This window comes from Methylobacterium fujisawaense (genome assembly GCF_014138435.1).
In the GTDB taxonomy this organism is placed as follows: Bacteria; Pseudomonadota; Alphaproteobacteria; order Rhizobiales; family Beijerinckiaceae; genus Methylobacterium; species Methylobacterium fujisawaense.
Map to the genome: position 1 here is coordinate 335,080 of NZ_JACJIM010000001.1, position 111,473 is coordinate 446,552.

Genomic DNA, 111,473 nt, shown 5'->3' on the forward strand with positions numbered 1-111,473 from the left:
ATCAGGTCGGCGCCGAACACCATGTCGGGCCGCAGCCGCCGCACGGTCTCGCAGAAGCGGATCGCGTCGGCGCGCAGGTGCCGGCGCTTCATGCGCTTGAGGATCAGGTCGTCGCCGGCCTGCAGCGACAGGTGCAGGTGCGGCATCAGCCGCTCCTCCTCGGCAATCGCCGCGAGCAGGGCGTCGTCGGCCTCCACGGAATCGATGGAAGAGAGGCGCAGGCGCGGGAGATCGGGCACCGCCCGGAGGATCGACCGCACCAGACCGCCGAGGGACGGCCCGGAGAGATCCCGTCCATAGGCGGTGAGATCCACGCCGGTCAGCACCACTTCCCGCCCGCCCCGGGCCACGAGGGTCTCGACCTGCGCGACCACATCGGGCACCGGCACCGAGCGGGAGACGCCGCGTCCGAACGGGATCACGCAGAAGGTGCAGCGGTGGTCGCAGCCGTTCTGCACGGGCACGAAGGCGCGGGTATGCCCGGCCATGGCCTCGATCCGCGTCGGCTCGGCCATCCGCGCCGCCATGACGGCCCCCGGTCCGGTCGCGGCCGCCGACCAGCCCTCCGGCCGCAGCTTCTCGGCGTTGCCGACGAGGCGCGCGACCTCCGGCATGGCCGCGTAGGCCTCCGTCTCCACCTCGGCGCCGCAGCCTGTGACGACGATCTCGGCGCCGGGCCGTTCGCGGGCGATGCGCCGGATCGCCTTGCGGGCCTGCCGCCCGGCCTCGGCGGTGACCGCGCAGGTGTTGACCACCACCCGGTCGCGGCCGTCCGCGGCCGCATGGGCCCGCAGAGCCTCGGACTCGACGGTGTTGAGGCGGCAGCCGAAGGTGAGGGTCTCGACCGCCATCAGGCCGCGCTGTCGAACAGCTCCGGCGCCAGGGTCCCCTCGGCGACGAGCGCGACCGGGCCGGTCATCAGGACATGGTCGTCGGCGCGCCACTCGATGAACAGCTCGCCGCCGGGCAGCGCGACCTGGGCCTGCCGGCCGATCATCTTGAGGCGCGAGGCGGCCACCACGGTGGCGCAGGCGGCGGTGCCGCAGGCGAGCGTCAGCCCGGCGCCGCGCTCCCAGACGCGGAGCTTGATCGTCTCGCGGCCCGTCACCTGCGCCACGGAGATGTTGGCGCGCTCCGGGAAGAGCGGGTGGTTCTCCAGCATCGGACCGATCCGCGCGAGGTCGAAGGAATCCGGATCCTGCTCCACGAAGAACACCGCGTGCGGGTTGCCCATGTTCACCGCGCCCGGCGAGTGCAGGATCGGATCGTCGATCGGGCCGATCTGCAACTCGATCCGGCGCGTGTCCGGGAAGGGCTCCGACAGGGGGATCTCGTCCCAGGCGAGACGCGGCCGGCCCATATCGACCGTGAAGGCCCGCTCCGAGACGCGGCGCACGCCGAGCACGCCCGCTTCGGTCTCCAGGGTGAGCCGCCCGCCCTCGGCCGGCCGGGCCATGGCCGGATCGTCGAGCATCGCGTAGGCGACGCAGCGCGTGCCGTTTCCGCAGGCGCCCGATTCCGAACCGTCGGTGTTGTAGATCCGCAGGAACGCATCCGTGCCCGGGCTCACGGGATCGTGTAGCACCATCAGCTGATCGAAGGCCGAGCCGGGATCCTGCGCGATCGCCCGCGCCTCCTCGGGCCGCACCGTCGCGGTGGAACCGCGCAGGTCCAGCACCACGATCGCGTTGCCGGCGCCGTGCATCTTCAGGAAGCGTCTGTGGGCGAGTGCGCTCATGCGGTCCCGCAGGTCGAGGAGGGGCCGGCTATATCGCAAAAGCGACCGCCCGGCGCGAGGGGTGCAGCAGCGTGGCAGATGCGCCGCACCCGCGGCTCTCGTCCACGGTGCCCTCGCGGGCCGTCACGTTCGCCACTAGGTTACGCGGCGGGAGCCTGCGCGATCATCCGCGGGCCTCGACCGGAGCGCCCCACGTGATCCGCCTTCGTCCGCTCGTCGCCCTCTCGGCCGCCTTCGTGCTCGCGTCCGGCGGCCCGATCGCCGCGCAGCAGCAGCCTGCGCCGCCGCCCTCCACGGCACCCGCGCCGGCCCAGACGAACCCGCTGCCGACGACGACGGCGCCGAACCCGGTGGCCGATCCGGACAAGAGCGCGGCCCCGGCCCCCCAGCAATCGGTGGCGCCCCCGCCCGCGGGCCAGTCCGCGGTGGGAACGCCCGCGCGTCCGACGCTCATCGAGAAGGCCGGCGAGCCCGGCGACGTCGACGAGGTCACCCTGCCGTCGAAGCCCGCCGCGATCCTGTCGGGCAAGACCAAATGGGAGGAGGCCGTGCCGAACCTGAAGCAGGCCTTCGCGCGGATCGAGGCCGACCTCGCCAAGCTGGGCGTCGCGCCGGCCGGCCGGCCGCTGGCGGTCTTCACCCGGACCGACGATGACGGCTTCGAGTTCGAGGCGATGATTCCGGTGGCGGCCGCGCCGAACCCGGCGCCGGCGGAGACCGACGGGCTGCGCTTCGGCACGACGCCCTCCGGCAAGGCGTTGCGCTTCGCCCACAAGGGTTCCTACGAGTCGATCGACAGCACCTACGAGACCCTGACCGCCTATCTCGATGCCAAGGACATCGTGGTGCAGGACCGGTTCGTCGAGGAATACGCCACCGACCTCAAGGACGGTACCGACGACAACCTCGACGTGAACATCTACGCGCTGGTGAAGTAGGGGCCGGCAGATCGGCCGACGTCGCGGACCGATCCCGCGCCGGAGAACCGGCCGCAACCGCCGCCTCTCGCCCCTCTGCGGGGAAGGGAGGAGTGCACGGCACCCGATCGCCCGTTCCTGACGCGCATGCGCGGAGATCGGACAGATCGCCGCTGCCCCGCCCCGGCAGGAACAGGGGCGTCGGCTCGCGGATTCGCCCGACATGCCCGCCACCGCCCTCAGAACCGGGACCGTCCCGCCTCCGCGCCGCAAGGCGGCCCCCAACGCCATGGATCCCGCCCTCGCCGAGAAGGCGCTGGCGATCCACGCGCGCCTCTGCCCGGTCTACGGCTGCCCGATCCCGTACTTCCACAGCCTGGATCCGGTCAGCGAACTCGTCTCCTCGCTCCTGTCGCACCGGACGCGCAACGCCGAATCCGGCCGGGCCTTCAAGGCCCTGCGGGCACGCTTCCCGGACTGGGAGGCGGTGATCGACGCGGACGTGCCGGAGATCGAGGCCGCCATCGCGGGAGTGACATGGCCGGAGCTGAAGGCGCCGCGCATCCGCGACGTGATCCGGGCCCTGCGCGACCGGTGCGGAACCCTCGACCTCGCCTTCCTGGCCGACATGGAGGTCGAGGCGGCGCGGGCGTGGCTGCAGGCCATCCCCGGGATCGGGCCGAAGACCAGTGCGGCGGTCCTGTCGTTCTCCACCCTGCGGATGCCGGCGCTGCCGGTGGACAGCCACCATCACCGGGTCGCCCAGCGCCTCGGGCTGATCGGCCCGCGGGTCGATGTCGGCCCGGCGCACGCGATCCTGCGGGGGCAGTTGCCCGCCGCGTGGAGCGCGCAGGATCTCTACGACAATCACGAGATCCTGATGCTGCACGGCCAGCAGGTCTGCCACCATCACCGGCCCGCCTGCGGGCGCTGCGTCCTGACCGACCTCTGCCCCAGCGCGAAGCGCCCCGTGCGGGAGCCGTGAGCGCGTCCTTGACCATTCCGGCCTACGGGTGCGAGTAACCCCGCGCCCGGACGGCGCGGAGCCCCGGTCTATCTTTGCTCAGGATCGGCGCCGATGGCCGCGTTCACCGAATTGGTCTTCTCGGGCGTCCAGCCCACCGGCAACCTGCATCTCGGCAACTATCTCGGAGCGGTGAAGCGCTTCGTGGAGATGCAGGACCGCGACGCGCAGTGCCTGTACTGCGTGGTCGACCTGCACGCGATCACCGTCTGGCAGGATCCGGAGGCCCTGCGCGGCCAGATCCGCGAGGTCACGGCCGCCTTCCTCGCCGCCGGCATCGATCCGAAGCGCTCGATCGTGTTCAACCAGAGCCAGGTGCCCCAGCACGCCGAGCTCGCCTGGGTGTTCAACTGCGTCGCCCGCCTCGGCTGGCTGAACCGCATGACCCAGTTCAAGGAGAAGGCCGGCAAGGACCGGGAGAACGCCTCGATCGGCCTGTACGACTACCCGGTGCTGATGGCCGCCGACATCCTGGCCTACCGGGCGACCCACGTGCCCGTGGGCGAGGACCAGAAGCAGCATCTGGAGCTGACCCGCGACATCGCGCAGAAGTTCAACACCGACTTCGCAGGCTCGATCGCGGCGCACGGCCACGGCGACGCGTTCTTCCCGATCACGGAACCGCTGATCGGCGGTCCGGCCGCCCGGGTCATGTCGTTGCGCGACGGCACCAAGAAGATGTCGAAGTCGGACCCGTCCGACAACGCCCGGATCAATCTCACGGACGATGCGGACGCCATCGCCCAGAAGATCCGCCGGGCGAAGACCGATCCGGAGCCCCTCCCCTCCGAGGTGGCGGGCCTGAAGGAGCGGCCCGAGGCCGACAACCTCGTGGGGATCTACGCGGCGCTGGCCGGCATCAGCCGCGAGGACGTGCTGCGCGACTTCGGCGGGGCGCAGTTCTCGACCTTCAAGCCGGCGCTCGCCGACCTCGCCGTGACGAGCCTCGCGCCGATCGCCGGGGAGATGCGGCGGCTCACCGCCGATCCCGGCCATATCGACGCCGTGCTGGCCGACGGCTCCGGCCGGGCGGAGACGATCGCGGCGCAGACCCTCGACGCGGTCAAGGACATCGTCGGCTTCGTGCGGCGGGGTCCGAGCCTCCAGGCGGTGCGGTGACAATCCGGGCGCTGGTCTTCGACGTCTTCGGGACGCTCGTCGACTGGCGCTCCGGCGTCGCCCGCGAGGGGGCGCGGCTGCTGGCGCCCGTCGCGCCGAGCCTCGATGCCGGCGCCTTCGCGGATGCATGGCGGGCCCGCTACGACCCGTCGATGGAGACGGTGCGCTCCGGCGCCCGGCCCTATGTCGACCTCGACACGCTCCAGGCCGAGTCCCTGCCCGACGTGCTGGCGCAGTTCGGCATCGCGGGCGTGCCCGAGACCGTGCAGCGGGAGCTGGTCCAGGCGTGGCACCGGCTCGACGCCTGGCCCGAGGTGCCGGACGCGCTGCGGCGGCTGCGGGAGAAGCACCTCCTGGCACCGAACTCCAACGGGCCTGTCCGGTTGATGGCCGACCTCGCCCGCCGCAACGGGCTGATCTTCGACGCGGTGCTCGGCGCCGGCTATTCCCGCGACTACAAGCCGAAGCCGGCGCTCTACCGCGACGCGGTGGCGGCCTTCGGGTTCGCGCCGGCGGAAACGATGATGGTCGCGGCGCACTCGAACGACCTCGCGGCGGCGGCGCGCCACGGTCTGTCCACCGCCCACATCGCCCGCCCGCACGAGCACGGCCCGGCCGGCGGCGAGACCGCGCCGACGGTGCCGGTCACCCACGCGGCGCGGGACCTGGCGGACCTCGCCGACCAGCTCGGCTGCTGAGGCGTCGCACGGAGGTAGAGATGGCCGATTGGAACCCCGCCCTCTACACCCGCTTCGAGGACGAGCGGACGCGGCCGGCGGCCGAGCTCCTCGCCCGCGTGCCCCTCGACGCGCCACGGCTCGCCTGCGATCTCGGCTGCGGGCCCGGCAATTCCACCGCGCTGATCGCGGCGCGATTTCCCGATGCTGAGGTGCTCGGCCTCGACAGTTCCCCGGCGATGCTGGAGAGCGCCCGTGCCCGCCTGCCCGACCTCACCTTCGCGCAGGCCGATGCCGCGACCTGGGTCCCGGAGCGCGCCCCGGACCTGATCTTCGCCAACGCCGTCCTGCAATGGCTGCCGGACCACGCGACCCTGCTGCCGCGGCTGTTCGGTCTCCTCGCCCCGGGCGGGGTGCTCGCCGTGCAGATGCCCGACAATCTCGCCGAGCCCACCCACCGGCTGATGCGCGAAGTCGCGGCGGCCGGACCCTGGGCGGCAACGATCGGCGACCCGGCCGTGGCCGGCCGCCTCGGCCGCATGCTGGAGCCCGCGGCCTACTACGACCTGCTGGCGCCCATGGCCGCCGAGGTCGATGTCTGGCGCACTGCCTATCACCACCGGATGGCGGATGCCGCCGCCATCGTGGACTGGGTGAGCGCCACGGGGCTCCGGCCCTTCCTCGACCCGCTGGAGCCCGGGGAGAAGGCCGGCTTCCTGGCGGCCTATACCGGCGCGATCGACGCCGCCTACACGCCGCGCAGCGACGGGCAGCGCCTGCTGGCCTTCCCGCGGGTGTTCATCGTCGCCCGAAAAGCCCCGTAGCGCGCAGGCCGGCCCGGTGGTCCTCAGGCCGCGCGCACCGTTCCGAGGAAGCGGCTGACCTCCGTCCGGAGGTGCTCGGATTGCTGCGACAGGTTCGCGGACGAGTCCAGCACCTGGCCCGCGGCCGAGCCGGTCATGTCGGCGGCTTCGGCCACGCGGGCGATGTTCGTCGTCACCTCGCCCGTGCCGGCGGCGGCCTGGGTCACGTTGCGGACGATCTCCTGGGTCGCCGTACCCTGCTGCTCGACCGCGGCGGCGATCGTCGTGGCCACGCCGCTGATCTCGTCGACGCGCGTCGTGATGCTGCCGATCGCCGAGGCCGCCTGCGCGGTCGAGGCCTGCACGCGGGCGATCTGGCCCGCAATCTCCTCGGTGGCCCGCGCGGTCTGTTCGGCCAGCGCCTTCACCTCGGCGGCCACGACCGCGAAGCCCCGTCCGGCCTCGCCGGCACGGGCCGCCTCGATGGTGGCGTTGAGGGCTAGCAGGTTGGTCTGGCCCGCGATGCCGCTGATCAGCGCCACCACGTCCCCGATCTTCATCACGGCCGCACTCAGGTCCTCGACCAGACGCACCGTCCGCCCGGCCTCGTCGGCCGCGGCCCGCGCAAGCTGCGCGGAGCCCTGGACCTGACGCCCGATCTCCTGCACGGAGCTGCCGAGCTCCTCGGCCGCCGAGGCCGCGGCCCGGACGTTGGCGGCCGCCTCCTCGGCCCCGGCCGCGACGGTGGTCGACTGGCCGGCGGTCTCCGACGCCGTGGCGGCCAGCGCCCGGGCCGTGGCCTGCAGCTCGGTGGCCGCGTTCGTGACCGTCTCGACGATGCCGCCGACCGCCTGCTCGAAGGTGTTCGCCAGATCCGCCGTCACCCGCTTGCGGTCCCGGTCGGCGGCGGCTTGGGCAGAAGCCCGCGCCTGCGTGTCGGCCTCCGCCTGCGCCCGGAGGCCGTCGCGCAGCTTCAGGACGGCCCGCCCGACCAGCCCGACCTCGTCGCGGCGCCGAGCCTCGGGCACGTCCGCCCCGTAATCGCCCGCGGCCATGTCGCCGATGGTCCTGCCGAGGGCGCGGACCGGCTTTCCGACGAGGCGGTGCAGCGCGCCGAAGACGACCGCGCAGCCGATCAGCACGCAGAGGACCGAGATGCCGATGAGCCTGGCGCGCGCCTGATCGGCGGCAGCCGTGAGCGTCGCCACCGGCACCGCGACCACGATGGCCCAGCGGTCGGGCGTCTCGCCCGCCTGGATATGCTGCGCCATGTACCGCCACGGCGCCCCATCCGGGCCCGGCGCATCGGTCACCACCACGGCGCCTGCCGCGATCGCCTGCCTGGCCGCGTCGGCTGCCGACGCGTCGAAGCCGTGCATCGGCTTCCCGGCCGCCGCGCCGGTCGGATGCGCGACGGTCGTTCCGCTCGCCGAGACCACGGCCAGGTAGCCGGTCCCGAACGGCTTCACCGCGCCGAAGGCGGCATTCAGGGATCCGAGGTCGATGTCGACCCCGGCGGTGCCGCGATACGTGCCGTCCACGCTGATCGGCGCGCCGAACGACATCATGACGACGTCCTTCCCGGCCACCTTGTAGATGTAGGGTTCGATGGCCACCAAGCGGTTCAGCTTCTTCGGCTGAAGATAATAGGCGCCGTCCGGCTCGGCCTCGTAGCCGGTGAGAACCTCCCGCTTGATCGTGCCGCTGCCGCGATTCCAGTAGGGCATGAAGCGGCCGCTCGCGTCCGAGGAGGCCGTGCCGGCGAACGTGCGGTCGCGCCCGTCCAGGGCATCCGGCTCCCAGCCCGTCCAGGTCGCGATCAGGCTGGGGTTGGCGCGCAGAAGCTCGCGCAGCATCGCATCGTAGACCTCACGGTCCTGAATGCCGCGGGCGCGCAGGGCCGAGGCGGAGACCGCGATGCTCTCGGCGGTCTTGGCCGCGACCGCGAGGCGAAACCGGACCTCGCGCGCCTCGTTCGACAGAGTCTCCGACTGCATCTTGGCCGCCTGCTCCTCGAAGGAAGCGTTGATTCGACGGGCAAGAAAAGTCATCCCTCCCGCGAAAACCGCAGCGATCAGGACGCTACAGATAACGGCGACACGCAGGGGCAGCGAAAGCATGTTCTCTACGATCCGCGCAAGGATGTGACCGACCAGATTTGCAGGAAATCTAGCGGCCACCCCCGCACATCGTCAAGAAATTTTGAACTCGGCCGCGATCAGTCGCAATTATATTTCTACATCAATATGAAGCGCCGCGGATATCTACTTGGTATCAACTTGTGCGCCGAAGATTGAATTTCCGGCATATCGAGCGCCCGCCGGCCGCCCCATTTCGCGGGGCGGCCGGCAAAAGGTCGTCAGGCCTCGCCGCGGGCGACCAGCGCCTCGTACTCCGAGACCTCCAGCTTGCCCTCCCGGGCGACCCGCGCCTTGTCTTCGTCGCTGATCACGTCGCCCGCGAGGTCCAGACGCTTCCAGGCGGCGAGCGGCGTCTCGCGGCCGGGCCGCGGCACGTACTTGTTCTGCTCGAGCTTCTGGTACTTGTGGATGTAGCGCGGGCAGTTGATCCAGATCTTCGTCACCGCGACCTTCACCAAGTATTTGGCCTCGGTGTACTCGGCCATCAGGGCGTCGTCGCGCAGCAGCGTGGCGTGGCCCTGCACGCGGATGCGGTGGGGCGTCTCGAAATCGATGAACAGCAGGCCGACCTTGGCCTGCCCCGCGATGTTGCCCATCGAGTAGAACATGCCGTTGCCGTCGAAGCCCGGGAACACCAGCGTGTTGGCGTCGAGCACCTTCACGAAGCCCGTGGGGCCGCCCTTGTAGGAGACGGTCGGCATGCCGTCCGGGTCGACGGTCGAGAGGAAGAACATGTCGCGGGAGCCGATGAAGGCGGCCTCGTCCGGCTGGATGCTCTCGTGGACCCAGTCCTCGTCGAGGCGCACCGCGAGCTTGGTGGTGCCGAACTCCTCCTGCAGCGCCCGGTGCGCGTCGGAATAGAGCGATGCCATGCGTGACCTCTCCGCTAGCCGGTCCTCTTACACGCGGGACCGCTGGCGGGCTTATGGCCGGGACTCCCCAGGTCGGGCAACCCGGAACGCGAAGGGCCGGCCACGCCTCCGCGCGACCGGCCCCCGGCGTGACGACCGGGCGAAGCCCGGCCGCGTGATGCGAACAGATCAGTTGCGGGTCTTGTCGACCAGCGCCTTCTCGGAGATCCACGGCATCATGCCGCGGAGCTTGGCGCCGACCTCCTCGATCGGATGGGCGGCGAGCTTGGCGCGGGTCGCCTTGAAGGAGGTCTGGTTGACCTTGTTCTCCAGCATCCAGTTGCGGGTGAAGGTGCCCGACTGGATGTCGTTCAGCACGCGCTTCATCTCGGCCTTGGTCTCGGGCGTGACGATGCGCGGGCCGGTGACGTACTCGCCATACTCGGCCGTGTTGGAGATCGAGTAGTTCATGTTGGCGATGCCGCCCTCGTAGATGAGGTCGACGATCAGCTTCACCTCGTGGAGGCACTCGAAATAGGCCATCTCGGGGGCGTAGCCCGCCTCGACCAGGGTCTCGAAGCCGGCCTTGATCAGCTCGACGAGGCCGCCGCACAGCACGGCCTGCTCGCCGAACAGGTCGGTCTCGCACTCCTCCTTGAACGTCGTCTCGATGATGCCGGCGCGGCCGCCGCCGTTCGCCGAGGCGTACGACAGGCCAAGGTCGTGGGCGTTGCCAGACGCGTCCTGCGCGATGGCGATCAGGGTCGGCACGCCGCCGCCGCGGAGGTACTCGGAGCGCACGGTGTGGCCCGGGCCCTTCGGGGCGACCATCAGGACGTCGAGGTCCTTGCGCGGCTCGATCAGGTTGAAGTGGACGTTGAGGCCATGGGCGAACAGGAGCGCGGCGCCCTGCTTCATGTTGCCCTCGAGGGACTCGCGGTAGATGTCGCCCTGCAGCTCGTCGGGGGTGAGCATCATCACCACGTCGGCCCACTTGGCGGCTTCGGCGACCGACAGGACCTTGAAGCCCTCGTGCTCGGCCTTCTTGGCGGTGGCGGAGCCCTCGCGCAGGGCGATGACGATGTCCTTCACGCCGGAATCGCGCAGGTTGAGCGCGTGGGCGTGGCCCTGGCTGCCGTAGCCGACGATGGCGACCTTCTTGCCCTTGATCAGGTTCAGGTCGGCGTCGCGATCGTAATACACCCGCATGTCTGTCTCCTCTTAAACGTGGCGGTTCGGGTCGGGTTTGGCCTGGCCGTAGAGGGCCAGAAACTGCTCGACGGCGCGGCCCGCATCGCGCCGGATCTCGGCCCCGTCGAAATCGAGGGTCTCGCCGAGCAGAAGTCGAATCTGGATATCCCGGCCGACGAGGCCGAAGAAGGTGCGGAAGGTGGCCTCGCTGTCGGCGAAGGCGAGTAGCCCGGCGGCGCGCCCGGCCTCCAGCACGGGCTTCACCCGCTCGCCGATGGCGAAGCGGCCGTTGGCCAGCACGATGCCGCCGAGATTGCTCTTGCGCGAGCCGGCATGCGCGATGGCGATGCGGTTCAACGCGACCGAGGTGGGGCCGGTGATGACCTCCAGCCACGTCACGGCGAAATCCTGCAGGCGCTCCCGCAGGGTCGCCCCGTCGAGGATCTGCGCGGCGTCGTGCCCGGCATGGACCCGGGAGGCCTGCCAGCGCACCGTCGCGGTCAGCAACCCGTCCCGGTCGCCGAACCACTTGTAGAGCGTCTCCTTCGAGCAGCTCGCCCGGCGCGCGACGGCGTCCATGGTGAGCTGCTCGCCGTCCTCGACCATGAGGCCGAGCACGACGTCCAGCACCGCCTGCTGGCGTGCCGACGGCGCTTCCCGCTCTGCTGTGGCGCTGGCCTGCATCATCTCGAATAGCGTACCGTACCGTACGGTACGCGCTCTAGGCCGATTCGATGGCCGCGGCAAGGGGGTTGCCGCGACCGAATGGGATTAGTGCGGGAGCGGCAACCCCTCGCGGGCGAAGACGGCCTGCACGGCCGGGCGCTCGGCGACGCGGCGGGCATGGGCGGTCCAGGCCGGGAAGCGGCCGGCCATGTCGAACCGCAGCACCGGGCCGTTGGCCCAGAACCAGAAGACCATCAGGTAGGCGTCGACGACGCTGAAGCGGTCGCCCACCGCCCAGCCGCCGTGCGAGAGGCGCACCTCGGTCATGGTGGCGAGATCCGCGTAGGTGTTGGCCGCCTTGCTCTTGATGCCGTCGAACGCGCTCTCATCCTCGGTGTAGCGTTCCGGACGGCGGACATGCGCGTAGGTCACGTGATGGTTGCAGGCGAGCCAGCCGAGCCACTCGTCCGCGGCGGCCTGCTCCCGCAGGTCGGCGGGCCACAGAGCCGTCTCCGGCACCTGACGGGCCACGTGGCGCATGATGGCCGCACATTCGGTGAGCACCCAGCCGTCCTCGGTCAGCGCCGGCACGCGGCCGCGATCGTTGATCGCGAGGTATTCCGGCCGGCGCTGGTCGCCGGCGGCGAGGTCGAGCTTGATGCCCTCGTAGGGCAGCCCGGATTCCTCCAGGACGATGTGGGCGGCGAGCGAGCAGGCGCCGGGGGCGTAGTAGAGGGTGCGGGCGGTCATGACACTGCTATACGCCGTCCTGCTTCAAAGCCCGAGCAGTTTCGCGATCTGATGCCGGACTTCGGCGAGAACAGCGCCCGGCGCGACGCCGAGGCGCCTCAGAATACGCGCCCGCTGATCGATGGACCGGATCTGATCCGTCAACACCGCGCCTTCGACAGTCATTCCGACCGGAAGCATGACCTTCGTCGGCCATGGTTCGATGTTGCTCGTAATCGGGCAGACGATGACGCGGCGCGTCGCCGTGTTCATCAGCACTTCCGACACAACCAACGCCGGTCGACGCCCATCTTGTTCCGTCCCGCGGACAGGACCGAATTCGACGAGGATCAAATCGCCGGCCTGAAGCGATGGCTCAGCGGGAGTCGTCGTCATCGATGATCTCAGAGCCGACATCCGGACCCCAGTCCACGGTCGGCGGCTCGAAATCCGGGCCCAGACGGCGCATCTCGGCGACCATGTCCTCGAGCGTATAGACCGGCAGCCCGTTGACGTACCGGCGCCCAGCCCATTGCTGCGGCTCCGGCGGGACCGGGCGCTTCGAGACGATCTCGACCGTCTCGCCTTCGCGGATGCCGAGTTCTTCGGCCTCCGCGCTGCTCAGACGGACGGCGAGGTCGTCACCCCAGCGGATGACCTTGGCTTCCATCACTCCGCCTCCTGCGGGGACGGGGCATCTTAGCAGAGGTCAGCCGCCGGAGCCTACAGCGGCTCAGCCCCACGCCCCATCGCGGAGATGCCGGTCCGGCAGATCTCCACCAGCCCGATCACGCTCATCAGGCGCACGAACCGGTCGATTTCCTCGGTGGCCCCGGTCAATTCGAACACGAAGGAGTTGAGCGTGGCGTCCAGCGTCTTGGCGCCGAAGGCGGCGGCGAGCCGCAGGGCCTCGCTGCGGTGCTCGCCCTCGCCCTTCACCTTCACGAGGCAGATCTCGCGCTCGAGGGCATTGCCCTGGAGCGTCAGGTCCACCACCCGGTGGACCGGCACCAGCCGGTCGAGCTGCGCCTTGATCTGCTCGATCACGGCGTTGGTGCCCGTCGTGACGATGGTGATGCGGGAGATGTGGCGCGCCTCCTCGGTCTCGGAGACGGTCAGGCTCTCGATGTTGTAGCCGCGGCCGGAGAACAGGCCCGAAATGCGCGCGAGCACGCCGGGCTCGTTGTCGACGATCACCGCCAGCGTGTGCCGGTTCACCGGCTCGACGCGGACGGCATCGGGGTAGTGGGTGTTCATCGCATTCATCGCCGGCCTCGTCCTCGTCGTCCCGTCCGTGCTCACCAGCGGCGACCCCGGAGGGCCGCCGCCAAACCCATCACACCAGCATCTTGCCTTCCTCGGAGATCACGTCGCCGAGTTCGACGCCGGTCTCACCGAGGTAGTCGGACAGGAGCATCTCGTTGTGCGCCTTGCCCGACGGGATCATCGGGAAGCAGTTCTCGGTCTTGTCGACGATGCAGTCGAAGATCACCGGGCCGTCATAGGCGAGCATCTCGGCGATGGCGCCGTCGAGGTCACCCGGCTTCTCGCAGCGCATGCCCTTGGCTCCGTAGGCCTCCGCGAGCTTCACGAAGTCCGGCAGGCTCTCCGAATAGCTCTGCGAGTAGCGCGAGCCGTGCAACAGCTCCTGCCACTGCCGGACCATGCCCATGTACTCGTTGTTCAGGATGAACACCTTGATCGGCAGGCGGTACTGCACCGCCGTCGACATCTCCTGCATGTTCATCAGGATCGAAGCCTCGCCGGCGATGTCGATCACCAGCCCATTCGGATGCGCGAGCTGCGTGCCGATCGCCGCCGGCAGGCCGTAGCCCATCGTGCCAAGGCCGCCGGAGGTCATCCAGCGGTTCGGCTCGTCGTACTTGAAGTACTGGGCCGCCCACATCTGGTGCTGGCCGACCTCGGTGGTGATGTAGGTCTCGCGGTCCTTGCAGGCCTCGTAGAGGCGCTGGACAGCGTATTGCGGCTTGATGATCGTGCCCGACGGCCAGTAGGCGAGGCAGTCCCGCGCCTTCCAGGCACTGATCTTCTGGAACCACGGATCGAGGTTGGACTTGTCGGGCCGCGACGGCAGGGCGCGCCACGCCTCCAGCATGTCGGCGAGCACCGAGGCGCAGTCGCCGACGATCCCGACATCGACCTTGACGACCTTGTTGATCGAGGAGGCGTCGACGTCGATGTGGATCTTCTTGGAGAAGGGCGAGAATGCGTCGAGACGGCCGGTGATCCGGTCGTCGAACCGGGCGCCGACGCAGATCATCACGTCGCACTCGTGCATCGCGAGGTTGGCCTCGTAGGTCCCGTGCATGCCGAGCATGCCCAGGAACTTCTCGTCCGTGCCCGGATAGGCGCCGAGCCCCATCAGGGTCGAGGTGATCGGGAAGCCGGTCTCGCGGACGAGCTCGCGCAGCAGGCGCGACGCCTCCGGGCCGGAATTGATCACGCCGCCGCCGGTGTAGAAGACCGGCCGGCGCGCGGTCGCCATCAGCTCGACGGCCGCGCGGATCCGGTCGGCGTCGCCCTTCACGGCCGGGCGGTAGGTCTTGTGGCTCGCGATCTCCGGGCGCTCGTAGAGGCCGGACGCGAACTGGATGTCCTTGGGCAGGTCGACCACGACCGGGCCGGGACGGCCGTTGGCCGCGACGTAGAACGCCTCGTGCAGGATGCGCGGCAGGTCGTCGATCGATTTGACCAGGTAATTGTGCTTCGTGCAGTGGCGCGTGATGCCGACCGTGTCGCATTCCTGGAAGGCATCGGTGCCGATCAGGTGCGTCGGGACCTGCCCGGTGATGCAGACCAGCGGGATCGAATCCAGCATCGCGTCGGTCAGCCCGGTGACGATGTTGGTCGCACCGGGGCCCGAGGTGACCAGCACGCAGCCGACCTTGCCGGAGGAGCGGGCATAGCCCTCGGCGGCGTGGACGGCGCCCTGCTCGTGGCGGACGAGGATGTGCTTGACGGCGTTCTGGTGGAAGAGCGCGTCGTAGATCGGAAGTACGGCGCCGCCCGGATACCCGAACAGCGTGTCGACACCCTGATCCTGGAAGGCCCGGATGACCATCTCGGCCCCGGTCATGACCTCGCCGCCCATGCTCGTCTCCTCGCGCTCTCCGGAGCCACCGCGATCCCGTGATCGCCGCCCTGCCCCGTCCTCTCTCCCGGCACCCTCGTCACGCGGGGCGGTCTCCGCCTCGCCCGAAGGTGCCTATCGCCTCGGATCTCCGTCCGTCCCAGTCCTGTCCCGCCCGGACGCGGGCAACAAAAAAGGGCCCCGAGGGACCCTGCATGCGCCACCGCCCGGATCGCGGCCCTAGCTCAGGGCCGCCCCGTCGGTGACGCTACCGCTACAATAAGGACCGTGGTCATCGGAAATCCGAACCTGCCCCGCGGCGCCCGCATGATCCGGAACTGGCTCATGGTCGGCGCGCGAAGTGTCGGGCCTCATAGCGGAGCGCGCGCGGCGGGTCAACGCGTCCGCGCGTGCAAGTGAGCCGGTTCGGAGGCGAAGCCGCTCCCTCACTGCAGGGGCGGCGGGAAACGGCGGACCCAGTTGCTCGCCGCGTCGTAGGCGGCCCCGAGTTGCAGGCAGGCGAGTTCGCCGTGGTTCGGTCCGACGATCTGGATGCCGGTTGGCAGTCCGGCGGCTCCGAACCCGGCCGGCACGTCGAGGGCCGGCAGGCCCGACATCGTCGCCGGGATCGTGATCTGCATCCAGCGGTGATAGGTGTCCATCGCCTGTCCGCCCACCGTCTCGGGCCAGCGCAAAGCCTTGTCGAACGGGAAGACCTGCGCGCTCGGCATCACGAGGTAATCGTAGCCCTCCATGAAGCGGCGCAGGGTCTCGTACCAGCGGGTGCGCCCCTCCAGGGCCGCGATGATCCGGTCGGCGCCGAGCGCCAGCCCCCGCTCGACCTCCCAGACCGCCTCCGGCTTGAGCAGGGCCCGGTGGCGGGGCTCGTCGTAGAACGGGCGGAGATTTGCCGCGACGGTGAAGGCGCGCAGCACCAGCCAATCCTCCCAGAGCCGCTCCATATCGTAGCGCGGCATCGCCTCCTCGACGATGCAGCCGATCTCCGCGAACGTCGCTAGGGCGGCGCGTCCGACGTCGAGCACGCCGGGATCGAAGGGGATCTGGCCGCCGCAATCGCCGAGCCACGCGATCCGCGTCCCGCGGAAGTCGCGGGCGAGCGGGCTCGCGAAGGCGGAGGGGTCCTGCCGGATGGCGTTCGGGCAGCGGGGGTCGTAGCCCGCCAGAACCGAGAGCATCAGTCCGATATCGCCGGGCGTTCGCCCGATCGCCCCGAGCACGCCGAGCCCGGGGCTGAACACGTCCTTGGCCTCGGCGGGGATCCGTCCCCAGGCCGGGCGCAGGCCGTAGCAATTGTTGAAGGCCGGCGGGTTGCGGAGCGAACCGGCATGGTCGCTGCCGTCGGCCACCGGCTGCATCCGCAGCGCCACCGCCACGGCCGCGCCGCCGCTCGACCCGCCCCCGGTCTTCGCCGGATCGTAGGCGTTGCCGGTGGCGCCGTAGACCGGGTTGAAGCTGTGCGAGCCGAGGCCGAATTCGGGGATGTTGGTCTTGCCGATGAAGATCGCCCCGGCGGCGCGCAGGCGCGTCACCATGATCGAGTCCGTCTCGGCGATCCGGTCGGCGAAGATCGGCGACCCTTGGGTGAACGGCAGGCCGCGGACCGGGTCGAGGTCCTTCACGGCCAGCGGGAAGCCGTGCAGCGGCCCGACGGGCTCGCCCCGCGCCAGGACGGCGTCCGCACCTTCGGCCTCGCGCAAGAGCGCCGCGTCGTCCTGCAGGCCCACGATCGCGTTGACCTGCGGGTTGAGCCGGTGGATCCGCTCCAGATAGGCGCGCATCACCTCCGCGCAGGAGACCACCCGGCCGCGGATGGCGGCGGCGAGGTCCACGGCGCCCATCGCCGTGATTCCGTCCTGTCGCGCGTCCTGCATCGTACCCTCCTCCGGATCAACCGAAGATCGGTAACCGGAGGTTGGATCCAGGCAAAGATGGCTTTGGCTGATTGGATGGAGTGCCGATGTCCGTCATCGCGAGCGCAGCGAAGCAATCCAGTGTCGCGCGACGATCGCCGATGTCGCGCTGCCCTGGGTCGCTTCGCGCCGCTCGCGATGACGGTGCGCTGTCCTCAGCCTAGGCGGTCACACCACCGACCAGGGCAGCGTCTCGTCACCCCGGAACACCACCACCGCGGTGTCGTCCACGGTCACGGCCTCGGCGACGCGGCCGGGCCGGCGCTCCAGGGTGACGGTCCCGGCATTCGGCTCCAGACCGTGGAAGCGGGCGCCGTTGAGGGAGGCGAAGGCCTCGAACTTATCGAGCGCCCCCTCCTCGTCGAAGACCTGCACGTAGGTCTGGAGCGCGCTCGGCCCGCAGAACACGCCCGCGCAGCCGCAGGCCGCCTCCTTGGCGCCGCGGACGTGGGGGGCGGTGTCGGTGCCGAGATAGAAGCAGGCCTCGCCGGATGTCGCGGCCCTGCGCAGGGCCAGCCGGTGCCGCTCGCGCTTGGCCACCGGCAGGCAGTACAGGTGCGGGCGCAGCCCGCCCTGGAAGATGTGCGTCCGGTTGATCACGAGGTGGTGCGGCGTGACCGTGGCCGCGCACCGGCTCCGGTGCTCCCGGACCACGTCGAGGATCTCCGCCGTGGTGGCGTGCTCCACGGTGACCTTCAGCCCCTGGTGCCGGCCGAGCAGCGGGATCAGGCTGCCCTCCATGAACGCGGCCTCGCGGTCGAAGATGTCGATCTCCGGGTCGGTGGCCTCGCCGTGGATCAGGAGCGGCATGCCGATCCGCTCCATCCGCTCCAGCACAGGCGCGATCCCCAGGAGGTCGGTGACGCCCGCATGGGAGTTCGTGGTCGCGCCCGCCGGATAGAGCTTGGCGGCGACCCAGACCTTCTCCCGGAAGCCGCGCTCGATCTCGTCCGGATCGGTGTCGTCCCGCAGGTAGCAGGTCATGAGCGGGGTGAAGTCCATGCCGGCGGGAAGGGCCGCCAGGATCCGCGCGCGATAGGCCTCCGCGGCGGCGACCGTGGTCACCGGCGGCACGAGGTTCGGCATGATGATGCCCCGGGCGAACTGCGCCGCCGTGTAGGGCAGCACCGCCTTCAGCATCGCGCCGTCGCGCAGGTGGATGTGCCAGTCGTCCGGCCGGCGGATCGTGATCCGGTCGGCCGGCTTCGCGTCCTGGCGCTCGGCGGGGAACAGGTCTGCGACGCCCATCGCGAAAACCCCTCAGGCCTGGCCGAAGGCGGAGATGCCGCCATGGGCGGCCGACCACTCGGCCGGCGCGTTGAGGAAGCGCTCGACCTCGTCGAGCGTCTTCGGGTCGAAGGTGCCCATCTCCTTGGCCACCGCCAGCACGTCCCACCACGTGGTGAGGTAGTGGAGCTTGATGCCGATCTCCTCCATCAGCGCGGCGCTGCCGGGGAAGATGTCGTAGTAGAACAGCACGAAGCAGTGATCGACCTGGGCGCCGGACTCGCGCAGGGCCTTGCAGAAATTGACCTTGCTGCGTCCGTCGGTGGCCAGATCCTCGACCAGCAGCGTCCGGGCGCCGTCGACGATCTCGCCCTCGATCTGGGCGTTGCGGCCGAAGCCCTTGGGCTTCTTGCGGATATACTGCATGGGCAGCATCATCCGGTCGGCGATCCAGGCCGCGAAGGGGATGCCGGCGGTCTCGCCGCCCGCGATGTGGGTGAGCTGCTCGTAGCCGATCTCGCGCACGATCGTGGCGGTGGCGAAGTCCATCAGCGTCGAGCGCAGGCGCGGGAACGAGATGATCTTCCGGCTGTCGGTGTAAACCGGGCTCGCCCAGCCGGAGGTGAACTTGAACGGCTCGTCCTTGTAGAAGAGGACGGCACCGATCTCGAGGAACATCTTGGCCGCCTCGCGGGCGATGACGGTCCGGTCGAGGGGCAGGAAGGGGCTGGTCATGCGGCGTGCGCGCTCCGCTTGAGGCGCTCTCCGGGGCCATGAGGACCGGTCCGGCCGGGGAGCGCGCGTGAAACTAGGGCCTGACCGCCCTCCTCCGCCCTGTCTCCGCCAGCGTCAACCCTGATCGCGGCGCTATCCGCGCCTCATGCAGGCTTGCCGGCCCGCAGATGCGCGAGGTGGCGGATGGCGAGCGCGTAGCCGTGCGTGCCGAACCCCGCCAGCACCGCCGTGGCGGCGAGCGAGATGTAGGAGTGGTGGCGGAAGGCCTCGCGCCGGTGGACGTTCGAGATGTGGCACTCGATCACCGGCACCTCGCAGGTGTTGAGCGCGTCGAGGAGCGCCACGGAGGTATGGGTGTAGGCGCCCGCGTTGATGACGATGCCGGCCGAGCCGACCCGGAAATCGTGGATCGCGTCGATCAGCACGTGCTCGGCGTTGCTCTGGCGGAAATCGACCGTGAGCCCGAAGCCGGCGGCGGTCTCGCGGCACAGGGCCTCGACGTCGGCCAGGGTCTCGCGGCCGTAGATCTCGGGCTGGCGCTTGCCGAGCAGGTTCAGGTTCGGCCCGTTCAGGACCAGGATCGTGTCGTTCATCGTGTGCCTCGCGGCCGGAAGAGGTGCGGCAAGCGCCGGCGAGACACAAGTCCGTCGGGACACGGGTCCGGGCTGTCATCCGGCCCGAGATGTCCCGCAGACGGATCTGCCGCCCGCGACGGGCGGTTCAGATCCGGCTTCCACGGCGCTATCCGGGATTCCGAATTCCAAGAGAGGCAGGGAGGACAGGCGGATGGCAGGATCCCGGAGCGAGGCGCCCGTTGTGATCGCGGTGGCGATCACCGGCTCCGTGCCGCGCAAGACCGACAACCCGGCCGTTCCGGTCACCGTCTCCGAGCAGGTCGAGTCGACGCATCAGGCCTTCGAGGCGGGCGCCACGCTCTGCCACATCCACGTGCGCAACGACGACGAGTCGCCCTCCTCCGACCCGGACAAGTTCGCCGCCGTGCAGGCGGGGCTGCGCGAGCACTGCCCGGGGATGATCGTGCAGTTCTCCACGGGGGGGCGCGGGCGCGACCCGGCCGCCCGCGGCCTCTCGCTCAAGCACCGGCCCGACATGGCGTCCCTGTCCACCGGCTCGGTGAACTTCCCGACGATCGTCTACGAGAATTCCGCGAGCCTCGTGACCGACCTCGCCGGCCAGATGAAGCAGTATGGCGTCCGGCCCGAGATCGAGATCTTCGACCTCTCGCACCTGCACGGCGCCAAGCGCCTCGTGGAGGCGGGCCTGATCGACGCGCGCCCGCACGTGCAGTTCGTCATGGGCGTCCAGAACGCGATGCCGGCCGAGGAGCACCTCCTCGACATCCTGCTCGCCGAGACGCGGCGGATCCTGCCGGAGGCGACGTGGACGGCGGCCGGGATCGGCCGCAACCAGGCGATCGTGATGGACTGGGCGCTCGCCCGCGGCGCCGACGCGGTCCGCACCGGCCTGGAGGACAACATCCGGGTGACGAAGGATCGTCTGGCGGCCAGCAACGCCGAACTGGTCGGCCTCGCCGCCGAGGCGGTGGCCCGGCACGGCCGGCGGGTCGCGACGCCCGTCGAGGCCCGCGCCGCGCTGGGGCTCGGCTGATCGGGCGACGCCTCGGTCCCGCGACGAGTGCCCCCGGCTGGAGCGACGCGATCGTCGCAAGCCCCTCGTTTCGAGGCGGTGCCGGGTTGCCGAGCGGCGCGGCGCCGGAGGATCGTCCCTTCGCGGCGGCCGTTCATCGCCGGCCGCGCCCCACCTTCTCACGGGCATCGCAGCGTGCTAACGATCCGCCCGCGCGGGTGTAGCTCAATGGTAGAGCAGCAGCCTTCCAAGCTGAATACGAGGGTTCGATTCCCTTCACCCGCTCCATTCCAAAATCCGAAATCGCATCACGCGCTTAAGCGTAACCGGCCAGCCCTCCCCGGGCGCCGCGCGGCCGCCCCCTGCGCCGTGCAAGCCGCGTTCTCGGCCCCGCCGCGCCGCGGGCAGCCGGATGCGGGGCGGAGGCGTCGGCGGCTCGAGGCCAGGATCGCGGGCCGCCAGGAGCCCCGCCGGCCAGGCCCTCCCGGAGGACCGACGACCGCGGTGCGCGCCGGCTGTTTCTTGATGGACCCGGCGTTGTAAGACGGGCGCCGACGATCCGGACGGATGACGATGCCGTCCCCCCGTACGGCCGACATGACGACGTCTGACCCTCCCAACGATCCGGGTTCCCGCGGCGACGACCCCTTCGACGCGGAGGGACTTCGGCTGACTCTCGACGAAGCGGGCATCTGCGGCTGGGCCCTCGACGTCCGGACCGGGCGCGTCACGATCTTGCCGTCCTGCATCCGTCTGTTCGGGGTGCCGCCGGACCGCCTGACCTCCTTCGACGCGATGCAGGCCTTCGTGCATCCGGACGACCGCGCAGCCAGGGCGGACGCCATCGGGCGCGCGCTGGCGGAGGGCGGACGCTACGAGGTCGATTATCGGGCGGTGCATCCCGATGGACGCGTCCACTGGCTGCGTTCGCGCGGCCGCGTGCAGATCGGCGCCGACGGTCGACCGTGCCGCCACCGCGGCGTGGTCTTCAGCATTCACGAACAGAAGCAGGCCGACGAAGACCTGCGGGCGCGCGAGGCGCATCTGCGCTCGATCCTCGATACGGTCCCCGACGCCATGATCGTCATCGACGAGCAGGCGCAGATCAAATCGTTCAGCGCGGCGGCCGTGCGGCAGTTCGGCTACGGGCCGGACGAGATGGTTGGCCGGAATGTCAGCCTGCTGATGCCGGAACCCTATCGGAGCCAGCACGACGCCTACATGGCGCGCTACCGTTCGACCGGAGAACGCCGCATCATCGGCATCGGCCGCGTCGTGGTCGGCCAGCGCAAGGACGGCTCGACCTTCCCGATGGAATTGGCGGTCGGCGAGATGCGCTCGGGCGGCGTGCGCTACTTCACCGGCTTCATCCGCGACCTCACCGAACGGAACCAGACGGAGATGCGTCTGCAGGAGTTGCAGTCCGAGCTGGTGCACATGTCGCGCTTCACCGCCCTGGGCGAGATGGCATCGACGCTGGCGCACGAGATCAACCAGCCGCTGACAGCGATCGCGAGCTACCTCAAGGGCTGCCGCCGCCTCCTCGGGCGCATGGAAGGCCCGGAGGCGGCCCGGCTCTCCGACGCGGTGAACCAAGCGGCCGATCAGGCCCTGAGAGCCGGACAGGTGATCCGGCACCTGCGGGACTTCGTATCGCGCGGCGAGAACGAGCGGCATATCGAAAGCCTGCCCAAGCTGGTCGAGGAGGCGAGCGCCCTCGCCCTCGTCGGCGCCAAGGAGAAGGGCGTGCGCGTCCGCTTCGATCTCGACCCGGATGCGCCGCTCGTGCTGGCCGACCGGATCCAAGTGCAGCAGGTCCTGCTCAACCTCATCCGCAACGCGATCGAGGCCATGCAGGACGTGACCCGGCGCGAACTCGTCGTCGGGACGCGGGCGCGTCCGGCCGAAGGCCTGGTCGAGATACGGGTGTCGGATACCGGGACCGGCATCGCGCCCGAGATCGCCGAGCAGCTGTTCCAGCCCTTCGTGACAACGAAGGCGAACGGCATGGGCGTCGGCCTGTCGATCTGTCGAACCATCGTCGAGGCCCATGGCGGCAAGATCCTGGCCTGCCCGGGTCCGGACGGCGGAACGACCTTCCGCTTCACCCTGCGCACGCTCGACCGCGAGGAGATGGCTCATGTCGACTGACGCGCCCGTGCACATCGTGGATGACGATCTCGCGGTGCGCCAGTCCCTCGCCTTCCTGCTGGCGACCGACGGACTGGCCGTCCAGGTGCACGACTCGGCGACCGCCTTCCTCGCCGCGGGGACCGACCGTGTCGGATGCATCGTCACGGACGTGCGCATGCCCGACATCGACGGCGTCGAACTGCTGCACCGCCTCCGGCAGAGAGGCCGGATGCCGCCCGTGATCGTCATGACAGGCCATGCGGACGTCGCGCTCGCGGTCGAAGCGATGAAGGCCGGCGCGGTGGACTTCATCGAGAAGCCCTTCGACGACGACGTTCTTCTCGCCAGCATCCGATCGGCCTTGGCGCGGGCGGATCGCGCCCGGACGCGCGACGCCGAGGGGGACGCGGTGCGGGCGCGCTTGGCCGCACTCAGCGAGCGCGAGCGCCAGGTCCTGGAAGGACTGGTCGCCGGCAAGGCCAACAAGGTCATCGGGCTCGATCTTGGCATCAGCCCGCGGACCGTCGAGATCTACCGGGCCAACGTCATGTCCAAGCTGCAGGCGGGCAGCCTGTCCGAGCTGGTGCGCATGGCACTGATCGCAGAAAGCCTGGAGGGCGACTGAAGACGGACGCGCGTTGCGCCCCGTCGAGATGCAGATTCCGGGATGCCTTAGGGGGACGGGCTTCGACGCAGAGGCTCGCTCTTCGAAGGCATGCCCAATGCCCTCTCGGCGCCCGCCCACAGCTGGTCGTAGGGCTGCAGGCCCGCCTCCGCGCCGACATCGGGTGGATCGGCGCACCGCAGTCACATCCGACCCCAGGGCGCTTGCCGGCTCCGGCGGTTCGCGTTCGCCGCGGGTCGGCGGTGCGCGGTCGATGCCGGATCGGGATCGGGGTTGGGCCAAATCTGCAGTTGATATGCATCAAGGCCGGAATGCGCCCCGGTTCTCACGATGCCGAGGTCGAGTGGAAGCGCAGCTTGCCATGCGCGGAGAAGCGAACACCGATCCCGGAACGGGTGACAGCAGCAAGGAGGCACCGCGCATCCGCACCATGTTCCAGCACACGCTCGAGCACGAAGTGCCGGCGGGGACGATCCTTTTCGCGCAGGGCGAGGTCCCGACCTTCCAGATCGTCGTCCTGTCGGGATCGGTTCAGCTCTTCGGACGATCCCGCGATGGCCGCGAGGTGCTCATCGAAGTCGTGAGGGCGCCGGACCTGTTGATCCCTGCCGCCGTCGTGACCGCATCGCCGTATCTGATGCAGGGGCGGGCTCCGGAGCCGACCCGCTTCCTGCTCATTCCGGCCGATGCGTTCCGCGACGCGGTGGAACGCAACCCGCATCTGGCGAAGGCGGTTCTGGAAACGCTCGCCGAGCAGTTCCGTCGGATGGTGCGGCAGACCAAGAATCTGAAGCTGCGCTCCGCGGCCGAGCGCGTCGGATGCCATATCCTCGTCCTATCCGAACGGCAGGGCACGCCGGACCGCGCGATCCTGCCCTATGAGAAGCACATGATCGCGTCCGAACTCGGGATGACGCGCGAGTCCTTCTCCCGTGCCCTCAAAGCCCTCACCAAGATCGGCATCGGCGTTGCGGGCCAGGAGATCGTCATCCGCGACCGCGCGCGACTGACCGCCGTCGCCAAGCCCGACCCCATGATCGATCTGCCTGCCTTCGACGACACCGGTCGCCGGACTCTGGCCCTGATCGAGCGGCTGACGGGATAGGGACGGCAGGGCGGCCCGCGGCGTTCGACGGCGGACGCCCGTTCCGTCGGCACCGGGCGGTCCGGCGCCCGTACGCGCGATCACGGGAGGCGGCAGCGCCGTTCGCGGCGCCGCCGACACCCGGCCGTGGCGCCACGATCAGGCGACGCGCCGCACCTCGTCCTCCAGCAATTCGTCCGCCGGCCCGAAGAATTCGAAGCGGACCCGCTCGGCCGGGACGCCGTGGCGCTGCAGGCCGTTCACGAGCGCGGCCAGAAACGGCTTGGGACCGCAGAGGTAGTAGACCGCTTCGGCCTGCGGCGTGTTCGCGACGAGCCAATCCGCCGTGATGAGACCCGCCTCGTCGTAATGTTCGCCACGCCGGTCCTGCGCGTCCGGCTGGGCGTAGAAGGTCCGGACGCGGATATGCGCGCGCCCCGAGGCTGCGGCGGCCGTCGCGTCCCGCAGCGCATGGACACGGCCGTTGAGGGCTCCGTGGACATACCAAGTCGGGCGCTCGGGCATCTCATCCGCGATGGCGGCCAGCATGCTCACCATCGGCGTCAGTCCGACGCCGCCGCTGACCAGGACCACCGGGCCGTTCGTCGACCGGTCGAGGAAGAAGTCGCCCGACGGCGGTGCCACGCGCAGGATCGTGCCGATGCCGGCCGCGTCGTGCAGCCAGTTCGAGACGACACCGGCCGGCGCACCGGGCGCGTTCTCGCGCTTGACGGTGATGCGGTAGACGCGGTCGTTCGGGGCACACGAGACCGAGTAATTGCGTTTCAGAACGCCCTGGCCTGGCAGGTCGAAGAGGAAGCCGAGGTACTGACCGGGCTGGTGGCGCAGCACGGGCCCCCCATCGACCGGCGCCAGCACGAAGGAGCGGATCGTCTCGCTCTCCTGGGTCACGCTCTCGACCTGGAACGCGCGCCAGCCGGTCCAGCCTCCAGGCTTTGCGGCGTGGTCGCGGTAGATGGCCGCCTCGCGCCCGATCAGGATCTCCGCCAGGAGCCAGTACGCGTCTCCCCAGGCCGCGCAGATCTCGGACGTCGCCGCATCGCCCAGAATGTCGCCGATCGCGCCGAGCAGCGCATCCGCGACGTGCGGATAGTGCTCGGGGAGGATGTTGAGCGCGACATGCTTCTGCGCGATGCGCTCCACCGCCCCGCCGAGAACGCTCAGATTGTCGATGTTGCGGGCATAGGCCAGCACGGCTTGCGCGAGGGCCTTCGGCTGCGAGCCCGCTGCCCCATGGTGCGACTGGTTGAAGAGGTCGCGCATCTCGGCGTTCTCGAACAGGCGCTCGTACATGCGCCGCGTGATGTCCAGGCCTCGCGCCTCCAGGGCGGGAATCGTGGCTTTGATGAGGGCGACGGTGGAGGGACTCAGCGGGGCAGGCATGGCGGTCCTCAAGATGCATATTACATGCACCTTATGACGGCCCATTTTTAAAGGTGCAATCGTCATACACCTTAAGGGCTGTTACGGAGTTGACATGCGGCTGACCCGCTTCACCGATTACGGCCTGCGCACTCTGATCTATCTCGGCTCGCTGGGCCCCCGGCAGGGCTCCATAGCCGGCGTCGCGGCGGCCTACGGGATCTCCGAGCATCACTTGGTGAAGGTGGTGCATCAGCTGGGCCGGCTGGGATTGATCCGGACGACGCGCGGCCGGGGCGGCGGCTTGCTTCTGGGCCGGCCCGCGGACCAGATCCGCGTCGGAGACGTCGTGCGGGCCATGGAGGAGGATCTGGCGCTGGTCCCCTGCTTCGCCGGTGCGGCCTGTGCGATCACGCCCGCGTGCCGCCTCAAGGGTGTCTTGAACGAAGCGCTCGCCGCGTTCCTCGCGGTCCTCGACCGACATACCCTCGCCGACCTGCTGGAGCCGAATGCCGGGCCGGATCTCGCAGCCCTCCTGGGCATTGATCCGATGCCGTCGATCGACGAGCCCGCTTCGCGCATGCCTCGACGCCCCGTCGACCCGGTGCGTTGATCGACGGTTGCTCAGCCTCGACGCCGCGATGTGATCACCAACGCGATCGCAAGGCCGGACGCCCGCAGCATCGGAGCATGGGCGAGCGTCGGCGCGTTCCGGACGCGGGCTCGGAGCCCCACCGGATGCCGACTCCTCTCGGTGATCGCGGCGCAGTCGTCGCGATCGAAGCGGCAGATCTTCACCTCTGCCGTCGCGGCTCCGGAGCCCAGGGCAGGACGGCACCGGCGATAGGACCTCGCCCGGACGCAGGCTATAGTGCTTCTATACGATTTGATCTCTCGAACGCTTTGGGGCTGCCTGCGCGACGCCGATGGATAATTCGGCATTCAACCATCGATATCGAAAGGTCGCGATGATGAAGAATGTGCCAGAGATCCGCGAATTGACGGATGAAGAGATCGATTGTGTCGCCGGCGGCGTGAGCGACGACGCACTGTACGGGGCAGCGATCGGCCTCGCCGTGGCCAGCGTCGGCGCGCTGATCGCGGTGCCGACCATGGGAACGAGCACGACGCTCTGCGTGTGGGGGGCCTCCCTCGCCTCGTCGGCGCTCGCCTACAACATCGCGGCCCAGTAGCGCGCCCTGAACCCGGCGGCCCGCCGGGTCCGGAGAGGGTCTGCTCACGGAGCGGCCCTCTCCAAGGACGGAGGCTTCGACGGGCACCCGAACGGGCGCAGGGTCTTCGGCCGGCCGGCCGGCGCCTGCGCGAGCGCGAGGGGGGCCGATCCGGCGCGGGACGTCTCCTGTCCGCAGCCGGCGCAACGCGCGGTCGGCCGAACGCGTCGGCTGCTGTGTCGACCGGCCCATCACGGCCAGGGGCGCCGGCCCATCCGCATCGCGCCCGGCCCCGTCAGGCGACACCCGTGAAGAAGGTGGCGTAGCCGTCCTCGTGCACGCGGGCGAGATAGGCGCGGTACGGTGCGAAGCCCGGCTCCTCAGGTCCGATGCGCCCGTAGCCGAATGCGCCGGCCTGCTCCGGGAGCAGCGCCAGGGGCGCCGCGGCGGGGGTCAGCTGGGTGCCGCGCCCCGCATGGAGCGTGGTCAGGACCCCGTACATCTCGCCCTGGATGTTCGGGCGGCACAGGACCGCCAGGCGGTGCTGCCCGTGCCAGTTGGTCACCAGATAGATCATGCCCGACTGGCTCGGCACGGCGACGCTGCCGGATTGCGCGAAGGGGGCGTCAAGCCGCTCGGCTTCGCGGAACACGAGGCGGGCCGACTCTGCGTCCCAGGCGATCTCGGTGCGGTAGGCGAAGATCGCGCCGGCCGTCCCGAAGGAGGGCCGCAGGGTGAGATAGCGCCCCTCGATCCAGGCCACGCTCTCCCGGGAGTAGGAGCCGAGTTCGTCGGGCGCGTGACGGGCCGTCTCCGGAGCCGGTCGCCCCGGTTCCTGGCGGAGGGATTGGCCCAGGGCCTCCTCCAGCCGGATCGTCGTCGCCAGGGTGAAGGGCCGGCGGCCGGCAAGCGCCTTCTCCAGGGTCGAGATGCTGATCCGGGCCTCTTCGGCCAGCGTCTGACGGGAGATGCGCCGGCGGGCCAGCGCCTCGCGCACAGTCTGGGCAATGGCGCGGCTCTGCGCCTCGGACAGTTCGATCTCGCTCACAGGCACGGCTCGCGCGGGCTTGATCCGGACAGATCCGCACGAAACCGCACAATTGCGCAAGCGCGGCCAAGCTGGCCATCCACGGCGGCCCGTCAGGAACGCCCCGCCTCCGACGCCAGCTCCGTCTCGACGATCAACCGGAGCGGTCCGGCCCGAAGCGCCTCCAGGGGCCAGCAGGTGACGAGGTCGAGATGCCGGCCGGCCGCCTGCGGGTCGATGCCCGAGGCGTCCCACCGCGCCACCCGCGTGCCGGTGACGCGGAAATGCCGGGTCCGGCCGTCGCGGCCCGTCACCGTGACGGGATCGCCGGGCCCGAGGCGCCCCAGCACCGCGAACTGCGTGTCGCGGTGGGCGGCGAAGATTGCGGTGCCGGGCGCGCCGGCCTCCGGCGTACCGTCCAGATGGCCCGGGCCGAAAGCCAGGGCCTGGCCGCTCCCGCCCCGCAGCACCACGAAGCTGCGGCCCGCGACGGTGAGGCGGGCGACCGGCTCGGTGTCGGCCCAGGGCCAGGGCTTGGCGGGGTGCCCCTCGGCCAGCGTGCGGGCGAAGGCGCGCTCCAGCAGCACCTGCGCCAGGGCGGCCTTGGCGGGGATCCAGGCGGCCTGCGCCGCCAACCCGAGCCCCCCGAGGGTGAGGAGGGCCGCGAGGGCCCTCCCCAGTCCGGATACCGGGGAGCGGCTCATCGCGCGTCCCCGATCCGCCGGACGCCGCGCCGCTGCAGGCCAGCGCCCAGCAGGAGGCCCAGGAGGGCGAGGAGCAGGCCCAGGCCGAGCTGCGCCAGGATCCCGGCCCCGGTCTGCGGGAGGTCGACGCCCGCCTCGCCGGCATGGATCGGCACGATCCGGGCGGACTTGTCGTCGGCGGGCGCTTCGCCGCTCCGGTCCGTGCCGAACACCTTGGCGAAGTCCCAGCCCGCCGGCAGGTTCAGCGGCAGGTCGGCGGCGACGAGGGGCGTGCCCGGCGCCCGGCGGGGCGTGGCGTCGATGGCCACGAGGCTGGTCAGCCGCGTCGTCAGGCCGTGCTCCAGGGCCAGCGCCAGGATGGTGGCGTCGGCCGCCTCCGCGCCGAGGCGTCCGGTGATCCGCGCGGTCTCGGTCTCGCCGATCCGGGAGCGCGCCCAGACCTTGGAGATGCCGGCGCCCGTGCCGGCCGCGGCGAGGGGCAGGGTCCGGGTCCAGATCCGGCCGCCCACGCGGCCCGAGACGGTCACGGTCCCGTGGACGGTCCCCTCGGCCGCCTCCGGCAGCTGCGCGGCGAAGACCATCGGCTCGCCGCGATACAGGTCGGGCAGCGCGCCCGGCGTGACGGCGACGCCCGGGACCGAGAAGGTCGCGGTCAGGTCGGTGACGGCGGGGGATTCCAGCTTCTCGTAGAGCGCGCGGGTCCGTTCGCCGACCAGGGCGAGGTCGCGGATCTCCGTGAAGCTGCCGCGGCCGATCTCGGCGGCGTGGCGCATCAGGTGGCCGTTGGGCGCCGAGCCGATGCCGACCATGAACAGGCGCGTGCGCCCGAGATTGGCGTGGATCGCCGCGAAGATCCGCTCCTCGTCGCCGACGGCCCCGTCGGTGAGGAACACGACCTGGCGCACGCGCCCGTCCTCCGGATGGGGATCGGCCAGGGCCGCCTTGAGCGGCGCCAGCATCTCGGTGCCGCCGCGGGCCTCCAGGGCGGCGACGAAGCGCTCGGCTTCCGCCAGGGCCGCCCGCGTCGCCGGGACCGGCTCGGGATGCAGCGCGTCCCAGGTGTCGTCGAAGCGGATGACGTTGAAGCGGTCCTGCGGCGTCAGACGCGCGAGGCCGGCCAGCAGCCCGGCCTTGGCCTGCCGCATCGAGGCGCCGGACATCGAGCCGGAATTGTCGATCACGAAGGTGACGTCGCGCGCCGGCCGGGTGGCCGCGTCGGCCTCGAGCGCCGGCGGGTTCACGGCGGCCAGCAGGTAGGTCCGGCCGGCCACGGTCTCGCGGAACAGGCCGAGGCCGGGCACCCGGCTCGGAGCGGGCTCCCAGGTCAGCTCGAGGTCGCGGTCGGCCGGCACGACGCCGTCGGCCAGCGTGACGGTGCGCGCCTCCGAGCCGGTCTCGGTCACGCGGATCGCGTGGGTGGCGCTGCGGACGGCGCCGACGGCGAAGCCCGCCTGGAGCCGCACGGTGACGGCGACTGGGTTGGTCGGCGGGGACAGGGCCGGGTCGAGCACCGGCGGGCTGATCCGGGCGCGATCCGGAACCGGGTCGCGGGCCGCCTCGGCCACGCCGTCGAGGGAGACCGCGTCCACCGCGGCGGGGGCGGGAGTGTAGCGGGGCGCGACGACCAGCGGCAGGCGCAGCGTCCGCGTCTCGCCGGAGACGGGGATCGTCTGCTGATAGGTGATCTGGACCACCACCGTCTCGCCGGGGCCGATATTGGCGACCGCGTTGGTGAAGATGTTGGGCCGCTCCTGCGCGGTCAGGGCCGCCGACTGCCCGGCCGCCTTCGCGGCCTCGTAGGCGCGCTTGGCCGCCGCCCGCTCGCGGATGTCGGCCACGATCACGCGGTTGCCGACGACGAGCTTCATCCCGTCGACGGCCGCGTCCTCCGGCAGGGGGTACACGTAGGTGCCCTCGACCCACTCCGCCGTGGTGTTGCGGAAGGCCTGGGTGACCGTGGCCCGGGCGGTCGGGCCGCTGACATCGACGCTGATGTCGGTGGCAAGCTGGACGGCCTCGGCCGGCGCGGCGCCGGCCGGCCCGCGCAGCATCAGGCCGCCCCGCGCCGGCCCCGGCGCCGCGTGGGCCGAGGCGAGCATGATGAGGAGCGCCAGCAGCGCGAGGAAGAGCGGTGACAACGCGGCGTTGCGGGGGGGCTCGACCGCGGGTCGTGGAGCGAAGAACGGCATCGGGGAAACCTCCTGCGCCGGCGGATCGGGGCCGGCTCGCCGCTGAAGCTCCCGCGCCCGCCCCTCGGCCGCCACGAGAAGCTTCGCCCTTTTCCAGGCCCGGCCCGCACCGGCCGGCCGCGCCGCGGCGGATCTGTGCGGAGCCGGTGCGGAGCTGTGCGCCCGGCGGCGCGTCCTGACGGATCCGCCGTCGCCTTGACATATGCGCAACCTGCGTCTTAGTTATGCTCAACCTGAGTAGAAATCGAGCGATGACCGAATCCGAGTTCCTGGCAGGCTACGATCCTGCGGCCTACGAGCGGCCAGCCCTGGCGGTGGATCTCGTCCTGCTGGGGATCCGGGCGGGGCGGCTCGCCGCTCTCCTGCTGCGGCGGAGCCAGCAGCCGCAGGCGGGCCTCTGGGCCCTGCCGGGCGGGTTCGTGGGCATCGCCGAAACCCTCGACGCCGCCGCGGAGCGCGTCCTGCGCGACAAGGCCGGGATCGGGCGGGCGCGGCTCGAGCAGCTCTACACCTTCGGTGCCGTGGACCGGGATCCGCGGATGCGCATCGTCTCGGTCGCCTACCTGGCGCTGCTGCCGGAGGCGGCCTTCGCCGAGGCCCTGGCGGGCGGCGCCGCGCTGACGGCGGCGACGCTGGTCGTGCCCTGGGCGGGCGAGGCCGGCGGCCCGGTCTCGGCCGTCACGGAGGACGGCGCCCCCCTCGCCCTCGCCTTCGACCACGCCGACATCCTGGCGCTCGCCGTGAAGCGGCTGCGCGGCAAGCTCGACTACACGGATGTCGGCTTCGCGCTGCTCCCGGAGCACTTCACCCTCCGCCAGCTCCAGGACGTGCACGCGGCGATCCGCGGCGCGCCCCTCAACAAATCCGCCTTCCGCCGCCGCATGCGCGACCGGGGCTGGATCGCGCCGACGGGCGCCCGCGAGGCCGGGACGGCGTTCCGCCCCGCCGAACTCTTCCGCTTCGACAGGTCGGGTCAGTTTTGAGGAGACCATCATGGCCACGGTCCGCAACATCGGTGTGATCGCCCAGCTCCGGAGCGAGGCGAGCAGCCACATCATCCGCTTCCGCAACGGCCGGGTCCGGCAGAGCGGGCGGGGGCTGGTCTTCTGGTTCCGGCCCGAGACCGCCAGCATCAGCGAGGTGCCGGTGGACGACCGCGAGATGACCCTGTTCGTCCGCGGCCGCAGCCGGGACTTCCAGACCGTCGTGGTCCAGGGGACGATCGGCTGGCACGTCGTCGATCCCGAGCTGCTGGCGAGCCGGGTCGACTTCTCGATCGACCTCCGCACCGGGCGCCTGCAGGGCGAGCCGATCGAGCGGATCGAGGCGCGCCTCGGCGGCATCGCCGGTCAGGCGGTGCTGCAATATCTCGGGGCGAGCCCGATCGGCGCCCTCCTCGACGCGGGGCCGGAGCCGCTGCGCGCCGTTCTGGAACGGGTGCTCTTCGCCGCCCCGGCGCTGGCCGAGATCGGCATCGCGGCCGTGGCGGTGCGGCTCACCAACCTCGCGCCGACGAGCGAGCTGGAGCGCGCCCTGCAGACGCCGACCTTCGAGGCCCTGCAGCAGAAGGCCGACGAGGCGACCTTCGCCCGGCGCGCGCTCGCGGTCGAGAAGGAGCGCGCCATCGCGGAGAACGAGCTCGCGACGAAGACCGAGCTGGCCCGGCGCGAGACCGTGCTGATCGCACAAGAAGCCGAGAACGCCCGCGACCGCGCCGCGGGCGTCGCGGAGGCCCGCGGCCTGGAGGCCGCCGCGGAGGCCGAGCGGATCCGGCTCGTCGAGGGGGCCCGGGCCGAGGCGGAGCAGCGCCGCGCCGCAATCTACCGGGACATGCCGCCCGCCGTCCTGCTCGGTCTGGCGGCCCGGGAACTCGCCGGCAAGCTGGAGACCATCGAGCACGTCAACGTCACGCCCGACCTGCTGGCGGCCGTCCTCGGGGAGTTCCGCGGCGCATTGCCCGCGCGGCTCGCGCCGCGCTGAGGAGGCCCGCCATGCCGGCCATCACCCCCCGGGTCGTCTTCGTGATCCGCGACACGGATTACGAGCTGCTCATCGCCCGGCACGCGACCCGCGGCCAGGTCCGGTTCTTCCTGGAGAGCCGGGGCCAGACGCTCGCGGAGGTCGAGGCGCGCCACGCCCAGTTCCAGGCCGTGCTCGCCGAGGCGCGGTCCGCCGTGCCCCTGGACTGGCGGCAGGCCCTGGTGCGGCGCCCCGACCTCGACCGCTTCCTCTTCGCCCCCGAGGACGTGGTCGTGGCCGTGGGGCAGGACGGGCTCGTGGCCAACGTCGCCAAATACCTCGACGGGCAGCCGGTGGTCGGCGTCAACCCGGCGCCCGACCTCTACGACGGCGTGCTGGCCCGGGCCCGGGTCGAGGCCCTGCGTGCCCTGCTGCCCGCCAGCGCGGCCGGCGCCGCGCCCCTGCAGCGGCGCACCATGGTGCAGGCGACCTTCGACGGCGGCGAGCGGCTGCTCGCCCTGAACGAGATCTTCGTCGGCCACCGCAGCCACCAATCCGCGCGCTACCGCATCGACGACGGGGCGCGGGCGGAGGACCACTCGTCGAGCGGGCTGATCGTGGCCTCGGGCACCGGCCTGACCGGCTGGGCGCGCTCGATCAGCGAGGCGACGCACCTCACCGTTGAGGTGGGCATCGAGGAGGCGGCCTTCGGCTACTGGGTCCGCGAGCCGTTCCCGAGCGTCGCCACCGGCACCGACCTGCGCGGCGGCAAGTTCGCCGGATCGCCCCTCACGGTGGTGTCGCGGATGAACGAGGGCGGCGTGGTGTTCTCGGACGGGATCGAGCAGGATTTCGTCGCCTTCGACTGGGGGCGGCGGGTGAGCCTGGCGCCGGCCGACCGCACCTTCAACCTCGTGGCCGCCTAGGGCGGCGCCGACCGGGAGCCCGATGATCGCCATCCGGACCGACCGCCTCATCCTGCGGCGCTTCAGGCCGGACGACGCCGCCGACCTGTTCGCCTACCTGCACCGGCCGCGGGCACGCTGCTTCCTGAGCAGCCGCCTCGATACGCCGGCGGACGCGGAGGCGGAGGCCGGGCGGCGCGCCAGCGACGACGAGCACGTGGCCGTGTGCCTGACCGGGTCCGGCCGGCTGATCGGCGACCTGTTCTGCCTCCCCGAACCGCCCGACACCTTCTCGGTCGGCTGGAACTTCAACGCCACGTATGGCGGCGCGGGCTACGCCCATGAGGCCGCGGCCGCTCTGTTCGGGCACCTGTTCTCCGAGCGGCAGGCGCGGCGCCTCTACGCCTATGTCGAGGAGGACAACGCCGCCTCGCACCGCCTGTGCGCGACGCTGGGAATGCGCCTCGAGGGCCTGTTCCGCGAGTTCATCTCCTTCGTGGACGACGATCAGGGCAACCCGATCTTCGAGAACACGATGCAGTACGCCATCCTGCGCCGGGAATGGGCAGAGCGCTCCGCGCGCGGCTGAGGCCGGTCCGGCACTGTCCAAAGACCCCGGCTGAATACGCCGGCGGCATTCAGCTGCTTTCGCGGGCGTCGGACCGGTCGAAGCGCGGCGCGAAGACGGTGTCCGTCATCACGAGCGCAGCGAAGTGACCCAGGGCAGCGCGACGTTCGGAGGCCTGGCGCTGCTGGATTGCTTCGCTCCGCTCGCAATGACGGCGGTGCAGTTCTTCGACAGCGCCGACGGGCAAGGCGCGCCGCCAATACGGTCGGTCCCTGCATCTGGCACGCTTCTTGGTTCGTCTTCACCAGCGCAGCGTCGCCCCGGCGGCGGCTAGAGGTTGGCGTGCCGTCGATGTGGTGAGGTGCCGGGCGACCGGATCTCCGCGACTGCCTTGAGCCTGTCCCGAGCTCCGATCCCTCCGTTTCAGCACCGGCACGCGCCGTCTGGCGGATCGCACGATCCGCCCTCTGAGGAGAGTCGATATGTGCGACCGTCACGGCGATTATCGCGTCCCGGATTTCACGCGGTTCAAGCCCAGCCGCAGGCGCTTCCTCGGCGGGACCGCCGCCGCGCTGACCCTGGCGGTGGGTCCGGGCCTGACCGGCCCGGCCGCGGCGGCCACCGGCATCCGCGCGACCCACGGCACCGGCTTCTGCAACCTGAACTTCTTCCTCGCCGAGGCGATGCAGCTCGCCAAGGATGACGGCCTGACCATCGACTTCGTCAACACGCCAACCTTCTCGGATCAGGTCACCTTCCTCGGCATGGGCCAGGTCGATGCCGGCGTGATGCCCTATACGAGCTTCATGGCGCTATACGACGCGGGCGCCCCCGTGAAGATCGTGGCCGGCGGCGGCATCGAGGGCTGCGTGCTGGTCGCCCAGCCGGGCCTCGACAGCCCGGAGAAGCTCAAGGGCAAGACGCTCGGCACCTTCCAGCTCGATACGCTGGAGGTGCTGCCCTACGACTGGCTGAAGAAGAACGGCGTCGCCTTCAAGGACATCACGGTCCGCTACATGGGCTCGACCCCGGAGGCCGTGGAGGCGTTCCGCGCCGGGGCGCTGGACATCATCTCGACCATCGAGCCCTACGGCACCGCGCTCCTCACCGACGTGAAGGGTGCCGTGAAGCTCTCCGACGGCACCGACATCTACGGCAAGGGCTACACCGACTGCGTGCTGGCGGTCCGCAATGAGCTGATCGCCAAGAACCCGGCCGCCGTGAAGGCGCTGATCAAGGGCATGATGAAGGCCCAGGCCCTGGCCGAGGGCGACCACCAGGCCGCCCTGAACAAGCTCGTCGGCTCCTACTACAAGACCTCGATGAGCAACGCCCAGCTCGCCATGGGCCGGCAGCCCTCGGTGGTGGACGCCCGCAACCAGACGCAGTTCATCCTCGACCGGACCGATTCCGTCGCCGAGATGGGCTACATCAAGAAGAAGCCCGGCCGCGACGCGATCGACTGGACCCTGCTGGAGCAGGTCATCGCCGAGAACCCGGATCTCTACGGCAAGCTCAAGCTGAAGTCGGCCTGAGCGGATGGCCGTCGATCTCGCCCGCGCCGCCGTCCCGCACATCCGGCCGCGCCTCCCGTTCGGTCAGCGCCTCGCGCTGCCCGACGGGCTCGTCCCGCTCCTGCAACGGACCGGCTGGATGCTGGTCTCGGTCGGCTGCTTCGCCGGCCTCTGGGAGCTGCTCTGGGCGCTCGGCATCGCCGACGCCAAGCTCCTGCCGCCGCCGCACATCTTCCTCGGCAACCTCGCCGAGCAGGCGCGCTTCTTCAACACCGCGCAACGCTGGCAGATCGGCACCGGGATGAATGCCGGCCCGAGCCCCGCCATGGCGGTGCTGATCACCGTGCTCGCCTCCACGGGCCGGGTTCTGGCGGGCCTCGCCCTGGCCGCGACCCTGTCGATCCTCGTCGGCGTGGCGATCCGCTACGTCGTGCTGTTCGAGCGGCTGACCCTGCCGACCATCACGCTGCTGGCCCCGGTCTCGCCGATCGCGTGGCTGCCGGTGGCGATCTTCATGTTCGGGATCGGCAACGCCCCGGCGATCTTCATGGTGTTCATCGCCCTGTTCTTCACGATGGTCCTCTCGACCATCCACCAGATCGACGGGGTCAACCGGAACTACATCAACGTCGCCCGGACCATGGGGGCGACGAAGCGCCAGATCTACGCGCGGGTGATCGTGCCGGCGATCCTGCCGGGGCTGCTCGCGGTTTTGCGCCTCAACCTGTTCGGCGCCTGGATGGTGGTGCTCGTCGCCGAAGCGACCGGCGTCGGCTACGGGCTCGGCCAGGTGATCATGCTGGCGCGCAACACCTTCAACCCGTCGCTCGTCTTCTTCACCATCACGCTGATCGGCCTCCTGGGCTTCGCCTTCGACCTGCTGTTCCGGCTGGTCCAGCGGCGGATGCTCTACTGGCTGCCGCGCGACGCGGGGTCCTCCCTTGGCCTCTGATCCCGCATCCCAGGACGCCGTCGCCTGCCGGGGCGTCGCCAAGGTCTGGGCGGCCGGCACCGCTCGCGCCCACGAGGCCCTGCGCGACATCGACCTCACCGTGCGGCCCGGCGAGTTCGTGGTGTTCCTCGGCCCCTCGGGCTGCGGGAAGAGCACGCTGCTCTACCTGATCGCCGGGCTCGAACCCGCCTCCGGGGGCGCGCTCCTGGCCTTCGGCGAGGCCGTCACCGGCCCGTCGCCGGAGCGCAGCCTGATCTTCCAGGAGACCTCGCTGCTGCCCTGGCTCAGCGTCTGGCAGAACGTCAGCTTCGGCCTGTCGCTGAAAGGCGTGCCGGAGGCCGAGCGCCGGAGCGTCGCCCGGGCCGCCCTCCAGCGCGTCGGCCTCGCCGAGGCCTTCGACAAGCGGCCGGACGAATTGTCCGGCGGCATGCGCCAGCGGGTGGCGGTGGCCCGCGCGCTCGCCATGCGCCCGAAGGTGCTCCTGATGGACGAGCCCTTCGCGGCACTCGACGTCCAGACCCGCCAGAAGATGCAGGACTTCCTGCTCGACGTCTGGCGCGACAGCGGCGCCTCGGTGCTGTTCGTGACCCACCACATCGACGAGGCGGTGGCGCTCGCCGACCGGGTGGTGGTGTTCACGGCCCGGCCCGGGCGGATCAAGACCATCGTCCGCAACGACCTGCCCCGCCCGCGCGACCCGTTCTCCCCCGAGGCCGAGGCGCTGCGGCGGCACCTCACCGAGCTTCTGCGCGACGAGGTCGACCGGGCCTTCGCCGAGCAGGAAGCGCTCGTCTGACCCCCTCCCCCAACACGGACACGACCATGGCCACATCGCTGATCCGCAGCCGGCGGATGATCACCCGTACCCTCGATCAAGACCGCTGGGAGGAGATCGCCGACGGCGCGGTCCTGCAGAAGGACGGCGTGATCGAGGCGGTCGGCACCTACGCGGACCTGCATGCCCGCTATCCCGACGCCCCCGTGATCGGCTCCGGCCGCGAGATCCTGCTGCCGGGCTTCGTCAACGGCCACCACCATGTCGGCCTGACGCCGGTGCAGCTCGGCTCTCCCGACATGCCCCTGGAGCTGTGGTTCGTCACCCGCATGGTGGCGCGCAATCTGAACCTCTACCTCGACACCCTGTACTCGGCCTTCGAGATGGTCGGCTCCGGGATCACCACGGTCCAGCACATCCACGGCTGGATGCCCGGCAGCCTGGAGGAGGTCGAGGCGCGCTCCAACGAGGTGCTGCGCGCCTATCGCGACATCGGCATGCGGGTTTCGTACTGCTTCGCGGTCCGCGACCAGAACCGCCTCGTCTATCAGGCCGACATGGATTTCGTGGCGAGCCTGCCGGCGCCGCTGCAGGACCCGATGAAGCGCTGGTTCGAGCGCTTCCAGATGTCCCTGGAGGACAACTTCTCCCTGTTCCGCAGCCTGCATGCCGGACAGGCCGGGGCGTCGCGGTCCAAGATCCAGCTCGCGCCCGCCAACCTCCACTGGTGCTCCGACGCGGCCCTCGAAGGGCTCGCCGGCCTGTCCGAATCCTACGACGTGCCGATGCACATGCACCTCGTCGAGACCGCCTACCAGAAGGCCTACGCGGAGCGGCGCGGCGGCGGCACCGCCGTCGAGTATCTCGATCGGTTCGGCATGCTGGGGCCCCGCCTCACGCTCGGCCACGGCGTCTGGCTCAACGAATCCGACATCGACCGGGTCGCGGCGACCGGCACCTGCATCTGTCACAACTGCTCGTCGAATTTCCGGCTGCGCTCCGGCGTGGCGGCGCTCAACCGGTTCGAGGCGAAGGGGATCAACACGGCGATCGGCCTCGACGAGGCCGGCATCAACGACGACCGCGACATGCTCCAGGAGATGCGCCTCGTGCTCCGCGCCCACCGGGTGCCCGGCATGGACGAGGCCGACGTGCCGAGCATGGCGCAGGTGCTGCGCATGGCGACCGTCGGCGGCGCCCGCACCACGCCCTATGGCGATAGCCTGGGCACGATCGAGGTCGGAAAGGGCGCCGACCTCGTCCTGATCGACTGGGACCAGATCGCCTACCCGTATCTCGACCCGGAGACGCCGCTCCTCGACGCCGTGATCCAGCGGGCCAAGACCGGCGGCGTGACCACGGTGCTGTGCGAGGGCGAGGTGCTCTACGCCGACGGCCGCTTCACCCGGGTCGACAAGGATGCCGCCCTGAAGGCGCTCCACGACGACCTGTCGCGGGCGCTGTCGGACGACGAGGTCGAGCGGCGCCAGCTCTCGAAGGCGCTGCTGCCCCACGCGCGGCGCTTCTACGCCGATTACATCGACCCGTCGCGGCACGAGCCGTTCTACCGCCCCAGCTCGCGCGTCTGACGGCGCAGGCCCGGGCCGGGCTTCAGCGGACCAGGCAGGGCTTCTTGTTGTCGAAGCTCCAGCCGGGGATCAGGAACTGCATGGCGGCCGCGTCGTCGCGGGCGCCGAGGCCGTGGTCGCGGTAGAGGGCGTGCGCCTCCTCCACCGCCGCCATGTCGAGCTCGATGCCGAGGCCCGGCCGCTCCGGCACCCGCACGAGGCCGCCGCGGATCGCCAGCGGCTCCTTGGTCAGGCGCTCGCCGTCCTGCCAGATCCAGTGGGTGTCGATCGCCGTGACGTTGCCCGGGGCCGCCGCGGCCACGTGGGTGAACATGGCGAGCGACACGTCGAAATGGTTGTTCGAGTGCGAACCCCAGGTCAGGCCGTGGTCGCGGCACAGCTGGGCCACCCGGACCGAGCCGGCGAGCGTCCAGAAATGCGGGTCGGCGAGCGGGATGTCGACGGCGCCGAGCTGGATCGCGTGGTTCATCTGCCGCCAGTCGGTGGCGATCATGTTGGTGGCGGTGGGCAGGCCGGTGGCGCGGCGGAACTCGGCCATGATCTCGCGGCCCGAGAACCCGCCCTCGGCGCCGCAGGGATCCTCCGCGTAGGCCAGCACGTGGCCCTGGCCCTTGCAGAGGCGGATCGCCTCGTCGAGGGACCACGCGCCGTTCGGGTCCAGCGTCACCCGAGCCTTGGGGAAGCGCGCGTGGATCGCGGTGACGGCGGCGATCTCCTCCTCGCCCCGCAGCACGCCGCCCTTCAGCTTGAAATCGTTGAAGCCGTACTGGTCGTAGGCGGCCTCGGCGAGCCGGGCGACGGCCTCCGGTGTCAGCGCCTCCTCGTCGCGCAGGCGGAACCAGCCGTCGCGGGCGGTCGGTGCGCGATAATCGAGATCGGTGCGGGTGCGGTCGCCGACGTAGAACAGGTAGCCCAGCATCTCGACGGCGTCGCGCTGCTGGCCCTCGCCCAGGAGGGCGGCCACCGGCACGTCGAGGTACTGGCCGAGCAGGTCGAGGAAGGCGGATTCGACCGCCGTCACCGCGTGGATGGTGATGCGCAGGTCGAAGGTCTGCAGCCCGCGCCCGCCGGAATCGCGATCCGCGAAGCGCGTCCGCATGGCGTTCAGCACCGCGTTCCAGGCGCCGAGCGGCTGCCCGACCACGAGGTCCCGGGCATCCTCCAGGGTCTTGCGGATGCCCTCGCCGCCGGGGACTTCGCCGAGGCCGGTGGCGCCGGTGGAGTCCGTGAGGATCACGAGGTTGCGGGTGAAGTACGGGCCGTGCGCGCCCGAGAGGTTGAGGAGCATGCTGTCGTGGCCGGCGACCGGCACGACCTTCATCTCGGTCACGGTGGGCGTGTTGCGCGCGGCATGACGGCTGTCGTTCGGCATGGCGTCCTCCTCGAAGATCCCCGGCCGGCCTGAGCCGGGCGCGGGGCGGGTTCGGAACGGGGCCGGCCCGGCCCGCGGGTCAGTGGGCCTTCAGCTCGACGCGGCGGATCTCGCCGACCACCACGAGGTAACAGAAGCAGGCGACGAGGGCGTTCAGGCCCACGAAGACCAGGGCGCCGTTGAACGAGCCCGTGCTCTGGACGATGTAGCCGATGGCGATCGGCGTGGTGATGCCGGCGGTGTTGCCGAAGGTGTTGAACAGGCCGCCCGAAAGGCCGCCGCTCTCCCGCGGGGAGGTGTCGGCGACGACCGCCCAGCCGAGCGCGCCGATGCCCTTGCCGAAGAAGGCGAGCGCCATCAGCCCGACCACGAGGGCATCCGCCTGGACGTAGTTGCAGCCGATGATGCTCATCGACAGCAGCATGCCGCCGACGATCGGGATCTTGCGGGCCGCCGTCAGGGAAAAGCCGCGGCGCAGGAGCAGGTCGGAGATCACGCCCCCGAGGATGCCGCCGATGAAGCCGCAGAGCGCCGGCAGCACCGCGGCGAAGCCGGCCTGGAGGATCGACAGGCCGCGCTCCTTGACGAGGTAGACCGGGAACCACGTCAGGAAGAAGTAGGTCAGCACGGTGATGCAGTACTGGCCGATATAGATGCCGAGCAGCATGCGGTTGGCGAGCAGCTGGCGCAGCGTCCGGCCGGCATCGCCCTGCCTGGTCCGGCTCTGCCCGTCCATGTCGAGCAGGGCGCCGCCGGCCTCGATGTAGTCCCGCTCCGCCTGATTCATGGACGGGTGGTTCTTCGGGCTGTCGACGACGCGCAGCCACACCACCGCGAAGGCGAGGCCGAGCAGGCCCATGCTGGTGAAGACGTGGTGCCAGCCGAAATTGTGGACGATCCACGCCATCAGCGGCGTGAACAGCACCGTGGCGAAGTACTGCGCCGAGTTGAAGAACGCCGACGCCATGCCGCGCTCCCGGGTCGGGAACCACGCGGCGACGATCCGGGCATTGGCGGGGAAGACCGGCGCCTCGGTGAGGCCGACGGCGAGCCGCAGGGCGAACAGCAGCACCACGGCGGTGAGGCCGGAGAAGAAGCCGACGGCCCCCTGGACCAGGGTGAAGCCGGACCAGAGGGCGACGGCGGCGGCGTAGACCCATTTGACGCTGTAGCGGTCGAGGAGCCAGCCGCCCGGAATCTGGGCCAGCACGTAGGACCACGCGAAGGCCGAGAAGACGTAGCCCATCTGGACCGGGGACAGGCCGAGTTCCTTGGCCATGTCGGGTCCGGCGATCGAGATGGTCGCGCGGTCGGCGTAGTTGATCGTGGTGGCGGCGAACAGCATCGCGACGATCAGCAGGCGGACGCGGGTGCGGCGACCCGCATCGGCGGCGTCGAGCAGGGTGCTCGCCGCGCCGCTCGAACTGGCACTCATGGACGTTCTCCCTGGCTCGTCGCCGCCCGGTTGATCCAGGAGGCGGGTCGTTGCCGCCGTTGGCTCGGCGGGTCTGTCGTTGGTCGTCTCGTGGGGGCTCAGCGGCGGTCGCCGATCAGCGCCGTCAGCTCGGCGCGTTCGGCCGCGTCCAATTCGGTCAGCGGCGGCCGGACCGGGCCGGCGTGGCGGCCGACGGCGCTCATCCCCGCCTTGACGATCGAGACCGCGTAGCCGCGCTTGCGGTTGCGGATCGCGATGTAGGGGAGGACGAAGTCGCGCAGCTCCCGGTAGACGGCGTCGCGGTCCCGGCGGCGCACGCTGTCGTAGAAGGACAGCGCCCATTCGGGCAGGAAGTTGAAGATCGCCGAGGAGTAGGTGGTGACGCCCATCTCCAGATACGGCAGCGCGAAGGTCTCGGCGGTGGGCAGGCCGCCGACATAGGTCAGGCGGTCGCCCAAAGCAGCGTAGATCCGGGTCATCAGCTCGACATCGCCGACGCCGTCCTTGAAGCCGACGAGGTTCGGGCAGCGCTCGCACAGGCCGGCGAGCGTCTGCTCGTTGAGCTGGGCGTTGGCGCGGTTGTAGACGATGATCCCGAGAGAGGTCGCGCGGCAGACCGCCTCGATATGGGCGGCGAGACCGGCCTGCTCGGAGCCGACGAGGTAGGGCGGCAGCAGCAGAATTCCGTCCGCGCCGGCGGCCTCGGCGGCCCGGGCCATCTCGACCGCCAGGGCGGTGCCCTGGCCGGCGGGGGCGATGACCGGCGTGCGGCCGCGGGTCTCCGCGACGGCGGCGCGCAGGACCCGGTCGATCTCGGCGGGCGTCAGCGAGAAGAACTCGCCGGTGCCGCCGGCCGCGAACAGGCCCGAGACCTTGTAGTCGGCCAGCCGCCCGAGATTGTCCCGATAGGCGGTCTCGTCGAAGCCGAGATCGTCGCGGAAATGGGTGACCGGGAAGGACAGCAGGCCGGAGCCCAACACGCGCGCCATCTCGGCCGGGGTCATCCGCGCCATCGATTCCTCTCCCTGATGCGCACCGTTCGGTGTCGCGTCCGGGGTTAGGCGCAGGCTTTCGATGCGTCCAACGTTGATTTTGGCTGGATTATCCCGGATCCTGCATCAATGTTCGATCTCGGTCACGCCCGCAGTTTCATCGCCGTCGCCGAGGAGATGCATTTCGGCCGGGCCGCGGCACGGCTGAACCTGACCCAGTCGCCCCTGTCGCGGCAGATCCAGATGCTGGAGCAGACGCTGGGCGTGACGCTGCTCGAGCGGACCACCCGGGCGGTGCGCCTGACCCCGGCGGGCCGGACCTTCCTGGCGGAGGCCCACCGGGTGCTGGCGGCGGCCGAGAACGCCGCGCGCATCACGCAGCGCGCCGACCGGGGCGAGAGCGGGGTGCTGCGCCTCAGCTTCACCGCCGCCTCGGCCTACCGGACGCTGCCCCAGGTCGTCGCCCATGTCCGCCGGACCCTGCCCGAGGTCGACCTCGTGCTGGAAGAGATGGTCTCGGACGAGCAGATCCTGGCTTTGGGCGAGAACCGCACCGATCTCGCGATCCTGCGGCCAAGTCCGGTCCTGCAGGATCCGAAATCCGCGATCGCGACGGCGCCGCTCGCACGGGAACGGCTGCTGCTCGCGGTCCCGCGCGGACACCGCCTGGCGACCGCCCGCACCCCGACCCTGCGGGATCTCGACGGCGAGGCCTTCGTGACGTGGTCGCCCCGGGGTGGCCGCTACTTCATCGACCTCCTCGACAGGCTGTTCGAGGCCGGGGGCGTGCAGCCGCGGATCGTGCAGCGGGTGAATCAGGTCCACGCGATGCTGGCGCTCGTCGGCGCGGGCATCGGCGTCGCGCTGGTGCCGGGCAGTGCCCGGGGCAACAGCATGGCCGATATCCGGCTCCGGCCGATCGCCCTGCCCGCTACGACCGGGCCGGAGCTGTGGCTCGCGTGGCGCACCGACAATGCCAATCCGTGCCTCCCTTCCGTGCGCGCCGCCGCGCTCGAAACCGGCGAGGCGTGACGGCCGGCTCGGCAGCGCCCTGGAAAGTCGATGCGGCCGGCGATAGCCTGCCGGCCCGCCCCGCGTCCGGTCGCAGGACCGTGCGGGGCCGCCCCCTCCGGATCAGGCAGGCACCATGAAAGTTTCGGCCGACCTCTGCATCGTGCCGATGGGCGTCGGCCCGTCGGTCTCGCCCTACGTCCGGGCGATCAAGGACATCATCGAGGCGAGCGGGCTCACCGCCACGATGCATCCCAACGGCACGAACATCGAGGGCGAGCTGTCGGAGATCTGCGCGCTGGCCGAGCGATGCGAGGCGAAGCTCGCCGAACTCGGCGTCCAGCGGACCTTCTTCACGCTGATCTTCTCGACGCGCCGCGACAAGGACCAGTCGATGGCCGACAAGCTCGCGGCGGTCTCCTGACCGCGAGGTCGGGCACGGACGCAGAGCCGCGGCCGATCAGGTCGGCAGGGTGACGACAGCCGAGCCCGCGCCGAGCGAGGCGCGAATCCCCTCTCCCGTGCGGGAGAGGGACAGGATGAGGGGCGAGAGCTTTCCGGAAAGACCTGATCCCTCACCCCAACCCTCTCCCGCACGGGAGAGGGGGCGCGTCGCGGCTGTCTCGGCCAAAGATGCCTTCTCCAGACCGTCGCAGCGCGATTGCGAGCGGCCCTAGCCGTGGCAGGCGCAGCCGGCGTGCTCGCAGCCGGCGTGATTCTTGTGGCCGTCCGCGCAGTCGTCGCAGCAATAGGCCTTGCCGTCCCGCGACACGGCCTTGGAGACCGGAATCACGCAGACGCAATCCTGGCACGCACACTTCACCATCTCGACGTCGACGCTGGCCATGGTTTCCTCCTCCGGCGGTCGGTCCGCGGCTCGACGTTAGATCCGCGCCATCGGCAAGGAAAGCCGTCCAAGAACGCGGTGACGCGCCCGTGATCCCATTCGCCCCCTCGTGCGTTCCCTTCGTCCGGTGATCGATGCGCCGGATGGGAGGACGGCATGGCCGATCAGAAGACCGACGACGTCCGGATCGAGCCCTATGACGGCCCGGCGGGCGGCTGGGGCTCGGCCCGCTCCCTCGTCGAGATCCTGACCCGTGAGGGCGTGCCGATCACCGGCTCGGCGATGCTGCTGAAGCAGAACAAGCCGGACGGCTACATGTGCACGTCCTGCGCCTGGGCGAAGCCCGCCAAGCCCCTCGCCTTCGAGTATTGCGAGAACGGCGCCAAGGCGACCGCCTGGGAGCAGACGCGGCGGCGGGCGACCCCGGACTTCTTCGCCGAACACACGGTGACCGAACTCCTCGGCTGGAGCGACTACGCCCTCGAAGAACAGGGACGCCTCACCCATCCGATGCGGTACGATCCGGAGACGGACCGCTACCGGCCCGTCGCCTGGGCGGAGGCCCTCGCGGAGATCGGCCGGGAGCTGAAGGACCTGCGCGCGCAGGACCCGAAATCGGTGGTGTTCTACGCCTCGGGACGGGCCTCCCTCGAGACCAGCTACATGTGGGCGCTGCTCGCCCGGCTTTACGGCAACAACAACCTGCCGGATTCCTCCAACATGTGCCACGAGCCGACCTCGGTGGCGCTGCCGCAATCGATCGGCGCCCCGGTGGGCACGGTGCTGCTGGAGGACTTCGAGACCACCGATCTGATCTTCTTCTTCGGCCAGAATGTCGGGTCGAATTCGCCGCGGATGCTGCACCCGCTCCAGGAGGCGCGGCGCCGGGGCGCACAGATCATCACCTTCAACCCCCTCCGGGAACGCGGGCTGGAGCGCTTCACCGACCCGCAATCGCCGGTGGAGATGCTGACGCGCTCCTCCACCAAGATTTCGACGCAGTATCACCAAGTGAAAGCCGGCGGGGATCTCGCGGCGCTCACCGGCCTGTGCAAGGCGCTGCTCGCCCTCGACCGGGCGGCGGACGCCGCCGGCCGGCCGGGGGTCCTCGATCGCGCCTTCATCACCGAGCACACCCACGGCTTCGAGGCCTTCGTCCGCTTCTGCGACGGGCAGGATTGGGCCGCCCTGGAGCGGCGCTCCGGCCTGACCCGGACGGCGCTGGAGGCGGCCGCCGGCGTCTACGCCCGCGCGAAGGCGGTGATCGGCATCTACGGGATGGGCCTGACCCAGCACCGCAAGGGCACCGAGACCGTCCGGATGCTCGTCAACCTGCTGCTTCTGCGCGGCAATATCGGAAAGCCCGGCGCCGGGATCTGCCCGGTGCGGGGCCACTCGAACGTGCAGGGCCAGCGCACCGTCGGCATCACCGAGAAGCCCGAACTGGCACCGCTCGACCGGCTGAAGGAACTCTACGACTTCGAGCCGCCGCGGGAGAAGGGGCTCAACACGGTGGAGACCTGCGAGGGTCTCCTCGATGGACGCGTGAAGGCGTTCATCGGGCTTGGCGGCAACTTCCTGCGGGCGATCCCCGATACCGGCCGGATGGAGCCGGCCTGGCGCCGGCAACGGCTCACGGTGCAGGTCTCGACCAAGCTCAACCGCTCCCACCTCGTGAACGGCGCCGTCGCCTACATCCTGCCGTGCCTCGGCCGGATCGAGATCGACCGGCAGGCGAGCGGGCCGCAGGCCGTGTCGATCGAGAGCTCCACCGCGCAGTTCCATGGCTCGCGGGGGGTGGCCGATCCGGTCGGTCCGCATGTGCGCGCCGAACCCTGGATCGTGGCGGAGATCGCCAAGGCGACCCTGCCGCCGAATCCCCGCATCGACTGGGATGCCTGGGTCGCCGATTACGCGCGGGTGCGCGACGCGATCGAAGCGACCTACCCGAGCGTGTTCCACGACCTGAACGGTCGGATGTTCCAGCCCGGCGGCCTGCTGAAACCGCTGGGCGCCCGCGACCGCAAGTGGGAGACCAAGACCGGGAAGGCGAATTTCGCGGTCCCCGAGGGCCTCGAGGCCGATCCGGACCTTCCAGCCCGCGGCCCGGACGTGCTCGACCTGATCACCCTGCGGTCGAACGATCAGTTTAACACCACGGTCTACGGCTACGACGACCGCTTCCGCGGGGTGAAGGGCACCCGCGACGTGCTGTTCATGAACCGGCGGGACATCGCCCGGCTGGGGCTGAGGGACGGCCTCACCGTCGCCGTGGAGACCGAGGCCGAGGACCAAGTGCCGCGGCGCGTCGGCGGCCTGCGCGTGGTGGCCTACGACATCCCGGAGGGCAACTGCGCCGGGTATTATCCGGAGCTGAACGTGCTGCTACCGCTTTGGCACCATGACGAGCAGTCCAAGACGCCGGCCGCCAAGGCGATCGCCGTGCGGGTGGCTGCCGCGACCCAGGGCCCGTGAGCGGCGTGTCTGGCGTCCGGTCGCGCGTTCCGGCAAGGAACGACCATGGACCAAGCGACCCCACCCGATGCACGACCGGACACTCCGGTGGAGTCGCGGCTGCGCGCCCTCCTCGACCGGATCGCCGGCGGGGCGCCCCTGCATGAGCCGGGCGCGGACCTGTCGCAGCTGAGCGCCGGGCCGGACGCGCTCGCCGCACAGCCGGACGCCGGCATCGGCACGGACGTCGAGTCCGGCGGACTGGCGCTGGCCGGTGCGGACCTGTCCCGTGCCCGCATGGAGCAGGCCGACCTCTCCGGCGCCAACCTGCGCCGGGCACGCCTCGCCGGCGCCGTCGGACGCTCGACGCGCTTCACCGGCGCAATCCTGGAGGAGGCCGACCTGTCCGAGGCCGACCTCTCGGGGGCGGACTTCACCGGCATCGTCGCCGGTCAGGTGAAGTTCGCCGGGGCGATGCTGGAGGATGCCCGCTTCGGGCACGCCGCGATGCGCTTCGCCGACCTGTCCGGCGCCCTCCTGGACGGGACCGATTTTGCCGAGGCCGACCTCTGGGGGGCGGATTTCTCCGGGGCGGATGCGGACGACACGGTCTTCCGCGGGGCGCGGCTCGACGAGGCCAAGCTCGCCGACGCCAACCTGACCCATGCGGATTTCGCCGAGGCGAGCCTGACCAAGGCGTCGCTTGCCGGCTCGCGGCTGCGGGGGGCGCATTTCACCGGGGCGAAGCTCGACGGTGCCGATCTCTCGGGCGCGGATCTCTCGGACACCGACCTCGTGCGGCTGAACCTCGGCACCTGCCGCCTGCGGCATGCCCGCTTCGCCGGCGCCTGGCTCAACGGAACGCGCATGAGCGTGGAGCAGCTCGGCGGGGCGGTGGGCGAGGAGGTGGCCGGCGCCTACGAGGCCGCCCAGGCGAGCTACCTCGCGCTGGAGCAGAACTGGAAGAGCATCGGAAGCCACGACGCGGCGAGCTGGGCCTACAAGCGCGGCCGGCGGATGGGCCGCTTCCATGCCGGCCAGCAGGCCCGCGGCGCCTGGGGCGCCCGGGACGGGGCCGGCTTCCTGCGGCACGGCTATCGCTGGACCGCGGACCGCTTCGTCGAGTGGCTGTGCGATTACGGCGAGAGCCTGTCGCGCATCGCCCGGGCCTTCGCCCTGCTGATCGTGGTGTTCGCGGGCCTCTTCGGGCTCACCGGCGGCCTGTTCATCCTGGAGGGGCCGGAGGCGGGGCCAACCTACAATCCCCTCGACCTCCTGAGCTACAGCGCGCTCAACATGATGACCGCCAACCCGCCGGAGATCGGCCTCAAGCCCACCGGCCGCGTCACCAACCTGCTGGTCGGCATCGAGGGCGGCGTCGGCATCATCCTGATGGGGCTCTACGGCTTCGTCCTGGGCAACCGCCTGCGGCGGTGAGGCCGATCGCTCCGGCGCGGCGCAAGCGGCTCATCGCGGCTCATCGCGGCTCATCGCGGCTCCGAGGGCGCCTCAGTCGCTCACGCTGAGCCGCTCGATGACGAGGCTGAGATCCTTGCGGAGGGCGCGGATCTCCGGCTCGCTGAGTTCGAGCTGGCACATCACGCTCTCGCGGACGGACACCGCGTCGGCGCGCAAGGCGGCGCCTTCGGGCGTCAGGGCGATCTCGACCTCGCGCTCGTCGGACTGGCGGCGGGTCCGGAGCAGGAAGCCCGCGCTCTCCAGGCGCTTCAGCACCGGTGTCAGCGTGCCGGAATCCAGACGCAGGCGCCGGCCGATCTCCGACACGGTGACGCCGTCCTGCTCCCACAGCACCAGCAGGACCAGATATTGCGGGTATGTCAGTCCGAGCCGCTCAAGCAGGGGCCGGTACGACTTGGTCATTCGATGCGCGGCAGCATAGAGCGCGTAGCAAAGCTGGTTATCGAGAAGCAGCGGATCCGTCTCCGGCTCCGCCTCAGCCGTATCGGCAATATACGCCATATCGTTCGCCCATCGCGGTCCACGCACCGCCACTCTCGACCGCGACCGCAGGTCCGTGATTATACCATAACACGGGATGCCGGCGCGCAAGATCCAGACGTGTGATCCGTTCTCTCAACAACCCTATGTGGTTCGTCGCCCGTCTTCGGCGCGCGTCAGCGCCGCCAGGGCGGCGAGGAAGCCGGCCTCGTCCTCCAGGGTCCGGAGGTCGAGGCGGACGGCCTCGTCGCTGATGCGGCCGATCACCGGCACCGGAAGCCGGCGCAGCTCCTCGGCGAGCCGCCGGCACCGTCCGCCGCCGCCCCGTCCCCCCGGGGCGTTCGGCGTCAGGACCAGGGCGGCGCTGGGAAGCGTCTCCACCGGCAGGGCGCCGGATCCGATCTGGCTGATGCAGTCGGCGACCGAGACCGTGGCCCGGCCGGCGAGCCGCTCCGCCACCGCGGGGGCGAGGCGCTCGGCCTGTGCGGCGATCGCGTCCCGCTCGCGGGTGAGGAGCCGCAGGGTCGGCAGCTCCGCACGCAGCCGCTCGGGATACAGATAGAGCCGCAGCACGGCTTCGAGGGCCGCGTAAGTCATCTTGTCGACGCGTAGGGCGCGCTTCAGGGGGTTCTTGCGCACACGGGCGATCAGGTCCTTCCGGCCGGCGACGATGCCGCACTGGACCGCGCCGAGCAGCTTGTCGCCGCTGAAGGTCACGACATCCGCCCGCTCCAGGGCGGCCCGGACCGTGGGCTCGGGGGGCAGGCCGTAGGCCGCGAGGTCGACGAGGCTGCCGCTGCCGAGGTCGTCCGCCAGCGGCACGCCCCGCTCCCGGCAGAGGGCGTGGAGGGCGACGGGATCCGCCGCCGCGGTGAAGCCCGCGATGGCGTAGTTGCTCGGATGCACCTTCATCACCAGGCCGGTGCGGGGCCCGAGGGCCTCCGCGTAGTCGCGCAGGTGGGTGCGGTTGGTGGTGCCGACCTCGCGCAGGCGGCAGCCGGCCCGCACCATCACGTCCGGCACCCGGAACGAGCCGCCGATCTCCACGAGCTCGCCGCGGGAGACCACCACCTCCTTGCGCATGGCGAGCGCGTTCAGCACCAGCAGGACCGCCGCCGCGTTGTTGTTGACGACCACCGCGGCCTCGGCGCCGGTCAGGCGGCAGATCAGCGCCTCGACATGGTCGTCGCGCTCGCCGCGGGCGCCGGTCGCCAGATCGAATTCGAGGTTGCTCGCCTGCACCATCACGGCGGCCACCGCCTCCGCGGCCGAGCGGGGCAGCAGGGCGCGACCGAGATTGGTGTGGAGCACCGTCCCGGTCAGGTTGAAGACCGGCCGCAGGGACGGGCGGCGCTCGGCGGCGAGCCGCGCGGACGCTTCGGCCCGGATCGCCGCCGCGTCCGGGACGGGGCCGCCCCCGGCCCGGATTCCCGCCAGAACCGTCCGGATGGCGTCCGTGAAGGCCGTCCGTCCGTAGGTCTCGAGTTCCGCGGGCGACGCGGCGCCGACGAGGCGCTCCACCGAGGGGATCCGGCGCGGGGACGGCACCGGATCGTCGGCCGGGGGGGTGGGGACGGGCGCATTCATGTCAGGTCAGAGATAACCATCCCCCGGCACGGAGCCAGTCCGTTCCGGCGCGGATAATGCGCGCAGGTTGTTCAGTCTCCGCCCCGACGGTAAGGGCAGATCTGGAAATCGGCGGCCGAGAGTCCATCGCACCCGCGCGGGGCGGGCTCGGCCGCGCCCCCGCCGAGCCCTCTCGGGAGACGCCGCCATGTCCCGATCTTCGATCCAGATCCACCCGATGATCCTGTGCGGGGGGACGGGGACGCGGCTGTGGCCGGCGTCGCGGGAGAGCATGCCCAAGCAGTTCGCCCGGCTGGTGGATGCCGAGCGCTCGACCTTCCAGGCGACGCTGGCGCGGGTGTCGGACGCGTCCGTCTTCGCCAGGCCCACGGTCATCGCCTCGGCGGAGGCCCGCTTCATCGTCGCCGAGCAGCGTGACCAGCTGGGTCTTGCCGCCGACATCCTGCTGGAGCCGCAGGGCCGCGACTCGGCCGCCGCCGTGGCGGTGGCCGCACTGCATGCCGCCGCCGCCGACCCGCAGGCCGTGGTGCTGATCCTGGCCGCCGACCATGTCGTGCCCGACACGGAGGCCTTCGTCGACGCGGTGCGGCGCGCGGCCGCCGGCGCCCAGGCCGGCTACACCATGACGCTCGGCATCGAGCCGGACCGGCCCGCCACCGATTACGGCTACATCCGCCGGGGCGAGCCGATCGCCGAGGCGCCCGGCGCGGCCCGGGTCGCCCGCTTCGTCGAGAAGCCCGACCGGGCCGGCGCCGAGGCGCTGATCACGGACGGCGCCCTGTGGAACTCGGGCTACTTCCTGTTCCGCGCCGACCTGATGCTGGCCGAGCTGGAGGCGTTCGTCCCCGAGGTGCTGGCGGCCGCGCGCGCGGCGCTGGAGGCGGCGGTGACCGACCTCGACTTCGTGCGCCTCGATGCGGCGGCCTTCGCCCGGGCGCCCAAGATCTCGATCGACTACGCGGTGATGGAGCGGACCGCCCGGGCCGGGGTGCTGCCGGTGTCGTTCTCGTGGTCGGATGTCGGCACCTGGGACGCGGTCTGGCAGGTGCTGGACCACGACGCGGAAGGCAACGCCGTGCGCGGCCGGGTGTCGCTGATCGGCACGAAGAACAGCCTCGTGCACAGCCAGGGCGAGGGCCTGACCGCGGTGGTCGGCCTGGAGGACGTGGTGGTGGTCTCCACCCCCGACGCGGTGCTGGTGGCCTCCAAGGCGCATTCGGGCCAGGTGAAGGATCTGGTCAACGCCCTGCGGGCCTCGGGCGCGCCGGAGGCGGACGCGCATCTGCGGATGTACCGGCCCTGGGGCTGGTACCAGCGCATCGACATCGGCGAGCGCTTCCAGGTGAAGCGGATCCAGGTGGTGCCGGGCGGGCGCCTGTCGCTGCAGAAGCACTACCACCGGGCGGAGCACTGGGTCGTGGTGCGCGGCACCGCCGAGGTGACGATCGACGACCGGGTGGTGCTGGTCCACGAGAACGAGGCGGTCTACCTGCCGATCGGCTCGATGCACCGGCTGGCCAATCCGGGGAAGATCCCGCTGGAGCTGATCGAGGTCCAGGTCGGCTCCTATACCGGCGAGGACGACATCATCCGCGTGGAGGACATCTACGGACGCTGAGCGCGTAGGACCCGACCTCCCTGCGACCCGATCGCCCGCAGACGCGCTCGGAACATGCGGCCTCCCCGATCGATAGCACAGCGTGTGGCCGCTTCCGTGCGGCCGCGCCGGGCAGCATCGGGGATACCGCATGACGCATAAGCCGCTCCGCGCGCAGGTGATCGTGATCACCGGCGCCTCGTCGGGCATCGGCCTCGCCACGGCCCGTATGGCGGCCGAACGCGGCGCCCGGGTGGTGCTGGCGGCGCGCAGCGGCGACGCCCTGGCGCGCATCCGGGCCGAGATCGAGGGCGTCGGCGGCAAGGCGATCGACGTCGTGGCCGATGTCGGCCGGCGGGCCGACGTGCAGGCGGTCGCCGACCGGGCCGTGGCGACCTTCGGCGGTTTCGACACCTGGGTGAACGTCGCGGGCGGCTCGATATACGGCCGGCTGCGCGAGATCAGCGACGCCGACCATGAGCGCCTGATCCAGACCAACTTCTGGGGCACCGTCTACGGGTCCCTGGTGGCGACCGAGCACCTGCGGCAGCACGGTGGCGCCCTCATCAACGTCGGCAGCATCGCCTCGGATCTCGCCTTCCCGTACCAGGGCATGTACGCGGCCTCGAAACACGCCGTGAAGGGCTTCACCGATGCCCTGCGCATGGAGCTGATGGACGAGAAGGCGCCGGTCTCGGTGACGCTGATCAAGCCGGCCTCGATCGACACGCCCCTGCCCCAGCGGGCGCGCAACTACATGGACCGCGAACCGAGCCTGCCGCCTCCGATCTACCCGCCGGAGGAGGTCGCCAACGCCATCCTGCACGCGGCCGTGCACCCGCAGCGCGACATCATCGTGGGCGGGGCCGGCAAGGCCTTCGTGGCCGGCAAGGAATTCGCACCCGGGGCCTACGACCACCTCAGCTCGGCGATCATCGCCCTGCAGAAGCGGACGGACGCGCCGCGCAATCCGGACGGCGCCCTGCATGCGCCGGTGGCGGCCGGCGAGACGCGGGGCGACCCGCCCGTCCCGGTCATGCGGACCAGCGCCTATACCCGTGCGAGCCTGCACCCCCTCGCCGCCGCGGCCGGCCTCCTCGGCGTCGGCGCGGTCACGGCCTTCGCGGTGCTCGGCCCATCGTCCGGGCGCCGGCGGCGCCTGTAAGTGGCCGCTGGCACGGAGGCTCTGCCCGGCGCCGCTCGGCCGGCGCAGGGAGCCGGGGCCGATCCTCGGATCGTGCCGCGCCGGATCGTCGCTTTGGCGCAGGACCGGACGATCGCCTACGCGGAGACCGGCACCGGACCGGATCTCGTGGCGATCCACGGCACGTTGATGTGCCTGGAGGACGTCTGGCTCGGCCCCGTGCCGGCACTGGCCGAGCATTTCCGCGTGGTCGCCGTCGACCGACCGGGCCACGGCTTCAGCCGACGCCCGCGGGGCGCCGCCGCCGACATCTGGGATCAGGCCGCGAGCATCCGGGAAGCCGTGCAGCGCCTCGGCCTGCGGCGGCCGGTGATCCTGGGTCACTCGTTCGGCGGGGCCGTCGCCCTGGCGTACGGGATGCTCCATCCGGAGGAGATCGCCGGCGTCGTGGCCCTGGCGCCGATCTGCTTCCCGGAGCCGCGGCTGGAGCAGGTGCTGTTCGGGCCGCGGGCGCTGCCGTTCGGCGGCGACGCTCTGTCGGCCCTCCTGGCCGCGAGCAGCGACCGGATGCTCCTGCCGCTCCTGTGGAACGCGATGTTCTTTCCCGAGGCGATGCCGCCGCGCTTCGCTCGGGTCTTCCCGTTCGATCTCGCGGGTCGCCCGGGGCAGATCACCGCCGAGGGGGAGGATGCCGGCTGGCTCTGGCCGGCGCTGACCCGCAGCGTCCTCGGCTACCCGTCGCTGCACCGGCCCGTCCGCATCCTGGGCGGCAGCGCCGACCTGGTGGTGAACAGCACCCTGCACGGAATGCGGGCGGCCGGGATGATCCCCGGCGCGCGGTTCGAACGTCTGCCGGACGCCGGCCACATGCTCCATCATTTCCAGGCCGCTGCGGTCGTGCGCGCGGCCTGCGCGGTGCAAGCCTGCGCCTGACGCGTCCGGCGGCCCCGCGCGTGGCGAGGGTGCTTGAAGATGCTGCCCCGTGCAGATCCCGATCAGTCCACCGGACATGGCCCGATCACGGCCCGATCACGGCCTGCGACGGGAATGTTCCGATCCAACGACGCGCCGTTCGCCTCGATCCAGCCCGTTATCGCTGCCCGTCGCCGCCGCCGTCGCTTTGACCGCCCGGCTTCCCGCGCAATAAATCTCAGCCGACCCGGAACTTTTCGCCTTCGCATGCGTCAGGCACGCGGATGCGGTGCCGCCAATCCCTGCGCGCGCCCGAAACCTCTTGCGCACACAAGTCGAAAATCGCGACACCAAGGAAAAAAACGCGCGATTAGGATTTTCTTTATCCGATACGCCGAAGATTGAGCACGTAATTTCAGCTCAATCACCTCGGATACTGGCGATCCACATGCCCCGCCTGACAATCGGCCGCAAACTGATTTTGTCGTCCGCCGTAACGGCCTTGTTCGCCGCTGGCGTGATCTACAACCAATGGAACAGCGACCGTCGGATCGCGGAAGCGACCGACGCCGTCGCCCGGGAGCAGACGATCCTGACCGGGATCTCGCAGGCGCAGGTCGCCCTGAACCGGATCCAGTTGAGCCTCAAGGCCGTCGATCTGGCTCGGACCGCTCCCGAGGCCGACGCGGCCGTCACCCGGGCGGCCAAGGAAGCCGAGCAGGCGTCACGCGGCCTCGAGCGCCCGATCGCCATCGCGTTGAAGCCGCAGATCCTGCGTGACAGCGGGACGGCGTTGCAGGATCTGGCCGCCGCCGTGAGGACCTATGCCGACGCCGGACGGACGGACCTGCGCGGCGGCGCGGTCGATCCGGACGCGGCGAACGCGGCACGACGGTCGATCACGGAGCAGATCGCTCGGGCCGAGGGCATGATCGATCAGGCCGTGGCCAACGCGCGCGGCTTCACCGACAAGGCCATGGAGACCACGACCGAGCAGGTCAGCGCGGCGACGCGCTTCGGCCTCTTGGCGGGTGCGGCCATGCTGCTGAGCCTGCTCACGGCCGCGATCCTGCTGATGCTCAACATCCAGCGCCCGATCACCCGCTTGGTGGCGGTGCTGGAGCGCATGGCCGCCGGCGAGATCGACGCGGAGATCCCCGAAAGCCAGCGGGGCGACGAGATCGGCGCGCTCGGCCGCGCCGTCGACAACATCAAGACCATGGTCGCCCGCAAAGCCGCCGAGGAAGCGGAACTCCGGCAGATCGCCGATGCGGCCGCCGCGGCGGAGCGCCGGCGCACGATGGTCGAACTGGCCGACAGCTTCGAGCGGGCGGTCGGCGGCATCGTCAGCATGGTCTCTTCGTCCTCCACGGAGTTGCAGTCCACGGCGGAGCAGATGACCACCAATGCGAGCCAGACGGCCGCGCAATCGACCACGGTCGCCGCGGCGGCCGAGGAGGCGGCGGCCAATGTCGGGACCGTGGCGGCAGCCGCCGAGGAATTGGGGACCTCCGTGCAGGAGATCGGCCGGCAGGTGGCCGGCTCGGCCGGGCTCGCCCAGGCTGCGGTGGCGGAGGCGGACCAGACCACGCGCCTCGTGCAGGAACTCAGCCAGGCCGCCGAGCAGATCGGCGCGATGGTGGGAATGATCTCGAACATCGCCGGCCAGACCAACCTGTTGGCCCTCAATGCGACGATCGAGGCCGCCCGGGCGGGAGAGTCGGGCCGCGGCTTCGCCGTGGTGGCGGCCGAGGTGAAGGAGTTGGCCAATCAGACGGCACGGGCCACCGAGGAGATCGGCCGGCGGATCGGGCAAGTGCAGGGCGTGACCGACCAGGCCGTTTCGGCCATCGGTGGGATCACGGGGCGGATCCGCGAGATCAACGACGTGGCCTCCAGCATCGCGGCGGCCGTCGAGCAGCAGAGCGCCGCCACGCAGGAGATCGTGCGCAACGTGGCGCAGGCTTCGAGCGGCACGGCCGAAGTGACCGGCAACATTGCGGGTGTGGCCCGCGCCTCCGAAGACACGGGCGCAGCCGCCGCGCACGTCCTCACCTCGGCGTCCGAGCTGTCGCAGCAATCCGAACATCTGTCGGCCGAGGTGCGACGCTTCCTGACCACCGTCCGGGCGGCCTGAACCCGCCCGGCAGGCCTCCTCGCGATGCCCGATCGGGTCGCGCCTGGCGGTGCGACCTAATCGGCCGAAGCATAGGCCGGCCTCGAGGCCGCGATTCACACGACGTGCGCCGATCGGCCCTCGATACGCCAGACCGCTACATGGCTCTTATACGATTGCAATCATTGACGTTCGGAGGCGCGGCCGCTCAGCCCACAGATCGATGCTCCACCCCGGGCCATGTGGCGCGCGGACAGATGCGCAGGATCGAAAGGTACGCATTGGCCCTCGGTCCTGCCGCAGAAGACGCCGTCGAAACCGACGCGCCGCCGGACCGCGCGTGATGCCCTCCGGGACCTCGTAACGAGGCCGGCTCGCCCCCTGGCGCGCTTTGCCGGCTCGGTGGCGTGGCGGTGCCGTCAGAACGGTCCCCGTGCAGGACGTGCGACCGGTGGACCGGCCAGCTCCGCGAAAGAGGGAGGTTTCTGGTGGGCGGTGAGGGACTCGAACCCCCGACCCTCTCCGTGTAAAGGAGACGCTCTACCAACTGAGCTAACCGCCCGGCCGGCGACCGTTACGGCATGGCGCCGGTGCGGTGCAAGGGGCTCCGTTTCGGATCGGCGTCAGGGATCGACGAGCCGCGCCGCCAGTGCCGGCGCCAAGCCAACGCTCTCCACGGGCTCTGGCCTGAACCGGACCGTCCCGGTCGAACCCGCTGCCAGAACCGCACGGGTTCCCGCCTCGACCGAGCAGATCAGCGGAACGGGAACCTGCGCCGCGATCCGCCGCGCCAGTCCCGCGAGGCCGGCACCTCCGAGAATGACGCGCTCGGCGCCGGACGCCGCGCAGGCGCGGCAGGCCTCGGCAAGGGTCGCCAGGGCGGCGTCCGGATCACGGGCGATGGCGCCACCGCTCGGAGCCACCGTGTGGAGCGCCGCCAGAGCATCGGACAGGCCGAGGGCCGCCACGAATTCGCGCAGCATCGGCTCCCAGGCCGCGCCCCCGGTGACGATGCCGAAACGGCCCACCGCGGCGGCCTCGCGACAGGCGGCTTCCGCCATGCCGATGACCGGCACCCGCGACAGCTCGCGCAGGGCGAGAAGACCCGGATCGCCGAAGCAGGCCAGATACACCGCGTCGCACTCAGCCCCATGCTCCGCGAGGGCGTCGAGCGCCGCATGGCCGGCGACGGATGCGGCAGCCCGGCTCGCGATGTAACGCGCCCCGAAGCGGCCTGTGACGGCGCGGAGTTCCGCTTGGCCACCGAGTTGCGCACGGACATGGGCGGCGACGAGGTCGGTGACGTGCGCGCTGGTGTTCGGGTTGATCAGCAAGACGCGCATCCAAGCCTCCGCGCATGAAAAAGCCCCCAGGGCGCGAAGCTCCGGGGGCTCGTCTCATTCGGACGTCTTCGTCAGTGAGCCACGAAGGCGGCGCCGTCTTCCTCGGTCCGGGCAGGCTTGGCCACCGGCAGCGGCTCTTCCCACTCGATCGCCTGGGGCTGACGGACCAGCGCCTTCTCCAGCACCTGATCCATCCGCGAGACCGGGACGATCTCCAGCCCGTTCTTCACGCTGTCGGGCACCTCGGCGATGTCCTTGGCGTTCTCCTCGGGGATCAGCACCGTCTTGATGCCGCCGCGCAGCGCGGCGAGCAGCTTCTCCTTCAGGCCGCCGATCGGCAGGACCCGACCGCGGAGCGTCACCTCGCCGGTCATCGCGACGTCGCGGCGGACCGGGATCCCGGTCAGCGTCGAGATGATCGCGGTGGCCATAGCGATGCCGGCCGACGGACCGTCCTTCGGGGTCGCCCCCTCCGGAACGTGGACGTGGATGTCGCGACGCTCGAAGAGCGGCGGCTCGATCCCGAAGTCGATCGCCCGGGAGCGGACGTAGCTCGCCGCCGCCGAGATCGACTCCTTCATCACGTCCTTCAGATTGCCGGTGACCGTCATCTTGCCCTTGCCGGGCATCATGACGCCCTCGATCGTCAGCAACTCGCCGCCGACCTCGGTCCAGGCCAGACCCGTGACCACACCGACCTGATCGTCCGCGTCGATCTCGCCGTAGCGGAACTTCGGCGGGCCGAGGAAGACCGGAAGGGTCTCCGTCGTCACCGCGACCGACTTGGTCTTGGTGATCAGGATCTCCTTCACCGCCTTGCGGATCAGGTTGGACAGTTCGCGCTCCAGGTTCCGGACGCCGGCCTCCCGCGTGTAGCGGCGGACCAGCATCATCAGCCCGTCATCGTCGATCGACCACTCGTGCGTCCCCAGCCCGTGCTTCTTCAGGGCGTTCGGGATCAGGTGCTTGCGCGCGATCTCGACCTTCTCCTCCTCGGTGTATCCGGCAATGCGGATCACCTCCATGCGGTCCATGAGCGGGCCCGGGATGTTGAGGGTGTTGGCCGTGGTCACGAACATCACGTTCGAGAGGTCGTAATCCACCTCCAGGTAGTGGTCGTTGAAGGTGCTGTTCTGCTCAGGGTCGAGCACCTCGAGGAGCGCCGCCGACGGATCGCCGCGGAAGTCCATGCCCATCTTGTCGATCTCGTCGAGCAGGATGAGCGGGTTCGAGGTCTTGGCCTTGCGCATCGACTGCACGATCTTGCCGGGCATCGAGCCGATATAGGTCCGGCGGTGACCGCGGATCTCGGCCTCGTCGCGCACGCCGCCGAGCGACATGCGCACGAACTCACGACCCGTCGCCTTGGCGATGGACTTGCCGAGCGAGGTCTTGCCGACGCCGGGGGGACCGACGAGGCACAGGATCGGACCGGTAAGCTTATTCGCCCGCTGCTGCACGGCGAGGTACTCGACGATCCGCTCCTTGACCTTGTCGAGGCCGAAATGGTCCTCGTCGAGGAGCGCCTGCGCGCCGAGCAGATCCTTCTTGATCTTCGAGCGCTTGCCCCACGGGATGCCGAGCATCCAGTCGAGGTAGTTGCGCACGACGGTCGCCTCGGCCGACATCGGCGACATCTGGCGCAGCTTCTTCAGCTCCGCCGTCGCCTTGTCGCGGGCTTCCTTGGAGAGCTTGGTCTTCTCGATCTTCTCTTCCAGCTCGGCCAGCTCGTCGCGGCCATCCTCGGAGTCGCCCAGCTCCTTCTGGATCGCCTTCATCTGCTCGTTCAGGTAGTACTCGCGCTGGGTCTTCTCCATCTGCCGCTTGACGCGGGTCCGGATGCGCTTCTCCACCTGCAGCACGGAGATCTCGCTCTCCATGAGCGACAGCACGCGCTCGAGGCGCTGCGCCACCGTGGGGGTCTCCAGGATGCCCTGCTTGTCGGAAATCTTGACGAGCAGATGCGAGCCGATCGTGTCGGCGAGCTTGGACGGCTCGTCGATCTGGGTCACGGCGGAGACGACCTCGGGCGAGATCTTCTTGTTCAGCTTGACGTAGTTCTCGAACTCCGAGAGCACCGAGCGCGCAAGCGCCTCGGCCTCGACGCGGTCGCCGAGTTCGTCGTGCAGGGCCTCGGCGGTGGCCTCGTAGTACTCGTCCGAGCGGGTGAAGCCCGTGACCTTGGCGCGGCCGACGCCTTCCACCAGCACCTTCACGGTGCCGTCGGGCAGCTTCAGGAGCTGGAGGACGGAGGCAAGGGTGCCGATCTTGTAGATCGCATCGGTGGCCGGATCGTCGTCGCCCGCGTTGATCTGGGTGGCGAGCAGGATGTGGCGGTCGGTGCGGACCGCCTCCTCAAGGGCGCGGATCGACTTCTCGCGCCCCACGAACAGGGGCACGATCATGTGCGGGAAGACGACGATGTCGCGCAGGGGGAGGACGGCGTAGGTGCCCGTCGTGCCCGGGACCACCGGCTGGCGCGATTTCGACTGTGACATGCTGACTTCCTCTCAGGGACGCCCGGGTTCGGCACCTCCAAGCATGGAGCGCGCCTACAGCCAGGGGCCGACCGGGCCGCGAGGGTCGGAATTTCGAAAACTTTGCGGCTGGTGACGCGGACCGGACCTCGAAGGAGCGTGCGGCCACCGCGCTGAGCCTGAGGTGGCTGCGGGGCGCAGCGTTTTCAAGATGTTCCCCGCAGCGCGCCCGGCCGGAGCCGGGCGCTTAACGCAACCCTACCAAGCGCTTACGCGCTGACGCTGGCGGGCGCTTCCTTGTTGCGGTCGCCGTGGATGTAGAGCGGGCGCGACTTGCCCTCGACCACCTCCGGACCGATCACGACCTGCTCCACGGACTCGAGGCCCGGCAGGTCGTACATCGTGTCGAGCAGGATCGTCTCCAGGATGGAGCGCAGGCCGCGGGCGCCGGTCTTGCGCTCGATCGCCTTGCGGGCGACGAGCGACAGCGCGTCGTCCTGGAACGTCAGATCGACGTTCTCCATCTCGAACAGCCGCTGGTACTGCTTGACCAGGGCGTTCTTCGGCTCCTGCAGGATCTTCTTCAGCGCGGCCTCGTCGAGATCCTCGAGGGTTGCCAGGACCGGCAGGCGGCCGACGAACTCGGGGATGAGGCCGAACTTCAGCAGGTCCTCCGGCTCGACCGAGCGGAAGATCTCGCCGGTGCGGCGGTCGTCCGGGGCCTGCACGGTCGCGCCGAAGCCGATCGAGGTGCCCTTGCCGCGCTGGGAGATGATCCGCTCCAGCCCCGCGAAGGCGCCGCCGCAGATGAACAGGATGTTGGTCGTGTCGACCTGCAGGAATTCCTGCTGCGGGTGCTTCCTGCCGCCCTGGGGCGGAACGGAGGCGACCGTGCCCTCCATGATCTTCAGGAGCGCCTGCTGCACGCCCTCGCCCGACACGTCGCGGGTGATCGACGGGTTGTCGGATTTGCGGGAGATCTTGTCGATCTCGTCGATGTAGACGATGCCGCGCTGCGCCCGCTCGACATTGTAGTCCGAGGCCTGGAGCAGCTTGAGGATGATGTTCTCCACGTCCTCACCGACGTAGCCGGCCTCGGTGAGGGTCGTGGCATCCGCCATGGTGAACGGCACGTCGAGGATGCGGGCGAGCGTCTGCGCGAGCAGCGTCTTGCCCGAGCCGGTCGGCCCGATCAGCATGATGTTGGACTTGGCCAGCTCGACGTCGTTGTGCTTCGTCGCGTGCGCGAGCCGCTTGTAGTGGTTGTGCACGGCGACCGAGAGGACCTTCTTGGCGAAGTCCTGGCCGATGACGTAGTCGTCGAGGACGCGGCGGATCTCCTTCGGGGTCGGCACCCCGTCACGGCTCTTCACCAGCGAGGATTTCGACTCCTCGCGGATGATGTCCATGCACAGCTCGACGCACTCGTCGCAGATGAACACGGTCGGGCCAGCGATCAGCTTGCGGACCTCGTGCTGGCTCTTGCCGCAGAACGAGCAATACAGCGTGCTCTTCGAGTCGTTGCCGCCAGTCTTGCTCATATCGGTCTCCGATTCCTCGCGTCCGCAGCCGGCAAGGGGGCGGACGCGCATCGTTTGAATGTAGGGGGCCCGTTTAAAGAAACAGTGTGCTGCGCGCCTTTGACCGAAGGGCCCGATCTCGGATGCAAACACGCTGCCGCGGCGGGATCAAGGCCGCGCCGCGGCGGTCAGGCGTCGCGGATCCGATCAGGCGGCTGCCGGCTCGGGGCGCTTCTCAATCACCTCGTCGATGAGCCCGAACTCCTTGGCCGCGTCCGCGGTCATGAAATTGTCGCGCTCAAGGGCGGTGTGGATCGTGTCGTAGTCGCGACCCGTGTGCTTCACGTAGATCTCGTTCAGGCGCCGCTTCAGCGCCTCGATCTCGCGGGCATGGATCAGGATGTCGGTCGCCTGGCCCTGGAAGCCGCCCGACGGCTGGTGGACCATGATCCGGGCGTTCGGCAGGGCGAAGCGATGGCCGGGCTCGCCGGCGGTGAGCAGCAGCGATCCCATGGAGGCGGCCTGGCCGACGCACAGCGTCGTCACCGGGCAGCGGATGAACTGCATCGTGTCGTAGATCGACAGGCCCGAGGTGACCACGCCGCCGGGGGAGTTGATGTAGAAGGAAATTTCCTTCTTCGGGTTCTCCGCCTCGAGGAACAGCAGCTGCGCCACGATCAGCGACGCGCCGTAATCCTCCACGGGGCCGGTGAGGAAGATGATGCGCTCGCGCAGCAGGCGGGAGTAGATGTCGAAGGCGCGCTCGCCGCGGCTCGATTGCTCGACGACCATCGGCACGAGCGCATTGTTGTAGACGTCGATCGGATCTCTCATCTCGTCCTGCCCAGGAGTGAGGCCCGGGGCTGCCGCGAATCAGGGCAGCCCCGGGCATGTCAGCGAACACCGGCGATGCTTAACCATCGCCTAACCCTTGCCCGCCGTCGCTCGGACAGGGCGGGACTCAGTCGGCCTTTGCCTCGGTCTTGGCCTCGGCCTTGTCTGCCGGCTTCTCGCCGGTCGTGTCGTCGTCATCTTCGTCTGCGAAAAGCGCCTCTTTCGAGACAGGCTCCTCGACGAGTTTGACCTGCCCGAGGACGTGGTCAACGACCTTCTCCTCGAACAGGGGCGCGCGGAGTTCCGCGAGCGCCTGCGCATTCTTCCGGTAGAAGTCCCAGACCTGCTGCTCCTGGCCCGGGAACTGCCGGACCCGGGCGATGAGGGCCTGGTTCACCTCCTCATCCGAGACCTTGATATCGGCGCTCTCGCCGACCTGCGCAAGCACGAGACCGAGCCGAACGCGACGCTCGGCGATCTTCCGGTACTCGGCCTGGGCCTTCTCCTCGGTGGTGTCCTCATCCTCGAAGGTCTTGCCGCGCGTCTTGAGGTCCTGCTCGACCTGGGCCCAGACCGCGGCGAATTCCTGCGCCACCAGGGACGGAGGCAGCTCGAAGGCGTACTTGCCGTCCAGGGCGTCGAGGAGGTCCTTCTTGAGGCGGCGGCGCGTGGCGGCTTCGAAGTCGCGGCCGATCGCCTCCGACACGGCCTCGCGGAGCTTCTCCAGCGACTCCATGCCCATGGACTTGGCGAACTCGTCGTCCACCTTGGCCTCGCCCGGCGCCTGGATCTTCGTGACCGTCACGTCGAACTCGGCGTCCTTGCCGGCGAGGTGCTCGGCCCCGTAGGATTCGGGGAAGGTGACCTTCACGAGCGGCTTGTCGCCGACCTTGGCGCCGACGAGCTGGTCCTCGAAGCCCGGGATGAACGAGCCGGAGCCGAGCTCCAGATCGATGCCCTCGCCCTTGCCGCCCTGGAACTCCTCGCCGTCGATGCGGCCGACGAAGTCGATGGTGACGCGGTCGCCGCTCTGGGCCTCCGCGCCCTCGTCGCGCTCGGCGAACGGGCGGCCCTGGCCGGCCATGCGCTCCAGGGCCTCGTCCACCTCCGCGTCGGAAGGCTTGGCGACGCGCTTGGTCAGGCTGACGTCGGAGAGGTCGGCGAGTTCGAAGCTCGGCATCACCTCGAGGGCGACCTTGAAGGCGAGGTCACCCTTGGCGTCCAGCGCCTTCTCGACCTCGGCCTGATCGCTCGGGAACTCGACCTGCGGCTCCAGGGCGAGCTTGAGGCCGTTGTCGGCGACGATCTGGCGATTGGCCTCGTTGACGGCGTTCTGCACCACCTCGGCCATCACGGAGCGGCCGTAGACCTTGCGCAGATGCGCGACCGGCACCTTGCCGGGGCGGAAGCCCTTGAGCTGCACCTTGTCCTTCATGCCGGACAGCTCGTTGGTCAGGCGCTCCTCGAGTTCCTGGGCGGCCAGCAGAACCTGAAACTCGCGCTTCAGCCCCTGGGCGTTGATCTCGGTCACCTGCATCGTCGTCGTCGCTCTTCAAAGAAACCTGGGTTCGCCGGGCGGGCCGGCGTCGTGCTCGCGCGGACCGGGATGCCGAGATGTCGGGTACGGGACGGAGGGTCCCGAGGGGACCGCTACCGCAGCAGACGTCCTGGTGCGGGCGGAGGGGCTCGAACCCCCACGTCTTGCGACACTGGAACCTAAATCCAGCGCGTCTACCAGTTCCGCCACGCCCGCGCGCGCCGACATCCGGCGCATCGCCGGCCGCCGGAAGCGCGCCCTATAGCATGGGCCGGCCGGCCCGCAGCAAAAAACTTACCCCTGTGGCGCGGGAGCCGACACGCCGCTATGGAGCGAACCCGTCGCGAGCCGCAGCCGAGATCCCATGCCGCCATCCCGCCCCGTGCCGCCGACCGATTCGCGCGCCGGCTCGCCGTCGCGCCGGAGCCTCCTCGCCACCGCCGCCGCCTTCGGGCTGGTGCCGGACGCGGCGCGGGCCCAGGCGCCGAGCCCGCCCCCCGGCAACGGGGCGGCGTCTCCGGCGCAACCGGAACCGGCCGCCCTGCCGGCGGCCCCCGGCCGGGCTCGGTTCCGGCCGGAGCCCGCGCCCGAAACGCCGGTCTGGTGCTTCGATGGCAAGGCCCTGCCGCCCGTCGTCCGGGTCAAGCTCGGCCAGCCGGTGCGGCTGAAGGTCGAGAACCGGACCGACAAGCCGCTCGCGTTGCACTGGCACGGGGTGCGCAACGTCAACGCCATGGACGGCGTCGGCGGGGTGACCCAGGCGCCGATCCCGCCGGGCGGCGACTTCCTCTACGCGTTCACGCCGCCGGATGCCGGCTCCTACCTGATCCGGCCGTTGGTCGTCGGGGGGTCGAGCGAACCGTCGGGGCGCGGGCTCGCGGGCATGCTGGTCGTCGAGGAGGCGAATCCGCCCGCCGTCGATGCCGATGTCAGCGTCGTCCTGCAGGATTGGCGGCTCGAGGATGACGGCACGCTCCTGCCCTTCGGGCAGGTTCCGCTCGCGGCCGCACACGGGCGCCTCGGCAACCTCGTCACGGTCAACGGCAAGCCGGTGCCGGGCATCTTCGAGGCCCGCCCCGGGGCCCGGGTCCGCCTGCGCCTCGGCAATGCCTGCAACGCCCGGGCGACGCGCATCAAGTTCGAAGGCGTCAAGGTCTATGTGGCGGCGGTCGACGGGCAGCCCACCGACACGTTCGAGCCGCTCCGGGCCACCCTGCCCTTCCCGCCGGGAACCCGCTACGACCTGCTCGTCGACCTGCCGGAGGAGGAAGGCGCCACCTGCGCGATCCACGCGCTGATCGGCAAGGGCCTCATCCTGGCCAGCGTCACCACGAAGGGCGCCAAGATCACCGAGAAGCGGCCGCCGATCGGGCCGATCGGCGAGAACAAGCGCCTGCCGGCCGAGGTCAAGCTCCAGAACGCCCTGCGCCGCGACGTCGTGATCACCGGCGGCGCCTTCGTGCCGAAGGACAAGGGAGGCGCCAAGGACGGTCCGGCGCCCGACGCCGTCTATACGGGCGATCCGCAGAAGATCTGGTCGGTGAACGGTGTGAGCGGCACCACGGGCCTCCAGCCGATCTTCTCGGTGAAGCGCGGCCAGGTCGTGGTGCTGGCCCTGCGCAACGATACCGCCTTTCCCCAGGCCCTGCACCTGCACGGCCATTGCTTCCGGCTGCTCCACCCCCTCGACGATGGCTGGGAGCCCTACTGGCTGGACACGTTCCAGCTCCTGGAGGGCAGGACCGCACGGATCGGCTTCCTGGCCGACAATCCGGGGCGCTGGCTGATCAGCGCCACGGTGCTGGAGCGGTTCGACACCGGCCTGTGGACCGTCTTCGAAGTCACCTGAGCGCGGATTCGACGAGGTCCCGGAGCACCGCCGGCATCAGCTCCGGGATGTCCTCGGCGATCAGGCCGGGACCGTGGCGCAGGCCGGCATCGCCGTGGAGCCACACCCCGGTGGCGGCGGCCTCGAAGGGGTCCATGCCCTGGGCCATCAGGCCGGCGATCAGGCCACCCAGCACATCCCCGGAGCCCGCAGTGCCGAGATAGGGGCTGCCGTGGTCGTTGATCGCCGCGCGGCCGTCCGGGGCGGCGACGACAGTATCGGCGCCCTTGAGGACCACGACGGCGCCGGTGAGTTCCGCCGCCGCGCGGGTCCGCGCGACCTTGTCGGCGGCGCCTGCCGCCGCCGTACCGTCGAAGAGCCGCGCGAACTCGCCGGCATGGGGGGTCAGGACGGCCCGGGCATCGCCATCCGCCAAATGGGCGGCGAGAAGGCGCGCCTGCCCGGCGAAGCTCGTCAGCGCGTCGGCATCGAGAACGAGGCCGCGCCCGGCCGCCGCCGCCACGGCGACGCGTTCCCGGGTGGGCTCGCCGGTCCCGAGTCCCGGACCGGCCAGAACCACATTCAGCCGCTCGTCGGTGAGCAGGTCGTCGAGGTCATCGGCACTCTCGCAAGGCCGCAGCATGATCGCCGTGAGATGCGCGGCGTTCTCAGCGAGCGCCGCGGGCGGCGACGCGACGGTCACGAGCCCGGCGCCGACCCGCAGGGCCCCGCGGGCGGCCAGCCGGGCGGCCCCGGTCTTCGTGGCCGGCCCGGACAGCACGAGGGCGTGGCCGCGGGTGTATTTGTGGCTCAATCCGCTGAGCCGCGGGAAGGCTCCGGCCCACAGGTCGGGCCCGTTCCGATGGAGCGGCGGGCCGACGGCCAGACCGACCGCGAGCGCCTCCGGTCCGGTCCCGATATCCGCGAGGCTGAGTTGCCCGCAGAGGCTGCGTCCGGGTTGGAGCAGGTGTCCGGGCTTGAACGCCACGAAGGTCACGGTCTCCACCGCCCGGATCGCGACACCTCGCACCGCACCGGTATTGCCGTCGATCCCGGTCGGCACGTCGACCGCGAGCACCGGGACCCCGGCGGCGTTCACCGCCTCGACGAGCGCGCGGGCGGCGCCGTCGAGATCGCGCGACAGACCGGCCCCGAACAGGGCGTCGATCACGAGGTCGCAGGACGGCAGCGGGCTGCCGTCGACCTGACGCACCGGTCCCGTCCAGGCCTCGGCGGCCAGGGCGGCGTCCCCTTTTAGCGCCGCACGCTCACCGAGAAGGACGAGGTCGACGCCGTAGCCGGCCTCCGCCAGCAGGCGCGCGGCCACGAAGCCGTCGCCTCCGTTGTTGCCGGGTCCGCACAGGACGACCGTCTTTCCGCCCGCCGGCAGGCGAGCCCGGGCGCGGGCGGCGACCGCGGCGCCGGCAGCCTCCATCAGCCGGAGGCCCGGCACGCCGCCGTCGATGGCTGCCGCATCGACCCGCCTCATCGCCGCGACCGTCAACAACCGCATGTCCGCCCTCCCCTCTGCCCGTGCACCGATCAGCCCTGACTAAAAACGCGCCAAAAACCGGAGAAGCGCCTGAAGGATGTGCGTGGATCGCACATGAAATAGGCACTATGGTTGGGCACGCCGCGAAAACGGCATGGCGGAGGCGTCACGAGGATGTTAGAAATGCCCGGCACCGCAGCGCAGGCCCGAGCGGCATGAAGAAGATCGAAGCGATCATCAAGCCTTTCAAGCTCGACGAAGTGAAGGAGGCGCTCCAGGAGGTCGGTCTCCAGGGCATCACCGTCATCGAGGCGAAGGGTTTCGGCCGTCAGAAGGGCCATACGGAGCTCTACCGGGGCGCCGAATACGTGGTCGACTTCCTGCCCAAGGTGAAGCTGGAGATCGTTCTGTCCGACGCCCTTGTGGAGGGCGCCGTCGAGGCGATCCGCAAGTCGGCCCAGACCGGCCGCATCGGCGACGGCAAGATCTTCGTCTCGACCATCGAGGAAGCGATCCGCATCCGCACCGGCGAGACCGGAACGGACGCGATCTGACGCGGGCCGTCCCGCTCCCGCAACGCTTCTCTGCCTAAGATTTCGCACTGCGCGAATGTCCGGCATCGGCGCGCTCCGCACTGGAGCGCCGCCTTCCACACCCCACATCATCGGGAACGGCTGGCCTGATCGGCCGCTTGAACCCGATGCAGGAGGATGTGCGATGGCCGCGACGGACCCGCGCGAGAGCGCCAAGATCTACGATCTGTCCGCGTTCCGGCGCTCGCGCCTGACCGCGCGGGCCGCTCCGGATGCGAAACCCGCACCCGTGCCGAGCCTCGGCGGCGGCGCGTGGTACCACGAGGCGGCGATCCGCGACGACGAGCGCCCGCGCCGATCCTGAGACCCGAAACTCGGGCGTTCCGCCCGTCCACGCACCCCGCGATACCCAGACGTTACAGGGCCGCCGAGCGGAGCTCGCTATCCTGGAGCGCTGGCACGGGTCACGGACCGGCCCACCCGATCCGGAAACGGCGAAGCCGGACCCGAGGGCCCGGCTTCGTTCGTTCTGTGAGAAGCTCTGACGCTTCCCCCGCGTCTTACGCGGCTGCAGCGGCCTCGGCCGGCACGGAAGCGATCGTCTTCAGCACCTGCGAGGCGATCTGGTAGGGGTCGCCCTGGGAGTTCGGACGGCGATCCTCGAGGTAGCCCTTGTAGCCGTTGTTCACGAAGGAATGCGGCACGCGGATCGAGGCGCCGCGATCGGCCACGCCGTACGAGAACTCGTGGATCGAGGCGGTCTCGTGCTTGCCGGTCAGGCGCATGTGGTTGTCCGGACCGTAGACGGCGATGTGCTCCTCGCGGGCGTTCTTGAACGCCTCCATGAGCTTCTCGAAATACGCCTTACCGCCGTGCTCGCGCATGAACGCGGTCGAGAAGTTGCAGTGCATGCCCGACCCGTTCCAGTCGGTGTCGCCGAGCGGCTTGCAATGGTACTCGACGTCGATGCCGTACTTCTCGCAGAGGCGCTGCAGGAGGTAGCGGGCCATCCACATCTCGTCGGCGGCCTTCTTGGAGCCCTTGCCGAAGATCTGGAACTCCCACTGGCCCTTGGCCACCTCGGCGTTGATGCCCTCGTGGTTGATGCCGGCATCGAGGCAGAGGTCGAGGTGCTCCTCGACGATCTTGCGGGCGACGTCGCCGACGTTCGAGTAGCCGACGCCGGTGTAGTACGGGCCCTGCGGCGCCGGGTAGCCGGAGGCCGGGAAGCCGAGCGGGCGGCCGTCCTTGTACAGGAAGTACTCCTGCTCGAAGCCGAACCAGGCGCCGGCATCGTCCAGGATGGTGGCGCGCTTGTTGGATTCGTGCGGGGTCACGCCGTCCGGCATCATCACTTCGCACATCACCAGCACGCCGTTCTTGCGGGCCGGGTCGGGGAAGTGGCGCACGGGCTTCAGCATGCAGTCGGAGCTGCCGCCCTCGGCCTGCTTGGTGGACGAGCCGTCGAAGCCCCACATCGGGAGCTGCTCGAGGGTCGGGAAGCTGTCGAATTCCTTGATCTGCGTCTTACCGCGGAGGTTCGGGGTCGGCGTGTACCCGTCGAGCCATATGTACTCGAGCTTATATTTGGTCATTCCGGTTCTCTCGTCCGTATCGATGCGCGACCTGGGCAACCCGGGAAGACGCGAACGGCTTGCCGCCTCGTCGACGGCTGCGGCCGCCTTCGCATGGATCGTGCCAGCAGGGCCATTGCCGGAGAACAACGGTGCCCTAGAAACGGTATGGCGCGATCACGGTTTCGAGATCGGACGCAATCGCGGACCGATCGTTCTATCCGGCCGCCGATTCCGGGGCCCGGCGGGTGGCAAGGCACGCCCGCGCCGGATATCAAGCCCCGCTTGCCGGCGCACGCGACCGCGTGCGGGTGCGCCCCGAGAGACGATTCAGAGATCCCTGGAGGATGCCCACGATGACCACTGCGGCCGAGGTGCTGAAGACGATCCGGGACAACGACGTGCGCTACGTGGACTTCCGGTTCACCGACCCGCGCGGCAAGTGGCAGCACGTCACGTTCGACGTGTCGCTCATCGACGAGGAGATCTTCGACGAGGGCACCATGTTCGACGGCTCCTCGATCGCCGGCTGGAAGGCGATCAACGAGTCCGACATGCTGCTGATGCCGGATCCGGTGACCGCCACCCTGGACCCGTTCTTCTCGGCCGCGACCATGTCGATCGTGTGCGACGTGCTGGAGCCGGCCACCGGCGAGCCCTACGGCCGCGACCCGCGCGGCACCGCCAAGCGCGCCGAGGCCTACCTGCAGCAGACCGGCATCGGCGACACGATCTATGTCGGCCCCGAGGCCGAGTTCTTCGTGTTCGACGACGTGAAGTTCGGCGCCGACCCCTACCGCACCGGCTTCGAGCTCGACTCCACCGAGCTGCCGACCAACGGCTTCACCGATTACGAGGGCGGCAACCTCGGCCACCGGGTGCAGACCAAGGGCGGCTACTTCCCCGTCCCGCCGCAGGATTCGGCGCAGGACATGCGCGGCGAGATGCTCGCGGCCATGCAGTCCATGGGCGTGAAGGTCGAGAAGCACCACCACGAGGTGGCCTCGGCCCAGCACGAGCTCGGCATGAAGTTCGACACGCTGACCCTGCTCGCCGACCACATGCAGATCTACAAGTACTGCATCCACAACGTCGCGCAGAGCTACGGCAAGTCGGCGACGTTCATGCCCAAGCCCGTCTACGGCGACAACGGCTCGGGCATGCACGTCCACCAGTCGATCTGGAAGGACGGCAAGCCGGTCTTCGCCGGCGACAAGTATGCCGGTCTCTCCCAGGAGTGCCTCTGGTACATCGGCGGCATCATCAAGCACGCCAAGGCGCTGAACGCCTTCACCAACCCGTCGACCAACTCGTACAAGCGCCTGGTGCCGGGCTACGAGGCGCCGGTTCTGCTCGCCTACTCGGCGCGCAACCGCTCGGCCTCCTGCCGCATCCCGTGGACCAAGAGCCCGAAGGCCAAGCGCGTGGAGGTCCGCTTCCCCGACCCGATGGCGAACCCCTACCTCGCCTTCTCGGCGCTGCTGATGGCCGGCCTCGACGGCATCCGCAACAAGATCGACCCGGGTCCGGCCATGGACAAGGATCTCTACGAGCTGCCGCCGCGGGAGCTGAAGAAGATCCCGACCGTGTGCGGCTCGCTCCGCGAGGCGCTCGCCAACCTCGACAAGGACCGGGCCTTCCTCAAGGAGGGCGGCGTGTTCTCGGACGACCAGATCGACTCGTTCATCGAGCTGAAGATGACCGAGGTGCTGCGCTACGAGATGACCCCGCACCCGATCGAGTTCGTGCAGTACTACTCGCTGTAAGGTGAATGCGGGCCGGGCACGATGCCCGGCCCGGATCTCTCCCAGGCCGGGGCCTCTCGCGGGGCCCCGGCCTTTTTCTTGGGGACGTTCCGCCGTTACCCATCCCCTCCTGATGTTGCGGCGCCGTCAGCACGAAGGCCGGGTCGGGACCCGCGCGGCCCCGGGAATGCCCAGGCGGCCGGCCGCCCAGGCGCTAGCGGTCACACGGAGCCCGCCCGATGCTTACCCTCGACCACCTCGTCGTCGTCGCGCCCGATCTCGCGGAAGGCGTGGCGCATGTCCGGGATTGCCTCGGCCTGACGATGCCGGAAGGTGGGCGCCACCGGGAGATGGGCACCCGCAACCATCTGATGCGTCTCGGCGACGCCACGTTCCTGGAGGTGATCGCTGTCGATCCCGAGGCGCAGGCCCCGCCGCGGGCGCGCTGGTTCGGCCTCGGCGATGCCGCACGGGTGCGGGCCGACTGGGATTCGGGCCGGCGGCTGCGCGGCTTCGTCGCCCGCACGGACGATCTCGACGGCGTTCTCGCCGCCCATGGCGCGCTCCTCGGCGCGGCGGCGACGATGACCCGCGGCGACCTGTCCTGGCGCTTCGCGGTGCCCCCGGGCGGAGCGTGGCCGGCGGACGGGGCAGCGCCGTGCGTCATGGATTGGGGGCAAAGCGGGAATCCGGCGGGGCGGATGCCGGATCTCGGCGCCGGTCTGGAGGCGCTCATCCTGACGCATCCGGATCCCGACGCCGTCACGGAGCTGCACGCCGCGCTCGGCCTCGCCGATCCGCCGCGGGTCGTGGCGGGCCCCGGCCCGCGCTGGACCGCCCGGATCACGACGCCGTCCGGCCCGCGGACGCTGACCTGAGCACGACGGACCCTCCTCGCCGGCCTGATCGGGTGGGTGACCGGCGAGGAGGGACTGGCCGGGACCCGGAAGCCCTGGCAACCACAACTTACCAGCGACACATCGCGGTGCGGTGACAGGAAAGTCTCACTCCGCACAGGAAGTGTGCAGAATCCTCCTCCTCCTCAAGTATGCGCGAAGATGTCGGTCTCGGGCCAGCCGTCGAGATCGAGGCGGGCCCGGGTCGGCAGGAAAGCGAAACAGGCGGCCGCGAGATCGCTGCGCCCTTCCCGGGCCAGCATCGCGTCGAGCCGGTCGCGGGCCGCGTGGAGGTGGAGCACGTCCGACGCCGCGTAATCGAGCTGGGCCTGCGACAGATTCTCAGCGCCCCAATCCGAGGATTGCTGCTGCTTCGACAGGTCGACGCCGACGAGTTCGCGGACCACGTCCTTGAGGCCGTGGCGATCCGTATAGGTCCGGGCGAGCTTCGAGGCGATCTTGGTGCAGTAGACCGGCATCGGCATCACCCCGAGCGCCCGATACAGGACCGCCACGTCGAACCGCGCGAAGTGGAAGATCTTGAGGATTTCCGGATCAGCCAGGACGCGCTTGAGCATCACCGGCTCCGGACCGTCTTGCGGGATCTGGACCACGTCGGCCGTCCCGTCGCCGGTGGAGAGCTGCACCACGCAAAGACGATCCCGATGCGGGTTGAGCCCGAGCGTCTCTGTGTCGATGGCCACCGCCCGGCCCGCATCGTAATCGGCGGGCAGGTCGCCGCGGTGGAGACGTACGGTGGGGCTCGGCATCTTTTTCGGACCTTACGGGTTTTTCGGCCGGTAGCATCGGCGTCCAGTGCCGGCAAGCGGTCGGCCGGACGCCGGCGCGGCGGATGGAGAGGCGGATCATGACGGCAGCCGAGGTGATCGCGACGCTGGGGCTGAAACCCCATCCCGAGGGCGGCCATTACCGCGAGACCTTTCGCGATCCCCGCACGGTGGAAGGGCGCTCGGTCGGCACGGCAATCTACTTTCTGCTGGATCTCGGCGAGGTCTCGGCGTGGCACCGCGTCGACGCCACAGAGATCTGGCACTGGCATGCCGGCGCGCCGCTCGTGATCACCACGAGCCCCAACGGGCACGACGCCACGGCCCAGCATCTCGGCCCGGATCTCGCCGCGGGGCAGCGCCCGCAATGCGTCGTGCCGACCGGCCACTGGCAGACCGCCACCAGCCTGGGCGCCTGGACGCTCGTCGGTTGCACGGTCTCGCCGGGCTTCGACTTCGCCGGCTTCGAGATGGCGCCGCCGGACTGGCGGCCGACGCCGCGGCGCTAGCCTCGCTTCGGCGCCGTCCGCGACGTCCGCGACGTCCGCACCGCCGTGAGCGCCCCCGCCACGATGAGCAGGCAGGCGACCGCCAGGGCGGGGCTCGGGCTGGCATAGCCCGCCGCCACCAGGATCAGCGTCGAGAGGACCGGCGCCGCGTAGGCCGTGACACCGAGGAGCCGCACGTCGCCGCGCTTGCAGCCGATATCCCAGAGATAGAAGGCCGCCCCCACGGGCCCGAGACCCAGCAGGAGCACGGCGCCCCATTGCACCGCATCGGCCGGCCAGACCGTCGCCTCGAAGGCCAGATGGCACGCGAGGCTGAGCGCCGCCGTGGCGAGGCAGAACCCTGCGACCGCGTCGGTCGGCACCTGCCCGACCCGGGCCGAGAGCACCGAGTATCCGGCCCAGACGAAGGCCGCCGCCAGGGAGGCCGCGTAGCCCGGCAGCGCGCCCGCAGCGAAGGTGAGATCGGCCCGTCCGGCGAACAGGGCCGCGACGCCGGCGAGACCGAGGACCGCCCCGATGAGATGGCCCGGGCGCAACCCGCCCGAGCCCGGCAGGCGGGCCGAGAACAGGACGATCAGCAGCGGCCAGAGATAGTTGATCAGCCCGGCCTCGGCCGGCGGCGCAAGGCGCAGGGCGCTGAAGTAAAGGGCGTGGTAGCCGAACAGGCCTCCGACCCCGAGCAGCCAGACCGGCCAGGGCTGGATCAGGGCGCGGGCGCGGCTCGGCCGGATGATCCAGGTCGCGCAGCCGCACAGGCCGCCGATCAGGAAGGTCATGGCGGCGAGCTGGAACGGCGGCACCGTCCCGGAGGCGGCCGTGAACAGGGCGAGCAGCGACCACAGCAGGATCGCACCGAAGCCCGCGACAGTGGCGGTTGCGCTCTGCGTGCGAAAGGTCGAGATCGATGCAGGCGCGGTCATGGCGTGCCGCTATCACGCCGCTTCCGAGTCGGCGAGACCGGGGTCACGCCGCTGTCACCGTGGCCCTCTACCGGCGACCTGAAACGGGAGGTTCGCGATGCGTGCGTTCATGATCGGGCTGGGGCTGCTCCTGGGAGCGGGACCCGGCCTCGCCGGCGAGGCCGCCCAGCTCGGGCCGCGGCCCTTCTACCTCGTCGACCAGCTGAAGCCCGGCCCGCTCAAGGACACGCTCGCCGCCTGCGGAATCGACCGGACCTACACGCCCAGGGCCTTCTCGATCTCGCATCGCGGCGCACCGCTGATGTTTCCGGAGCATACACGGGAGGGGGTGCTCGCTGCCGACCGGATGGGCGCCGGGATCATCGAGTGCGACGTGGCCTTCACCAAGGACCGCCAGCTCGTCTGCCGTCACAGCCAGTGCGATCTGCACACGACCACCGACATCCTGGCCCGGCCCGAGCTCGCGGCGAAATGCACGCAGGGCTTCACGCCGGCCGATCCGGCCACCGGCCGCAAGGCCTCGGCCAAGTGCTGCACCAGCGACCTGACGCTGGACGAGTTCAAGTCGCTGAACGGGAAGATGGACGCCGCCGATCCGGACGCCACCAGCGTGACGGCCTACATGAACGCGACCCCGCGCTGGCGTACCGATCTCTACGCCGGCACCGGCACGCTGATGTCCCACAAGGAGTACATCGCGCTGGTGAAGGGGCTGGGGCGGAAGTTCACCCCCGAATTGAAGGCCCCCCAGGTGCCGATGCCGTTCGACGGCACCTACACCCAGGACATGTACGCCCAGCAGCTGATCGACGAGTACCGGCAGGCCGGCATCCCGGCCTCCGACGTCTATCCGCAGAGCTTCCAGCTGCGGGACATCCTGTACTGGCTGGAGAAGGATCCGGATTTCGGCCGCCAGGCGATCTTCCTCGACGACCGCGACGAGACCGCGAAGGGCTTCGACCCGGAGAAGCCCGCTACGTGGCAGCCCGGCATGACCGAACTCGCGCAGAAGGGCGTGAAGATCCTGGCGCCGCCGCTCTGGATGCTGGTGCGGCCGGGGCCTGACGGGACGATCGAGCCCTCGACCTACGCCCGGGAGGCGAAGAAGGCCGGCCTGGGCCTGATCGCGTGGTCCCTGGAGCGCTCGGGCCCCCTGAAGGGCGGCGGCGGGTACTATTATCAATCGATCAAGCCGGTGGTGACCGGCGACGGCGACATCCTGCGGCTGCTCGATGTCCTGCACGGGCAGGTGGGCGTGCTGGGCGTCTTCTCCGACTGGCCTGCGACCACGACCTTCTACGCCAACTGCGTCGGCGCGCCCTAAGGGGTGCGGCTCAGTCGGCCCACAGGGCCACGAGGGAGAAGACGCCGGCCATCATGAAGTTGACGATGAGGAAGCCGGTGATGATCAGGGCGAGCGTCATGAGCGTTGTCTCGGGGTGAGCGATCCGGAGAACCGGCAGCAGCCCCTTGGGGCGCTGCCGGGGATGGGCGTCTCAGAGCGGGGAGAGCAGCAGGACGAGATGACCCAGATGGCCGAAATCGAGCGGCTTCCAGCCGAACCATCGCTGAAGCGGCACGTAGATCACGCACTGCACCCCGGCACTTCCGAGCATCGCCAAGACGAACCATCCCCAGTCCTGCGTGACCATCCCGATCGTGGCCGCGAACATCGCCGTCGTGGCGAAGATGAACGTGCTGGCGTTCCCCGGCCGCGGCGTGATGACGTCCGACATCGTCGATCTCCCTGATAGCGGTCAGCGGGCGCGGCAGTTCGGGCCGTACCAAGTCATGGTCCGGCGATCCATGCCGCCATCGGACGAGGCGCCGCAGATGGGGAAGCGGGGGTCGCCGCTCCGCTGCAGGCTAGCGATCTTGTAGAGATCCTGCCGGGCCTCGCGGCGGCGGTTCTGCTCGGCGAGCTGCGCCTGCCAATACAGGTTGCTGTTGGCCTGGGCGACGGCGCGCTGCTGATGGAGGCCCATCATGCACTCGGCAAAGCCGTCGGTGTCGGGCTCGAAGCCGAAGGCGTAGCACTGGTTCTGATCCATCGCGTGGCGCTCCTGCGGCGTGACGCAGGCGGCCAAGCCCAGGGCGCAGGCCGCGGCGAGACCGAGCTTCGCGACGGTGGGCAGCGTGCGGTTGAGGCTGCCCTCGCTCTGGCCGGCACGCGAAGCCGTGTCGCGCAAAGAACTGTCCTGGCCGCCACCGATAAAATGAACGCCGAATTTACCGTGAAACCAGTTGTTCATGACGCCCGGGACCTCGATTTCTGTCGGCAGGACCATCCGCGAGCCGATGAAAGAAGGTCTATACGAGGCAGGTCGAATTGTTCGTGTCGCAGGACACGCGGGCGCCGGGGCCGATCGCTGCCCGCAATGCCCGTTATCCCGAAGCCGCGCGGAGACCGCGCAGGCCAGGTAGGACTTTCGTCAGGCTTGCCGGGTCGGATCGTCCGCGTCGCCGATCTGCGGGATCCGCGCGGCGTCCGGCACTCGGGCGATCAGCGGGCGCCGCCGGACTCTCTCCGCGGCGACGGTCTGCACGGGCGAAGCGCGCCCCGATGGGGAACGGGCGGCGCGCCGGCTGCGCGGCGCACGCGATGAGGTGCAGCCCGAGGCGGCCGTCATCGAAGCGATCGGGCGCGAGAGGGACCGGCCGCGGGGGCCTCGGCCCTGCGTCGGGCGCGCCGGATCGATCCGGCGCGCCCGCTGGCGATCAGACGAAGTGCTGGCCGCCGTTGATGGTCAGCGTCGAACCGTTCACGAAGCCGGCCTCGTCGCTGGCGAGGTACTCGACCGCGTGCGCGATCTCGCTGGCTTCGCCCAGGCGACCCGTGGGAATCGTGGAGATGATCTTGTTGCGGATCTCCTCCGGCACCGCCATCACCATCTCGGTGGCGATGTAGCCCGGCGCGATCACGTTCACCGTGATGCCCTTGGACGCGCTCTCCTGCGCCAGGGCCTTGGCGAAGCCGATCACGCCGGCCTTGGCGGCCGAGTAGTTGGTCTGGCCGGCCTGGCCCTTCTGGCCGTTGATCGACGAGATGATGATGATGCGGCCGAAGTTGCGGCTGCGCATGCCCTCGATCAGCGGACGCGTGCAGGTGAACATCGAGTCGAGGTTGGTCTTGATGACCGCCTGCCACTTGTCGAAGGTCATCTTGTGGAAGGCGCCGTCCCGGGTGATGCCGGCATTGTTCACCAGCACCTCGATCGGCCCCAGCTCGGCCTCGACGGCCTTGATGCCGGCCTCGCAGCTCGCGAGATCGCCCACGTCGAACTTGAAGACCGGGATGCCGGTCTCGGCCTTGAAGGCGTTGGCCGCCTCGTCGTTGCCGCCGTAATTGGCCGCAACCCGATAGCCCTTGTCCTTGAGCCGCTTCGAGATCGCCGCGCCGATACCGCGAGTGCCGCCCGTGACCAGGGCGACGCGTCCTTGAGCCATTGTTTCCTCCTGTTCGCATCCCGTGATGCCGCGTGCGGATGGCGTCCGCACGCGAATTTTTGTGATCTCGGCCTTAAGTCTAAGTTGTCCAGCGGGGCTGACGCCCCGCTGCGATCAGGTCCGCTCGATGCACATCGCGACGCCCATGCCGCCGCCGATGCAGAGGGTGGCGAGGCCCTTCTTGGCGTCGCGGCGCTTCATCTCGTGCAGCAGCGTGACGAGGACGCGGGCGCCGGACGCGCCGATCGGGTGGCCGATGGCGATGGCGCCGCCGTTGACGTTCACCTTCGCGTCGTCCCAGCCCATGTCCTTGTTCACCGCCAGCGCCTGGGCCGCGAAGGCCTCGTTGGCCTCGATCAGGTCGAGGTCGGACGGCTTCCAGCCGGCCTTCTCCAGGGCCTTGCGAGAAGCCGGGATCGGGCCGGTGCCCATCACCTTGGGATCGACGCCCGCGGTCGCCCAGGACTTGATCTTGGCGAGCGGGGTCAGGCCGCGGCGCTCGGCCTCCGAGGCCGACATCAGCACGAGGGCGGCGGCGCCGTCGTTGAGGCCCGAGGCGTTGGCGGCCGTCACGGTGCCGTCCTTGGCGAAGGCCGGCTTCAGCTTGGCCATGGCCTCCAGGGTGGCGCCGTCGCGGATATACTCGTCGGTGTCCACGACGGTGTCGCCCTTCTTGCCCGGCACGGTGACGGGGACGATCTCGTCCTTGAAGCGGCCCTCCTTGCGGGCGGCCTCGGCCTTGTTCTGCGAGCGGGTCGCGAACTGGTCCTGCTGCTCGCGGGTGAGCTGGAAGGCCTGGGCGACGTTCTCGGCGGTCTGACCCATGTGGTAGCCGTTGAAGGCGTCCCAGAGCCCGTCCTTGATCATCGTGTCGACGAGCTTGACGTCGCCCATCTTCTGGCCGCCGCGCAGGTACTGCGCGTGGGGCGAGAGCGACATCGATTCCTGGCCGCCGGCGACGATGACCTTGGCGTCGCCGTTGGCGATCTGCTGCATGCCGATCGCGACCGTGCGCAGGCCCGAGCCGCAGACCTGGTTGAGGCCCCAGGCGGTGGCCTTCTCGGGAATGCCGGCCTTGATGGCCGCCTGACGGGCGGGATTCTGGCCGGCGCCCGCGGTGAGGACCTGGCCAAAGATCACCTCGTCCACATCGTCGGGCGAGACCTTGGCCCGCTCCAGGGCGGCCTTGATGGCGGTCGCACCGAGCTCATGGGCCGGCACCGCCCCGAAGGCGCCGCCGAACGAGCCGACCGGCGTGCGCGCGGCCCCGACGATGACGATCTCTTCGCTGCCTGCCATGTGAACGTTCTCCTCTCGCGAGCCGGCGCGCCTTCCACGTTTTGGGGCGCGCTCTGTGCCGGCCCTGGGATGAAGGGCTTGAGATGGGCGAAGTCAAGGTTGTCTATCAAAGCGCCAAAACGTGCCGATGACGCGTCCGCGAAACTGAAATGGCGCTCCGGCCCCACACCCTCTGCATTATTCTGCGTTGAAGAGGTGCAGTTTGCTGTTTTCTGCGCCCCGGGAAGGCTTTAAGGATCGTGCTGCGGGCGCGAAGACAGCCCCGCCAGACTGCACCGCGCGTCTGCAACGCCCCCCGGTCCCGAGTCCAGAAAGGCCGTTCCCGATGGCGGATACCGTCAAGGCCACCCAGACCGTCATCAAGAAGTACGCCAACCGGCGCCTCTATCACACAGGTACCTCGACCTACGTGACGCTGGAGGACCTCGCCACGATGGTCCAGAACGGCGAGGATTTCGTCGTGTACGACGCGCGCACCGGCGACGACATCACCCGCTCGGTCCTCACGCAGATCATCTTCGAGCAGGAGAACAAGGCCGGTGCCGAGAACCTGCTCCCGGTGGCCTTTCTGCGCCAGCTGATCCGCTTCTACGGCGACAGCATGCGCACAATGGTGCCGAGCTTCCTCGAATTCTCGATGGCGAATTTTGCCAAGGATCAGGACGGGCTCCGCGAGAAATTCGCTCAGAGCTTCGGTCCGTCGGCGTTCCAGAACGCGATCGAGCAGCAGGTGCGCACCAACATGAACTTCTTCGGCGACGCCATGAAGATGTTCACGGGCTTCGGGCCGCCCGCCCCCGGGACGCAGCCGCCGGCGCCGACCCAGCCCACGCCCTATGCCGGGGGCGAACTGGACGATCTCAAGCGCCAGATGCTGGAGATGCAGCAGCGGCTCGAAGCGCTGGCGAAAAAGTAAATTCCCGTCGGCGCGACCGAACAAAGGGTTGACGATTAGTAAACACCGGCCCCACCTTTGCAACATCGGCACGGAAACGTGCGAAAGGTGTGCGCATGGTGCGTATCGGAACAGTCAGCCGTCTCGGCCCGACACAGGTCCGCTCCACCCGGCGCAAGCCGGTGTCGGAGCCGGACGCGTCTCCGGAGCCGGCCGAGACCGCAGCCCAGGCGCTTGTGGTGATTGACGGGGGGCGGTCCGAGGGGGAACCGGAGGGTCGGTCGGCGGATCGCGCGGGCCGAGGAAGACCCCGCGCCGGCTTTGTCGCCCAGCTGCTCACGGCCGACGATCCGACGCTGCTGCCGTCACGCCTGACACGGACCCAGATGGCCGCCGCGCGCTACGCGGAGGCCGCGCGGCGCCTCGCCTGAGGCGCCGCTTTCGCGAGGCTCAGGCCTCGGCGGACTTCACCTTGAGAACCTGACGGCCGCGATACATGCCGGTCTTCAGGTCGATGTGGTGCGGACGGCGCAGCTCGCCCGAATCCTTGTCCTCGACATAAGTCGGCGCCTTCAGGGCGTCGGCCGAGCGGCGCATGCCGCGGCGGGAGGGGGAAGTCTTTCGCTTCGGAACGGCCATGGCAGGATCCTTCGTGACGCCGCGGACAAAGCGGCGCGCGGGCGGCTCCTCAATCGAGGATCGCCACGCACACCGCGGGATACGGATGAGGGCGGGCTTATAACTCCGGCGCCGGCCCGTGGCTAGGGGTGCAGAACCACAACCGTTAAGCGCGGGCGTTAAGCGCGGGTTCAAGCAGGCCGTCGCAGATCTGCCACGACGGCACCGCGCAGCGGGCCGCGTCCTTCGGGAGAACGCCATGGCTTCCTCCACCAAGACCCTCGCCCTTCTCGCCCTCCTGTCGAGCCTCGTGGCGGCCCCCGCCCTGGCGCAGGCGCCCCAGACGCCGACGACCGCAGCGCCGACGGCCCCCGCGAAACCCATGGCACCGAGCGCACCGGTGGCCGGATCGCCCAACGCCGCAAAGGGCGCGCTCATCGACCTCAACAGCGCCAGCACCGAGGAACTCGACGCCCTGCCGGGTATCGGCGCGGCGCGCGCGGCCGCGATCATCAAGGGGCGGCCGTATCGCGGGAAGGACGATCTCGTCTCCAAGAAGATCATCCCGAAGACCGTCTACGACGGCATCAAGGACAAGGTCATCGCCAAGCAGAAGTAGCCGCTACTCGGCGATCGCCCCCTGAGGCATGGAGAAGCCGGGGGGCGTCTTCGGGGCCGCGGCGGCCTTCGGCGCCGCGTGCCGGGGCGCCTTCTTGCGGGCTTCGGCCTTCGGCTCCTTCGGCGCCTTGACGGCGGGCGGGGTCTCGCAGGCGCGGAAGGTGAGCTGCGCCAGCGGCGTGCCCTCCTCGGTGACGATCGCGATCGGATCGGGGAAGGTCGGCAGCGTCGGCTGCCAGCGAATCGGGCCGCCGAGCATCGCCTCGATTCCCGCCGGGGCGCCGCCGCGCCGCAGCGTCGTGAAGTCAGGCCCGTAGGCGGTGGCGACCTTCCCGGCAATCACGACCTGCAGCACCTCGTTCAGTTCGGGCGTCAGCGGCCTGAGCGGGTTCGTCGTGCGGATCTGCCCGGACCGCGTGATCACCATCTTGAAGCCCTTGCCGCTCTCGAAGCGGGCCGCCTGGGTCCCACAGGGCTGCTCGAGGGTCGGGCCGGCCGCCGGCGTCGGGCTCGTCGCCTGAGGGGCACTCGGCTCCGGGGCGGGAGCCGGCGCAGCGGGCGCGGTCTGTGCCGGAACGTCCGGCGCAGGCGGCTTTCCGCCCGGCGCGGCCGAAACGGATTGCGCCATCGTCAGGTAGAGGGGGCCGGCCAGCAGCAGACCGGTCGCCCCGCGCAGGCTCACCGTCATCGGCTGCCTCCGGACGGATCGCGGTGGAGCGCCTCGCTGCGCTGCGTCCTGTCGAGGGCGCGGATCGGTTCCAATTCCATCGCTTCCAGATCGAGCACTCGCGGATCGAGCACCTGTGCGCTGCGGTCGATCGGGCTCCTGCGGGGACCGACCGAGCCGATGAGCAGATCCTCGTCCTCAAGATCGAGGTCGGAGCCCATGCGCAGGGGCTCGCGCCGGCCGCGAGCCACCATCGCGGCGACGGCGACGACGGCGATGGCGAAAACCAGGATGGCCAGGATGATGAACAGGCGCTCCATAAGGCGGCAAGCTCTAACCTGCGGTTCAGGCCGCCGCCACCCCGTCGCGTGTCCGATCGCGTCCCCGATCGCGTGCGGAACGCTCCTTGCGTGCGCCGCCGGACCGGGTAGATGCGGGCAGACCGGAGCCGGGACCGACCGATGCAGCACGAGCCGAGCCGCGAGCCCGAGGAACTGGAGGCGCACCTCCTCGGACTGATTGAGGCTGCCCGGGAACAGGCCCGGGAGGACCCGTTCCGCAATCCCGTCCTGGCGGTGACCCTGGCGATCACCCGGCGGTTCGACAGGAACGAGATCTCGGCAGGCGACCTGGACGGCCTGTTCGTGCGCCTGCGCGCCGAAGCCCTGGCAGCCCGGGCGGAGCGGCTGCGGGCCTATGTCGGGCTCGATGCCAGCCCCGAGGATCCGCAGGCGGGGATTCCCGCCCGTCTCGTGGCGGCAATCCCCGACCGGTCGGACAGCGTCGAGGCCTTCGCGGCCCTCATCCACCGCACCGCCTTCGCGGTGGTGTTCACCGCCCATCCCACCTTCGGCATGCCCCGGGCCGTCGCCGGCCTCCTCGCCGAGGCCGCGAGCCTGCCCGACGCTGCGGCCCGCGCCGGGCTGATCGAACGGGCGGCGACTTTGTCCACGCGGCCGGACGCGCCGATCACCCTCGATGTCGAGTTCGAGCAGGCCTGCGCGGCGGCCAATAACGGGCGGCTCGCCCTCGACGCCTTCAACGGCGCCCTGCTCGACGCCGCCCGCACCCGCTGGCCCGACCGCTGGACCGAACTGACGCCCCGCCCCTTCGCCATCGCCAGCTGGGTCGGCTGCGACACGGACGGGCGGACCGACATCGGATGGTGGGACACTCTCCGCTACCGGCTGATCTCGAAGCGGATGCAGTTCGACCGGGTGATGCGCGATCTGCCCGCGAGTCCCGCGTGCCGGGAGGTCCGTGCCCTCGCCGAGAACGCGCTGGCGGCGGTGAACCGCCAGCTCACCGTGGCACCGCGCCTCGGCGACCAGCCGTCCCTCGAGGCGGTGCACCGCTTCGCCCTGGCCCTCATCATCGAGCGCGAGCGCGCCCAGACCGACGCGGGCGCCCTCGTCGCCGCGCTGACCAAGGCCCTCGAGGCTGCCGACGACGGGGCCGACAGACGGCGGATCGCGGTCCTGCGCGCGGGCGTCGCGACGCACGGCCTGTCGAACGCCCTGCCGCATTTCCGGCTGAACGCCAGCCAGATCCACAATGCGGTACGCCGGGTGATCGACCTCGAAGGCGAGCCCACCGACGCGGCCCGGCGCCGCTCGCACCTCGCGACGATCCACACCCTGCTGAACGATGTCCGGCCGGTCGCCGTCGATTTCGGGGCGCTCGCGGCCGAGCGGGCCTCGGCCGCCCGGCTGATGATGACGATCGCCCAGATCCTCAAGCACGTCGACGGCACCCATCCGGTGCGCTTCCTCATCGCCGAGACCGAGACCGGCTACACCCTGCTGGCCGCCCTCTGGCTGGCGCGGCACTACGGCATCGCCGACAAGCTGGAGATCACGCCGCTGTTCGAGACGGCGAGCGCCCTCGAACAGGGCATCCGGGTGCTCGACGACGCCCTGCGCAACCCCCACTGGCGCCAGTATCTCAAGCGCATCGGCCGGCTGACCGTGCAGTTCGGCTATTCCGATTCGGGCCGCTATGTCGGCCAGCTCGCGGCGACCTTCTGGATCGAGCGGCTGCGGCTGCGCATCACCGAGATGCTGGTCCAGAACGGCCTGTCCGACGTCGAGCTCGCGATCTTCGACACGCACGGCGAATCGATCGGGCGCGGCGCCCATCCGACCTCCCTGCGCGACCGCCTCGCCTACCTCGCCCCCGAGGATGCGCGGGACCGCGCCCGCAAGGCCGGCATCCGGGTCCGGCTCGAATCGAGCTTCCAGGGCACCGACGGCTACCTGCTGTACGGCACCGAGGCGCTGGCCCGCGCCAGCGTCGCCCGCATCGCCGAGCACGTCTACGCGCTCGACGTGACGGAGGAGGATTCGTTCTCGGACTACGCCCTGAACGACCATCCCAAGGCGGCCGACGCCAAGGTCGATCCGATCTACGCCGAGCCGGATTTCGCCCTCGAATTCTTCACCGCGGCCCGCCAGGACATGGAGGCGCTGGTCGACGATCCGGGCTACGCCGCCCTGCTCGGCACCTTCGGCCCGAGCCTGATCGACCGGACCGGCTCACGTCCGGTGGCACGCCAGACCGACAATGGCGGCCCGGCGCGGATCACCCATCCGCGCCAGATGCGGGCGATCCCCAACAACGCGATCCTGCACCAGCTCGGCTTCCTGGCGAATTCCCTGCACGGGATCGGCCGGGCCGCCCAGCGCGGCCCGGACCTGTTCCGCGACATGCGCCGCGATTCGGTGCGCTTCTCCCGGGCCTTCCGGCTGGTGCAGCACGCCGCCTCGGTGGGCGACCTCGACGTGCTGCGCGCCTATATCGACACCCTCGATCCGGCCGTGTGGCTGGAGCGGGCGCGGCGCACGCAGAAGGATTTCCGCCGGGACGAGCTGGTGGTGATCTCCGGGGCCCTGGAGCGCCTCGACCTCGCCCCCGCGCTCCGGAACCTGTTCGGACGCCTGACCCGCGACTGGCTCGCCCTGCGCGCGGCCGCCCCGGACCTTCCCGCCATGTCGGCGCGGCTGACCCTGCTCCACGCCCTGCGGCTCGCGCTGATCCACCGGATCTGGTTCCTGGCGGTGCACATCCCGGGTTTCCGGCCCCAGGCGGGCATCTCCCGCGAGCAGCTGCTGGAGCGCTTCCTGCGGCTGGACATCGACGGCTGCCTGAAGCTCCTCGACGCGATCTTCCCGATCACGCCGGATCCGACGCTCGGCCTGAACTTCGGCGAGCCGGCCGGCCCGCGGGACGTCGGCACCTACGAGGCGGAGCACGCCAACCTGTTCCAGCCGATCCGCCGGATGTTCGACCAGGTCCGCGAGATCTCCGGGATGATCCAGCACGAGGTCGGCGCGTTCGGATGACCGCGACGCCGTCCCGCAGGCCGGGGCCGGACGCGCGATCTGGCCCGACCTCGGCGCCGGCCTATATCGTCGACCATGGAACAGGTCGTCGTCTGGTTCGATGGAGGCTGCCCCCTCTGCCGGCGCGAGATCGCGCTGATGCGCCGGCTGGACCGGCGCGGCGCGATCACCTTCGTCGACGTGGCAGAGGATGCGGACACCTGCCCGGCCTCGCGGGCGGACATGCTGGCGCGCTTCCATGCCCGCGAGGGCGAGTCCGTCTTCACCGGCGCCGCGGCCTTCGCGGCGATGTGGCGTGCGATCCCGGTTCTGCGCCCGCTCGGGCTCCTCGCGCGGTCGGGCCGCGTCCTGCAGGTCCTTGGGCGTCTCTACGGCGTGTTCCTGAGGGTCAGGCCCCGGCTGCAGCACCTCGCCCGGCGACTCGAACGGCCCCGGGCCTCAGCCTGAGGCGGGGATCCGCGGAGACGCGCTCACGCGACCTCCACCTGCAGGATCGTCCCGCGAATGGCCGTCACCCGAACCCGTGCCCCGGCCGGCAGATCGGGTCCCTCGACCCGCCAGAGCGTATCGTCGAAGCGGATGCGGCCAGCCCCCTGCACGATCGGCTCGTCGAGCACGCCGGCGCGCCCGATGAGGCCCCTGTCGGCGCGGTTCAGCGCGGGAGCCGGCGGTCCGGCACCCCGCCGCTGCAGGCGCGCCGCGACGGCGACCAAGCCGACGGCCAGCACCGCGAACAGCAGGGTCTGACCCTGCCAGGGCAGGGGCAGCGCGGCGGCGGCCACGCCCGTCGCGACGGCGGCGAGGCCGAGCCAGATCAGGAAGACGCCGGGCAGCAGGATCTCGGCCCCCGCCAGGGCCAGCCCGGCGATCACCCAGCTCCAGGCGGGCCCGAGAGCCGCGACGGCGTCGGCGACGGAGGCGGGCATCGCCGGCGTCAGGTCCGCGGCGGGGCGACGTTGGGCGGCGTTCCGGTGCGCCTGGGCGCCGAGGGACCATCGCCGAACACGGTGCGGGTGAGTTCACCGATCCCGCCCAGGGTGCCGGCGAGAGCCGCCGCCTCGATCGGCACCACGACCACCCGCTGGTTCGGCGCGGTGGCGATCGCCCGTACGGCCTCGACGTATTTCTCGGCCACGAGGAAATTCGCCGCCGCGATGTCGCCCTCCGCGATCGCCCGGCTGACCATGCCGGTCGCCGCCGCCTCGGCCTCGGCGGAGCGCTCACGGGCCTCCGCGTCGCGGAAGGCGGCCTCGCGCCGGCCCTCCGCCTCCAGGATCGCCGATTGCTTGCGTCCCTCGGCCCGGAGGATCTCGGCGGCGCGCTGCCCCTCCGCCTCCAGGATCGAGGCGCGCTTCTCGCGCTCGGCCTTCATCTGGCGGGCCATGGCCCCGGCGAGATCGGCCGGGAGCACGATATCCTTGATCTCGATCCGGTTGATCTTGACGCCCCAGGGCGAGGCCGCCGCATCCATCACCCGGAGCAGGCGTTCGTTGATCTCGTCACGGTGGGCGAGGAGCTGGTCGAGATCCATCGCGCCGACCACGGTGCGAATGTTGGTCATCGTCAGGGTGGTGGCGGCGAGGTCGAGGTTCGAGACCTCGTAGGAGGCGCGCGCCGCGTCGAGCACTTGGTAGAACACCACCGCGTCGATGGTGACGCCGGCATTGTCGCGGGTGAAGGCCTGCTGGCTCGGCACGTCGATCACCTGCTCCATGACGTTCACCCGCCGGCCGATCCGCTCGACGAAGGGGGTGATCAGTCCGAGGCCGGCATCGAGGCTGCGGGCGTAGCGGCCGAAACGCTCCACCGTGTAGACGTAGCCCTGTGGGACGATCTTCACGCCCGCGGCCAGGGTGATGACCGCCAGCGCCGCAACGCCCACCGCGAAGACGCTCAGCCCGAACGGCAGCCCCATCGACACCCTCTCCGTCCCGGCCGCGCGTCCGGCGCGCGAGACGCAGCCTAGCAGGCCGAGGCGCGCCTCGCGACCGCGGTCCTGGACAGCCGAGAAACGGGGCCGCCGCGGCCCGGCGTGAACGGGCCCCCATTCATTTCGATCATCTTTGGTTCAGGCCGCGGCGCTTAGGAAGTCGGCAAGCGTCGCGTTCGTCGTCGCTCCAGACCCTCCAACGCAACGCTTGTTGAAGAAACATTCGGCATGATCCCCGCCACCCTCGCCGCGGAAAGAAGTTCTTTCGCGCCGCTGCGGGCGGCAGAAATCCCCACCCAACCGGATCCGGTGCGCGCGTGAAGATCGCTGTCCTCGCACATCTGAAATACCCGATCGGCCAGCCCTATGCCGGCGGCTTGGAGATGCACACGCATCTCCTCACCGTCGCGCTGAAGCGGCACGGGCACGACGTCACGCTGTTCGCCAGCCGGGGCTCGGACCCGGCGCTCGATCCCGTGATGCTCTGCGATCCCACCGGGGACGCCCTCCTGGACCCGGACCGCGAGGAGGCGATCGACCGGGCGGAGCACGAGGCCTACCGGCGCATGATGGAGATGGTTGCGGCCGGGGGCTTCGATCTGGTCCACAACAATTCCCTGCACGCGCTGCCGCTGCGCGAGAGCACCCGGATCGGCCTCCCCTGGGTGACAGTGCTGCACACGCCGCCGTTCGAGTCCCTGGTCGCCGGCATCGTCGACGCCGATCCCGACATGGCCTTCCTCGCGGTCTCGCCGTCGCTGGCGCAGGAATGGGCGCATCTCGTCCCGAACGCGCAGGTGGTCGACAACGGCGTCGATCTGTCGACCTTCGTGTTCTCGGAAGTAGCCGACGTTCCGGCCTTCGCCTTCTGGTCGGGCCGAATCGTGCCCGAGAAGGGTCTGCACCTCGCCATCGACGCCGCCCGCGCCGCCGGGCTGCCGCTGACCTTCGCCGGCCCGAAGCTCAATCCCGGCTACTGGGCCGCCGAGATCGCCCCACGCATGGGGCCGGACCTGACGCATCTCGGCCATCTCGCGCACCGGGATCTGGCCCATCATCTCGGCCGGGCGCGGGTCGCGATCGTCTCGCCCCGCTGGGAGGAGCCCTTCGGCCTCGTCGTGGCGGAGGCGCTCGCCTGCGGCACCCCCGTGGCCGCCTTCCGCCGTGGCGCCATGCCCGACATCCTGGACGCGTCCTGCGGCCGCCTCGCCCGTCCGGACGATCCGCAGGATCTCGCAGTGGCCATCCGGGAGGCCGCCGGCCTGTCGCGCCGGGCCTGCCGCGACCGGGCCGAGGCGCTCTACGACGCCACCGCCATGACAGGACGCTACCTGGAAGCGTACGATGCGGTGATCGCGCGCTGCGCCGAGCGGGCGCGGCCCGCCCTGCGCGTCGCCGGAGGACGCGGCTGAGCGGCGCAGATACGCGCGCCGTGCCGCATTTCCGCACCCGAGCCCGGAGCCCGGCGGCTCGACGCCCCGCCCCCGACCTCCGCGGCGCATGACGGTGCCACGGGAGACCTGACATGACCACGGACGCCGACCATCCGGCCCCCCTGCCCTGCGTCGTCTGCATTCCCGCCCGGAACGAGGCCGAGCGCCTGCCCCGCCTGCTCGCCTCCCTGGCCGCGCAGGAGGGCGTCTCGGCACGGGCGCCCCTCAGGGTTGTGGTTCTCACCAACAACTGCACGGACGGGACCGTCCAGGCGGTGCGGGACGTCGAAGCCTCCGGCATTCTCGCGACCCTCGCCCTCCGCCTGACCGACGTCGAGCTGGCCGGCGCTGAGGCCCATGTCGGCACGGCCCGGCGCATGGCGCTGGAGGCCGGGGCCGACTGGCTGGAGGCCGACGGACAGCCGGACGGAATCCTCCTCACCACCGACGCGGATGCCCGCCTGCCCGCCGACTGGGTGACGGCGAACCTGCGCGCGTTGGAGGCCGCGGACGTCGTCGGCGGCCGGCTCGTGATCGACGAGGACGGCACCGCCGATCCCGACCTCGTGGCTCTGCACGCACGCATCGAGCGCTACTGGTCCGGTGTCCGCCGCCTGGAGGATCTCCTGGACCCGCCGCCGCACGATCCCGCCCCCCGCCACGGCGACCATACCGGGGCGAGCCTCGCCGTTCCGGCCGTCCTGTACCGGGCGGTCGGGGGACTGCCGGCGCTGCCCTGCGGCGAGGACAATGCCCTCGTCGGGCTCCTGCGCGCCAACGGGGCGCGCCTGCGCCACTGCCCGGAGGTGCATGTGCTGGTCTCGTCCCGCCATCAGGGGCGGGTCTCGGGGGGCATGGCCACCGAGATGCTGCGCCGCGCCCGTGTCCTTCACGGAGAGGCCTACCTGCTGCCGGAGGCCGCCCATTGGCAGGCGCTGATCCTGCGCCGGGCGGCGCTGCGCCGGGCCTTCCATCTGGACCCCGAGGCCCGCGTCGCAGCCTGCGGGCGGCTCGGGCTTGCCCCGGAGGATCTCGCCTCCGTCGGCGCCTGCCCCAACGACATCGCCTTCGTGGAGCGGGCCGACCGCATCCTCGAATCCCGCAGCGCGCCGGCGCGGGAATGTGCCCTGGATCAAGCGGTCGCGGATCTCGACGCCCTCGCCCTTTCCCTGAAGGCCGCCGCGTGACCCGCGGCATCGGCTGGTACGTCCACCACCAGGGCGCCGGCCATCTCCAGCGCGCCCGGGCCGTCGCGGGGGCCCTGCCTCGATCCTGCACGATCCTCGGTACGCTCGCCGGCTTCGACACCGCCGGCCTCGACGTCGTCGACCTGCCCGATGATCGCCCCCTCGGCGCCGCGGCCTTCGACGGCCGGGACGGCGAGGCCGAGCGGCCGGAGTCGCTCCACTACGCCCCTCTGAACCATCCCGGCATCCGCGCCCGGATGGCACGCATCGCCGCCTGGGCGGAGCGAACGGACCCGGCCCTGCTCGTGGTCGACGTCTCGGTGGAAGTCGCGCTCCTGGCGCGCCTGCTGTCGGTGCCGACCCTGGTGGTGCGGCTTGCCGGAACGCGGACCGACCGGCCGCACCTCGAAGCCTTCCGCAGCGCCACGCGACTGCTGGCGCCCTTCCCCGCCGCGCTCGACGGGTCGTCCGTCCCGGACTGGGTCCGGGCCAAGACGCTGTATGCGGGCTTCCTCGGCGCTCCGGCCCAAGGGCTCACCGAGGGCAGCCGGGACATCGTGGTGGTGTTCGGCCGCGGCGGCACGGGGGGCAGCCTCGCGGATCTCGCCGCGGCGGCGCGGGCGGTGCCCGACCGGCCCTGGCACGTCCTCGGGCCGGTCTCGGGCAGCGGCGAGACGCCGGACAACCTGCACCTGCACGGCTGGGTCCCCGACGTCGAGGCGCGGGTGGCGCAGGCGGCGCTACTGGTTGGCGGCGGCGGCGACGGTGTGGTCGCGCTCGCCGCCGCGCAGGCGAAGCGCTTCCTCTGCCTGCCGGAGGAGCGGGCCTACGGCGAGCAGACCGAGAAGGCGGAGGCGCTGGCGCGGCTCGGCGCCGCGATCGTCCATCCGGGCTGGCCCCCGGCCTCGGCCTGGCCGGGCCTGATCCGGGACGGCCTCGCCCTCGACCCGGCGGTGATCGGCGCCCTGCACGATCCGGATGCGGTCCGGGGCTGCGCAGCGGCGATCGAGGCGTTGGTGCGGCACCTCTGAATGATCGGCCCGCGACGGTCCGGGGCGGGCGTCCTTGCGGGCGCAGCGAGGCGGGAGAGCGAACTCCGTCTCTAAACGCACCGCCGCCGAAGCGAAGCTCGCTCCGGCGGACGTGTTTCAGGTTGGGCTCAGGAGATCAGATCGAGCTTCGCGGCCTCGATCCCGTCGGCGCGGATCGCGTCCGGCAGCGAAGAGAAGTCACGATATCCCGCCTCGCGCGCCATCGCGTCGAGGGCCGTCTGCTCGTCATCGGCCGCCCCGGTCCAGAGCACGGCGCCGCTCTTTGTCTGCCTAATCTGGAAAATGCTCATCGATCCCTCCCCGGTCGCGAAAAGACCTTCACGGTATTAACGTCGCCGTTCGTCGCCGGTTGCAGGGGGACCGAACGCAACAGCCGCGGTTCGTCGGCGCCAATCCCCTGCGGCGCGAGGCCCGGCGACGGCATCGCGCAATGGCGCTATTCTCATCCGCATCCAGGATGACTCGCCATGAAAACGCCGACCTGCCCGGCGAGGGAGAGACAAGATCAATCGAGCGCCGATTGTGAGGCCCCCGTCGTGAAGTATGTCCGTTGGCGCGCGTCCCGCCTCAGTCTCCTGTGCGGGCTCGCGATCCTCGCCGCGGCGCCGGCCCGGGCCGTCGAGACTGCCGCCGTTCCCGACGCGGCCGCCATCGCCCCGGCGGTGACCGTCGTGCCGGCCGAGAGCCGCGAGATCGTCGAGCGGGCCGTCGTCACCGGCACGCTGGTCCCCCGGGACGAGATCCTCGTATCCCCCGAAGTCGAGGGCCTGCGCATCACCGACCTGCTCGTCGAGGAGGGCGACCGCGTCACCAAGGGGCAGGTCCTCGCCAAGCTGTCGCTGGAGATGATCGCCACGCAGGAGGCCTCCAACGCCGCGGCGATCGCCCGGGCCGAGGCGGCCATCGTCCAGGCCCGGAGCCAGATCGTCCAGGCGGAGGCCGCCAACGTCGAGGCGCGGCAATCCCTGGAACGCGCCCAGGCGCTGGCCAAGACCGGCAACGCCACCGCGGCCGTGCTGGAGCAGCGCGTCTCGGCGGCCCAGGGGGCGGAAGGGCGCCTCGCCGCCGCCAAGGGCGGTCTGCAATCCGCCCAGGCCGACCTCGCCACCGCCCGCGCCGCGGGCTCCGAGATCGCCCTGCGGCGGGCCCGCACCGATATCCGCGCCCCCGAGGCCGGGATCATCAACCGCCGCACCGCCCGGATCGGGGCCACCGCCACCGCGGCGGCCGAGCCGCTGTTCCGGCTGATCGCCCGGGGCGAGATCGAGCTGGAGGGCGAGGTGCCCGAGACGTCCCTGGCGCGCCTCCAGGTCGGCAATCCGGCGAGCCTCGACCTCGACGACGGCCGCCGCCTCGCCGGCACGGTGCGCCGGGTCTATCCGGAGGTCGACCGGGCGACGCGGCTCGGCAAGGTGCGCATCCGCCTCGGCGACGATCCGGCCCTGCGCATCGGCGCCTTCGCCCGCGGCAACGTGGAGATCGCGCGCCGTACGGGCATCGCCGTGCCGGTCTCCAGCCTGCTCTACGCCGCCGACGGCCGCGCCAGCGTCCTCGTGGTGAAGGACGGGCGCGTCGAGGCGCGGGCCGTGACCACGGGCCTCTCCGCCGAGGGCTTCACGGAGATCCGCGCGGGCGTCGCCGCCGGCGAGAGCGTCGTGGCCCGCGCCGGCAGCTTCCTGCGCGACGGCGACCGGGTACGCCCCGTGCCGGCTGCCGCCAGCAGCACGCCGATCGCCGACGCGGCCCCGCGGTAGGACGAGTCGAAGGATCCGGCCATGCGCCTCAACGTCTCCGCCTGGGCGATCCGCAAGCCCCTGCCCTCGGTGGTCCTGTTCCTGGTCCTGATGATCCTCGGGCTCGTGAGCTTCCGCTCGCTGCCGATCACGCGCTTTCCCAACATCGACATCCCGATCGTCTCGGTGACGATCACCCAATCGGGGGCGGCCCCGTCCGAATTGCAGACCCAGGTGACCAAGTGGGTCGAGGATTCGGTCGCCGGCGTGAAGGGCGTCAAGCACATCCTCTCGACGATCACCGAGGGCACCTCCACCACCACGATCGAGTTCCGCCTTGAGGTAAACCAGGATCGGGCGACCAACGACGTCAAGGACGCCATCGCCAAGATCCGGCAGAACCTGCCGCGCACCATCGACGAACCGATCGTCTCCCGCGTGGAGATCGCCGGCCTGCCGATCATGGTCTACGGCGCCTCCGCGCCCGCCATGACCCCCGAGGACCTGTCGTGGTTCGTGGACGACGTGGTCGCCCGCGGCCTGCAGAGCGTGAAGGGCGTCGGCGGCGTCGAGCGCCTGGGCGGCGTCGCCCGGGAGATCCGCGTCACCCTGAAGCCCGACCGGCTGCTGGCGCTGGGCATCACCGCCGCGGACGTGAACCGGCAGCTGCGCCTGACCTCGGCCGACATGGCCGGCGGCCGGGCCGAGGTCGGCGGCCAGGAGCAGTCGATCCGGGCGCTCGCCGCCTCGGCGAGCCTCGAGACGCTGGCCAAGACCTCCATCGTCGTGCCGGGCAACCGCAAGGTCCGCCTCGACGAGCTGGCGACCCTGTCCGACACCGCCGAGGAACCCCGCACCTTCGCGCGCTTCAACGGCGAGCCGGTGGTCGCCTTCGCGATCTCCCGGGCGAGCGGCGCCAGCGACGCCGACGTCTCGGTGGGCGTCGCCAAGAAGATCGCGGCGCTCCATGCGGCGAACCCGAACGTGCGGTTCGACCTGATCGACACCAGCGTCGTCAACACGATCGGCAACTACCACTCGGCCATGATGGGCCTGATCGAGGGCGCAGCCCTCGCGGTCGTGGTGGTGCTGCTGTTCCTGCGGGACTGGCGGGCGACGCTGATCGCCGCCGTGGCGCTGCCGCTCTCGGTGCTGCCGACCTTCTGGGTGATGAGCGCACTCGGCTTCTCGCTCAACGCCGTGAGCCTGCTGGCGATCACCCTGGTCACCGGCATTCTGGTGGACGACGCGATCGTGGAGATCGAGAACATCGTCCGGCACATGCGGATGGGGAAGTCGCCCTACCGCGCATCCCTTGAGGCCGCCGACGAGATCGGGCTCGCGGTCATCGCCATCACGGCGACGATCATCGCGATCTTCTCGCCGGTCTCCTTTATGGGCGGCATCGCCGGCCAGTATTTCAAGCAGTTCGGCCTGACCATCGCGGCGGCGGTGTTCATGTCGCTGCTCGTGGCGCGGCTGATCACGCCGCTGCTCGCCGCCTACTTCCTGCGCGACCACGGGCCGGACCACGAGCGGGACGGCTTCGTGATGCGCGGCTACACCCGCCTCGTCGCCTGGTCGGTCCGGCACAAGTTCATCACGCTGGTGCTCGGCATCGCGTGCTTCGCCGCCTCGATCGCCTCCACGGGCCTGCTGCCCGCGGGCTTCCTGCCGGCGGAGGACCAGGCCCGCACCCTGTTCGTGGTCGAGCTGCCGCCGGGCGCCCGGCTCCCGGACACGGTCCGGGTCACCGACCGCATCGAGGAGAAGATCCGCGCGCTGCCCGAGGTGAAGAGCGTGTTCGTGGACGGCGGCCGCCAACTGCCGGCCAAGAAGGAGGTGCGGCTCGCGAGCCTGACCATCAACCTCACCCCGAAGAACGCCCGCCACAAGACCCAGAAGCAGGTCGACGCCGAGGTCGCGGCGATCCTGCGGGAGGAGCCGGACCTGCGGTTCTGGGCCCTGCGCGAGGGCGGCCAGCGCGATCTCGCGCTGATCATCGCCGGCCCCGACAAGGCCGTGGTGGCGGAGGTCGCCGCCAAGCTCCAGCGCGAGGCCCAGCGGGTCCCCCACCTCGTCAACGTCATGTCGACGGCGCCGCTCGACCGGACCGAGGTGCGGATCCGGCCGAAGCCCGCGGTGGCGGCCGACCTCGGCGTCAGCACGGACACCATCGCCGAGACGGTGCGGGTCGGCACGATCGGCGACATCGGCATGAACCTCGCCAAGTTCAACGCCACCGACCGGCAGGTGCCGATCCGCGTGCAGCTGCCCGAGCGCCTGCGCGGCCGGCTCTCCGATCTCGAGACCCTGAAGGTGCCGGTCAAGGGCGGGGCCGCCGTGCCGCTCGCCACCGTCGCCGATATCAGCCTCGGCCAGGGCCCGACCGGCATCGACCGCTACGACCGCGCCGTGCGCGTCGCCCTCGAGGGCGACATGCAGGGCACCGATGCGCTCGCCGAGCTGATCACCCAGGTGATGAACCTGCCGACGGCCAAGAACCTGCCGCCCGGGGTGACGATCAGCCAGACCGGCGACGCAGAAGTCATGGGCGAGGTGTTCGAGGGCTTCGCGCTCGCCATGGGCGCCGGCCTGATGATGGTCTTCGGCGTGCTGATCCTGCTGTTCGGCAACTTCCTGCAGCCGCTGACCATCCTGTTCTCGCTGCCGCTCTCCATCGGCGGCGCGATCCTGGCCCTGCTGATCTGCCACATGCCGATCTCGATGCCGGTGGTGATCGGCATCCTGATGCTGATGGGCGTCGTGACCAAGAACGCCATCATGCTGGTGGATTTCGCCGTGGAGCAGATCCGCGCCGGCGTCGACCGGAACGTCGCCATCGTGGATGCGGGCCGCAAACGCGCCCGACCGATCGTGATGACCACCATCGCCATGGCGGCCGGCATGGTGCCGTCGGCGATGGCCTACGGGATCGGCGGCGAGTTCCGCTCGCCCATGGCGGTGGCGGTGATCGGCGGCCTGATCGTCTCGACGGTGCTGTCCCTGGTCTTCGTGCCGGCGATCTTCGTCCTGATGGACGACCTGTCGCGCCTGCTGAAGCGCCTGTTCGGCCGCTTCGTGGGCGAGCGCGACGACCCGGAGGATGCCACGACCTTCGACCCGGCCCATCCGGCCAACGACGGGCATCCGCTGCCGCCGCGGATCGCCGCGGAATAGGCCCCCCGCGGCGCGGTGCATTGCGTCCCGCGCCGCGATGGGCTGTGACTCCCCCCATCGAATCAACGGAGACGCGCTAAACGATGTCGGGTGGTCACGGGGCGATCGAAGGGTCGAACAAGCGCGTGGCGCTGCTGATCTCGGTGCTGGCGCTGTTCCTCGCCTTCAGCGAGACCCTGGGCAAGGCGTCCCAGACGGAGTCGATCGGGGCCAATGTGGAGGCCGCAAACCAATGGGCCTATTTTCAGGCCCGCACCATCCGCTCCACGGTGCTGAAGACCGCCGACGAGGCCCTGGCCCTGCTTCCGCCGGGACCGAACCAGGACGCGATCGCCGCCAAGCGTGCCGAGTGGGCCAAGACCCTGACGCGCTGGGAATCCGAGCCCGCCACCGGCGAGGGGCGCAAGGAGCTGACCGCCAAGGCCCGCGCTTCGGAAGGCCGGCGCGACCTCGCGCTGCTGCGTTACCACCATTACGAACTGGCCTCGGCGGCCTTCCAGATCGGCATCGTGCTGGCATCGGCCGAGGTCATCACCGGCATCACCCTCTTGGTCTTCGCCGGCGGTTTCCTGGGTCTCGCCGGAGCCGCACTCCTCGGCTTCGGCTATCTCGCGCCGCATGCCCTGCCGTTCTTCCACTGAGGAATCGCCCCGCGAGTCAGCGGCGTAACGCCACCCTCGCGTCCGATTGATCGGCCGCGCCCGTCCATGGGCTGGACGCGCGCGCCGGAAGCTGATCGTTTCGGCACATTCCAGGGGGGAATGATGTCAGCTCATTCGGAAGACCAGGGCCGCCTGACGCGGCTCGCCAGCGCGATCTTCCTGCACACCGAGCACGCGATCTACGCGGCGCTCGGTCTTCTGCTCGCCCTCACCGCCATTGTCGCGCTGGTCGATGCCGCGGGGCTCACCTGGGAGGCCATGCGGGCGCTCGGCGGCGCCCAGCAGATCCTGGAGGTGATCGACCGGCTGCTGTTCCTGCTCATGCTGATCGAGATCCTGCACACGGTGCGGGTCTCGATGCGGTCGGGCACCCTGACCTGCGAGCCGTTCCTGATCGTCGGGCTGATCGCCTCGATCCGGCGCGTCCTGGTGATCACGCTGCAATCCTCCGAGATCATGCACGCCAAGGACTGGTCGCCCGAGAAGCAGGCGCTGTTCCAGGCGTCGATGATCGAACTCGGCGTGCTGGCGGGGCTGATCCTCACGATGGTCTTCGCGATCTTCCTGCTCCACCGCGCCCGCGACGACGGGCGGCCGGCCGGCGAGGAGAAGCCCGCCGGCGAATCCTGACGCGGCTCACCCGCTCCGGGTCGCTTCGCTCCGTCCGCGATGACGGAGCGAAGGCCGCATGCGTGCTCAGTTCATCCGCAGGATCGCCGCGTTGAGGAGCGTCGCGAAGCCCACCCAGGCGGCGTAGGGCACGAGGAGCCATGCGGCGATCCGGTCGAACCGCCAGGCCAGCCGGATGGTCCAGAGCACCATCACGAGCAGCATCGCGACGACAATGAGCCCCGCGCCGATCGCGTGGGCGGTGAAGAAGACGGGCGTCCAGGCGGCGTTGAGCACCAGTTGCACCAGGAAGGCCGTCAGGGCGAGCCACCAGCCCGTGCGGCTCGGTCCGGTGCGCGGCATAGTGCCGAGCAGCCGCCAGAGTGCGATCGCGATCATCGTGTAGAGGATCGTCCACGCGACCGGGAACACCCAATTCGGCGGGTTGAAGACCGGCTTGTTCAGGCCGGCATACCATCCCGGGATCTCGGCCTGGGTCGCCATCGAGCCGACCACCGCGGTGGCCGCCACCGGCAGGATCGCGGCGGCGAGCCGTAGCCAGCGCGACAGAGGCGCCCCCTGGGGGACGTGTATGGCGGCCGTCATGATCGTTCGTCTCCACCGGGCAGGGCTTGCGGGCGTGGCTTGCAGGCGCGGGTTGCGGGCGTGGCTTGCCGGGGCCAACGCGCCGTGGCACGCGGCCGTCTCCATCCGCCGAGAATCGCCAGATGTCACTGCCTAACGCGCCGCAGGGTCCGTCGGATAGCCGCAGCGACGCTGCGCCGGGATTCACGCCCCGAACCCTCGCGGCCCAGGCCATGGGCCGGATCGAGCCCGGGACGCGGGCGGTGGTCATGCCGCTGCACGTCTCGACCACCTTCATCCGCGATCCCGACAACGGCTACAGCTCCGGCTACAGCTACGCGCGGCCCGACAACGCCACGGTGCGCGAGGCCGAATCCGTCCTGGCGATGCTGGAGGGTGCGGAGGCCGGCGCGCTGCTGTTCGGCTCCGGAATGGCGGCGGCGACCGCGGTGTTCGGCGCCCTGGAGCCCGGCGACCACGTGGTCGCCGGCACGGTCATGTACTGGGCGCTGAAGCGCTGGCTGCGCGAGGAGGCGCCCCGGCGCGGCCTGACGCTCACCTTCGTGGACACGGCCGATCTGGATGCCCTGCGCGCCGCGGTCGCGCCCGGCCGGACCCGGCTCGTCTGGATCGAGACCCCCGGCAACCCGCTCTGGACGGTCACCGACATCGCCGCCGCCGCCGAGATCGCCCACGCGGCGGGGGCACGGCTCGCCGTCGATTCCACGGCCGCCTCGCCGGTGCACACGCGTCCCCTGGAACGCGGTGCCGACATCGTGATGCACTCGGCCACGAAGATCCTGAACGGCCATTCGGACGTCGTGGCGGGCGTGCTGGCGGGCGCGCGGGCCGACGCGTTCTGGGATCGGATCCGGGGGATCCGGGCCGGCAGCGGCGGTATCCTCGGGCCCTTCGAGGCCTACCTGCTGATGCGCTCGCTCCGGACCCTGCACCTGCGGGCCGCGGCACAATCGGCGGGTGCCCTGCGGCTCGCCGAGCGCCTGAGCGGGAACCCGCTCGTAACCCACGTCCTCTATCCGGGACTGCCGGACGATCCCGGGCACGCGATCGCCCGCCGTCAGATGCGGGACGGCTTCGGCTTCATGCTGTCGATCCGGGTGGCCGGCGGCGAGGCCGGCGCCATCGCCACGGCGGCGCGGGTGCGGCTCTGGAAGCGGGCGACCTCCCTCGGCGGCGTCGAGAGTCTCATCGAACACCGCGCCTCGGTGGAGGGCCCGGGCAGCCCCTGCCCGCCGGATCTCCTGCGCCTGTCCACGGGCATCGAGGACACGGAGGACCTGTACGGCGATCTCGACCAGGCTCTGCGCAGCGCCCACGGGGGCTGATTGTCGAGGGCGGTTGGTGCCGAACGGGTTCCTGGCGCGTTGTGCCGGCAGTTCCGACGGCGCACGCCGCCACAGATCGCGAGTCCGACGACATGACGACCCGTTTCCGCGCGATGGTCCCCGGCACCTTCGCGCTGCTCACCCTGGCGCTCGCCCCGCTCTCGGCGCGCGCCGACGCCGTCCCGACTCTCGATGTCGAGCGGACCTGCCAGTCGGCGCAGGTCACCAACACGTCCATCAGCGACAAGGCGAATTACGACGGCTGCCTCCGCTCCGAGCGCGAAGCCCGGAAGGAGGCCGAGCGGCACTGGAGCAGCTACACCCCCGCCGCCAAGCGCCAGTGCGAGGATCAGTTCAAGGCAGGCGGCTATCCGTCCTACGTCGAGATGGTGACCTGCCTGGAACTCGCCTCCGGCACCGTGCCGACGCAGAGCGACGAGGGCGGCCGCGCGGTGGGCGGTCCGGGCTCGCCGCGGGACGTGAAGGTACAGCGCGAAGGCGCCGCCAACCTCACCAAGGAGCCGCCCGCGAGCCAGCGCACGGATCCCATGAAGGTGCTGGAGAACAAATAGGCCCGCGCGCCGGAGACCGTCCCGGCCGCGGCGGGCGCCGACGAGCCATTCTCCCGGCGCCTAGGCATAGGACCGAGGCGGCGTGCTAAGGGCGGTCATCCCCGCCTTCCCGCACGCCGCCCGGATCCGTGAACGCCCTCGCCATCATCGCCCCGATCTTCGGGATCGTCCTGATCGGCTGGGCGACAGCCCTCGCGGGCCTTCTCTCCGACAAGGTGAGCGACGGTCTGTCGGAATACGTCTTCGCCGTCGCCGTCCCGGCCCTGATCATCGCCACGCTGACCAAGCCCGGCATGAGCGGGACCGTCACATGGTCCTACTGGGTCGCGTATTTCGGCGGCGCCGCGATCTCGTGGTTCGTCGGCACGCTGATCGCCCGGCGGCGCGCCGGGATCGAGCGGCGGGGCGCCATCCTGCACGGCTTCGCGGCGAGCCAGTCGAACACGGTGTTCGTCGGCGTGCCGATGATCCTCCAGGCCTATGGCGAGGAGGGCGCCTTCCCGCTGTTCATGCTGCTCGCCGTCCACCTGCCGCTGATGATGGGCAGCGCCACCTTCCTGATCGAATCCGATTCCGGCCTGCCGGTCCTGGCGCGGATCCGGGGGCTCGCCCTGGTGCTGCTGCGCAACCCGATCTTCGTGGCGCTCCTGATCGGCATGGCGATGAAGGGGCTCGGTCTCGCGCCGGTCGGCATCGCCCGATCGCTCATCGACGCCTTCGCGGGCACCGCCTCCACCTGTGCGCTGGTGGCGCTCGGAGCCGGCCTGAAGCGCTACCGGGTGCTGTTCGACCTCAAGGGCGCCCTGGTCATCGCCCTCCTGAAGAACCTCCTGCACCCGCTGGCGGTCTGGATCCTGGCCTTCCACGTCTTCGCGATGCCGGCCGCCTATGCGGGCGTCGCGACCCTGTTCGCCGCCATGCCGGTGGGGATCAACGCCTACCTGCTGGCGGCGCGCTACAAGACCGAAACCGGGATGGTAGCGGCCTCCGTGCTGGTCTCGACCCTGCTGGCGCCGCTCACCACCCTGGCGTGGCTGATGCTCCTCGGCCGGGCGTGACGGCGGCGCCCCGGCGTCACCGCGCGCGTTGGACGGGGCGTTTTCCGGGTCTAGGGTAGGCGCAAGCGCGGGTCCGCGAGGCCCGGCGCATCCCTGCAGGCGAGGAATTTCGATGAACGCTCCGATGCGCCCTCCGGGCAGCGCCTCCCCGTCGGCCCCGGCCTCGCCCCGCTTCGTCTGGGACGATCCCTTCCTGCTGGAGGATCAGCTCACCGAGGATGAGCGGGCGATCCGCAACGTCGCCCAGAGCTTCGCGCAGGAGCAGCTCCTGCCAGGGATCGTCGAGGCCTACGCGAACGAGACGACCGATCCGGGCCTGTTCCGCAAGATGGGCGAACTGGGCCTCCTCGGCGTCACCCTGCCGGAGGAGTATGGATGCGCCGGCGCGTCCTACGTCGCCTACGGGCTGGTGGCGCGCGCCGTCGAGGCGGTGGATTCCGGCTACCGCTCGATGATGAGCGTGCAATCCTCCCTCGTGATGTACCCGATCCACGCCTACGGCTCGGAGGAGCAGCGCCAGAAGTTCCTGCCGAAGCTCGCCTCGGGGGAATGGATCGGCTGCTTCGGCCTCACGGAGCCCGATGCCGGCTCGGATCCGGCCGGCATGAAGACCAAGGCCGAGAAGATCGACGGCGGCTACCGGCTCACCGGCGCCAAGATGTGGATCTCGAACGCGCCCTTCGCGGACGTGTTCGTGGTCTGGGCGAAATCCGACGCGCACGAGGGCGCGATCCGCGGATTCGTCCTCGAGAAGGGCATGAAGGGCCTGTCGGCTCCGACGCTCAAGGGCAAGCTGTCCCTGCGCGCCTCCACCACCGGCGAGATCGTCATGGAGGGCGTCGAGGTCGGCGAGGACGCGCTGCTGCCGAACGTCTCGGGGCTGAAGGGGCCGTTCGGCTGCCTCAACCGGGCGCGCTACGGCATCTCCTGGGGCGCAATGGGCGCCGCCGAGGATTGCTGGCACCGCGCCCGCACCTACACGCTGGAGCGCAAGCAGTTCGGTCGCCCCCTGGCGCAGACCCAGCTCGTCCAGAAGAAGCTCGCCGACATGCAGACCGAGATCGCGCTGGGCCTCCAGGCCTCGCTGCGGGTCGGGCGGCTGATGGACGAGGGCAAGATGGCGCCGGAGATGATCTCGCTGGTCAAGCGCAACAATTGCGGCAAGGCGCTGGACATCGCCCGCACCGCCCGGGACATGCACGGCGGCAACGGCATCATGGGCGAGTACCACGTGATGCGCCACGCCCAGAACCTCGAGACGGTGAACACCTACGAGGGCACCCACGACGTCCACGCCCTGATCCTGGGCCGGGCGCAGACGGGGCTGCAGGCGTTCTTCTGAGCCCCGGGGGACGCGCCTGCCAGCCGATCCCGCTTCTGAGGTGCAGCGGAACCGCCTCGAAAGCGGAGCCCAGGGATCGCGGCGCCGTGCGGACTCCGCCTTCGAGGCATTAGCAGCGCTCCGGCGTCTCAGGATGCGGGCGCGGGCGGGATGAGTTCGGCCCGATGGGACGGCGTCACTCCCCGCCCTCCTCCCCGCCCAGCGACCATTCCAGCACCCGGGCGAGGTGATCGTAGGCACCGTACTTGCTGGCGTATTGCGGATAGGGGCGCGCCGTATAGGCGGCCTCGCCGGTCATGAACCGGGCGAGCAGACCCCGCAGCCGCTCGGCGTGCTCGGCCACGATCGCCGCGACGGCGCGCTCCTCGCCTCTCGGCGGCTTCACCGGCACCGGCACGAAGGGCTTACGCCCGCCCGAGGCGTGGACGTAGAACAGGTCCGGCGTGACCGTCACGGCCGGCAGATCCGGGAAGGCGCCGTGCATGAGCATCGCGGCCTCCAGGGTGAGCTGCGGCGAGAAGCCGGAGAAGATCTGCTTGGCAGAGGGCGGCGTGCCGGTCTTGTAGTCGACGATGCAGGCAGTGCCGTCCGGGCGCAGCTCGATCCGGTCGGCCCGGGCGCGCAGCGTAAAGGTCTCCCGGCCCATCGGGATCACCCAGCGCCCGGAAACCTCGGGGTGGATCCGGCTCAGCCCGGGCCGGCGCTGCGTCTCCCAGTCGAGATAGGCCGCGGCCATGCGCTCGTAGCGCGGCCACCACTCGGCGTAGAGGTTCGGGTACTCCGCCTCGATCTCCGCGAAGGCGTTCACCGCGAGGTTCAGGAGGCGCTCCGCCGGATCCGGGGGCAGATCCTGCGGATGCCGGCGGGCGAACTCGGCGAAGACCTCGTGCACCAGGGAGCCGCGGGTCGCGACGCTCGGCGCCGCCGCCAGCGGATCGAGAGGGTCGAGCCCGAGCACGTGGCGGGCGAAGATGCTGTAGGGATCGCGCACCAGCGTCTCGATCTCGGTGACGCTGAGGGAGCGCGGAAACAGCGCCGGGTCCGGCTTGGGCGCGGGGCGCTTCAGCCGCGGCTCCGGAGGGGCGGCGTCGAGCCGGGCCGCGAGGCCGTTGAACCGGCGCCCGGCGTCCAGGACCGTCTCCCAGGTTGCGTCGCCCGAGAGCGCGCGCAGGCGCTGGATCAGCCGCGACGGCACGGTCGGCGCGCCTTCGCGCTTCAGGGCCCGGGTGATCACCGCGTCCCGGCAGCCCAGCGCCTGCACGAAATCGTGGGCCATCTGCCCGATGCGCCGCTCGGGCGGGTTGAGGCCGACCCGCTCGCGCATCGGCCGGTTGAGGAACGAATCGGTCAGCGTGCGCACCGGCCAGACGCCCTCGTCGAGCCCGCCGAGCACCACCCGGTCGACAGAGAGCAGGCGCGCCTCCAGCAGGCCGAGGATGCGCAGTCGCGGATGCGGCGCCTCGCCCGAGCAGGCGACGGTGCGTTCCCGGGCAAGCGACGTGAAGAAGGTGGCGTAATCGTCGAACCGACCCGGCATCAGGTCGGGCTCGGCCATCTCCAGATCGTCGAACAGGGCGTCGAGGCAGGACAGGGATCCGTCCGGCTCCTCCTCGGGGGCGTCCTCCGGCCCGGCGATCAGCTGGTCGCAGGCCTCCCGATGGCGTGCGGCCGTCGCCACGAGGTCGCACGCCCCCGTCCCGTCCGGGCCCGGGAAATCCCGGAACACCAGATCCAGCCGGTCGAGCAGGTCCGCGGCCAAGTCCCAGTCGATATCCTTCAGGCGGCGCTTGGCCCGGGGTCGGCGCTCGGGCGGTCCGGCGCGCTCGGCGGCGAGGGCATGGCGCAGGCCGTCGAAACCCGGGGCCGGAACCGGGCCGCGCAGCAGCCCGATCTCCAGGGCCGCGGCACCCCGGACCACCTCCGCGCGTGGCAGACCAAGATGGACCATCGGGTGCGAGAGCAGCGCGATCAGCCGGGCCGGGATCGTGTCCGCCTGGCTGCGGGCGAGATCGGCGGCGAGTTCCGCGGCGAGCCGGGCGAGCCGCCCGGCCGGGCTTCCGGCCAGGGACAGGCCGGCGGAATCCTCGGCGACGATGCCCCAGCGCAGGAGTTCGACGGCGACCCGGCCGGCGAGCCCCCGGTCGGGCGTGATGAGGGCCACGGTGGCGCCGGGGGTCTGGAGGGTCTCGCGCAGCGCCAACGCCGCGACCAGCGCCTCCTCGCGCTCGTCGGCGGCCTCGGCCAGCGCCAGTCCTTCGAGGCCGCGCCGGGCGACGGTGTCGCGCTCGGCCGGGTCGAGGGCGGCCCAGGCGTCGGTCGTGTCGGCCGGCCGCAGAGCCTGCGACAAGAGCGCGGCCCGCGCAGCCTGGCCGGCGTCGGGCGCGCCGAGGGCGACGATCTCCGCGCGGTCCAGGTTGAGGTTCTCAGGCCCGAGCAGCCGGTGCAGCACCGCCTGCGGGTGGCCGTGCGCGATGACGCGGGAAAAGCCCTCGCCGGTGTCGATGCCGTCCCAGCCGGCCGCGTCGAGGTCGAGGTCGAGCCCGGGCAGCACCACCGCGCCCCGCGGCAGCTTCGCTACGGCGGCGATGAGGCGGGCGGTGGCGGGGACCGAGCCGAGCGAGCCGGCGACGATCACGGGGTCCGGCGTCGCATTGCGCGACAGACGCCGCTCCTCGGCCAGCACGAGGCCGCGGGCGCGGGCGACGGGATCGGCGAGGCCCCGCTCGGACAGAAGCTTCGGCCAGTTCTCGGCGGCGATCTTCACGAAGTCGAGGGTCAGGCCGAAGTAGCGGGAATATTCGGCCTCGACGGCGGCGCCGATCTCCGACCAGGGCAGACCCTCGACGGTGAGGGCGTCCATCAGCCGTTCGAGATCACCGGCGAGGCCGACCGCGTCGGCCGGGGAGGACGGCACGAGGAACGGCACCTCGGCGTCCAGCGGCAGCAGGGTCCGGTCGACGGTCTTGGCCCAGGCCTGGACGAGGCGGGCGAGGATCAGCCGGCGCTCCAGCGGAGGCATCGGCGCGCTCAGGGGATCGGCGTTGGCCTCCAGCAGCGGCTCGGCGGCGAGGTCGAGTTCCGCCTCGTCGGCCTCCCCGAGAGGAATCATCCGCGGCAGTAGGGTGGCCCGACCGGGCGCGTCCCGGCCAAGCCTCTCGGCCAGGATCGCGCCGAGCGCCCGGGCGGCGCGGCGGGTCGGCAGGTAGATCGTGACGGCGGCGAGCGCCAGCGGATCGTCCGCGACCGGCCCGACGAGCCGGCCGGAGAGCAGCGCCTCGGCGAGCGTCGGAAGGAACGGGACGCCGCGGGAGATGGTGAAGACGGCGTGTCGGGCGGGCATGGGCGGGCTTCTACGCCCGCCGAGGCGGCTCGGACAGGGGGCGCGGGGTCGAGATGCGGGGATCGGACGGGTCTCCCACGCGCCCTCCCCCGTCTGCGGGCGACCGGATTCACATCTCAGTCTGGCAGCACGGGCACCGGAGGACGCGCGGGTCCCCTCCCCCACGCGGGAAAGGGGGGGCGCGTCGGGCCCGGTCCGGGCCGATGGGCAAGCACCCTAGCCCCCACGGAAGACGGAGCCGGTCGCGCTCGGCCGAGGGTCCTCAGCCCCGCGCCCCCGCGGCGGCGCCGTAGCCGGCGCGGCGGCCGAACACGACGCCGGAAGTCAGCCCCGAGCCGCCGGGATAGCCGTTGAAGAACACGCCGCCCACCATCTCGCCGCAGGCGTAGAGGCCAGGGATCGCACGGCCGTCCTCGCGCTTCACGCCGCCATCGTCGCCGACCTCGACGCCGCCATAGGTGAAGGTGATGCCGCCGGTGACCGGGTAGGCTTTGAACGGCCCGGTCTCGATCGTCTGGGCCCAGTTCGACTTCGGCAGGGCGAGACCCTTCGTGCCGCGCCCGTCCTTGACGGTCGGGTCGAACGGCACGGTCCCGTCCACGGCGGCGTTGAAATCCGCGATGGTCCTCTTCGCGGCTGCGCGGTCGATGCCGTCGAGCCTGTCGAGGAGCCCGTCCAGGGTATCCGCCTCGACGAAATGCGCGTCGTGGAACCGGTACTCGCTGTAGAGCAGGTGATCGACCTTGGCGTCGAAGATCTGCCAGGCCACGTGGCCGGGCTGCTCCATGATCGCGCGGCCGAACTGGGCATAGGTGTAGTTGCGGAAATCCTTGCCCTCGTCGACGAACCGCTCGCCGTTCGCGTTGAGCATCAGCCCCAGGAAGTAGCAGATCTTCCGGTAGTGCTTGCGCTCGCCGTGCGGCAGGTCGAGGTTGCCGTAATCGGGCGTGTGCAGGTCCATCGGCGTGGCGTGGCAGCCGCCGTAGAAGCCGTGGGCCTTCGCGCCGAGGTCCAGGGCCATCTGGAGCCCGTCGCCCTGGTTGTGCGGCGTGCCGCGCACCCGGGCCTTGTCCCAGCCCTCGCCGATGAAGCGCGTCCGCAGGGCGGCGTTCGACTCGAAGCCGCCGCAGGCGAGCACCACGGCCTTGGCGCGGAAGGCTCCCTGCGGCGTCTCCACGCCGACGACGCGTCCGTCCTCGACGGTCAGCCCGGTGGCCGGGCAGCCGTAGCGGATCGTACCGCCGGCCTCGGTGAAGGCCTCGAGCTCGGTCCGGGCGAGGCCGAAGCCCTCGTCGTGGGTGGCGAGCGTCAGGCCGCCCCAGAATACGAAGCGCCCCTCCTTCTCGAAGGATTGCCGAGAGTAGATCGGCTCGAACTTCACGCCCTGCGTCGCCAGCCAGCGCAGGGCCGCGCCGCTCTCGTCGATCAGGATGCGCTGCTCGCGCGACAGCGGCCGCCCGTCGTTGAAGCCGAGCAGGTCCTTCTCGAACGTCTGCGCCGTATAGGCGCCGAAATCGGTGCGCGGCAGGCGCGGATCCTCGGGGTCGGCCAGCAGTGGGATCAGGTCGTCGTTGCCCGCGTAGACGAAGCGCATGGCGCCTGCCGTGTAGGCGGTGTTGCCGCCGGCGAGATCCTGCTCCGCCTTCTCGATCATCAGCACCGAGGCGCCGCGCTCCAGGGCGGCGAGCCCGGCGCTCATGGCGGCGTTTCCCGACCCGACCACCACCACGTCCCACTGCGCGTCGCCCGGGCGCTGCATGCCAACCTCCTCTTCGCCGTTCGGCCTCGCGTTATTGTATACGAGTGCATGCAATATGCCGCAAGCGTTTCGGCGGCGTCGGTTTCGGGCTATGGCCAAGCCGAGGAGAGCCGGGAATGAAGGCGAGCGAATCGGAGCGCTCCAGCGGCGCCGGCGCCTATGAGCGGCTGCTGCGGGCGATCGAGGAGGGCGAACTCGCGCCCGGCAGCCGCCTGCGCGAGGCGGAGCTGGCCGAGCGGTTTCAGATCAGCCGCACGCCGGTGCGCGAGGCGCTGGGACGGCTGGAGGCGCAGGGCCTCGTCGCCCACGAACCGCACCGGGGCGCCAGCGTGGCGCAGCTCGATTACGGGCAGGTGAGCGAACTCTACGATCTGCGCGAGGTGCTGGAGGGGACGGCCGCCCGCCTCGCGGCGATCCATGCGAGCGCGGTCGAGACCGAGATCCTGGAGGAGATGGTCGCCCGGGACCGGACGCTGCTGGGGGACGCGCCAGCGCTCGCGCGGACCAACCGTCTGTTCCACCGGCAGATCCACGGAGCGGCGCGCAACCGCTTCCTGCAGAGCACGCTGGAGACGATGCGCCTGTCCCTGGTGCTGCTGCCGGGCGCCACCACGCTGGCGGCCCCCGACCGCGCCGCGGAGTCGCTCACCGAACATGCCGCCATCGTGGCGGCGATCCGGGCGCACGATGCAGACGGCGCAGAAGCGGCGGCCCGGGCGCATATCCGGGCCGCGTTCAAGGCCCGGATCCGGATCTGGCAGGAGAGCTGAGCGGCGATCGCCCTCAGGCGTGGGCGGGCACGCGCCCCAGTCCCGGCCGGCCCCGGAACAGCGCGAGCGTCGCGACGATGCCGCAGGCGGCCGCCGCCATGAGCCAGTAGCTCGGCGCCGCTCGGTCGCCGGTCTTCTCGATCAGGAAGGTGGAGACCATCGGCGTGGCCGTGCCGAACAGCGCGGTGGCGAGGCTGTAGGCCAGCGAGAAGCCGCTGGCGCGGACATGGGCCGGCACCACCTCGGAGAGGGAGACCACCATCGCGCCGTTGTAGACGCCGAAGAAGAACGAGAACCACAGCTCGACGGCGAGCATCTTGCCGAAGGTCGGATCGGCCACGAGCCAGTGCAGCGCCGGGTAGGTCGTCAGCAGCGACAGGGTCGAGATCGTCAGCAGCACCGGCTTGCGCCCGATCGCGTCCGACAGGGCTCCGCCCACGGGCAGCCAGATGAAGTTGGTGATCGCCACGAACAGCGTCACGATCAGGCTGTCGGTCTCGGTGAGCTTGAGGACGTTCCTGCCGAAGGTCGGGGTGTAGACGGTGATCATGTAGAAGGTCACCGTGGTCATCGTGGTCAGCATCATGCCGAGCAGCACGATCCGCCAGTTGGCGGCCACCGTGGTGAGGATCTCGCGGGTGGTCGGGTGGCGGGTCCGCTTGGCGAATTCCTGCGTCTCCTGGAGCGAGCGCCGGATGAAGAAGATGAACGGCACGATCAGGCAGCCGATCAGGAACGGGATGCGCCAGCCGAAATCGCCGATCTGCTGCTTGGTCAGGAAGGCGTTCAGCCCGTAGCCGATCAAGGCGGCGAACATGATCGCCACCTGCTGGCTCGCCGACTGGAACGAGGTGTAGAAGCCGCGCCGCCCGGGCGTGGCGATCTCGAACAGGTAGATCGAGACGCCGCCGATCTCGACGCCCGCCGAGAAGCCCTGGAGCAGGCGCCCGGCGAGCACGATCAGCGGGGCCGCGACGCCGATCGTGTCGTAGCTCGGGCAGAAGGCGATGAGCACCGTGCCGCTCGCCATGATCGCGAGCGTGATGATCAGGCCCTTCCGGCGCCCGATCCGGTCGATATAGGCGCCCAGCACGATCGCCCCGAGCGGCCGCATCAGCGCCCCGAGCCAGAACGTGCCGAAGGTCAGGAGCAGCTCGGTGGTCTCGTTGCCCGCCGGGAAGAACGCCCGCGCGATATAGGTGGCGTAGAAGCCGAACAGGAAAAAGTCGAACATCTCCAGGAAGTTGCCGCTGGTCGAGCGGAGGATCGCTCCGATCCTGGACTTGAGGGTGGCCTCGACGGCCCCGGGATCACCGGCCATGACGACGTCCTTTCCGGGTGCCCGTCAGGCACCGATCCACTTCATGGCGATGATGGTGCCGGTCACTGTCAGCGCGCCGCCGATCCGGGTGGCGATCTGCGCGAAGGGCATCAGCGCCATGCGGTTGGCCGCCGTGAGGATCGCCACGTCGCCGGTGCCGCCCTGGCCGCTGTGGCAGGCATTCACGATGGCGGTCTCGATCGGGTACATCCCGAGCCAGCGCCCGACGACGAAGCCCACGATCATCAGCGTCGCCACAGTCGACACGATGGTGATCAGGTTCACCAGCGTGAAGGCGGCCATCAACTCGTGCCAGGGCGTCATCGCCACGCCGATGGCGAAGAGCAGCGGGTAGGTCATCGAGACCTGCACGAACTTGTAGACCACGAAGCCGCCCGCCTGGAGATGGGGCGACACCGCGCTGGCGAGCTTGGCGAACACGGCCAGGAACAGCATCGCCACGGGGGCCGGCAGGCCGACGAGATGGTGGGCCATGACGCCGAGCAGGTAGAGGGTGATCGCCGTCAGCCCGGCCGCGCCGATCGTGGCGGGGTCGATCTGACCGCGTGCGGCCTCGGACTTGGCCTGCGCATCGCTGGATTTCATCTCGTCCGAATCGGGCTGGAGCCGCCCCTCGCCGGTGAGGTGCGGGTAGCGCTTGCCGACGGAATTGAGCGTGCCCGACAGGATGATCGCCGTGAGCGAGCCCAGCATCACCGGCGGCAGAACCTGGGCGAAGACGACGCCCTGCTGCACGCCCAGGATCGCCGCGTAGCCGATGGAGAGCGGGATCGCCCCCTCGCCGACACCGCCGGCCATGATCGGCACGACGATGAAGAAGAACGTCTTGTAGGGGCCGAGGCCGAGGAGCGTGCCGACCAGCGTGCCGACCAGGGCCGCCGCCACCGAGCCGAGGGCGAGCGGCGCGAAGATCTTGAGGAAGCCCTTGATCAGGACCTCGCGGTCCATCCCGAGGATGGAGCCGACGATGATCGTGGCGATGTAGATGTAGAGGAAGTTGGTGAACTTGGTGAAATCGGTGATCGCCTTCACCATCTGCGGCGGCACCAGGGCGTAGTAGACGAGCGCCGAGGGGATGAAGGTCGCGAAGATTGCGCCGGCCCCGATGTTCTTCAGGATCGGGATCCGCTTGCCGATCTCCGCGCAGGTGAAGCCGCCCATCACCAGGACGGCGATCATGGTCGGCCCGTCAGGCTTGATCTCGCTCTCTTGGACCAGAACGGTGAGGAGGATCGCCAGCACGACGAAGATCGGGAGCGGTATGATGCCGATCTTGAGGTCGATGAGGCGCCACCACACGTCCGGCCAGAACCGGGTCGCGCGCCCGTCTCGGGTACGGTCTTTCGACGGTGATGGGATCGGGCTCGTCGAAGCGGTGCTGGTCATGGCGTCCCCCCCGGATATCTCGCCGCCTGCGGGCCGTTTCGCCTTTCGCCGCGCCGTCGCGGCCGCGTGATGGGACGCGGTCCGTCGAGTCCCGCACGGTCGGCGGAGATAAAGTGACATTCGGCGTATCAGCGTCGAGAATGGGCGGCAACGCGACCCGCGGAACAAAGGGCGCCACCTGTCCCGTAAGCCGGGATTAAAGACCACTCCCCATCGTTGTGCGCATGACAATGGCCCGGCTGGGTGCCGGGCCTCGAAGTCGGCGGGCACGGCGGCAGGCGACGGGACCACGCGCCGCCACCGGCTTTGCCGATCAGAAGTCGCGCTGGACGCGGAAGCGGACCTGCGAGACCGAATCCTGCGTCACGGTGCGCGGGACGAAGGTGCCGGCGTTGATGCCGGCGACGTTGGCGTAGGCGGTGGGGCTCTTGTCCAAGTCGATCACGCGGCCGCTTTTCACGCCGACCTGGGTGTAGAAACCCTCGACGCCGATATCGAGATCGCGGACCGGTGACCAGATGAGGCTGGCGCCCGCCACGACCTGGTAGGTGTCGCGCAGGGCCTCGCTGATCGCGTAGAACCGTGTCCCCGGCAACCCGACGGCGCTGGCGCCGAACCTGTTGGCGCCTCTCGGATTCGCCAGTCCGAAGATCGCGCCCTGCCCCAGCCGGGCGCTCCGATCGAAATCCTGCTCGCCGTACGATCCGAAAAAGGCCGAGCGCCATTCCGGCGTCCAGTAATGCAGAAACGACGCGACCGCCGAGAAGGCCCGCGACTCCCGCAGCTGGCCGGTGAACGGGTCGATCGTCGCATCCGAAAAATACTGATTGAATTTCTGTCCGTGATATCCGGC

The 111,473-nt window shown here is 70.5% G+C and carries 101 protein-coding genes and 3 tRNA genes (2 of these 104 only partly in view); 52 read left to right on the top strand and 52 right to left on the bottom strand.

Annotated elements, in window-relative coordinates; translation table 11 throughout:
• Positions 1–851, bottom strand: partial view of a tRNA (N(6)-L-threonylcarbamoyladenosine(37)-C(2))-methylthiotransferase MtaB gene (gene mtaB, locus GGQ91_RS01590; protein WP_043760280.1) — the 5' portion only. It extends 370 nt beyond the left edge of the window; only the first 851 of its 1,221 coding nucleotides appear in the window; its start codon is at positions 849–851; its stop codon lies beyond the left edge, outside the window.
• Positions 851–1,738 carry a diaminopimelate epimerase gene (dapF, locus tag GGQ91_RS01595; RefSeq protein WP_043347151.1) on the bottom strand — a complete coding sequence of 296 codons (888 nt, stop codon included), beginning with the start codon at positions 1,736–1,738 and terminating at the stop codon, positions 851–853. The genes mtaB and dapF overlap by 1 nt, the downstream gene beginning before the upstream one ends.
• A 194-nt stretch (positions 1,739–1,932) precedes the next feature.
• On the opposite strand from dapF, the gene GGQ91_RS01600 reads away from it, so the two are divergent.
• The 5 genes from GGQ91_RS01600 to tam all read left to right on the top strand — a co-directional run bounded on the left by GGQ91_RS01600 (position 1,933) and on the right by tam (position 6,299).
• On the top strand, positions 1,933–2,676 hold the full coding sequence (locus GGQ91_RS01600; RefSeq protein ID WP_043347148.1) for a GyrI-like domain-containing protein: 744 nt from the start codon (positions 1,933–1,935) through the stop codon (positions 2,674–2,676).
• 202 nt (positions 2,677–2,878) lie between these two features.
• A complete protein-coding gene (locus GGQ91_RS01605) occupies positions 2,879–3,640 on the top strand; it encodes an endonuclease III domain-containing protein (protein ID WP_078947349.1) in 762 nt (253 codons plus the stop codon).
• Between the two features lie 93 nt (positions 3,641–3,733).
• On the top strand, positions 3,734–4,798 hold the full coding sequence (gene trpS / locus GGQ91_RS01610) for a tryptophan--tRNA ligase (protein WP_043382593.1): 1,065 nt from the start codon (positions 3,734–3,736) through the stop codon (positions 4,796–4,798).
• Complete coding sequence (locus GGQ91_RS01615; RefSeq protein WP_182591218.1) at positions 4,795–5,496, top strand: haloacid dehalogenase type II; 702 nt, start codon at positions 4,795–4,797, stop codon at positions 5,494–5,496. The genes trpS and GGQ91_RS01615 overlap by 4 nt, the downstream gene beginning before the upstream one ends.
• Before the next feature lie 20 nt (positions 5,497–5,516).
• Positions 5,517–6,299 carry a trans-aconitate 2-methyltransferase gene (gene tam / locus GGQ91_RS01620; RefSeq protein ID WP_043760274.1) on the top strand — a complete coding sequence of 261 codons (783 nt, stop codon included), beginning with the start codon at positions 5,517–5,519 and terminating at the stop codon, positions 6,297–6,299.
• 23 nt (positions 6,300–6,322) lie between these two features.
• Here the strand turns inward: tam and GGQ91_RS01625 are convergent, their stop codons facing one another.
• The 13 genes from GGQ91_RS01625 to aroQ form a co-directional block, all read right to left on the bottom strand.
• Complete coding sequence (locus GGQ91_RS01625; RefSeq protein ID WP_182591219.1) at positions 6,323–8,398, bottom strand: methyl-accepting chemotaxis protein; 2,076 nt, start codon at positions 8,396–8,398, stop codon at positions 6,323–6,325.
• Between the two features lie 239 nt (positions 8,399–8,637).
• Positions 8,638–9,291 carry a pyridoxamine 5'-phosphate oxidase family protein gene (locus GGQ91_RS01630; protein WP_043347120.1) on the bottom strand — a complete coding sequence of 218 codons (654 nt, stop codon included), beginning with the start codon at positions 9,289–9,291 and terminating at the stop codon, positions 8,638–8,640.
• A gap of 168 nt (positions 9,292–9,459) precedes the next feature.
• Positions 9,460–10,479 carry a ketol-acid reductoisomerase gene (gene ilvC / locus GGQ91_RS01635; RefSeq protein WP_012322218.1) on the bottom strand — a complete coding sequence of 340 codons (1,020 nt, stop codon included), beginning with the start codon at positions 10,477–10,479 and terminating at the stop codon, positions 9,460–9,462.
• Between the two features lie 12 nt (positions 10,480–10,491).
• Positions 10,492–11,148: a TetR/AcrR family transcriptional regulator C-terminal domain-containing protein gene (locus GGQ91_RS01640; protein WP_043347122.1), complete on the bottom strand. Its 657-nt coding sequence runs from the start codon at positions 11,146–11,148 to the stop codon at positions 10,492–10,494.
• 84 nt (positions 11,149–11,232) lie between these two features.
• Positions 11,233–11,877 (bottom strand): glutathione S-transferase family protein, encoded by a 645-nt coding sequence (locus GGQ91_RS01645; RefSeq protein WP_111473225.1) that lies wholly within the window; start codon positions 11,875–11,877, stop codon positions 11,233–11,235.
• Between the two features lie 24 nt (positions 11,878–11,901).
• Entirely contained in the window at positions 11,902–12,252 is a 351-nt protein-coding gene (locus GGQ91_RS01650; RefSeq protein ID WP_043347126.1) for a type II toxin-antitoxin system PemK/MazF family toxin, read from the bottom strand.
• On the bottom strand, positions 12,233–12,526 hold the full coding sequence (locus tag GGQ91_RS01655) for an AbrB/MazE/SpoVT family DNA-binding domain-containing protein (protein ID WP_043382578.1): 294 nt from the start codon (positions 12,524–12,526) through the stop codon (positions 12,233–12,235). The genes GGQ91_RS01650 and GGQ91_RS01655 overlap by 20 nt, the downstream gene beginning before the upstream one ends.
• A 53-nt stretch (positions 12,527–12,579) precedes the next feature.
• Positions 12,580–13,122, bottom strand: coding sequence for an acetolactate synthase small subunit (gene ilvN / locus GGQ91_RS01660; protein WP_043347129.1), 543 nt, complete (start codon positions 13,120–13,122; stop codon positions 12,580–12,582).
• A 70-nt stretch (positions 13,123–13,192) separates the two neighbouring features.
• Positions 13,193–14,968, bottom strand: a complete 1,776-nt coding sequence (locus GGQ91_RS01665) for an acetolactate synthase 3 large subunit (RefSeq protein ID WP_043760269.1) — start codon at positions 14,966–14,968, stop codon at positions 13,193–13,195.
• A gap of 425 nt (positions 14,969–15,393) precedes the next feature.
• Positions 15,394–16,839, bottom strand: coding sequence for an amidase (locus GGQ91_RS01670; RefSeq protein ID WP_043382573.1), 1,446 nt, complete (start codon positions 16,837–16,839; stop codon positions 15,394–15,396).
• 207 nt (positions 16,840–17,046) lie between these two features.
• Positions 17,047–18,126, bottom strand: a complete 1,080-nt coding sequence (gene pyrC, locus GGQ91_RS01675; RefSeq protein WP_182591220.1) for a dihydroorotase — start codon at positions 18,124–18,126, stop codon at positions 17,047–17,049.
• 12 nt (positions 18,127–18,138) lie between these two features.
• On the bottom strand, positions 18,139–18,840 hold the full coding sequence (locus tag GGQ91_RS01680) for an orotate phosphoribosyltransferase (RefSeq protein ID WP_053611097.1): 702 nt from the start codon (positions 18,838–18,840) through the stop codon (positions 18,139–18,141).
• A gap of 143 nt (positions 18,841–18,983) precedes the next feature.
• The gene (aroQ, locus tag GGQ91_RS01685) at positions 18,984–19,433 is read right to left on the bottom strand and encodes a type II 3-dehydroquinate dehydratase (protein ID WP_179697684.1); all 450 of its coding nucleotides are present in this window, start codon (positions 19,431–19,433) and stop codon (positions 18,984–18,986) included.
• A gap of 193 nt (positions 19,434–19,626) precedes the next feature.
• Between aroQ and GGQ91_RS01690 the strand changes: the two genes are divergently transcribed.
• From GGQ91_RS01690 to GGQ91_RS01710, 5 genes are all read left to right on the top strand, one after another.
• Positions 19,627–20,469: a 3-oxoadipate:acetyl-CoA acetyltransferase gene (locus tag GGQ91_RS01690; protein ID WP_075381315.1), complete on the top strand. Its 843-nt coding sequence runs from the start codon at positions 19,627–19,629 to the stop codon at positions 20,467–20,469.
• Between the two features lie 193 nt (positions 20,470–20,662).
• Positions 20,663–20,736: transfer RNA gene (locus tag GGQ91_RS01695), tRNA-Gly, on the top strand.
• Positions 20,737–21,045: 309 nt separating this feature from the next.
• A complete protein-coding gene (locus GGQ91_RS01700; RefSeq protein WP_182591221.1) occupies positions 21,046–22,599 on the top strand; it encodes a PAS domain-containing sensor histidine kinase in 1,554 nt (517 codons plus the stop codon).
• Positions 22,589–23,206: a response regulator FixJ gene (gene fixJ / locus GGQ91_RS01705; protein ID WP_053611094.1), complete on the top strand. Its 618-nt coding sequence runs from the start codon at positions 22,589–22,591 to the stop codon at positions 23,204–23,206. Before GGQ91_RS01700 ends, fixJ begins: the two co-directional genes overlap by 11 nt.
• Positions 23,207–23,369: 163 nt before the next feature.
• Positions 23,370–24,311 (top strand): cyclic nucleotide-binding domain-containing protein, encoded by a 942-nt coding sequence (locus tag GGQ91_RS01710; protein WP_343066742.1) that lies wholly within the window; start codon positions 23,370–23,372, stop codon positions 24,309–24,311.
• A 138-nt stretch (positions 24,312–24,449) separates the two neighbouring features.
• Here the strand turns inward: GGQ91_RS01710 and hmpA are convergent, their stop codons facing one another.
• Positions 24,450–25,694 (bottom strand): NO-inducible flavohemoprotein, encoded by a 1,245-nt coding sequence (hmpA, locus tag GGQ91_RS01715; RefSeq protein WP_182591222.1) that lies wholly within the window; start codon positions 25,692–25,694, stop codon positions 24,450–24,452.
• Between the two features lie 94 nt (positions 25,695–25,788).
• Here hmpA and GGQ91_RS01720 point away from each other — a divergent pair, with 94 nt between their 5' ends.
• Both GGQ91_RS01720 and GGQ91_RS01725 read left to right on the top strand, forming a co-directional pair.
• Entirely contained in the window at positions 25,789–26,286 is a 498-nt protein-coding gene (locus GGQ91_RS01720; RefSeq protein ID WP_043386753.1) for an Rrf2 family transcriptional regulator, read from the top strand.
• Positions 26,287–26,707: 421 nt separating this feature from the next.
• Positions 26,708–26,866: a hypothetical protein gene (locus GGQ91_RS01725; RefSeq protein ID WP_158498482.1), complete on the top strand. Its 159-nt coding sequence runs from the start codon at positions 26,708–26,710 to the stop codon at positions 26,864–26,866.
• Positions 26,867–27,140: 274 nt separating this feature from the next.
• Here the strand turns inward: GGQ91_RS01725 and GGQ91_RS01730 are convergent, their stop codons facing one another.
• From GGQ91_RS01730 to GGQ91_RS01740, 3 genes are all read right to left on the bottom strand, one after another.
• Positions 27,141–27,893, bottom strand: a complete 753-nt coding sequence (locus tag GGQ91_RS01730) for a helix-turn-helix domain-containing protein (protein ID WP_182591223.1) — start codon at positions 27,891–27,893, stop codon at positions 27,141–27,143.
• A gap of 92 nt (positions 27,894–27,985) precedes the next feature.
• Positions 27,986–28,576 carry a class GN sortase gene (locus GGQ91_RS01735; RefSeq protein WP_043353988.1) on the bottom strand — a complete coding sequence of 197 codons (591 nt, stop codon included), beginning with the start codon at positions 28,574–28,576 and terminating at the stop codon, positions 27,986–27,988.
• Entirely contained in the window at positions 28,573–30,765 is a 2,193-nt protein-coding gene (locus tag GGQ91_RS01740; protein WP_182591224.1) for a marine proteobacterial sortase target protein, read from the bottom strand. Before GGQ91_RS01740 ends, GGQ91_RS01735 begins: the two co-directional genes overlap by 4 nt.
• A 251-nt stretch (positions 30,766–31,016) precedes the next feature.
• Here GGQ91_RS01740 and GGQ91_RS01745 point away from each other — a divergent pair, with 251 nt between their 5' ends.
• The 8 genes from GGQ91_RS01745 to GGQ91_RS01780 all read left to right on the top strand — a co-directional run bounded on the left by GGQ91_RS01745 (position 31,017) and on the right by GGQ91_RS01780 (position 39,027).
• Complete coding sequence (locus GGQ91_RS01745) at positions 31,017–31,748, top strand: NUDIX hydrolase (RefSeq protein ID WP_043386747.1); 732 nt, start codon at positions 31,017–31,019, stop codon at positions 31,746–31,748.
• A gap of 10 nt (positions 31,749–31,758) precedes the next feature.
• Positions 31,759–32,745 carry an SPFH domain-containing protein gene (locus GGQ91_RS01750; RefSeq protein ID WP_043760252.1) on the top strand — a complete coding sequence of 329 codons (987 nt, stop codon included), beginning with the start codon at positions 31,759–31,761 and terminating at the stop codon, positions 32,743–32,745.
• Between the two features lie 11 nt (positions 32,746–32,756).
• The gene (locus GGQ91_RS01755) at positions 32,757–33,650 is read left to right on the top strand and encodes an NAD(+)/NADH kinase (protein WP_043386741.1); all 894 of its coding nucleotides are present in this window, start codon (positions 32,757–32,759) and stop codon (positions 33,648–33,650) included.
• A 22-nt stretch (positions 33,651–33,672) separates the two neighbouring features.
• Positions 33,673–34,218: a GNAT family N-acetyltransferase gene (locus GGQ91_RS01760; RefSeq protein ID WP_182591225.1), complete on the top strand. Its 546-nt coding sequence runs from the start codon at positions 33,673–33,675 to the stop codon at positions 34,216–34,218.
• 461 nt (positions 34,219–34,679) lie between these two features.
• Positions 34,680–35,732, top strand: a complete 1,053-nt coding sequence (locus tag GGQ91_RS01765; protein WP_043386735.1) for an ABC transporter substrate-binding protein — start codon at positions 34,680–34,682, stop codon at positions 35,730–35,732.
• A gap of 4 nt (positions 35,733–35,736) precedes the next feature.
• Complete coding sequence (locus tag GGQ91_RS01770) at positions 35,737–36,663, top strand: ABC transporter permease (protein ID WP_182591226.1); 927 nt, start codon at positions 35,737–35,739, stop codon at positions 36,661–36,663.
• A complete protein-coding gene (locus GGQ91_RS01775) occupies positions 36,653–37,459 on the top strand; it encodes an ABC transporter ATP-binding protein (protein ID WP_182591227.1) in 807 nt (268 codons plus the stop codon). The genes GGQ91_RS01770 and GGQ91_RS01775 overlap by 11 nt, the downstream gene beginning before the upstream one ends.
• A gap of 26 nt (positions 37,460–37,485) precedes the next feature.
• Positions 37,486–39,027 carry an amidohydrolase family protein gene (locus GGQ91_RS01780; RefSeq protein ID WP_182591228.1) on the top strand — a complete coding sequence of 514 codons (1,542 nt, stop codon included), beginning with the start codon at positions 37,486–37,488 and terminating at the stop codon, positions 39,025–39,027.
• A gap of 22 nt (positions 39,028–39,049) precedes the next feature.
• Here the strand turns inward: GGQ91_RS01780 and gudD are convergent, their stop codons facing one another.
• From gudD to kdgD, 3 genes are all read right to left on the bottom strand, one after another.
• Positions 39,050–40,399: a glucarate dehydratase gene (gene gudD / locus GGQ91_RS01785; RefSeq protein ID WP_043386727.1), complete on the bottom strand. Its 1,350-nt coding sequence runs from the start codon at positions 40,397–40,399 to the stop codon at positions 39,050–39,052.
• A 79-nt stretch (positions 40,400–40,478) separates the two neighbouring features.
• Positions 40,479–41,834 (bottom strand): MFS transporter, encoded by a 1,356-nt coding sequence (locus GGQ91_RS01790; protein ID WP_043386722.1) that lies wholly within the window; start codon positions 41,832–41,834, stop codon positions 40,479–40,481.
• Positions 41,835–41,932: 98 nt separating this feature from the next.
• Positions 41,933–42,847, bottom strand: a complete 915-nt coding sequence (kdgD, locus tag GGQ91_RS01795) for a 5-dehydro-4-deoxyglucarate dehydratase (protein WP_043357019.1) — start codon at positions 42,845–42,847, stop codon at positions 41,933–41,935.
• 108 nt (positions 42,848–42,955) lie between these two features.
• Between kdgD and GGQ91_RS01800 the strand changes: the two genes are divergently transcribed.
• Together GGQ91_RS01800 and GGQ91_RS01805 are read left to right on the top strand one after the other, a co-directional pair.
• On the top strand, positions 42,956–43,858 hold the full coding sequence (locus tag GGQ91_RS01800; RefSeq protein ID WP_043357021.1) for a LysR family transcriptional regulator: 903 nt from the start codon (positions 42,956–42,958) through the stop codon (positions 43,856–43,858).
• 115 nt (positions 43,859–43,973) lie between these two features.
• Positions 43,974–44,261, top strand: a complete 288-nt coding sequence (locus GGQ91_RS01805) for an MTH1187 family thiamine-binding protein (protein ID WP_043357022.1) — start codon at positions 43,974–43,976, stop codon at positions 44,259–44,261.
• A gap of 249 nt (positions 44,262–44,510) precedes the next feature.
• Here GGQ91_RS01805 and GGQ91_RS01810 read toward each other — a convergent pair whose 3' ends face one another.
• Positions 44,511–44,684, bottom strand: a complete 174-nt coding sequence (locus GGQ91_RS01810; protein ID WP_043357024.1) for a metallothionein — start codon at positions 44,682–44,684, stop codon at positions 44,511–44,513.
• 156 nt (positions 44,685–44,840) lie between these two features.
• On the opposite strand from GGQ91_RS01810, the gene GGQ91_RS01815 reads away from it, so the two are divergent.
• Positions 44,841–47,159 (top strand): FdhF/YdeP family oxidoreductase, encoded by a 2,319-nt coding sequence (locus GGQ91_RS01815; RefSeq protein ID WP_182591229.1) that lies wholly within the window; start codon positions 44,841–44,843, stop codon positions 47,157–47,159.
• A gap of 45 nt (positions 47,160–47,204) precedes the next feature.
• Positions 47,205–48,575, top strand: coding sequence for a pentapeptide repeat-containing protein (locus tag GGQ91_RS01820; protein WP_182591230.1), 1,371 nt, complete (start codon positions 47,205–47,207; stop codon positions 48,573–48,575).
• A 72-nt stretch (positions 48,576–48,647) separates the two neighbouring features.
• On the opposite strand, the gene GGQ91_RS01825 is transcribed toward GGQ91_RS01820, so the two are convergent.
• Both GGQ91_RS01825 and selA read right to left on the bottom strand, forming a co-directional pair.
• On the bottom strand, positions 48,648–49,118 hold the full coding sequence (locus GGQ91_RS01825) for a MarR family winged helix-turn-helix transcriptional regulator (protein ID WP_043386713.1): 471 nt from the start codon (positions 49,116–49,118) through the stop codon (positions 48,648–48,650).
• A 123-nt stretch (positions 49,119–49,241) separates the two neighbouring features.
• A complete protein-coding gene (gene selA, locus GGQ91_RS01830) occupies positions 49,242–50,684 on the bottom strand; it encodes an L-seryl-tRNA(Sec) selenium transferase (protein WP_051976222.1) in 1,443 nt (480 codons plus the stop codon).
• A 187-nt stretch (positions 50,685–50,871) separates the two neighbouring features.
• Here selA and GGQ91_RS01835 point away from each other — a divergent pair, with 187 nt between their 5' ends.
• The 4 genes from GGQ91_RS01835 (at position 50,872) to GGQ91_RS01850 (ending at position 56,474) form a co-directional block, all read left to right on the top strand.
• On the top strand, positions 50,872–52,302 hold the full coding sequence (locus GGQ91_RS01835) for a mannose-1-phosphate guanylyltransferase/mannose-6-phosphate isomerase (protein WP_182591231.1): 1,431 nt from the start codon (positions 50,872–50,874) through the stop codon (positions 52,300–52,302).
• A gap of 130 nt (positions 52,303–52,432) precedes the next feature.
• Positions 52,433–53,446, top strand: coding sequence for an SDR family oxidoreductase (locus GGQ91_RS01840; RefSeq protein WP_182591232.1), 1,014 nt, complete (start codon positions 52,433–52,435; stop codon positions 53,444–53,446).
• Positions 53,447–53,518: 72 nt separating this feature from the next.
• Positions 53,519–54,358, top strand: coding sequence for an alpha/beta fold hydrolase (locus tag GGQ91_RS01845; protein ID WP_343066743.1), 840 nt, complete (start codon positions 53,519–53,521; stop codon positions 54,356–54,358).
• 427 nt (positions 54,359–54,785) lie between these two features.
• Positions 54,786–56,474 (top strand): methyl-accepting chemotaxis protein, encoded by a 1,689-nt coding sequence (locus GGQ91_RS01850; protein ID WP_182591234.1) that lies wholly within the window; start codon positions 54,786–54,788, stop codon positions 56,472–56,474.
• 465 nt (positions 56,475–56,939) lie between these two features.
• Here GGQ91_RS01850 and GGQ91_RS01855 read toward each other — a convergent pair.
• From GGQ91_RS01855 to GGQ91_RS01885, 7 genes are all read right to left on the bottom strand, one after another.
• Positions 56,940–57,015: transfer RNA gene (locus GGQ91_RS01855), tRNA-Val, on the bottom strand.
• A 61-nt stretch (positions 57,016–57,076) separates the two neighbouring features.
• The gene (locus tag GGQ91_RS01860; protein ID WP_182591235.1) at positions 57,077–57,796 is read right to left on the bottom strand and encodes an aspartate/glutamate racemase family protein; all 720 of its coding nucleotides are present in this window, start codon (positions 57,794–57,796) and stop codon (positions 57,077–57,079) included.
• 71 nt (positions 57,797–57,867) lie between these two features.
• Positions 57,868–60,294: an endopeptidase La gene (gene lon, locus GGQ91_RS01865; RefSeq protein ID WP_182591236.1), complete on the bottom strand. Its 2,427-nt coding sequence runs from the start codon at positions 60,292–60,294 to the stop codon at positions 57,868–57,870.
• A gap of 248 nt (positions 60,295–60,542) precedes the next feature.
• Entirely contained in the window at positions 60,543–61,814 is a 1,272-nt protein-coding gene (gene clpX, locus GGQ91_RS01870; protein WP_043385521.1) for an ATP-dependent Clp protease ATP-binding subunit ClpX, read from the bottom strand.
• Positions 61,815–62,000: 186 nt separating this feature from the next.
• Entirely contained in the window at positions 62,001–62,627 is a 627-nt protein-coding gene (locus GGQ91_RS01875) for an ATP-dependent Clp protease proteolytic subunit (protein ID WP_012322036.1), read from the bottom strand.
• Positions 62,628–62,754: 127 nt separating this feature from the next.
• On the bottom strand, positions 62,755–64,164 hold the full coding sequence (gene tig, locus GGQ91_RS01880; protein WP_043347496.1) for a trigger factor: 1,410 nt from the start codon (positions 64,162–64,164) through the stop codon (positions 62,755–62,757).
• A gap of 131 nt (positions 64,165–64,295) precedes the next feature.
• Positions 64,296–64,380: transfer RNA gene (locus GGQ91_RS01885), tRNA-Leu, on the bottom strand.
• A 148-nt stretch (positions 64,381–64,528) separates the two neighbouring features.
• Between GGQ91_RS01885 and GGQ91_RS01890 the strand changes: the two genes are divergently transcribed.
• Complete coding sequence (locus GGQ91_RS01890; RefSeq protein WP_182591237.1) at positions 64,529–66,013, top strand: multicopper oxidase family protein; 1,485 nt, start codon at positions 64,529–64,531, stop codon at positions 66,011–66,013.
• Here GGQ91_RS01890 and GGQ91_RS01895 read toward each other — a convergent pair.
• Positions 66,006–67,505: an NAD(P)H-hydrate dehydratase gene (locus GGQ91_RS01895; RefSeq protein ID WP_182591238.1), complete on the bottom strand. Its 1,500-nt coding sequence runs from the start codon at positions 67,503–67,505 to the stop codon at positions 66,006–66,008. The two genes, GGQ91_RS01890 and GGQ91_RS01895, sit on opposite strands and share 8 nt — an antisense overlap.
• A 194-nt stretch (positions 67,506–67,699) precedes the next feature.
• Between GGQ91_RS01895 and GGQ91_RS01900 the strand changes: the two genes are divergently transcribed.
• Positions 67,700–68,038, top strand: coding sequence for a P-II family nitrogen regulator (locus tag GGQ91_RS01900; RefSeq protein WP_003600526.1), 339 nt, complete (start codon positions 67,700–67,702; stop codon positions 68,036–68,038).
• Between the two features lie 163 nt (positions 68,039–68,201).
• The gene (locus GGQ91_RS01905) at positions 68,202–68,381 is read left to right on the top strand and encodes a DUF2735 domain-containing protein (protein ID WP_043347490.1); all 180 of its coding nucleotides are present in this window, start codon (positions 68,202–68,204) and stop codon (positions 68,379–68,381) included.
• Positions 68,382–68,577: 196 nt separating this feature from the next.
• On the opposite strand, the gene GGQ91_RS01910 is transcribed toward GGQ91_RS01905, so the two are convergent.
• Positions 68,578–69,612, bottom strand: a complete 1,035-nt coding sequence (locus GGQ91_RS01910; protein ID WP_043347488.1) for a glutamine synthetase beta-grasp domain-containing protein — start codon at positions 69,610–69,612, stop codon at positions 68,578–68,580.
• Positions 69,613–69,947: 335 nt separating this feature from the next.
• Here GGQ91_RS01910 and glnA point away from each other — a divergent pair, with 335 nt between their 5' ends.
• A complete protein-coding gene (glnA, locus tag GGQ91_RS01915) occupies positions 69,948–71,357 on the top strand; it encodes a type I glutamate--ammonia ligase (RefSeq protein WP_043385529.1) in 1,410 nt (469 codons plus the stop codon).
• A 218-nt stretch (positions 71,358–71,575) separates the two neighbouring features.
• Positions 71,576–72,214 carry a VOC family protein gene (locus GGQ91_RS01920; RefSeq protein WP_182591239.1) on the top strand — a complete coding sequence of 213 codons (639 nt, stop codon included), beginning with the start codon at positions 71,576–71,578 and terminating at the stop codon, positions 72,212–72,214.
• Positions 72,215–72,378: 164 nt separating this feature from the next.
• On the opposite strand, the gene GGQ91_RS01925 is transcribed toward GGQ91_RS01920, so the two are convergent.
• On the bottom strand, positions 72,379–73,002 hold the full coding sequence (locus GGQ91_RS01925; protein WP_043760216.1) for a ribonuclease D: 624 nt from the start codon (positions 73,000–73,002) through the stop codon (positions 72,379–72,381).
• 98 nt (positions 73,003–73,100) lie between these two features.
• On the opposite strand from GGQ91_RS01925, the gene GGQ91_RS01930 reads away from it, so the two are divergent.
• Positions 73,101–73,529, top strand: a complete 429-nt coding sequence (locus GGQ91_RS01930) for a cupin domain-containing protein (protein ID WP_078947133.1) — start codon at positions 73,101–73,103, stop codon at positions 73,527–73,529.
• On the opposite strand, the gene yddG is transcribed toward GGQ91_RS01930, so the two are convergent.
• A complete protein-coding gene (gene yddG / locus GGQ91_RS01935; protein ID WP_182591240.1) occupies positions 73,526–74,449 on the bottom strand; it encodes an aromatic amino acid exporter YddG in 924 nt (307 codons plus the stop codon). The two genes, GGQ91_RS01930 and yddG, sit on opposite strands and share 4 nt — an antisense overlap.
• Before the next feature lie 97 nt (positions 74,450–74,546).
• On the opposite strand from yddG, the gene GGQ91_RS01940 reads away from it, so the two are divergent.
• The gene (locus GGQ91_RS01940; RefSeq protein ID WP_179697659.1) at positions 74,547–75,773 is read left to right on the top strand and encodes a glycerophosphodiester phosphodiesterase family protein; all 1,227 of its coding nucleotides are present in this window, start codon (positions 74,547–74,549) and stop codon (positions 75,771–75,773) included.
• Positions 75,774–75,945: 172 nt separating this feature from the next.
• Here GGQ91_RS01940 and GGQ91_RS01945 read toward each other — a convergent pair whose 3' ends face one another.
• From GGQ91_RS01945 to GGQ91_RS01960, 4 genes are all read right to left on the bottom strand, one after another.
• Complete coding sequence (locus GGQ91_RS01945; protein ID WP_043760213.1) at positions 75,946–76,185, bottom strand: hypothetical protein; 240 nt, start codon at positions 76,183–76,185, stop codon at positions 75,946–75,948.
• Positions 76,186–76,206: 21 nt separating this feature from the next.
• Entirely contained in the window at positions 76,207–76,638 is a 432-nt protein-coding gene (locus GGQ91_RS01950) for a hypothetical protein (protein WP_081948722.1), read from the bottom strand.
• A gap of 529 nt (positions 76,639–77,167) precedes the next feature.
• Positions 77,168–77,896: an acetoacetyl-CoA reductase gene (phbB, locus tag GGQ91_RS01955; protein WP_043347469.1), complete on the bottom strand. Its 729-nt coding sequence runs from the start codon at positions 77,894–77,896 to the stop codon at positions 77,168–77,170.
• A 114-nt stretch (positions 77,897–78,010) separates the two neighbouring features.
• On the bottom strand, positions 78,011–79,195 hold the full coding sequence (locus tag GGQ91_RS01960; protein WP_043385543.1) for an acetyl-CoA C-acetyltransferase: 1,185 nt from the start codon (positions 79,193–79,195) through the stop codon (positions 78,011–78,013).
• 325 nt (positions 79,196–79,520) lie between these two features.
• Between GGQ91_RS01960 and phaR the strand changes: the two genes are divergently transcribed.
• Both phaR and GGQ91_RS01970 read left to right on the top strand, forming a co-directional pair.
• Complete coding sequence (gene phaR / locus GGQ91_RS01965) at positions 79,521–80,111, top strand: polyhydroxyalkanoate synthesis repressor PhaR (RefSeq protein WP_043385545.1); 591 nt, start codon at positions 79,521–79,523, stop codon at positions 80,109–80,111.
• A 95-nt stretch (positions 80,112–80,206) separates the two neighbouring features.
• Complete coding sequence (locus GGQ91_RS01970) at positions 80,207–80,521, top strand: hypothetical protein (RefSeq protein WP_182591241.1); 315 nt, start codon at positions 80,207–80,209, stop codon at positions 80,519–80,521.
• A 19-nt stretch (positions 80,522–80,540) separates the two neighbouring features.
• Here GGQ91_RS01970 and rpmF read toward each other — a convergent pair whose 3' ends face one another.
• Positions 80,541–80,729 (bottom strand): 50S ribosomal protein L32, encoded by a 189-nt coding sequence (gene rpmF / locus GGQ91_RS01975; RefSeq protein WP_003601373.1) that lies wholly within the window; start codon positions 80,727–80,729, stop codon positions 80,541–80,543.
• A 238-nt stretch (positions 80,730–80,967) separates the two neighbouring features.
• On the opposite strand from rpmF, the gene GGQ91_RS01980 reads away from it, so the two are divergent.
• A complete protein-coding gene (locus GGQ91_RS01980) occupies positions 80,968–81,327 on the top strand; it encodes a helix-hairpin-helix domain-containing protein (protein ID WP_043357356.1) in 360 nt (119 codons plus the stop codon).
• Between the two features lie 3 nt (positions 81,328–81,330).
• Here GGQ91_RS01980 and GGQ91_RS01985 read toward each other — a convergent pair whose 3' ends face one another.
• Both GGQ91_RS01985 and GGQ91_RS01990 read right to left on the bottom strand, forming a co-directional pair.
• Positions 81,331–82,014: a hypothetical protein gene (locus GGQ91_RS01985; RefSeq protein WP_182591242.1), complete on the bottom strand. Its 684-nt coding sequence runs from the start codon at positions 82,012–82,014 to the stop codon at positions 81,331–81,333.
• Positions 82,011–82,313 (bottom strand): hypothetical protein, encoded by a 303-nt coding sequence (locus tag GGQ91_RS01990; RefSeq protein ID WP_075381288.1) that lies wholly within the window; start codon positions 82,311–82,313, stop codon positions 82,011–82,013. Before GGQ91_RS01990 ends, GGQ91_RS01985 begins: the two co-directional genes overlap by 4 nt.
• 141 nt (positions 82,314–82,454) lie before the next feature.
• Between GGQ91_RS01990 and GGQ91_RS01995 the strand changes: the two genes are divergently transcribed.
• Positions 82,455–85,334, top strand: coding sequence for a phosphoenolpyruvate carboxylase (locus GGQ91_RS01995; RefSeq protein ID WP_182591243.1), 2,880 nt, complete (start codon positions 82,455–82,457; stop codon positions 85,332–85,334).
• Positions 85,335–85,409: 75 nt separating this feature from the next.
• Positions 85,410–85,781, top strand: a complete 372-nt coding sequence (locus tag GGQ91_RS02000) for a thiol-disulfide oxidoreductase DCC family protein (protein ID WP_182591244.1) — start codon at positions 85,410–85,412, stop codon at positions 85,779–85,781.
• Between the two features lie 23 nt (positions 85,782–85,804).
• Here GGQ91_RS02000 and GGQ91_RS02005 read toward each other — a convergent pair whose 3' ends face one another.
• Together GGQ91_RS02005 and GGQ91_RS02010 are read right to left on the bottom strand one after the other, a co-directional pair.
• Positions 85,805–86,260, bottom strand: coding sequence for an NfeD family protein (locus tag GGQ91_RS02005; protein ID WP_053609532.1), 456 nt, complete (start codon positions 86,258–86,260; stop codon positions 85,805–85,807).
• Between the two features lie 8 nt (positions 86,261–86,268).
• The gene (locus GGQ91_RS02010) at positions 86,269–87,249 is read right to left on the bottom strand and encodes an SPFH domain-containing protein (RefSeq protein WP_179697653.1); all 981 of its coding nucleotides are present in this window, start codon (positions 87,247–87,249) and stop codon (positions 86,269–86,271) included.
• Positions 87,250–87,581: 332 nt separating this feature from the next.
• On the opposite strand from GGQ91_RS02010, the gene GGQ91_RS02015 reads away from it, so the two are divergent.
• The 3 genes from GGQ91_RS02015 to GGQ91_RS02025 all read left to right on the top strand — a co-directional run bounded on the left by GGQ91_RS02015 (position 87,582) and on the right by GGQ91_RS02025 (position 90,915).
• A complete protein-coding gene (locus GGQ91_RS02015) occupies positions 87,582–88,676 on the top strand; it encodes a glycosyltransferase (RefSeq protein ID WP_182591245.1) in 1,095 nt (364 codons plus the stop codon).
• Between the two features lie 113 nt (positions 88,677–88,789).
• Positions 88,790–89,884 carry a glycosyltransferase family 2 protein gene (locus GGQ91_RS02020; protein WP_182591246.1) on the top strand — a complete coding sequence of 365 codons (1,095 nt, stop codon included), beginning with the start codon at positions 88,790–88,792 and terminating at the stop codon, positions 89,882–89,884.
• Positions 89,881–90,915, top strand: coding sequence for a glycosyltransferase (locus GGQ91_RS02025; protein ID WP_182591247.1), 1,035 nt, complete (start codon positions 89,881–89,883; stop codon positions 90,913–90,915). The genes GGQ91_RS02020 and GGQ91_RS02025 overlap by 4 nt, the downstream gene beginning before the upstream one ends.
• A 128-nt stretch (positions 90,916–91,043) precedes the next feature.
• Here the strand turns inward: GGQ91_RS02025 and GGQ91_RS02030 are convergent, their stop codons facing one another.
• Positions 91,044–91,226 (bottom strand): hypothetical protein, encoded by a 183-nt coding sequence (locus GGQ91_RS02030; RefSeq protein WP_043353351.1) that lies wholly within the window; start codon positions 91,224–91,226, stop codon positions 91,044–91,046.
• A gap of 177 nt (positions 91,227–91,403) precedes the next feature.
• On the opposite strand from GGQ91_RS02030, the gene GGQ91_RS02035 reads away from it, so the two are divergent.
• The 4 genes from GGQ91_RS02035 to GGQ91_RS02050 all read left to right on the top strand — a co-directional run bounded on the left by GGQ91_RS02035 (position 91,404) and on the right by GGQ91_RS02050 (position 97,141).
• Positions 91,404–92,690 carry an efflux RND transporter periplasmic adaptor subunit gene (locus GGQ91_RS02035; RefSeq protein WP_179697651.1) on the top strand — a complete coding sequence of 429 codons (1,287 nt, stop codon included), beginning with the start codon at positions 91,404–91,406 and terminating at the stop codon, positions 92,688–92,690.
• 21 nt (positions 92,691–92,711) lie between these two features.
• Complete coding sequence (locus GGQ91_RS02040) at positions 92,712–95,849, top strand: efflux RND transporter permease subunit (protein ID WP_043385575.1); 3,138 nt, start codon at positions 92,712–92,714, stop codon at positions 95,847–95,849.
• Between the two features lie 83 nt (positions 95,850–95,932).
• Positions 95,933–96,490, top strand: a complete 558-nt coding sequence (locus GGQ91_RS02045; protein ID WP_043385577.1) for a DUF4337 domain-containing protein — start codon at positions 95,933–95,935, stop codon at positions 96,488–96,490.
• A 123-nt stretch (positions 96,491–96,613) separates the two neighbouring features.
• Positions 96,614–97,141 (top strand): phosphate-starvation-inducible PsiE family protein, encoded by a 528-nt coding sequence (locus GGQ91_RS02050; protein ID WP_043353367.1) that lies wholly within the window; start codon positions 96,614–96,616, stop codon positions 97,139–97,141.
• 66 nt (positions 97,142–97,207) lie between these two features.
• Here GGQ91_RS02050 and GGQ91_RS02055 read toward each other — a convergent pair whose 3' ends face one another.
• On the bottom strand, positions 97,208–97,726 hold the full coding sequence (locus GGQ91_RS02055) for a TspO/MBR family protein (RefSeq protein WP_182591248.1): 519 nt from the start codon (positions 97,724–97,726) through the stop codon (positions 97,208–97,210).
• 122 nt (positions 97,727–97,848) lie between these two features.
• On the opposite strand from GGQ91_RS02055, the gene GGQ91_RS02060 reads away from it, so the two are divergent.
• The 4 genes from GGQ91_RS02060 (at position 97,849) to GGQ91_RS02075 (ending at position 102,023) form a co-directional block, all read left to right on the top strand.
• Positions 97,849–99,051, top strand: a complete 1,203-nt coding sequence (locus GGQ91_RS02060; protein WP_182591249.1) for a trans-sulfuration enzyme family protein — start codon at positions 97,849–97,851, stop codon at positions 99,049–99,051.
• Between the two features lie 92 nt (positions 99,052–99,143).
• Positions 99,144–99,623, top strand: a complete 480-nt coding sequence (locus GGQ91_RS02065; RefSeq protein WP_182591250.1) for a hypothetical protein — start codon at positions 99,144–99,146, stop codon at positions 99,621–99,623.
• A 128-nt stretch (positions 99,624–99,751) separates the two neighbouring features.
• Positions 99,752–100,681, top strand: coding sequence for an AEC family transporter (locus tag GGQ91_RS02070; protein ID WP_182591251.1), 930 nt, complete (start codon positions 99,752–99,754; stop codon positions 100,679–100,681).
• A 112-nt stretch (positions 100,682–100,793) separates the two neighbouring features.
• Positions 100,794–102,023, top strand: coding sequence for an acyl-CoA dehydrogenase (locus GGQ91_RS02075; protein ID WP_182591252.1), 1,230 nt, complete (start codon positions 100,794–100,796; stop codon positions 102,021–102,023).
• A 175-nt stretch (positions 102,024–102,198) separates the two neighbouring features.
• Here the strand turns inward: GGQ91_RS02075 and addB are convergent, their stop codons facing one another.
• Complete coding sequence (gene addB, locus GGQ91_RS02080; protein WP_182591253.1) at positions 102,199–105,363, bottom strand: double-strand break repair protein AddB; 3,165 nt, start codon at positions 105,361–105,363, stop codon at positions 102,199–102,201.
• A 262-nt stretch (positions 105,364–105,625) separates the two neighbouring features.
• Positions 105,626–107,122: an FAD-dependent tricarballylate dehydrogenase TcuA gene (tcuA, locus tag GGQ91_RS02085; protein WP_043385585.1), complete on the bottom strand. Its 1,497-nt coding sequence runs from the start codon at positions 107,120–107,122 to the stop codon at positions 105,626–105,628.
• 116 nt (positions 107,123–107,238) lie between these two features.
• Between tcuA and GGQ91_RS02090 the strand changes: the two genes are divergently transcribed.
• Positions 107,239–107,892 (top strand): GntR family transcriptional regulator, encoded by a 654-nt coding sequence (locus GGQ91_RS02090; protein WP_043357372.1) that lies wholly within the window; start codon positions 107,239–107,241, stop codon positions 107,890–107,892.
• Positions 107,893–107,905: 13 nt separating this feature from the next.
• On the opposite strand, the gene tcuC is transcribed toward GGQ91_RS02090, so the two are convergent.
• The 3 genes from tcuC to GGQ91_RS02105 all read right to left on the bottom strand — a co-directional run.
• The gene (gene tcuC, locus GGQ91_RS02095) at positions 107,906–109,213 is read right to left on the bottom strand and encodes an MFS transporter (RefSeq protein WP_043357373.1); all 1,308 of its coding nucleotides are present in this window, start codon (positions 109,211–109,213) and stop codon (positions 107,906–107,908) included.
• Between the two features lie 24 nt (positions 109,214–109,237).
• On the bottom strand, positions 109,238–110,620 hold the full coding sequence (locus GGQ91_RS02100; protein ID WP_182591254.1) for a 2-hydroxycarboxylate transporter family protein: 1,383 nt from the start codon (positions 110,618–110,620) through the stop codon (positions 109,238–109,240).
• 313 nt (positions 110,621–110,933) lie between these two features.
• Positions 110,934–111,473 carry the final stretch of a porin gene (locus GGQ91_RS02105; RefSeq protein ID WP_182591255.1) on the bottom strand. Its footprint extends 1,104 nt past the window's final position, so only the last 540 of its 1,644 coding nucleotides appear in the window; the start codon falls outside the window, past its right edge — the gene reads right to left on this strand; it ends in the stop codon at positions 110,934–110,936.

What these genes read in the sequence shown, in the direction of transcription:
- dapF (WP_043347151.1), bottom strand. Translation starts at nt 1,738, where the DNA reads ATGAGCGCACTCGCCCACAGACGCTTCCTGAAGATGCACGGCGCCGGC.
- GGQ91_RS01605 (WP_078947349.1), top strand. Translation starts at nt 2,879, where the DNA reads ATGCCCGCCACCGCCCTCAGAACCGGGACCGTCCCGCCTCCGCGCCGC.
- trpS (WP_043382593.1), top strand. Translation starts at nt 3,734, where the DNA reads ATGGCCGCGTTCACCGAATTGGTCTTCTCGGGCGTCCAGCCCACCGGC.
- tam (WP_043760274.1), top strand. Translation starts at nt 5,517, where the DNA reads ATGGCCGATTGGAACCCCGCCCTCTACACCCGCTTCGAGGACGAGCGG.
- GGQ91_RS01625 (WP_182591219.1), bottom strand. Translation starts at nt 8,398, where the DNA reads ATGCTTTCGCTGCCCCTGCGTGTCGCCGTTATCTGTAGCGTCCTGATC.
- GGQ91_RS01630 (WP_043347120.1), bottom strand. Translation starts at nt 9,291, where the DNA reads ATGGCATCGCTCTATTCCGACGCGCACCGGGCGCTGCAGGAGGAGTTC.
- ilvC (WP_012322218.1), bottom strand. Translation starts at nt 10,479, where the DNA reads ATGCGGGTGTATTACGATCGCGACGCCGACCTGAACCTGATCAAGGGC.
- GGQ91_RS01640 (WP_043347122.1), bottom strand. Translation starts at nt 11,148, where the DNA reads ATGATGCAGGCCAGCGCCACAGCAGAGCGGGAAGCGCCGTCGGCACGC.
- GGQ91_RS01645 (WP_111473225.1), bottom strand. Translation starts at nt 11,877, where the DNA reads ATGACCGCCCGCACCCTCTACTACGCCCCCGGCGCCTGCTCGCTCGCC.
- GGQ91_RS01650 (WP_043347126.1), bottom strand. Translation starts at nt 12,252, where the DNA reads ATGACGACGACTCCCGCTGAGCCATCGCTTCAGGCCGGCGATTTGATC.
- GGQ91_RS01655 (WP_043382578.1), bottom strand. Translation starts at nt 12,526, where the DNA reads ATGGAAGCCAAGGTCATCCGCTGGGGTGACGACCTCGCCGTCCGTCTG.
- ilvN (WP_043347129.1), bottom strand. Translation starts at nt 13,122, where the DNA reads ATGAATGCGATGAACACCCACTACCCCGATGCCGTCCGCGTCGAGCCG.
- GGQ91_RS01665 (WP_043760269.1), bottom strand. Translation starts at nt 14,968, where the DNA reads ATGGGCGGCGAGGTCATGACCGGGGCCGAGATGGTCATCCGGGCCTTC.
- GGQ91_RS01670 (WP_043382573.1), bottom strand. Translation starts at nt 16,839, where the DNA reads ATGCAGGACGCGCGACAGGACGGAATCACGGCGATGGGCGCCGTGGAC.
- pyrC (WP_182591220.1), bottom strand. Translation starts at nt 18,126, where the DNA reads ATGGGCGTCGCAGACCTGTTCCCCGCCGAGCGCCAGGACGCGAAGCCG.
- GGQ91_RS01680 (WP_053611097.1), bottom strand. Translation starts at nt 18,840, where the DNA reads ATGACCAGCCCCTTCCTGCCCCTCGACCGGACCGTCATCGCCCGCGAG.
- aroQ (WP_179697684.1), bottom strand. Translation starts at nt 19,433, where the DNA reads ATGAACGACACGATCCTGGTCCTGAACGGGCCGAACCTGAACCTGCTC.
- GGQ91_RS01690 (WP_075381315.1), top strand. Translation starts at nt 19,627, where the DNA reads ATGGCAGGATCCCGGAGCGAGGCGCCCGTTGTGATCGCGGTGGCGATC.
- GGQ91_RS01700 (WP_182591221.1), top strand. Translation starts at nt 21,046, where the DNA reads ATGACGACGTCTGACCCTCCCAACGATCCGGGTTCCCGCGGCGACGAC.
- fixJ (WP_053611094.1), top strand. Translation starts at nt 22,589, where the DNA reads ATGTCGACTGACGCGCCCGTGCACATCGTGGATGACGATCTCGCGGTG.
- hmpA (WP_182591222.1), bottom strand. Translation starts at nt 25,694, where the DNA reads ATGCCTGCCCCGCTGAGTCCCTCCACCGTCGCCCTCATCAAAGCCACG.
- GGQ91_RS01720 (WP_043386753.1), top strand. Translation starts at nt 25,789, where the DNA reads ATGCGGCTGACCCGCTTCACCGATTACGGCCTGCGCACTCTGATCTAT.
- GGQ91_RS01735 (WP_043353988.1), bottom strand. Translation starts at nt 28,576, where the DNA reads ATGAGCCGCTCCCCGGTATCCGGACTGGGGAGGGCCCTCGCGGCCCTC.
- GGQ91_RS01740 (WP_182591224.1), bottom strand. Translation starts at nt 30,765, where the DNA reads ATGCCGTTCTTCGCTCCACGACCCGCGGTCGAGCCCCCCCGCAACGCC.
- GGQ91_RS01745 (WP_043386747.1), top strand. Translation starts at nt 31,017, where the DNA reads ATGACCGAATCCGAGTTCCTGGCAGGCTACGATCCTGCGGCCTACGAG.
- GGQ91_RS01750 (WP_043760252.1), top strand. Translation starts at nt 31,759, where the DNA reads ATGGCCACGGTCCGCAACATCGGTGTGATCGCCCAGCTCCGGAGCGAG.
- GGQ91_RS01755 (WP_043386741.1), top strand. Translation starts at nt 32,757, where the DNA reads ATGCCGGCCATCACCCCCCGGGTCGTCTTCGTGATCCGCGACACGGAT.
- GGQ91_RS01760 (WP_182591225.1), top strand. Translation starts at nt 33,673, where the DNA reads ATGATCGCCATCCGGACCGACCGCCTCATCCTGCGGCGCTTCAGGCCG.
- GGQ91_RS01765 (WP_043386735.1), top strand. Translation starts at nt 34,680, where the DNA reads ATGTGCGACCGTCACGGCGATTATCGCGTCCCGGATTTCACGCGGTTC.
- GGQ91_RS01770 (WP_182591226.1), top strand. Translation starts at nt 35,737, where the DNA reads ATGGCCGTCGATCTCGCCCGCGCCGCCGTCCCGCACATCCGGCCGCGC.
- GGQ91_RS01780 (WP_182591228.1), top strand. Translation starts at nt 37,486, where the DNA reads ATGGCCACATCGCTGATCCGCAGCCGGCGGATGATCACCCGTACCCTC.
- gudD (WP_043386727.1), bottom strand. Translation starts at nt 40,399, where the DNA reads ATGCCGAACGACAGCCGTCATGCCGCGCGCAACACGCCCACCGTGACC.
- GGQ91_RS01790 (WP_043386722.1), bottom strand. Translation starts at nt 41,834, where the DNA reads ATGAGTGCCAGTTCGAGCGGCGCGGCGAGCACCCTGCTCGACGCCGCC.
- kdgD (WP_043357019.1), bottom strand. Translation starts at nt 42,847, where the DNA reads ATGGCGCGGATGACCCCGGCCGAGATGGCGCGCGTGTTGGGCTCCGGC.
- GGQ91_RS01800 (WP_043357021.1), top strand. Translation starts at nt 42,956, where the DNA reads ATGTTCGATCTCGGTCACGCCCGCAGTTTCATCGCCGTCGCCGAGGAG.
- GGQ91_RS01805 (WP_043357022.1), top strand. Translation starts at nt 43,974, where the DNA reads ATGAAAGTTTCGGCCGACCTCTGCATCGTGCCGATGGGCGTCGGCCCG.
- GGQ91_RS01810 (WP_043357024.1), bottom strand. Translation starts at nt 44,684, where the DNA reads ATGGCCAGCGTCGACGTCGAGATGGTGAAGTGTGCGTGCCAGGATTGC.
- GGQ91_RS01815 (WP_182591229.1), top strand. Translation starts at nt 44,841, where the DNA reads ATGGCCGATCAGAAGACCGACGACGTCCGGATCGAGCCCTATGACGGC.
- GGQ91_RS01820 (WP_182591230.1), top strand. Translation starts at nt 47,205, where the DNA reads ATGGACCAAGCGACCCCACCCGATGCACGACCGGACACTCCGGTGGAG.
- GGQ91_RS01825 (WP_043386713.1), bottom strand. Translation starts at nt 49,118, where the DNA reads ATGGCGTATATTGCCGATACGGCTGAGGCGGAGCCGGAGACGGATCCG.
- selA (WP_051976222.1), bottom strand. Translation starts at nt 50,684, where the DNA reads ATGAATGCGCCCGTCCCCACCCCCCCGGCCGACGATCCGGTGCCGTCC.
- GGQ91_RS01835 (WP_182591231.1), top strand. Translation starts at nt 50,872, where the DNA reads ATGTCCCGATCTTCGATCCAGATCCACCCGATGATCCTGTGCGGGGGG.
- GGQ91_RS01840 (WP_182591232.1), top strand. Translation starts at nt 52,433, where the DNA reads ATGACGCATAAGCCGCTCCGCGCGCAGGTGATCGTGATCACCGGCGCC.
- GGQ91_RS01850 (WP_182591234.1), top strand. Translation starts at nt 54,786, where the DNA reads ATGCCCCGCCTGACAATCGGCCGCAAACTGATTTTGTCGTCCGCCGTA.
- GGQ91_RS01860 (WP_182591235.1), bottom strand. Translation starts at nt 57,796, where the DNA reads ATGCGCGTCTTGCTGATCAACCCGAACACCAGCGCGCACGTCACCGAC.
- lon (WP_182591236.1), bottom strand. Translation starts at nt 60,294, where the DNA reads ATGTCACAGTCGAAATCGCGCCAGCCGGTGGTCCCGGGCACGACGGGC.
- clpX (WP_043385521.1), bottom strand. Translation starts at nt 61,814, where the DNA reads ATGAGCAAGACTGGCGGCAACGACTCGAAGAGCACGCTGTATTGCTCG.
- GGQ91_RS01875 (WP_012322036.1), bottom strand. Translation starts at nt 62,627, where the DNA reads ATGAGAGATCCGATCGACGTCTACAACAATGCGCTCGTGCCGATGGTC.
- tig (WP_043347496.1), bottom strand. Translation starts at nt 64,164, where the DNA reads ATGCAGGTGACCGAGATCAACGCCCAGGGGCTGAAGCGCGAGTTTCAG.
- GGQ91_RS01890 (WP_182591237.1), top strand. Translation starts at nt 64,529, where the DNA reads ATGCCGCCATCCCGCCCCGTGCCGCCGACCGATTCGCGCGCCGGCTCG.
- GGQ91_RS01895 (WP_182591238.1), bottom strand. Translation starts at nt 67,505, where the DNA reads ATGCGGTTGTTGACGGTCGCGGCGATGAGGCGGGTCGATGCGGCAGCC.
- GGQ91_RS01900 (WP_003600526.1), top strand. Translation starts at nt 67,700, where the DNA reads ATGAAGAAGATCGAAGCGATCATCAAGCCTTTCAAGCTCGACGAAGTG.
- GGQ91_RS01905 (WP_043347490.1), top strand. Translation starts at nt 68,202, where the DNA reads ATGGCCGCGACGGACCCGCGCGAGAGCGCCAAGATCTACGATCTGTCC.
- GGQ91_RS01910 (WP_043347488.1), bottom strand. Translation starts at nt 69,612, where the DNA reads ATGACCAAATATAAGCTCGAGTACATATGGCTCGACGGGTACACGCCG.
- glnA (WP_043385529.1), top strand. Translation starts at nt 69,948, where the DNA reads ATGACCACTGCGGCCGAGGTGCTGAAGACGATCCGGGACAACGACGTG.
- GGQ91_RS01920 (WP_182591239.1), top strand. Translation starts at nt 71,576, where the DNA reads ATGCTTACCCTCGACCACCTCGTCGTCGTCGCGCCCGATCTCGCGGAA.
- GGQ91_RS01925 (WP_043760216.1), bottom strand. Translation starts at nt 73,002, where the DNA reads ATGCCGAGCCCCACCGTACGTCTCCACCGCGGCGACCTGCCCGCCGAT.
- GGQ91_RS01930 (WP_078947133.1), top strand. Translation starts at nt 73,101, where the DNA reads ATGACGGCAGCCGAGGTGATCGCGACGCTGGGGCTGAAACCCCATCCC.
- yddG (WP_182591240.1), bottom strand. Translation starts at nt 74,449, where the DNA reads ATGACCGCGCCTGCATCGATCTCGACCTTTCGCACGCAGAGCGCAACC.
- GGQ91_RS01940 (WP_179697659.1), top strand. Translation starts at nt 74,547, where the DNA reads ATGCGTGCGTTCATGATCGGGCTGGGGCTGCTCCTGGGAGCGGGACCC.
- GGQ91_RS01945 (WP_043760213.1), bottom strand. Translation starts at nt 76,185, where the DNA reads ATGTCGGACGTCATCACGCCGCGGCCGGGGAACGCCAGCACGTTCATC.
- phbB (WP_043347469.1), bottom strand. Translation starts at nt 77,896, where the DNA reads ATGGCTCAAGGACGCGTCGCCCTGGTCACGGGCGGCACTCGCGGTATC.
- GGQ91_RS01960 (WP_043385543.1), bottom strand. Translation starts at nt 79,195, where the DNA reads ATGGCAGGCAGCGAAGAGATCGTCATCGTCGGGGCCGCGCGCACGCCG.
- phaR (WP_043385545.1), top strand. Translation starts at nt 79,521, where the DNA reads ATGGCGGATACCGTCAAGGCCACCCAGACCGTCATCAAGAAGTACGCC.
- GGQ91_RS01970 (WP_182591241.1), top strand. Translation starts at nt 80,207, where the DNA reads ATGGTGCGTATCGGAACAGTCAGCCGTCTCGGCCCGACACAGGTCCGC.
- rpmF (WP_003601373.1), bottom strand. Translation starts at nt 80,729, where the DNA reads ATGGCCGTTCCGAAGCGAAAGACTTCCCCCTCCCGCCGCGGCATGCGC.
- GGQ91_RS01980 (WP_043357356.1), top strand. Translation starts at nt 80,968, where the DNA reads ATGGCTTCCTCCACCAAGACCCTCGCCCTTCTCGCCCTCCTGTCGAGC.
- GGQ91_RS01985 (WP_182591242.1), bottom strand. Translation starts at nt 82,014, where the DNA reads ATGACGGTGAGCCTGCGCGGGGCGACCGGTCTGCTGCTGGCCGGCCCC.
- GGQ91_RS01990 (WP_075381288.1), bottom strand. Translation starts at nt 82,313, where the DNA reads ATGGAGCGCCTGTTCATCATCCTGGCCATCCTGGTTTTCGCCATCGCC.
- GGQ91_RS01995 (WP_182591243.1), top strand. Translation starts at nt 82,455, where the DNA reads ATGCAGCACGAGCCGAGCCGCGAGCCCGAGGAACTGGAGGCGCACCTC.
- GGQ91_RS02000 (WP_182591244.1), top strand. Translation starts at nt 85,410, where the DNA reads ATGGAACAGGTCGTCGTCTGGTTCGATGGAGGCTGCCCCCTCTGCCGG.
- GGQ91_RS02005 (WP_053609532.1), bottom strand. Translation starts at nt 86,260, where the DNA reads ATGCCCGCCTCCGTCGCCGACGCCGTCGCGGCTCTCGGGCCCGCCTGG.
- GGQ91_RS02010 (WP_179697653.1), bottom strand. Translation starts at nt 87,249, where the DNA reads ATGGGGCTGCCGTTCGGGCTGAGCGTCTTCGCGGTGGGCGTTGCGGCG.
- GGQ91_RS02020 (WP_182591246.1), top strand. Translation starts at nt 88,790, where the DNA reads ATGACCACGGACGCCGACCATCCGGCCCCCCTGCCCTGCGTCGTCTGC.
- GGQ91_RS02030 (WP_043353351.1), bottom strand. Translation starts at nt 91,226, where the DNA reads ATGAGCATTTTCCAGATTAGGCAGACAAAGAGCGGCGCCGTGCTCTGG.
- GGQ91_RS02035 (WP_179697651.1), top strand. Translation starts at nt 91,404, where the DNA reads ATGAAAACGCCGACCTGCCCGGCGAGGGAGAGACAAGATCAATCGAGC.
- GGQ91_RS02040 (WP_043385575.1), top strand. Translation starts at nt 92,712, where the DNA reads ATGCGCCTCAACGTCTCCGCCTGGGCGATCCGCAAGCCCCTGCCCTCG.
- GGQ91_RS02045 (WP_043385577.1), top strand. Translation starts at nt 95,933, where the DNA reads ATGTCGGGTGGTCACGGGGCGATCGAAGGGTCGAACAAGCGCGTGGCG.
- GGQ91_RS02050 (WP_043353367.1), top strand. Translation starts at nt 96,614, where the DNA reads ATGTCAGCTCATTCGGAAGACCAGGGCCGCCTGACGCGGCTCGCCAGC.
- GGQ91_RS02055 (WP_182591248.1), bottom strand. Translation starts at nt 97,726, where the DNA reads ATGACGGCCGCCATACACGTCCCCCAGGGGGCGCCTCTGTCGCGCTGG.
- GGQ91_RS02060 (WP_182591249.1), top strand. Translation starts at nt 97,849, where the DNA reads ATGTCACTGCCTAACGCGCCGCAGGGTCCGTCGGATAGCCGCAGCGAC.
- GGQ91_RS02065 (WP_182591250.1), top strand. Translation starts at nt 99,144, where the DNA reads ATGACGACCCGTTTCCGCGCGATGGTCCCCGGCACCTTCGCGCTGCTC.
- GGQ91_RS02075 (WP_182591252.1), top strand. Translation starts at nt 100,794, where the DNA reads ATGAACGCTCCGATGCGCCCTCCGGGCAGCGCCTCCCCGTCGGCCCCG.
- addB (WP_182591253.1), bottom strand. Translation starts at nt 105,363, where the DNA reads ATGCCCGCCCGACACGCCGTCTTCACCATCTCCCGCGGCGTCCCGTTC.
- tcuA (WP_043385585.1), bottom strand. Translation starts at nt 107,122, where the DNA reads ATGCAGCGCCCGGGCGACGCGCAGTGGGACGTGGTGGTGGTCGGGTCG.
- GGQ91_RS02090 (WP_043357372.1), top strand. Translation starts at nt 107,239, where the DNA reads ATGAAGGCGAGCGAATCGGAGCGCTCCAGCGGCGCCGGCGCCTATGAG.
- tcuC (WP_043357373.1), bottom strand. Translation starts at nt 109,213, where the DNA reads ATGGCCGGTGATCCCGGGGCCGTCGAGGCCACCCTCAAGTCCAGGATC.
- GGQ91_RS02100 (WP_182591254.1), bottom strand. Translation starts at nt 110,620, where the DNA reads ATGACCAGCACCGCTTCGACGAGCCCGATCCCATCACCGTCGAAAGAC.